Origin of the sequence: Pedobacter sp. Leaf216 (assembly GCF_001421515.1) — a bacterium.
GTDB lineage: Bacteria > Bacteroidota > Bacteroidia > Sphingobacteriales > Sphingobacteriaceae > Pedobacter.
Genome location: NZ_LMKM01000011.1, coordinates 1 through 104,593, shown reverse-complemented (window position 1 = coordinate 104,593; position 104,593 = coordinate 1). Strand labels below are relative to the sequence as shown.

Genomic DNA, 104,593 nt, shown 5'->3' with positions numbered 1-104,593 from the left:
CGCAGTCACCCACGACACCCTTGTCTCGAGCTAACACTTCCTACTGCTAAGCGTGTTCGGGACTTGAACCCTATAGTCGATTGCCATGCCCGGCGCACGAACAAAAAGAGTGGAATTAATTCAATTCCACTCTAAAATTATATGAACACGCTGTATTTATTGGCAATCGATTTTGAATAAATACCGTCTTGATTTTAAGCCTTCAATAAAGCTGGTTTTTCATGATAAGTTCTCCAAAGCAACTCACCAAATAAGGTGTTAGACCATGCAAACCAGGCCCTGGTAAAATTAGCAGGATTGTCTTTATTAAAAGATTCGTGCATGAAACCTTTACCAGCATGTGTTTTACGTAAAGTATCGATGCAGTATTTAATTTCTGCATCATCTTTTGAGGTTAAGGCACGCATGGTAATGCTCATTGGCCAGATCATATCTTGCCCGGCATGCGGACCACCAATACCTTCTGCTGCTGTACCTTTAAAAAAGTAAGGATTATCTTTTGAAAGGGCGAATTTCCTTGTATTCTGGTATATGGGATCTTCTACTTTCATTGCTCCTAAATATGGTAAGCCGAGTAAACTCGGTACGTTCGAATCGTCCATCAGGTATGAACTTCCAAAACCATCAACCTCAAAAGCGTAAATTTTACCGTATTTTGGATGGTTAACTATTGCATGCTTTTGCAAGGCTGCATTAACTTCATCGGCAAGATTTAACAAATTGCTCTCCAAAGTTTTATCAGGCTGCAAAGCTTTAATCATCTCTGCTGCTTGTTTTAAGCTAGATACTGCAAAAAAGTTTGAAGGCACCAGGAAAGGGAAAATTGTGGCATCATCACTCGGACGGAAAGCAGAGCAGATTAAGCCCACCGGATTTACCGGGAAACCATAACCGGCCATTGGCAACGAATCTGTAGGTTGGGTAGTTTCTCTCTGGAAATGGTATGGACCTTTGTCTGTTTTGCGCTGCTGCTCTTTGAAAGTTTTCAAAGTTGCTTCAATTCCTTTTTTCCAATCGGCATCAAAAGGGGTTTTATCACCTGTTTTTTTCCAATAATGATAAGCTAAACGGATAGGATAACATAAAGAATCTATTTCCCATTTGCGCTCGTGTACGCCGGGCTGCATGGTGGTTTTATCTGTTTTCCATTCGCCAACTTTAGTAGCATCCCCGTAAAATGCATTGGCATAAGGATCTTTCAAAACACATTGTGTTTGATGAATGATTACCCCTGCGATTACCTTTTTAAGTGGTTCATCTTCGTTTACAAATTGCAGATAAGGCCAAACCTGTGCAGAACTATCGCGCAACCACATTGCATCAATATCACCAGTGATTACATAAGTATCTGGTCTGCCATTTTTTTCAGAATGATAAACGGTAGTATCTAGGGTATTCGGGAAACAATTTTCGAATAACCAGGCAAGCTCAGGGTTTTTTACGTTTGCCTGAAAAGTTTTGATTGCTGCATCTACAGCTTTACTCTGGAAATGTCGTTTAGCAGCAGCCACACGTACCACAGGAAATTCTGGTGCGAGATTAGCCGCAAAGGAGAATTTCGATGCGACTACGCCTGCTCCCAACAAGCCTGTGTTTTGTATAAATGTTCTTCTTTTCATTATGATGTGTTATGATAATTTGGTCAATTTTAAATAACCGAAATCCATCTGGTATTGATTATGATCAATTTAAGGATAAGATATTATTCGGTTAGCGCTTAACAAATATTATTATAATTTTTGGAACATCAAAATCATTAACAGCAATTAAACTATTCCTAAATCGATTTTCTTAAACAATACATTATAATACCTGTAAAGATCAATATGGTAAATTTAAAGGTAATAAATTAAGGCCTTATAAATAATTGTGAATTGTTATCTTTAAGCAACCAAACTAATTGCTATGAGTGCCGACAGCAGTACCCCATCAAAGCGCATATTATCCATTGACATATTGCGTGGCTTAGTTATGATCATTATGGCTTTAGACCATACCAGAGATTTCTTCCACATTGGTGCAATGATTGCTGATCCATTAAATCCTGATACCACAACCGGAATTTTGTTCTTTACCCGTTGGATAACTCATTTCTGCGCACCCACATTTGTATTTTTATCCGGATTATCCGCATACTTATCTGCCCAAAGTAAAACCCCAGCCCAAGCAAGCTCATTTTTATTGAAGCGTGGCTTATGGCTAATTGTAATAGAAATTGCATTGATTACGCTTGGTTTAACCTTTAATCCTTTTTACAATTTTATTATCCTTCAGGTAATATGGGCTATTGGCTTTAGCATGATTTTTTTGGCACTATTTAGCCGTATTTCTTATAAAATGGTTTTAATTACTGGTTTGGTATTGGTTTTTGGCCATAATCTTTTTAATGTATTCCCTGCAACAGCGGATGCCAATGGCGGTTTATTTCTGAAAGTGTTTTTTACGGCCTCAGGAACTGTAATTCCCTTATCCAATAACCATCTTATCGGCGATTTTTATGCCATACTCCCGTGGACGGGAATTATGTTTGTGGGTTATGGCATTGGCGCGTGGTACAAAAAAGACTATAATATTGACCGTAGAAAACGTAATTTATTAATAGTTGGGTCACTCACTCTTTTTACATTTATAGCATTAAGATTGATCAATTTATATGGCGATCCTGTGCCGAGAAAAGATTACCATGATCTATTTAAAAACCTGCTTGCTTTTTTTAACGTCAATAAATACCCGCCATCATTACAATATGCAACAATGACTTTGGGCCCGGCAATGCTGATTTTGGCCTTTACTGAAAAGATAAACAACTGGTTTACCAGAATCACATCTGTATATGGTGCTGTGCCATTTTTTTATTATGTGCTACACTTTTATCTGCTGCATACGCTACTAGTAATCGTATTTTTTGCCACAGGGCATACCAATAAAGAAATTGTACAAATTCCGTTCTGGTTTAGGCCGGCAACATTTGGTTTTAATCTCCCTATTGTATACCTGATATGGTTTTGTGCAGTAGCATCCCTTTATTTACCATGTAAATGGTTTAAGAAATACAAAGAAACACACAAACAGTGGTGGTTAAGCTATGTTTAAGCTTTTTTCCATTTTATGCTGCAACCAACAGCCTTAGTGGATGATATTATAGGTTTTTTACCAGCAGATAATTCGTTAACGGCATTTTTTACGTATTCGATTTTTGTTGGGCTGGCTTCTTCCGGGTCATTATCAATCGCTCCGATATATTCAATTATATTACCCTTGTCGGTTTTATTCAGCACAAAAACATGTGGCGTTCTTGAAGCACCAAATTGTTTGGTTACCAAATGGTCAGGATCTAAGAGATAAGGAAAATTAAATTTCTTTTCTGTGGCCAGCACCTGCATTTTTTGGAAACTTTCATCAGGAACAGTGCCAGCATCATTTGGATTAATCGCTATAACTGGATAACCCTTTGGCGCATAAACTTCATTTAAAGCAGCGATACGGTTTTGATAAGCTTTAGCCACAGGGCAGGTATTACAGGTAAAAACAACAATATATCCTTTTGCATCCTTGTAATCGGCCAAGGTTACCATTTTGTTATCTACATTCTTCAGCGAGAAATCTTTAACTACATCGCCCACTTTATAGCCTTCAGTTTGTGCAAATGCGAATCGTGAAATCAGCATAAATGCCATCAAAATAATTGTTTTCATTGCCATCTATTTTAAGTTTAACAAAGTATTTTTAAGTTCTGTTTCTGTAAATTCCCGCTCATAAAAACGCCTGATTTTCTTATTTACAAAAAGAGTAGCCGGAATAGCACCAGACCATTTCTTATCGATCCTTTCTATATATTGTTGTTGATCAGGCTCATTTAAAAGAAATACTTCAGCATTAATTTTATTACTTTTCACAAATGGAGTTACTTCCTTTTGCAGTTTTGATTTAAAATCTAAACTCACTAAGAGTACTTTAACCGGCTTTTTTAAATTGGCTAAACGTAATTTTTCAAAATTTGGCAATTCGGCTACACATGGCGAACACCACGTTGCCCAGAAATTGATGACATAGGTAGTATCTTTCCCGTTGGCAATGCGTTTATCCAAATCATCAAGTTTAAGCAGTTTAACCTGTGCATTAACTGAATAAGTAACTAAAGATAAGCAGATTATAAAAAATATACGCATAAAAGAATAACGAAAAATGATAGGGTTTGTTTTATTGATTGTAACCTAGAAAGCGATAGTCATTTCTACTGAGGTCACCTATTTTTCATAGGAAGCGCACTCCAGTCGAAATTACGAAAATGATTAGTTCACCGATCCTGATTTAACCAAAACCTTTTGATAGGCGGGCAACATTAAATCATCAACAATTACCCCCCTTGTGGTACTGGCATGCACAAAAAAACCGTTATTAAGGTAAACACCAACATGATCTACATCGTTACCACCGAATGAGAAAAATACCAGATCTCCCTCTTTTAAGTTATCGATATCTTTTCTTCTTACTGCATTGGCCTGATCGCGTGATATGCGTGGAAGCGTAATGCCATAAATCTCTTTCTCCAATAAAAAAGCAAAACCAGAGCAATCAATACCACTTTTATCCAGTCCGCCAAAACGGTACCTCACCCCTGTCCAATCGGTGATAAAACGGTAAAGTGGTTTACTTTTTAAATTCGCCATGGCATCGGCGGCTTTGGAAGCTTTTGTATCACTTTTAACGGTATACTTCCTTGTTCCACAAGAAGTTATAAAAATAGAGAGCACTAAAATTATAGAAAAAGAATATTTAGATTTTAGCATAATTTTTAATTCCTTGATCAACATTCACTCAACTCTTTTAATGAACTGCTGTATTCATCATTCGAATTTTTGGTTAATTTTTTATCAATCGCTGTATTTCATCCAGCTTTAATAATGCTTCTACAGGGGTTAATGCGTTAACATCTAAATTATTTAGTGTATCGCGAATCTTCACCAAAACAGGATCGTCAATAGCAAACATCTGCAACTGGTAAGCCTGATTTTGCACTTTCTTAATACTGTCTTTAATGCTTTGTCCTTCTGTACGGTCTATTTCCAGTTTCTTTAATATTTCATTTGCGCGCCCAATTAATTTGGATGGCATACCCGCCATTTTCGCTACATGTATACCAAAACTGTGCTCGCTTCCACCAGGAATCAACTTTCTTAAAAAGATTACCTTATTGGTCATTTCTTTTACTGAAACGTTAAAGTTTTTGATGCGCGGCATGGTATTGGCCAGCTCATTCAATTCGTGATAGTGGGTTGCGAAAAGTGTTTTCGGTCTGGCGGTAGGATGCTGATGTAAAAATTCTGCAATGGCCCATGCAATTGAAATTCCATCATAAGTACTGGTTCCCCTACCAATCTCATCCAATAAAATCAAACTGTCATCAGAAATATTATTTAAAATACTGGCCGTTTCGTTCATCTCAACCATAAACGTACTTTCTCCGGAAGAAATGTTATCTGAAGCCCCAACACGGGTAAAAATCTTATCTACAATACCCACTTCTGCATCTTTCGCCGGAACAAATGAGCCCATCTGCGCCATAAGCACAATTAAAGCAGTTTGCCTTAAAATAGCCGATTTACCTGCCATATTGGGACCGGTAATCATGATAATCTGCTGACTTTCGGTATCCAGGTAAACATCGTTTGTAATATACTCTTGGCCTACAGGCAATTGCTTTTCTATTACCGGGTGGCGACCACCTTTAATATCCAGAACTTTATCGGTAGTAACTTTAGGTTTATTGTAATGGTTTTTAACTGCCAATTGCGCAAAACACAATAAACAATCCAGCTGGGCAATTAAAAAGGAATCGAGTTGAATTGGCTTGATGTAATTGGCCGTTTCATACATCAGTTCGTTATATAAACGGATTTCAATAGCCTGAATTTTTTCTTCCGCCCCTAAAATCTGGTCTTCATATTCCTTAAGTTCGGGGGTAATGTATCGCTCGGCATTTACAAGGGTTTGCTTCCGGATCCAACCTTCGGGTACTTTATCTTTATGGGTATGGGTAACTTCCAGATAATAACCAAAAACATTATTAAAAGCAATTTTTAACGATGGAATACCAGTTGCTTCTGCCTCCCGTTTCTGAATCTGAACCAAGTAATCTTTACCTCCGAAAGCAATTTTACGCAAGCGGTCTAAATCTTCATCAATTCCATCCGCGATAACATTTCCTTTAATCAGTAAGGCTGGCGGCTCGGGCTGTAACTCTTTTTCAATTCTTTCTCTAATGGCCAAACATGGATTTAACTGATCAGCTATTTTGATCAGAAATGGATTTTTCGAATCAGCAGCCAGTTTTTTAACTGCTTCTATATGGTATAACGCACGTTTTAAAGCCACCAATTCTCGGGGACCAACACGTTGTAAACCTACTTTAGAAATCAGGCGTTCCAGATCCCCTATTTGTTTAATGTTATTTATAAACTCACCTTGAAGTTCTTCATGCTGTACAAAATAATCCACCATTCCTAAACGTTCCTGGATTGGTTTTAATTCTTTAAGTGGCATAATAATCCACTTTTGCAGCAAACGTGCACCCATTGGGGTACAGGTATCGTCTAAAATATCGAATAAGGTTACCGCATTATCATTTGGCGAATTCACCAGTTCGAGGTTACGAATGGTAAAACGATCTAACCACATGTAACGGTCTTCTTCGATACGGCTTATTGAGCTGATATGCTGCAAGTTGCGGTGCTCAGTTTCTCCTAAGTAATGTAAAATAACCCCGGCAGCAACAACACCGCTTTGCAAACGCTCTACACCAAAACCTTTTAAGGAAGAAACTTCAAAATGTTTCATCAGGGTTTCGTTCCCAAAATCAGTAGTAAATGGCCATTCATCCAGGCCAAAGGTGTAAAAACGATCGCCGAAGTTTTCTGTAAAAACTTGTCGCTTTGATTTCTGAAAAATAACTTCTGTAGGTTTAAATCCTTGTAAAAGTTTATCTATATAATCGCTGTTGCCCTGTGCAATTAAAAATTCACCAGTTGAGATATCTAAAAAAGAAACTCCCAATTGTGTTTTATCGAAGAAAACGCAGGCTAGGAAATTATTTGATTTTTGATTTACAATATTATCACCATAAGCTACACCAGGGGTAACCAACTCTGTTACACCACGTTTAACAATGGTTTTTGTAGTTTTTGGATCTTCGAGCTGATCACAAATGGCTACCCTTTGACCAGCCCTTACCAGTTTGGAAAGGTAGTTATCCAAAGAATGATGCGGAAAGCCAGCCAGCTCCAATGCACCGCCATTTGGGCCAGTACCCCTTCTGGTGAGTACTATACCTAAAATTTGTGCCGTTTTAATGGCATCTTCGCCAAAGGTTTCATAAAAATCGCCAACCCTAAATAGTAAAAGTGCGCCCGGATACTTCGCTTTAATTGCGTTGTATTGCTGCATTAACGGGGTTTCTTTATTCGTGTCTTTAGCCAAAATTGAAATTAATTTACAAAAGCCATAAAGATAACACGAATAAGCATTTTACAACTGTTTTGTTGAAAAGTTAAAAAAAATGCTTGTTTAACCATTTGAATTGGTTTATCGTAGGATATTACAGTTAACCGATATAAAAGATTAATAGATTAAGCAACCTTAACAATTTAAACAATTCACCTACTTGTATGTTAAACTATTATAAATTTAACCTAATTTTTTAATTATGACGATCCAACTTAATACCGACAAAAATTTAACCATCCACCAGGAATACGACGAAAAAATTCAAACTCAGCTTAATGAAGGTTTGAGTAGATATAGTGATTTGATTACACGCTTGGAGGTGCATTTATCAGATGAAAACGGAAGCAAAGAAGGATTAGACGATAAAAGATGCTTGTTGGAGGCCAGAATTTCTGGCAAAGAACCTGTTGCTGTTACCAATTTAGGCAATACTTACGATTTAGCCATTACCGGAGCATTAACAAAATTGAAAAGCGCATTGGAAAAAGTGGCTGGAAAAATGAAAAGTCACTAAATAACTATAGTACGGACGTCATTCTCTGCACAGGCGGATCTTAATGCACTAAAAGCAAACGCATTAAGATTCCCAATCAAGTTGGGAATGACGTTCTAACAAACATCAAATTCTACAACTGCTCAATATAACCCAAAAATAGATTTAATGCTTTCTTACGATCTTCTGTAACATCAAACTGAAGTTTGTTGTATAAATAATCCTCAAGATCAAAATTTGGCGTTATTGGTAGTTCATGCAAAACTTCTTTTCTATGCTCAAGTCCAAATTTTAAAGCGGCATTAAACTCTTCTTTAAATTCCTTTGAGATTTCTTTATTTGCCACCCAGGCGGCATACATAAATGGTAATCCCGTAAAGTTTTTCCATTCTTCACCCATATCATAAGCGTAAGTAAAATCGTCTTTTTTACCAAAAGTTCTATCGCCGATTAAAACGAATGCATCTGTTTTTGCAGTTGGATCTGTAGTAAACTCCACTTCCTTTTTCCAATAAAATTTCAGTAAAACTTTGGCTAAATTGTTAGATGTACGCGAATGGGCATCCAACCTCACTGTTTTAATCTCTTCTGCGGCTACATCGCTAAAAATGAATACCGAATTTACTCCCCCATCGCTTCCAATACAGTAATCGGCCACAATATTTGCATTCGGAACCAAAGGGATTGCAGCTACTGGCATTAAACCAAGATCTGCCTCACCGTTAATCACTTTGGCAGCACAATCTGAAGGAATGTCTAAACTTAAATCAATTTTATTAATAATGTCCGAATGTGTTAATCCGTATATAAAAGCTTTGGTATTGGTATAGGCAACAGCCGATATTTTAATCTTATTCAAGGTATTATATTTTGCGCTTCGCGTTTTGCAATAAGCGTATTATTCAATTACTAAGCCGTTTAAGTGAACGGCACTGTTAAATTCGAGAACAGAAAATTTCCCATCTTCGAAACCCATTTTATAAAGTACTGTATTTTGATGTGGAAATTCAGTCATTTCGCTTAAAGGTTTTCCTAGCAATAAACATAAGAAAACACGCATTGCCCTGCCGTGCATGCAAACTAAAACTGTTTTCTCTTCAGGTCTGCTCATCAATACTTCCATGGGCTGTTTTAAACGTTCGTAAACATCCTGAACACTTTCGCCACCCTCAAAATGAGCTGTATAATTGCCATCCTGCCAGCTTTGTAACATCTCACGAAAGGCATCACGTGCATCTTCAGTATTCGGCTTTCCTTCCCAAACACCCCAGGCAAGCTCATCCAGCCCAGAAAGTTTTTCCCAAGGCAAGCCCGAATCGATAAACTTCTGAACGGTTTGCCAGGTACGTTTTAAATCTGAAGTATAAATCTTCTCGAAAGGAATATCTTTATAAGTTTGATAAAAGGCTTCAGCTTGTGCTCTACCTAGATCATTTAAGTCAGAATTTATACCTCTGCCCTGTACTATGCCTTGCCTGTTAAGTTCCGTTTCGCCGTGGCGTATGATGTATATTTCCTTCATTAATAATGATTGATTTTGAATAGTTGAGTTATTAATTATTGAATTAGAGAATTTTGAATAATTTAATGGGAATTGCCTATTAAATTCAATCAATCCTTAATTCACAACAGGTAACTTATAATACTGTGGCTTTTTTTCTTCTTCAAAAACTACATTTTCGAAATCCGTAACCACATTATATAAAGTATCCCGTTCAATTGCTTTTCGCCCTACCTGTTTAATTAAATTAACCAACTCTTTAGTGCTCATAGCAGGGGTTTGTTCTTCTGCCCCGGCCATTGAATAAATTTTCGTAGTATCATCTAAAGTGCCATCAATATCATCAACGCCATAGTTTAAAGATAGCTGCGCTGTTTCACGACTGATCATTGCCCAATAGGCTTTAATGTGGTCGAAATTATCCATATAAATACGGGCAATGGCATAATTTCTTAAATCTTCAATTACTGAAGATTCAGCCACATTACTCATCTGGTTATTCTGATTTCTAAACTTCAATGGGATAAATGTCTGGAAACCACCCGTACGATCTTGCAGCTCACGCAGTTTTTCCATATGATCTACCCGATGCCAGTATTTCTCGATATGTCCGTATAGCATCGTTGCATTACTGCGCATACCAAGTTTGTGCCATTCTTCATGTATATCCAACCATTGTTGTCCGGTACATTTATCTTTGGCAATCTGCTCTCTTATTTCAGGGTGAAAAATCTCCGCTCCACCACCTGGTATCGATTCCAATCCGGCTTCTTTCATCAAACGCATACCTGTTGCATAATCGATTTTGGCTTTCTTAAAAATATAATGATACTCAACAGGTGTTAAGGCTTTAACATGTAAATCAGGACGGTGTTGCTTAATTGCGGTAAATAAAGCAGAATAAAATGCTACATCATACTGAGGAAGTACCCCACCTACAATGTGGACTTCGGTTACAGGCTCGCCATCATATTTTTTAACAATATCGAGCATTTGCTCCATGGTTAATGCCCAACCTTCCTCTTTTTGCTTGATTAAACGAGAATAAGAACAAAATTTACAGTCGTAAACGCAAAGATTTGTTGGTTCTAAGTGGAAATTACGATTAAAATATGTTTTATCGCCATGTTTTTTTTCGCGAATATAATTTGCGAGAACACCCAGGTAACCCAGTTCGGCATGCTCGTAAAGATGCACACCTTCATCAAATGTAATCCGTTCTCCGTGAAGAACTTTGTGTGCTATGTTTTGTAATTCAGTTGATAAATTGGTATCAGCTAATATTTTTTCAACTTGCTCAGTTGTATTCATTCCTGATTTATTTTGAACAAAAATACAATAATGAGCCGATTTGAAAATCATTTTCTTGTAACAAACCGCGATTTTTGAATGTTGTTCTTGATTATTAGCCACAGATAAAAATGGATAAACACAGATATTGATTGCTTTTTTAGGTGAGCTTAGCTGTAGGCGTCAATATTAGCCACGGAAAAACGGAAGTCACGGAAAAATAACAGTCAAACTCAAGTATAAATTGATATTTTCCCCACTTGATGGCAAGATATGTAAGACAAATCCTGATTCTAATTTATATCTGTGGTTAAAAAACTTAATACAAAGAGTCTAAGAAACCCCGTGTAAATCCGTGTTTCCGTGGCAATACTAAAAGATGGTAAACAAAAAAAGCACCACTTTTCAGGGGTGCTCTTATTATGTTTTTCAAAGGTAAATGTTTAAGCTACTATCTTGCAGCAGGTACAAATGTAAGTACGATGTTTGCCGTTTTACCACCAAATTCAATTGGAGATTTTAAGATCATTTGTGTGCTAGAAAGATCAGTTAATACCAAACGATAACCTTCTGTCACATTTTTAGCTTTATCTCCTTCAAATATTTTCTTGAACTGGAAAGTCTGGTCTTTAGGTGCTGCCGACCAGAAAATGGTTTGCATTACCGAACCACATGCACTTGATGCAGGTAAAGTGTAAGAACCATTACCGCTATTGGTTAAATTCCAGGTACTTCCCTGAAAACATTTGTATGATTTTTCTCCAAATAATCCTTGAACAGCACCATCTGGTAAACCTTCCAAAGCAACATTACTCACTACCCACTCACGAACAACAGTACCCCTGCTACCTGTTACACCTGCAGTTACTCTTTTTGCGGTATTACAGCTTTGTAACATTACTAAAGTAGAACATGCTATTGCGATAGCTATAAATAATCTTTTCATTTTTGTTTAATTTAATTTTCGTCAAACTTTATACATAAATCTTGCCAAAACAATTTCGAACCTTAAATTAGCACCAAATTATTAAATTGTATTCCAATAATATTTCGATAAACATAAATCATCATGAAACCCGAAACCCTTGCTATTCACGCTTCTAATCTAGTAAAAAGTACCACAGGTGATGTAACGCCCCCAATTAATCTGTCAACAACTTTTTTTCGTGGAGAAGATGGCGGTTATCCCGGCGGGCACATGTATAGCAGGGTAAGTAACCCAAACCGGTCTGCTTTAGAAAACACTGTGGCTAAATTAGAGTATGGCGAAGATGCAGCAGCTTTTTCTTCTGGTAACACCTGCGGTTTGGCCATGTTCCAAGCACTGAAACCAGGTAGTCATATTATTGCACCCGATGATATGTACTGGGGAATTAAAAAACAGTTATTAACCATTTTTAATGATAGCCTGGAATTCGATTTTGTAGATCAAACTGATTTAAATCTGATACAATCGAGCATTAAAACCAATACCAAACTGATCTGGATTGAAACACCATCAAATCCGTTATTAAAAGTAACTGATATTGAAGCAATTGGTAATATAGCCAAATCAAATCACATTACATTGGTTTGCGATAGCACTTTTGCCTCTCCAATTTTGCAAAACCCGATTTTATTAGGCGCCGACATTGTGATGCACAGCAGCACTAAATACCTTGGTGGCCATAGTGATGTGCTTGGTGGAATTTTAATTACGGCAAAAAAAGATGAGTTATGGGAGAGAATAAAAAATATTCAACAAACTGGTGGGGCTGTTCCTTCTCCTTTTGATTGTTTTTTATTAACCAGGAGCATTAAAACCCTGGCTTATCGCATGAAAGGCCATTGCGAAAATGGAAAAATTGTAGCCGATTATTTAAATAACCATCCAAAAGTTGAGGCTGTTTTTTATCCAGGACTTGAAAGCCACCCACAGCACGAAATTGCTAAAAAACAAATGAAAGATTTTAGCGGAATGATGTCGTTTTTGGTTAAAGGAGATGTTGAAGCTGCCCGTGAGGTGGTAAACAAAGTTCAATTATTTGCTCAGGCAACCAGTTTAGGTGGCGTGGAGAGTTTAATAGAACACCGCTATTCAGTAGAAGGACCAGATAGTAAAACCCCTAAAAATTTACTTCGAATTTCTGTAGGCCTAGAGCATGTAGATGATATTATAGCCGATTTAGCGCAGGCACTGGGTTAATTTAATTAAACCACGCAGGTTTTAAAACCTGCGTGGTCTTAAAAGTTACTTCGGATTACAAACCGTAGTCAACTTTAACGAATAGTTTGCTTCCAATGGTTCGTTAGTTTGTGCCAAACGTTGAGAACCTGTATTGGCAGGACAGGCAATATCTCCAGCTGCATCGTAAATTAATTTGGTTCCATTCGCTAACACTTCTTTCGGTACGTATACCTGTACTTTGGTAATTGAGTATCCTGAAGGAAAATAACGTACATAATAACCATCAGGGTGTTTCGTCCAGATGCCACTTGGCACATCACTTCTTGGCGGAGCCATCCCCGCAACAATTGCATATTTTTCCAGATCCGCATAGGTATAATTTCCGGAAGCAACCAATTGGCGGATGTTATTTTCAGCTTCAAAAACCGCTTTTACACCCGATGGCAATTGATCTTTTGCTTTTTCCATCACATCAAATGGCAAAACGCCCAGTGCACCACCTTCCAGCTGAGTAAGCTGTTTTGGTGTTAATAATTTAATTGCAGTTAATTTCACCTGACCGTTATAATCAGCAAATTTAGTTCTTGCAATTATTGTCCATAATAAAGCCTGGATATCGTGTTGCTCCACATCTGGATGTTTTTCAGCACTTTTTAAAATAGATACTACAATTTCCTCTTTCGGGCCTAAAACAGGCGCAAACATATAACCATCTCCTTTTGATGGAGCAAAAGTTCCTGCTTTTAAGCAATAACTTTTATTGGTCATTTCGTAAAGGCCTTCACATAGTACAAATCCTCCATCAGGATTTTTCGGCAATAGATATAAAGGTTGTGCTTTTAAATTTAAAGTGGTGATAAAATCCGGCAGTTTTTCGCCCGCTCTGTTTACATCTTCAAAACTAGTGGTAATGGCTGCTGATTGTTTCAAAAACCTATCTACACCTAAAGCCTTAGCACCCTGGGCAGTGCCTACTTTTAATAATTTATCTTTTAAACCTCCGAATTGAGCGCGTACATTGTTTAAGCTTCCTATGGCAAATAGTAGCACTAAACATAGGGATTTTGTATTTTTCATCATGATTAAATTTAGATAGGTAACACAAACTTAGAATTTTAAGCGTTAATTTTATATTAAAAGTTTTAAGCCAATAATTTAGCACAAAATACATGCCTCATTTTCAGAAAGTTAACTTAAATTCGGAATTTTATTTTGTGAATTAAAATTAAATTCAGACATTTGAAATATTATTTGGCGGAAATCTAAATAAAAGTCAATCTTCGCAGGTTGATTTATAAAGAAGTGGCGAGAGACTGGCTCGACGACCCACTGGCAACCCTCAGAGAGAGAAGGTGCCAATTCCTGACCGGATAACAAGGTGTTATTTGGAGATATAAATTAGAACTGATGAAAACATTAAATCTTCAATCGCTAAGCGAGCCCATTGCAAACCTGAAAAAGTCAGAAAAAAATTCTATTTCTTTTATTTGTTGCAACATGCGTAAGGTTACTTGTATGTGCTGTTGCATACAGTAGTTTAAAAATCTTCCTTTTTTGTTTCATTCAAACTGGAAGGTCCCGGGAAATCGGGATACGCCCTGTTAGGTTAATATTAGGCTAAGCCTATACCTGTAGCTCATCAATCAACATTAAAAAAAAGAAATTATGTCAACTTCATATAAATTTGAAACCTTACAATTACATGCTGGTCAGGAAATAGATCCAACAACAGGTTCCAGAGCAGTACCTATTTACCAAACCACATCGTATGGGTTTAAAAATGCAGAACATGGCGCAAACCTATTTGCATTAAAAGAGTTCGGAAATATCTACACCAGGATTATGAATCCAACAAATGATGTTTTCGAAAAACGTATCGCTGCATTAGAAGGTGGCGTTGCAGCACTAGCGGTAGCATCTGGTCAGGCGGCTCAGTTTATTGCATTAAACAATATTTTAGAAGCCGGAGATAGCATCGTTTCCTCTTCTCATATTTATGGCGGAACATACAACCAATTTAAAGTAGCATTTAAAAGATTAGGCATACATGTTGATTTTGCCAATCCGGATGTGCCTGAAGAATTTGAAAATAAAATTACGGATAAAACCAAAGCGATCTACCTCGAAACCATAGGCAACCCTGCATTTAGTATCCCCGATTTTGAAAAAATTGCTTCAATTGCTAAAAAATACGACCTTCCTTTGGTTGTAGACAATACTTTTGGCGCAGGTGGTTATCTATTTAAACCATTAGAACATGGCGCAAACATTGTTGTAGAATCTGCAACCAAGTGGATTGGTGGTCATGGTACAAGTATTGGAGGTGTTATTATTGATGGTGGAAACTACAATTGGGGCAACGGGAAATTTAAGCAGTTCTCAGAACCTGCTGAAGGATACCATGGACTGGTTTTCAGCGATGTTTTTGGCATCGGTGGACCATTTGGCAACATTCAGTTTATCATCCGTGCAAGGGTTGAGGGATTAAGAGATCTTGGCCCTGCCCTATCACCTTTTAATTCTTTTCTTTTGTTGCAGGGATTAGAAACGCTATCGCTTCGCGTTCAACGCCATGTAGATAATGCATTGGAATTGGCCACCTGGTTAGAAAATCATCCGCTGGTTAAAGAAGTTCAATATCCGGGCTTAGCGAGTAGTAAATACAACAATCTGGCTAAAAAATATTTAAGCAATGGTTTTGGCGCAGTTTTATCTTTTGAGTTGGCCGGAAGCAAAGAAAACGCGACACAGGTTATTGATAATTTAAAACTGGTATCTCACCTGGCAAATGTGGGCGATGCGAAAACGCTTATTATTCAGCCATCAGCAACCACCCATCAACAGTTAAGTGAAACAGAACAGCTGGAGGCAGGCGTAAAACCAAACGCATTGAGGGTTTCGGTCGGTATTGAGCATATAGATGATATTAAAGCCGATTTCGAACAGGCATTCGCTAGTATCAATAATTTGACTACTACAGCTCATTTACAAGCTTAACCCAACCCTGCTTAAGGGATTTAAAACAACAACATTACAAAATGCATAACGCTAAAAATGATAATACTCCAAAATCTTCTTCGGGAAATTTAGGTGCTACATATAATTACAATAAACAATTCAAATTAGAAAGCGGCAAAAAAATCCGCAACCTTCAGATTGCTTATCAAACTTATGGCAAATTAAATGCGAATAAGGATAACGTGATCTGGGTTTGCCATGCACTTACAGCCAATGCAGATGTTTTTGAATGGTGGGAAGGCCTGTTTGGCGGCAACGCTTTATTTAATCCGGAAGATCATTATATCGTTTGCGCCAATGTTTTGGGTTCGCATTATGGAAGTACAAATCCATTAAGTACAAATCCTGTAAATGGACTGCCCTATTACTTATCCTTTCCACAATTTACGATAAGAGATTTAGTATCAGCTCATCAATTATTGGCTGCGCATTTGGGTATTGATTACATTAAACTGTTGATCGGTGGTTCTTTAGGTGGGCAACAAGCTGTTGAATGGAGTATTTCTGAACCTGGCAAAATTGAAAACCTGATCTTGATAGCAACTAATGCTGCACATTCACCTTGGGGAATTGCTTTTAACGAAAGTCAGCGTTTGGCCATTACAACCGACAGAACTTTTTATGCCAACCAGCCAAACGGAGGCAGCAAAGGTTTAAAAACTGCACGTAGTATTGCGCTTTTGAGTTATAGAACGTACAGTGCTTATGGCAGTACTCAAGTAGAAAGCGTAAACGATAAAACCGATAATTTCAGGTCTTCTTCTTACCAGAATTATCAGGGAGAAAAGCTGATTAACCGCTTTAATGCATATAGTTATTATTATTTAACTAAAGCTATGGACAGTCATAATGTAGGCCGAAACCGCAAAAGCATTGCTGAGGCTTTAAAACTAATTACGGCAAATACGCTGGTAATAGGAATAGAAAATGATGTTTTGTTTCCACTATCCGAACAAAAATATTTAGCTGATCATATTGATGGTGCAGAATTTATCGCATTGCATTCTGATTATGGACATGACGGGTTTCTAATTGAAACCGATGCGCTTACCAATGTAATCGGGAATTTCATTAAAGAAAGCCGTAATAAAAAGATAATCAAATTACAGCATACGGCTTAAAAAGCTAGAAGGTTGAGGGTGTAAAGATTGAAGGTTAAATACCAGATGCCACAAGTTAAAACAAATCACAAAATAAAAGCAGTTAGTGTGGGGATAAACCATCTATCTGCGTAATCATAAATACAATAATGAGTAAGAATTTAAAAATCGGTTTATTTGGTTTCGGAGTTGTAGGACAAGGTTTATTGGATATTATCCAAAGCCAGAACCTGAATTTGGAGATTATTAAAATTGCGATAAAAGATCCAAGAAAGAAACGTACCCTAAATAAAGATCTGTTTACTACCGATCGTAACGAAATACTGAACAATACAGAGATCAATACAATTGTAGAGTTGATCAATGATGCTGATGCAGCTTACGAAATTGTAACTACAGCCTTAAAAAACGGCAAAAATGTAGTATCGGCCAATAAAAAAATGATTGCTACACATTTGAAAGAACTTGTTGATTTACAGCAGGAACATGGTACATCTTTATTATATGAAGGAGCTGTTTGTGGTAGTATTCCGATTATTCGAAACCTGGAAGAATATTACGACAATGAGCTTTTCCATGCTTTAAGCGGCATTTTTAATGGATCATCCAATTACATTTTATCGAAAATATTTAACGAAAACCAAAGTTATGATTCTGCTTTAAAAGAAGCACAGGATTTAGGTTTCGCCGAAACAGATCCAATCCTCGATGTAGGAGGCTACGATCCGAAATACAAATTGGCTATCGCTACAGCGCACGCCTATGGATTATTTGTAAATCCTGATTTTATATTGAACATCGGAATACAGAATCTTTCTCAATACGACATTAAATATGCACGTGAGAAGAATTTTAAAATCAAATTAGTTCCTACAGCACGTAAAGTGAACACAAAGGACATAGTGACGTATGTATTGCCAAAACTAGTAGCTAAAGATGATTTTCTATACAATGTAGAAAATGAATACAACGCGGTTGCGGTTCAGGCTGCTTTTGCAGATAAACAGTTTTTTTATGGTAAAGGTGCTGGCGGCCATCCAACTGGCGCAGCTGTACTTTCGGATATTGCAGCATTACGCTATGATTACCGTTATGAATATAAAAAGTACCATTCGGAAAATGGTGTAAAACATACCGAAGAAATTTTATTGGAAATCTATTTGCGTTATGCAGATGAAGATTTGATTACGCTATTGGAATTTGATACAATAAGCGAACGTTATGCTGCGAGCAGCTATAAATATGTGGTTGGAACCGTTAAGCTTGAAAGCTTAATTAAAAACCGCGACTTGCTTTTGGATAAATCTGTTTTTGTGGCATATACCGGCAGGCAGATTTACAAACAAGAGCAATTAAGTGAAAATGTTTTTGCCCGGGAGCTGGCAAGCCTATAATTTATTTTAGGGTTATTTTTTTTTATTTGTTTTGTTGTTAAGTACAAAGGTCGGAGCGATTCCGACCTTTTGCGTTTATTTGAAATTTTCTAAAATGCGTTGCTTATCTTCGTTTTGTTTGTCGTTTTTATGGTAAAGCTCTATAAAAACAATCTTTTTTTCTTCGGCGAAGTAGGCATATATTAACCTCAAGCCAGAATTTACACCCCGGCCTTTTAAAGATTTACAAGCCATCCGTTTTATTTTAATAACACAGGTTTGAATACCCAAATTATCTATGGTAAAACTAAATGGTGGCTGCTGACTTGGCCTGACATTTATAATTGCCTTAACCATTTCTAAGTCGTCGTTTAATGTTCTATATTTTTTTAATAAAAACTTTAAATCTCTATTAAATTCATTGAGCGAATTGAAGTGCATAATTTAATTATCATCTTCATCATACACCCTAACAGAATATGGCAGTTCCCGGTAAAAGGCCAATTCGTAACTAATATCTTTGCCTTCTTCTGTAACTTCCCAAGGTAAATCTTTATGTGAATAATCACTTATCGCCGTGGCAGACCAATCACTCATTTGTTCGATCACTTTATCAATAACATCCTTCTCACTTGCTTTAAGTACAGTTAAATCTGCTTTTTCCAAGGGTAAGTAACGTTTCTGTGGATAGCCCTTAAACTCCGTTTTAATCCTTTGGAGCATATTGGCCTCAATCATTTGGTTTATAACTGCATCTAGTTTTTGAGGAACCGGGCCATAAGGTAATTTTTTATACTTTGCTCCTGTTAAGTGCTCTTCATATAACTCATAGTAATTAAAATCAGAGAAATAAAGCAATTTATAAAGTACAGTTTCACCAACATTAGGCTTGCCTGCGCAACGCTCTAAAATATAAAGCAAAACATTTTTGAATTTATTTACATTAAGGGTTGGAACAGAAATACGTTCCTCAATAACATCTTCGTTTGGCTCTTCAGATAAATTTAAATCCTGGGAGTTCAGAAAATCTTTAGCCATAAAACCATCAAGAGAAAAGCCCAACACCATCGATAATTTCTGCATTTCGCTCAGGCTTACCACTCTATTGCCCAATTCTATCTGAGTTAATGATGATCTTGAAATGGCGATACTCTTAGCCAAATCTTCTTGAGAAAAGCCTTTATTTAATCGAAGTTTAGCAATTCTTTCTCCGATTTCTTTTTTTGATAATTCGTATCCCATACCCAAAGATACAAATGTTTTAATATAAAACAATATAATGATAGATTACAGAACAACGCAATCAACCCCATAAATTGTTTATTATTCCCATTACAGAGAACCTGATATTAAACAACAGGAACCGAATTAATTTCTATTTAATTTTGATATATTTTTCAATAATCACCCGGTCAACCCCTGCTTTTTCTACTTTTTCAATACCTTTTTGAATCAGCGTATCTTGATGAACGGCCAGTTTAAATTTAAAGGTTTTGCCTTCCCAGTTTTTATCTTTATAATATTCAAGGCGTTCGGTATAATCATCCTTGTTTAAGGTAAATGTTCCCCCTCCAGCATCAAAACTACTCGTGTCTTTAGGGTTAATGCTATGTCTTAAAAATGCGAAATGTGTATTGTTGAACATTTTGATCATTTTTAAGTCGCCTGAATAATCGGTGGTCTGGCTTTTTCCATTTTCGATGGTTGTAGCAGAAAATAACTGCCAGGTACCTTGAATATCAGGATTCTCTTTTTTGCTATTATCATTATTGGCACAAGAGGCAAATGTAAGCACAGCAAGTAACATTACAATATTTAATCTCATAAATATAATTATTTGGTTATGGTATCCTAAAAATTATCCCCTCCCAGCCATCTTAATTAATTTGTGCGCAAGATCTTTCCCCAAATAGCCATCAATAACAGTATGCACCACATACAATATTGGTGTCATTAAAATGGCTACCACAAATTTATAGGTATAATTAACCAATCCAATTGCCGCAACCATCTGCCAACTGTAATGGTATTGCGGGTTTAAGTAAAACGCAATAAAAATCACCACAAAACTGTCAATTAGCTGCGAAACCAGCGTTGATCCTGTTGCGCGCAACCACAAGGCACGTTCTCCGGTAATTTTTTTTATCCGGTGGAAAATGAGCACATCTGCCAACTGTCCGATTATAAATGCAGTGATTGAACCTACAATAATCCACATTCCCTGTCCGAAAATGCCCACAAAGGCATTGTTCATATTTAAATCTTCACCATTGATTTTTTGATGCACCCAAAAATCGGCAGCACTCAAATGCATTGATCCCCATACGACCAAAAAAGCAAAAGCAATTAAAATCGAAGTCATAATGGAGAGGAAACGGACTTGTTTTACGCCAAAATATTCATTTATTATATCTGTCATGATAAAAATGATGGGCCAGGTTAATACGCCTGCCGACATCACAAATGACAAATTGGGCACCCCCAACAGATTGATATCGAACTTTTTAATTCCAAGTGTTTCTTCAACACTAAACAACTTAACCCCGATAAATTCTGATAATATAGCATTTGCCACAAAAAAGCTTCCCAGAATGAGGAGCAAACGGCTTTCTTTCGTTTTAAAAGTCATAGACTATAAATCTAGAAATAAATAGCCTATTTAGTATATTGATTAGCGTATTTTTAAAAGAGATAACACAAAGATTACGCACATATCAGCTATTTTGACTAAAAATATGATTTTTACAATCATTCGACCTTAAAAATAGGTTAACCAATTAAATCTCGCAATCTTTGCGCCTTCAAAACCGGTAATTTTCATGGCTAAAAAACAACACTTCTATCTTATACTCATTTTAGGTTCATTGGCAGCACTTGGCCCTTTCTCAATTGACATGTACCTACCTGGTTTTGTTGATATTGCAAAAGATTTAAAAAGCACAGAATCTACTGTAGCACTCTCCTTATCGAGCTTTTTTATCGGAATTTCTGCCGGGCAGTTATTGTATGGTCCGCTATTGGATAAATTTGGCCGAAAAAAACCATTATACTTTGGTTTGGCCCTTTATATTCTTGCTTCCTTTTTATGCCTGGCTGTAACAGATGTAAACCAACTGATTGTTTTACGTTTTGTACAGGCTATTGGGAGTTGTGCAACTGCTGTGGCATCTGTAGCGATGGTACGGGATCTTTTTTCTGTTGAGGAAAGCCCAAAAGTGTTTGCTTCGTTAATGCTGGTTATTGCTGTTTCGCCAATGCTGGCCCCAACGGCTGGCGGCTATTTAATTTCGGCCTTAGGTTGGAAATATGTGTTTGTATTTTTAGGATTAATGGCCATTTTGATGCTTTTCGCATCTATTTTTAAATTGCCAGAAAGTTATAAACCTGATCCGAACTATTCTTTAAAGCCAAAGCCAATTTTAACCAATTTCTTAACGGTTTTAAAAGAACCTCAATTTTACACTTATGCCTTAATCAGTTCGATTACATTTTCAGGGTTATTTGCTTATGTATCTTCTTCGCCTCAGGTTTTTATGAAGATATATGAAGTAAGCAAAACGGGTTACGGGTGGATTTTTGCATTGCTTTCTGTTTCTTTTATTGGATCGAGCCAGGTAAACAGCTTAATATTGAGGTGGTTTACTAGCAAAAAAATTGTAAGCTATGCGCTTATTGCACAGTGTATTTTTAGCCTTATATTTTTGATATTTGCTTTAAACAACTGGTTAAATTTATACTCAACCATTGGCTTTATTGCTTTATTTCTAGCCTGTTTAGGTTTAATCAATCCAAATGCTGCCGCTTTATCACTTGCACCATTTACCAAAAATGCAGGAAGTGCCTCAGCATTAATGGGTGCCCTGCAAATGGGCCTGGGTGCTTTAGCATCTGTAATGGTAAGTTTATTCAGCGAACATTCTGTTGTGCCTATGCCATTGGTAATGACGGCTGCTGCATTTATTGCTTTAGGTTGTTTATTAATCGGCAAAAGATTTATCACCACTGAAGTAGAAGCATCTGCTGATTCGGCTGTTGTTGCGCATTAATTTTTTAACCACAAAAGCAATTTTCTTATTGCCTTTGTGGTTTTTTATTATGGTACAAATAACTTGTAAATCAGATAGCAAACAAGTGTACCCACTGCTGCGATGATAAAGCCACTTAATCGTTTCTTTTTAATAAAACAGATTAAGATAATTCCTGAAATAGACACTAAAGTCATCAGCACTGCCGAAATATCAATAATCCACGACCAGGCCTTACCAGAATCTCTTCCTTTATGTAAATCATTTATTACAGCTACAGCTCCGAATCTTGTTGTTGTTAATTCATATTTACCGGTTTCGCGATCAATAAAAGAATCAGCCAGGTAACCCGGGCCATTAAAGGTTAAACTCAATTCTCTGTCATCCATCCTAAAATCACTCAAAGCACCCTTAACCTGGTGCTTATTCCTAAAAAACTCAACAATCTGAAGCTTATTAATTTTATTGGTATCTGGTTGGTTCACCCACTTCAAATCAACCGATCCAGAATCTTTGGTTACCACTTCTTTTCCAGAAGTAAACCAGTCTGCATGGTTAAGTGTTAAACCCGATACTGCAAAAAACAGCAGGATGGTAAAACTCACCATCGACAAATAAATATGAAGCCATCGTGATAGTCCGGCTAAACGTTTTTTACCTTTTCCTTTTCCGCTATCCTTTTTAACCGGCTTTTTCCCAAGGCCACTTGGTACGGCAATTGGATTACTTTTTTGGGATTTTTCTGTAGTCAAGGGATGCTGATGCTAATTCTGTATTTGGGGTTAATTCTATTTTTTGTGCTGAACCGGTAAATTTCATTTCTTTCGAAATTACCTGGTATGATCCATGTTCGCGGGCTACTTCGATGAAAACGGTATATGTTCCGGCTTTTACCAATTGGCCGCTATCATCTTTTCCATCCCATGAAAGGCTGTATTTGCCAGGACCACGGGTAGCCGAACTTGTAGAACTTAATTTGCCTTCTGCTCCTTTTTTAAATTCGTCGCCATTTGCACGGCTCCACGATTTTAAATCAGGCAACCAACGTGGTTTATTGTACCAGATTGCAAGATTACGTACTGGTGTTTTCGCAGCATCTTCAACCCAAACAGCAACAAATGGACGGCGAACACGCTTACCATCAGTTGATTCGATATTGGCAATCTCTAAATTTACGACCAATTCATATTTCGTATTCCATGGTTTTTCTGGTTTATTTGCCTTAGTTATGGCAATTGCAGGTTTATTTAAGGCCACTTCGTAATTTGCCCACTCGCTGCTTTTAAGCTCTTTTCCATCTTTGGTAACCAATAAATAGGCAATATCTTTCCTATTTGCGGTTAGTTTTTCGATTTCAGAAACCGAGAGCACATTGAATGAAGTTGCCAGCGCACCTGCTTCACTTGCATTAGCTGCAATCACAGTAGCACTGATAATGTTTGTAGCTGGATTTCCAGTACGCGGATCGACAATGTGCGAATACCACTTTCCATTTACACTAAAACCCCTGCGGTAATTTCCACTGGTAGCAACAGCCCTATTAGAAACTTTGATGGTTGTTAGCGCAGCATCATTCTCAGCGTCGGCCTTAGGGTTGGCAATTTCAATGGCTTCTGGCTGATTTCCTTTAATAACCATATCGCCACCAATGTTTACCACAACATTTTCGATGCCTGAGGTTTGCATTGCCTTTTCAGCAGCTTTATTAATGATGTAACTCTTTGCGAAAGAATTTAATGCCAAAGGCACATCATCCAACCTGGTAACGGTTTTGTTTATTTCATCGAGCACATAGTGTTGTTGTTTAACCTGATTAACCGCAACTTGAAGCGATTGCGCCGATGGCAAATGATTTTCGCTGGCTGCTTTTTTCCAAACGTTACCGATTACAGCAGCGGAAGCATCAAGTGCGCCATTGGTTAAACCTTTATAATTTTCGAACTGTTGCAATACTTCAAATAATTCGGAGGAAATTTTAGTTGTTTGTTTTCCGTTATTTATCCATTTATTAAACTCACTACTTGTTTTATAAGCACTTAAAATATTATCTAAACGATCGATCTCATTCAAAGCATTTTCTTCTGCAAGATCTGCATCGGACTGATTGTTTGCTTTAAATTTTAATTCTAATGATGTTCCCAATACATTTTCATAATTGGAAACGTATGTTCTTAAGGTTTTTTTCGGGTTAACAAATGCTGATGCAGTTATTACCACTAAAAAGGCTGCGACTAGATGTCTAAACTTCATATATTATGGATAATTTGGAGATTTTTAATGCAAAGAAAATAGTTTATTTGGAATAATTTTAAATAAGATGAAAATATATTTGAAATAATACAATCAGCTCGTTTTTATAGGGGTTAAATCAATTACTCTTATTAAATTTTTTTGACCATCGTATCGATCAAGGGTTTAATTACAATTCAGAATTTTTTTATCCACTTTTTCAAAATTTGATTATCTTTTTCCAGTCAGCGCCAATTTCTAAGCAGCTTTTACGTCCTATTTTTAAGGTTTAAGCTTTTTTTTCCTATTTTCGCTTATACGATGCTGAATATACAATCTAAACTTCCTGGTGTAAGCACTACCATTTTTTCGGTAATGAGCAAACTTGCGGCAGAACACAATGCCATTAATTTATCACAGGGATTTCCCGACTATGCCTGCGACCCAAAATTGATAAATTTGGTAAATGAGGCCATGAAAGATGGTTTTAATCAGTATGCGCCAATGCCGGGAGCCAACTTTTTGAAAGAAACCATTGCTGAGAAAGTTGAAAAACTTTACAATGTAAAATATAATCCTGAAACAGAAATAACCGTTACCGCTGGCGGTACACAAGCGATATTTACGGCATTGGCCTCAATTATCAGTGCTGGCGACGAGGTAATTATTTTCGAACCAGCTTACGATAGTTATGCACCCACGGTAAAACTTTTAGGCGGTTTGGTTAAAACTTATGAGCTTGCCCCACCAAATTATGGCATAGATTGGGACATGGTAAAAAAACTTTTTACCGCCAATACCAGGATGATTATTTTAAATACACCGCATAACCCTACAGGTAGTATTTTATCATCAGATGATATGAAATCGCTGATAAAACTTGTTACTGGCACCGATATTTTAATTTTAAGCGACGAAGTTTATGAGCATTTAATCTACGATGAACATAAACATCAAAGTGTGATGCTCTACCCTGAATTAAGACTCCGTAGCTTCATTATAGCTTCTTTTGGCAAGCTTTTGCATGCCACGGGTTGGAAACTGGGTTATTGTTTAGCGCCAGAGAAACTGATGAAAGAATTTAGGAAAGTACACCAATTTAATGTTTTCAGCGTTAATAGTCCCATGCAGCAGGCTATTGCCAATTACATTAAAGAACCTGAAAATTATAACGGAATCGCTGGTTTCTTTCAGCAAAAGCGCGACTATTTCAGAACACTTTTAGCAGATAGCAGATTTAAACTCCTGCCCTGCAACGGATCATATTTTCAATGCGTTAGTTACAGCGAGATCAGTGACGAAAAAGATACCGATTTCAGTATGAGCCTCATTAAAGAGTTTGGCGTAGCTACTATTCCGGTTTCTGCATTTTATCAAAGAGCTACCGACCATAAAATTATCAGGTTTTGCTTTGCCAAAGAAAATGCAACGCTTGCTTTGGCTGCAGAGAAATTAAAAAATGTTTAACCATCCCAAATAAATAAAAATGGAAGCACCTGTTTACACTCAAATAGAAAACCTGAAAGTAACTGTCTTTCAAGCTTATCTTTTTTGGGAAAACATAGAAAAAAACCTGTTAAACCTGGCCCTACGTTTATCGATGGGTGTTCGGGAGAAAACAGATATCATTATTTTGCCAGAGATGTTTAATACAGGTTTCAGTATGAATTCGGAAACGCTGGCAGAAGAAATGGGTGGAAAAACCATGCAATGGATGCAAAAAATGGCCCACCAATACAATTGTGTGGTTACCGGCAGCTTAATTATAAAAGAAAACAACCAATATTACAACAGATTAATCTGGATGGAACCAGATGGTAAAAACCAGCATTACGATAAACGCCATCTTTTTGGTATGGGCAATGAAGACGATCATTTTAGCCCAGGTAAAGAAAAATTGATTGTTGAACTTAAAGGATGGAAAATCAGGCTGGCCATTTGTTACGATCTCCGTTTCCCTGTATGGTTGCGCAATGTAGACCAGGAATATGATATCCTGCTTTTGGTTGCCAACTGGCCTGATAAACGTTCGGCACACTGGAAGGCGTTAATTCCGGCAAGGGCGATAGAAAACCAAAGTTATGTAATTGCCGTTAATCGCGTTGGTCATGACGGGAACCAGATTTACCACAGCGGATTATCCATGTGTTTAGATCCTTATGGCAATACCGTTTATTACAAACCAGAAGATGAAGATTTGTATACTTTTAGCATAAATTATGAGGAACTGGTAAAAATCAGACGACAATTCCCTTTTCTTAAAGATGCAGACAGGTTTACCATTGAGTAACTGATGATCAAAAAAATCAATCAAAAGCTTGAACAATACCAATGAGCAAATTCATAATTTGCCTTAAAAAACTCAGCAATCAGTTAAACGATTAACTAATTTCAACAATTTAACCAGTTAACCCCCATTCTAACAATTAACCAACTACATGTTTAACCGCCGTAAATTCATTAAAACATCTGCCCTATCTGCCGGATTACTGGCTATTGATAAAAGTAGTATTGCCGAAATAGTGCCTAAAAAAGATTCAAAGGAAAAAAACTATCCTATTGTAATTTCTACCTGGGATTTCGGAATTGCGGCAAATGCCGATGCCTGGAAAGTACTTTCATCTGGCGGACGAGCTTTAGATGCTGTTGAACAAGGTGTTTGGGTGCCTGAGGCTGATGAAAAAAATCAATCAGTTGGTTATGGCGGTTTGCCTGATCGCGATGGTAATGTAACACTTGATGCCTGTATTATGGACGAACTGGGCAATTGTGGTGCTGTTTTGGCATTAGAGCACATTAAACATCCAATTTCAGTAGCCCGCAAGGTTATGGAAAAAACACCACATGTAATGTTGGCTGGCGATGGAGCATTACAGTTTGCCTTGGAACAGGGTTTTAAAAAAGAAAACCTGCTTACGCCTGCCAGCGAAAAGGCATGGAAAGAGTGGTTAAAAACAGCGAAGTATGCTCCGGTAATGAATATCGAGAATAAACTTTACGAAAAAGCCGCTCCACAAAAATTGCCAGGTAACCAGTACAACCACGATACCATTGGCATGTTGGCAATTGATGCCAAAGGAAATATTTCTGGTGCATGTACCACCAGTGGCATGGCTTACAAACTTCATGGCCGTATTGGCGATAGTCCGATTATTGGAGCTGGTTTATATGTAGACAATGAGGTAGGTGGAGCAACTTCAACGGGTGTTGGCGAGGAAGTGGTGCGAAATGTTGGCTCATTCTTAGTAGTAGAATTAATGCGCCAGGGTTATACGCCAGAAGCAGCTTGTAAAGAGGCAGTTATGCGAATTATCAAAAAGAAACCAGAAACAGCCAAAAATATTCAGGTGGGCTTTTTGGCCATTAACAAAAAGGGCGAATATGGTGCCTATGCCATTCAACAAGGTTTCAGTTATGCGGTTTGCAATGCAGAGAAACAAGATCTTTTAATAAAAGGTAAAAGTTATTATTAAGTAACATCCCAAAAAATATAAAAAAAACGCTCGATGGGATTATTATCTAAAATTTTCGGTAAAAAAAATGTGGAGGAGCGTAAGGGTGAACCTGATCTGGTTTACATCCCCAACGAAGATGAACGCATGAAATGGGCAATAGAAAAAGCCAGGTTAACACTTTGGTATTTCGAAGAAAGCCTTGCCAATCCACAACCACACCATGCTTATTTCTCGGTTAAGGTTCATATTATCGATGGCAAAAACAGTGAACATATTTGGTTAACAGAGCCGCATTTTGATGATGAAGGCAATCTTTTCGGTACAGTTGGTAATGAACCTGTAGATGTAAAAACTGTTCGTTTGAATCAAAAAATTGGAATTAACCGCAATTTGATCTCAGACTGGATGAGTATAGAAAATGGCCGTTTAATAGGGGGATATACCATTAGAGCGATACGAGACGGCGTTCCGGAAAAAGATAAAGCAGCTTTTGACAATAGCATAGGCTTATACATTGACGAAGGCATAGATCATTTTAAAGCAAATCTCGATACACCTGAAGGTGCTATTCTGGCAATTGAACAGGCTTACATCAATCAAGATTTAAATGCAGCATTAGCTTGTAAAGATTTTTATGAGGAAGCTAAATCACTGCTTTCGGTAATGAATATGGAAATCGACCATAACATTATTAATGAAACTGCTGAAGTGCTCGAATTATCTTTCATAAACAGCATCGAAGAACATGGTTTTCCAGATTTCTCTACCGTACAAAATGCTTTTCCTGAACGTAAAAAAATCGACGATACCCACTACCTGATTACTGAGGTTTGCTGGTATCCTGACGGAGGAAAATCGGTACAACTGCTTAATACTTACAAATCGCCAAAGGGATGGGTGGTTTTAGGTCCGGCAGGACCACAGGAATAATCTTAATCAATTAAACAGAAATATGAAGAGTGAAAAGGTAATTGGTTGCTTGGAGGTATGTGCAAATTCTTACCGTTCGGCATTGGCTGCCCAAAACGGTGGTGCCAAAAGGGTTGAGTTTTGCGATAACCTTGCCGAAGGTGGTACCACACCAAGTTATGCTCAGATTGCTTTGGCTAAGAAGAATTTATCAATCGAAGTGTGGCCGATTATCCGCCCGAGGGGTGGCGATTTTTTATATGACGACATAGAGTTTGAGTTAATGAAAGAGGATATAAAAATCTGTAAGTCATTAAAATGCGATGGCGTGGTTATAGGAATACTTAAAGAAAACGGTTCGATTGATATAGAGAGATGTACAGAACTTATTGAACTTGCGAAACCGATGGAAGTTGCTTTCCACCGTGCATTTGATATGAGTAATGATATGGATCAGGCTCTGGAAGATTTAATTTCACTTAAAATTAAGCGGGTGCTCACTTCAGGAGGCGCTCCTTCTGCCATACTTGGTGCCGAAAAGCTTGCTCAACTCGTAAAACAAGCAGATGGCCGCATCATCATTATGCCCGGTGCAGGCATAAACGAAAACAACATTAAAAACTTAATGGAACTAACGGGTGCAACGCAGTTTCATGCTTCGGCGAAAGAATTTGTAGCCAGCAAAATGAAGTTCCGGAACACCGAAACCAAAATGGGTAGCATTGAAGATGAATACCAATACGAGCTCACTTCAGAAAAAAAAGTTAAGGCTTTGGTTGATTGTATAAATGAGTTGTTAGCTAAATAATAGAAATAGGAAGTTGTATTAAGCATTTAAGAGATATTTGATAAGATCTTCGACTAAGCTCAGACTGACAATTTTATTATTATGTAAATAGTCCTCGTTTGTGACGAGGATTTATGAAATTCACATTTTTAATGCGTGAATAATCAGAATTAATGGCGATAAAATCGCCTTTCACAGTCATCCTCGTTACAAACGAGGACGATGAATCAAAAGGTGAATAGTACTTATTTATAACAAGGATTTCTGAAATTCGCATTTTTAATGCGTGAATAATCAGAATTAATGGCGATAAAATCGCCTTTCTCGATCATCCTCGTTACAAACGAGGACGATGAATTAAGCGGTAAATAGCCCTCGTTTTTAACAARGATTTMTGAAATTCGCATTTTTAATGCGTAATTATAAGCACTAATGGCGATAAAATCGCCTTTCTCGATCATCCTCGTTACAAACGAGGACGATGAATCAAAAGGTAAATAGTCCTCGTTTTTAACGAGGATTCAAGAGATTCGCATTTTTAATGCGTTAATTATGGCGATAAAATCGCCCTTCTCTGTCATCCTTGTTACAAAAGAACACGATGAATTAAGCGGTCTTCGACTATGCTCAAGCTGACAATATGTTTATATATTTGACACACAAAGACTAAAATGAAATTACTTTTTAAAATTTACAACTTTCTTGTGCTTTTAGCCGTTTTGCTTTTAATTATTTCATTTTTCATTCCTTTAGTCAATCTGGATATTAATCTACATGATACTTATTATGTAATTACAAACATCAATTGTATAAGATATTTAGCTATTTTCTTATTTATCGTAGCTTTATTGTATAAACTATTGAGCCACTATTTAGCCTGGAACACATTAAGCTGGATCCATATTATACTATCAATTTCGCTATATTTTGCTGCATCATTTATGAGTTACCGGTTGAGTAAGTTATTTGCTTTGGCAGAATTAACAGATGAAAATTCGATTGATTATTTCCAGCATTACAACACACAAATTATGGTAGCAATTTCTGGCTTTATACTTGTTCAATTTTTACATATTATTAACTTAATTGCTGGTTTAACCAAACGAAAGCATTCTTTAGCCAAGCATATTTAAGGTTTATCCTTAAGAAATAGCACGTAAAACTATACAACGATAAATTTTCTCGCTTTTCTTATCAAAATACTACCTAATCGCCACTTCCGGGCACATAATGCAAGCCAGGTGTGAGGTAATGCAATAGGATAACCCTCGAATAACGATAATTAATTGGGGAGAGCAATAAAACACCGGCCAATATGAAACCTACATAATACCAGAGGTTTTCATAAACCAAATCAAGACCTAAAACATAGGATGCAACACCGATGGTGATAATTTCAGCAACATTCATGGCGTAACTTACAAACATTGCCACATAGAAAAACCCAGGTTCGCGCTCGAATTTTAAATTGCAATGTGGGCAGTGTACATTTGTTTTCTGTAATTTAAAAGCATAGGCACTTCCGCTAAAGATATTTCCCTTACGGCAGCGTGGACATTTACATTGTATAAAAGCTTGAAATTTCGATAATACCGCCATAATCTCTCAACAAATTATGTAATTGAGTAGTTTGATTAATCTGTTAATTTCTGAATTCGTTATTTGTTTTAATCTTCAAACTATAAGGCTTATGACTGCGAACGAACAAAAACTATCCAAGTGTTTCTTTCAACAAACGTGTATAAAATTCTTTTAATGTAATGCCCATTGCAGCTACTTGTTGAGGAATAAAACTGGTAGCAGTTTGGCCTGGAATGGTATTGATCTCAATAAAATAAAACTTGCCAGTTTCGTGTTCCAGGAAATAATCAACCCTTACCACACCTCTGCAATTCAACTTTTTATAAACGGCTGTAACTACCTGTTGCACGCGAACCAGTTCTTCATCGCTCATCCTCCCCGGAGTAATTTCTTCAGTAGATCCTGGTGTATATTTGGCTTCGAAATCAAAAAATTCATTCTGAGGGATTACTTCCGTTGTAGGTAAAACCGTGATATTACCTTCGGCACCAAAAACGCCGATTGAAAACTCTCTCCCGCTAACAAATTCTTCGATCAAAATCTGGTCATCTTCCTGAAACGCTTTATCAATCGCACCCTCAAGATCATCAGCATGTTTCACTTTGCTCATGCCGATGCTGCTGCCACCACTGTTTGGTTTTACAAAATAGGGTAATTTTAAATCTTGTTTAATCTTATCCAGACTGTAGTTTCCACCTTTAAATATCTGAACTGATTTTGCTGTATACAAGTGGTCAATTCCTTCTACAATGGCTTTTGTGTACCCTTTATTCATTGTAATTGATGAAGTTAAGGCATCGCAAGTGGTGTAAGGAATGCCCAGCATATCGAAATACCCCTGGAGTTTACCATCTTCGCCCGGCGAACCGTGAATGGCAATAAACACCCCGTCGAACTTTATCTTTCTTCCTTCAAGTGTTATGGAAAAATCATTTTTATCTACATCAATTTTAACAGAATCGGCAGGCTCATAAAACCATCCCTTATCGTTAAGCATAATTTTATATACATCGTATAAATTTGGATCGATATTTTGGGCAATTGTAGCTGCACTTTTTACCGAAACAACCCATTCGCCTGTGGTACCGCCTGTTAACAACGCAATCGTTTTCTTCATGTCAGAAATCCTTAATTAAATTGAATTTGAATGTAAATATATCCTCAAAAATATAAATATCTTTGTGCTTTAATAATATCGAAGGATAGAAATATTAAATGATTGAATGAGAGAATTAGTTATTGATTGAGTGGTGAATCGGATTCAGTAAGTCATTCGATAATTAAAATAGTTACATTTGAGCTTGTACGCATAACCCAAATTAAGATTCATGTCTAAATTTATAGATTATTTAAAAACCAAATCGTTTAGAAACAATATTTTAGCTGCTATATTAACTGTTGTTGCCCTGCTGCTGATCGCTTTTTTTAGCCTAAGATATTATACAAAACATGGCGAAGGCTTAAATGTGCCAATGGTGAAAGGCTTATCTTTTGAGCAGGCGGTAAAAAAACTGGAAGATGCCGGATTGAAATATGAAGTAGATTCTGTTTTCATCATGGATCAGCCAGCGGGGATTGTAATTGATCAAGATCCTGACCCAAATACTTTTGTTAAAGATAACCGGACGATTTATTTAACCATTAATGCAGGCAAAACACCTAATACCAAATTCCCTGATGTTGCGTTTAAAACCTTGCGTGAGGCACAGGCCATAATTGAAAGTTCAAGATTAAAACTTGGCGATACCACTTATAAACCTGATGTAAGCCGTGATGTAGTTTTAGAAGCCTCTTTTGGCGGTCAGCCGATTACAGCCGGGCAGATTGTACCTGTAGGTTCGAGAATCAATCTGGTATTGGGAGACGGACGTGGCAATGAGGAAGTGGACATTCCACAATTAATGGGATTAACCATGGATGAGGCTAAATTTAGTTTAAGGGGTTCAAATTTAAGTTTGGGCACCATTATTTACGATGGACCAATTACCGACAGTGCTGCAGCCATTATTACCAAGCAGGATCCTATGTTGGTTGATTCGGTAACAAAAGTAGCTATCGGCACAAAAATCAACATTACATTATCTAACAAACAACAATAAAATACGCACATTATACAGATGACTGAAGTAGAAAAAAAGAACATGAGTACTGGCAAAAAAGCGGCAATTATTGTTGCCCTTGTTGTGATCTTAATTGCCGGTTACTTTGCATTAAACCTTTACAGGCTATATTTTGCCCCTAATGTTACCGAAAACCAAAAATACCTATACATTAAAACCGGAAGCAGCTACGACGATTTAGTTGCTGAAATGAAAAAGAAAGACCTGGTTAAAAGTATTTCTTCTTTTACTGCCGCAGCCGGAAAAATGAACCTGGCTACAAATGTTAAACCAGGGCGTTACCGCCTGAAGAAAGGGATGACGAACCGTACCCTAATCAATTTAATTAAAGCGGGTAACCAGGATCCTGTTAAATTGAAATTTCACAACATCCGCAAGAAAGAAAATTTTGCAGCTTACTTAGCCAGTAACCTGGAGGCTGATTCTTTGAGTTTTATTCATGTTTTGGATTCGACTGCATTAATCAGCAAGTATGGCTTTAACCAGGATAATGTTTACGCCATGTTTATCCCCAATACTTACGAAATGTACTGGAATATTTCGCCAGTTGATTTCTTTGAGCGTATGCATAAAGAATACGATAAATTTTGGACGGCAGACCGTAAGCAAAAGGCAGCAAGTTTAAACCTCACTCCTGCTCAGGTATATACTCTGGCTTCTATCGTTGATGCTGAAGCACTTTACGATAAAGAAATGCCAATTATAGCTGGCCTGTATTTGAACCGTTTAAATAAGGGAATATTATTGCAGGCCGACCCGACAGTTATTTTTGCCAATAATGATTTTACTGTTAAAAGGGTAACCGGCAGATTATTGCAGGTACAATCGCTTTACAATACGTATAAATATGCCGGCTTGCCTCCGGGCCCGATTATGATGCCGAGTATTAATGCCATTGATGCCGTGCTTAACCGCGACCAGAACAATTACATTTACATGTGTGCGAAAGAAGATTTTTCGGGCTACCATAACTTTGCGGCTGATAAAGCTCAGCACGAAATTAATGCAAGGAAATACCGTGAGGCTTTAAATAAAAAAAATATATTTAAATAATGTATAGCCACAGCACAAAAATCAGGGTTCGTTATGGCGAAACCGATCAGATGGGTTATATGTATTATGGTAATTATGCCCAATATTACGAAGTTGGCCGTGTAGAAATGTTGCGCAGTTTGGGCATGAGTTACAGCGCAATGGAAGCCGATGGCATTATGATGCCTGTTTTAGAATTGAAATGCAAATACATTAAACCTGCACTTTACGATCAGGAGATTACCGTAAAAACAATTATTAAAACTTTACCGGGTATCAGAATTTTCTTTGATTATGAGTTGTATAATGAGAAAGAAGAATTGATAAATATCGGGGCTACCACACTTGTATTTGTGGATATGCATAAAAACAAGCCCACAAACCCGCCACAGAACTTTATGGAGAAGTTATCGGTATTTTTTAAGTAACAAAAAATGGAATGGTTACACAGGCAATTATTACATGTTAAGCTCTATTCGAGGTTTATCGAATGGACCAAAGGCTGTATATTGCCCGGTTTTAGTCCACTCCCATTGTATACAGTGGCCACATTTTTCTTTCGCGAAATCGGAAAAGATTCACTGGTAAATAAATCTTCTTCTCTGGCTTATAGTTTTATGCTGGCCATTTTTCCGGGTATTATTTTCCTGTTTACATTAATTCCCTTTATCCCGATTAAGGGTTTCCAGGATCAGCTTTTAAACTTAATACAACTGGTATTGCCACACAATGCCTTTGATGCTTTTGAAGCCACTTTAAAAGACATTATCAAAAACCAGAACAGGGGGTTATTATCTTTTGGTTTCCTTTCGGCGATATTTTTTGCTACCAATGGCGTTAAAAACCTGATGAAAGCTTTTAATAAATCATCGCTGATTATTGAAACCAGGGGCTGGTTAAAACAGCGTTTAATAGCCTTGGTACTTACCACAATTATTTGCTTTTCAATTATTATCTGCATCAGTGCAATGGCCCTTGGCGAGGTACTATTAAATAAAATTACCAACGAATTGCATATTAAAGATAGCTTTTTAGTTTACGCTGTTCAATTTACACGATGGGCTTTATTGGCTACCCTCTACTTTATTACCATTTCTATTTTATACCGATACGGGCCTTCACATACCAAAAAATGGCGATTGTTTAGTGCTGGATCGTGGCTTGCCACAATCCTGGCCTTCATTACCATTTGGGGCTTTTCCTTCTACATCAATCACTTTGCTTCATATAACAAAGTTTACGGCTCTATTGGTACATTAATCGTTGTGATGATCTGGTTATATTTAAATTCGTTGATTTTATTAATCGGTTTCGAATTAAATGCCAGCGTTGATGTAAGCAAACGGAGCGTTAAGATTATCCGCCCTACGTTTAATCTTTTCAAAAAATCTGAGCCAATAGAAGAAAACATACATAAAAAATAATTTTTTCTCCCTCTGTGTTAAGGAATTATCAAGTTTAAATAAAAAAAAAGCATTCGGAGTTTGCAGTTTTAAGCTGAGTTTGTACTTTTGCAGCGGAGAGCTGGCAGAGTGGTCGAATGCGGCAGTCTTGAAAACTGTTGACTGTAACAGGTCCGGGGGTTCGAATCCCTCGCTCTCCGCCAAATTAGTTTTAAAATGCTTCGAAAGCCCGCAAATCGTATGATAGCGGGCTTTTTGCTTTTCCGGGATACCATTTCATTCACTCAATCAGATAGTTGAAGTGAGAGATGCGGTGAGTTCCAAAGGGAAATTCATAACACTCACCGAATACGACTTAAACCTTTAATTATCAAGCTGTTTAGCGATTAAACATCTTGATTTGATTTGCCTGCAAAGTTAGATTTGTTAACCATTAAGATGAGTACTATGAAAACTAATTTTAGCTTGCTCTTTTATTTAAAGAGGCAAAAAAACTATCAATCTGGACCTGTAGCTATCTACATGCGGATTACTGTCAACGGAAAACGGGTGGAAATTACTTCCGGAAGATCATGCGAACCCAGTCAATGGAATACTGTAAATGGCCGGAGCAGTGGAAAGAAAGAAGATTCGAAATCTCTCAATGCCTATCTGGATGATCTTCAATTTAAGATCCATGAGGCCCATCGTCAATTAACACTTCATAATGAAGAAGTCACAGCAATCTCTATCAGAGATAGATTTCTTGGAAAACAAGGAAACCATCATACTATAATAGGCGTATTCAAGGAACATAACAGAAAGTTGGAGATCCTCATCGGGTCAGAATATACGAAGGGGACCGCTGAGCGATATCGCACATCATTAAAGCACCACCTTATCCGTATTGTAATTCACCCCGGAAAAACTGGCGGAAGAAGAAAGTATCTTAACAATCATATATCAGGCTATTTGTTTACAAAGTTCAATTGCCACAAAGATGCAAAGCCATTTTGCTAACAGCATAACCGGCTAATTAGAAGGCCGGCTATAAAGACTCAATGTTAATTGCATAACAGAGTAACCGGATTACAGGCTACCAGGTAACATGGCCACATAAACAGCTAGATAATTAATGAGCAATGGGACCAGCTAAAAAAGTAACAGAGAGACCAATGAGCTGTATAGCCAGTTACTTGAGTACCTACATCACTTAAACAAAAACGATAAAAACGAAATTCAAAAGAACAGTTGACCACAAATTTTCAGTTATAAAAAATCTGCCCCCTACTTACCAGCCAACCTGATCATCCTGCGCAGTAGTACCTCCAACCGTTTTTGTAGGTCCTGATAATTTAACAGCAGGATATTGAAACGCTCAGCAACAACAACTGAAAGGATACCCTGCCCATTTAGCGCATTCCCATACCTGGCCAGTTGATTAATATTATTTCCCACCCTCCCCATTTCGGTCCCCAAAAGATCAAGCGAACCGATCAATTGCTCCGCATTTATAATAACGCGGTCTGAGCCTGTCAGTATCCTGCTTCTGATCAGATCAGCTTTGGAGATACCCAATGTTTTTTCCAGCTTTAAAATGAGCTCAAACTCATCGCTTGTAAAACGCACATCAATCTTTTTATCACGCTTTCCGCGAACCATGGGTGGCCTCCCCAATAAACGTTTATCCATCACTTTCTAAATAACTTAAAAAAAGAAAACGAGCCGCGAGTTTTCTAAGCCCTGATGATTGACTTAAGCGCAGCGCAAGGCGAGTCTTCAGGGCAAGGGGCTTTTTGGTCAAGAGAAATTCCCGCAGGGATTTTCGTCGGACAAAAAGACATCTTGCGTGTATAAAAAGCAGAAGCCACCCAAGGATTTCTAATTGGTCCTTATAAATAACGGATAAGATTTTTGGCCTTGAACACCGCCTCTATTTCCAGCCACTCTATCCGCCAGGATGCCGAATGGTCCTTATCCTTACGGGCCGTGACAAGCCCCAGAGCAATCCAATATTCCACATTCCTTCGTCCATATAACCGCAAAGCTTCCGACTTTTTAAGATAGGGCCTCACTTTACCTATCCTGGAAAGCGCTACACGTGCCCTCCATCCCTGCCGCTTCTGCAAGCAACTTTTCCAGGGTAAAGATGCTGATCTGTATTTCCATAAAAAAACCCACAAAAAAAGGGGCCACATGGGCCCTTAATTACCTAAACTAAACACAAAACTCAAAGTCTTCGGTGGATCGGAACTACTCGCGTCGATCTGTACGGACCGGGCCCTCGCCTGCCCCTGCGCTTTCATCTTATTGATACGATCTCAACTTCGCAGGATTTTCCGCTCCTCGCGGAATAATGCTTCATTCCATTATGTCAAAGAACAGATGCCAAAAAGCATCCTACCGTTCTGCCACAGGCAGATAACTGATCCGGTTACTGGTTAAAGCAACTGCTTCAATTGATTTTCTGCAGATGGTTTTCTTCGCTGAGACTCCATCAACACAATCAATGGTTGAAATGAGCTTTTCGCTGATCCACCTATCCACATTTGTTCTCCCATAAAGTGCATAAGCCCGGGATAAGGAAATGTATTGATCCAACAGCCCTCCATCCCGGAAACATTTTTCCGATCCGGCCTTTACAGCAGATTGAAAGATGAAGGATAACTGTTTTGTAGAAATCATAGTAGCTAAGAAACCTGTTATATTGGTTCCTTGGTTCAAACGTATCTATCAATCAAAAAAAATGAAATTTTTGAGCTGAATTGGGCTGAATGGGGCTCTGGATGAACTGATTGTGGACTGAAGAGTCAATAGATGACCGGGGATCCGGAAATATCCGTCAAGAGCAAACTACATTTTATATTACTTTAACATTTAAGTAATCGAGTAGCTGTAGATTACGCCCTGACAGTTGACTACCGGTCCCAGCAGAGATACTCAGCGAAAAAATAGATAACCGCATAGAAAAGATGTGGCAAGAGCGGAAATGAAAAGTGTATGGAAACAAGGTGAAAAATTGGCAATCAGAACTTCTATCACCTTGTCAAAGCAAAAATACTGTTCATCAAGTAATCATATCTTTAAGAATAAGAATTAAGCCAATGAAGTTTATCTTAAGTTGCAGCCTCCTGTCAATCATGCTTCTGATGGGTTGTAAACGTACAACAGTAAAACCCGATCCCGATATACCTGATCTTCCAGGTTATTCAGAAAAAGGTCTGAACAACGGCGGGATACTTATTGACGGATACACATGGCTGCTCGAAAAACGCGGCTTGTACAGTAGACCATTACAACTTTTGAGCTATCCAAAAGGAGATTCAATCGTAATATGCCTGAACGGTGCCTATAAAAATCCATCTTTAAAATATCAAAATCCGACTACACTTTTTTTAGTAATCAAAAACGTCAGTATCCAAAATGAAAATGACCTCAGCAAACTCAATCAAAAGCGCTTTGTTCTGGATGGCATGGATAATTATGGAGGGTACTCAGGATACTACGGAACGGATAAGATTGGTAAGGCAACCGGACAGATCACCTTCGGGCGGGTCACCCAAAACAATGTATCTGTTGGAACAGGTGAGCCTGGTAATGAGATCAGGCATTTTTACGTCATGTCGGGAAGGATCAATATGAAATTGTCTTCCCCGCTAGTCACTGCTTTAACAGATGGCCGATTCGACGTAAGCATTATTGAGAAAAGTGACACGTTTGCAATCTACCAGTATTGATTAAGGGGCAATAACTGACCCTAAGCTCCTGTAGATTTAGAAGAAAGCCCCTCTTGAACACTGAGGTGGGGTTTGACCTTGCCACTAAAAAAGCTTTCAAGCACTCAGTGCAATGCAACGATACCAACACAATTCCTCATTAATAAAATTTGTGCTAGTGGTAATAAGCCTAGAGATACATACCATGTCATCCCTACTCGAAAAAAATTTCAAAATGCTGATTATTATGGTTGATGATTTCAGAAACAATCCAGTAACGTTCTTCTTTATCAATTTTTACCATCCCCGTCGTCGTTTTCAATACTGGATTGAATCTGTTGACGCATAGAATGAAGGAATCATTGTTAACTCCCCCTCAATTCTGACGGTTTTATCATCAAATTAAACGTCAATATAACTCCTTATACCTGTTATCTTTATCATTTTATGTATGATTCTCCCTTAGTGTATATTTCTGTGAAAGTAATCACCTGTTCTGGACCAACTGGCCGTACAGACCTTTCGATCAGCCATTCTTATCAGGGTGCAGCCGGGTTTTCCATCAGATGCACGCAAGGTTTCCGGCCGGATTTACTGGCCATTCATTCTACCAGACGCTAGCATAAAGCCCAAGGTCAAGCAGATCTCAATGATAATGCGGTTATTATTAACGAACTGAATAATTCTTCAGCACAATTGGTGATATTAATATACAATCCAAGTTAAAGTGATGACTTTAGGTCAATATGGGTTCGGTATCCCGTCATCATCGCGGCGGCGAGGAGCTAAGATCCTGACAGCGTTTTCTGTACTCAGTTGGTTTCAAACCAGTTTTCTCTTTAAAAATTTTAGAAAAATAAAAACTAGATTGAAAATTAAGTTCAATAGAAATTTCCTTCACAGGCATAATACTGTTTCCTAACAAATCTCTGGCTTTATCTATTTTAAGCTGCAAATAATATTGTCCTGGAGAGAGGCCAGTATAGTTTTTAAACAGTTTGCGGAACCAAGAATATCCTACATTCAGTTCATCTGCAGCTTGCTCTGGAGAATAAGCATTGTTAATATTTGACCTGAACAATAACCTTGATTTATTGATAATGTTCTCTTCCTCTTTTGTTCCCGTTGCATTTTGCCTGGTTATGGCATGACAAGTACCTAATAAATGCAATACAGCTCCAGAAACTAAAGGCTGATAACCAGGTTTCTCTGCCTTGGTATTTTCGATAATGCAGTTGTAAATCCCAAAAACACTTTCATTGAAACCAATGTTAATACATGGGTTATTTAATGTTAGATAACCGCTATCCAATAGGTTATCAATAATATCACCTTTTAGACCTACCCAATATTCATCCCAACCGGTGTTATTATCCGGCTTATATCGGTGCTTCTCATTTGGGAAAAGAATGATAATTGTTCCTGCCTTTACTATGGTTTGATTACAACTTTCTGATTCAAATATCCCTTGCCCATTGGTGATGTATATAATTTGATATTCTTGAAGTATCCTCCAACTATTCCAGTTGAAGTTATGGTGGGCAGGGTGGTTCTTAAAAGGATAATCAGAGGTCGCCTTGATATTGGTACAACCGGCGTTTAAAACTGTAAGCCCCCAATTTTCATCCTCTTGGCTCACAGGAAGATACTTGAAAAAATTTACCATAAGCAGTTAACAAAACATTTCACTTTCGAAGGTTGATTATGAGCGAGCATAAGAATTTGGTGAGAATAGATAAAGCTAATAATCCAGATTGGTTCTGCTGTAAAAATATCAAAAGATGCATTCAAATTATCAAATTATTGATTTTTTGTATTCAAAATTTTATTTCTTTCAGATTACCATTGGCACACTTATCACACTGAAAACAAATCGATTAGAGCAAATCAAAATTTATATTTCTTTTATCAAAACGTCTATTTATCTCTGGGCAGCATTCAAATACTTTTGATTAACCGAATATAATTAGCTAACCAAATACCCTAAACGAAAAGCGTTTTAAAAAAAAACCTTTCTCGTGGGTTAAAATTTTTTCCCAAACAGAACCAAATATTAAACTTATGATTTATGAAAAGTAGAACTTTACTTAAAAGGGCGACGAAAATTCTCGCAACTTTGGCCGTGGTGCTCTCCTTCTGTTTGCCTTCAAACGCGCAAACATCAGTCATCATTACTGGCAAAGTTATTGACTCCCTCACCTCCGAACCAATGATTGGTGTATCCGTGGTCGTTGCAGGCAGTTCGACCGGTACACAAACAGATATGAATGGTAGGTTCAGCATAACCGCCAGCAAAGGCTCGATATTATTGATTCGCTACATTGGATACAACGATCGGCGAATCACAATTGGCGAGGATAATAACCTCAACATCAAAATCTCCCCTGCTTCCCAAGGCTTAAAAGAAGTAGTGGTTTTGGCTTATGGGTCACAGCGTAAGGCTGATATTACAGCAGCCGTTTCGCAGGTCGATTTATCCAAATCAGAAGGTGTACCCGCATCCAACGTAGGCAGGCTTTTACAAGGACAAGCGCCCGGTGTGGTGGCAAAACAAACTTCTGGTCAACCAGGACAGGAGTTACAGGTTGAAATCCGCGGCAACAGCTCTCTGGGCGCAACCAGTGATCCACTTTATGTTGTTGATGGATTTCCACTGGGTACAGGCGTAGGAAACAATTTAAACTCAGCGGACATTGAAAGCATTACCATTCTAAAGGATGCTGCTTCTACTTCGGTTTACGGCTCCAGAGGAGCAAATGGTGTGGTACTTATCACTACAAAAAGTGGCAAAAGAGAAGGTTTTAAATTGTCGCTTACCACAAATAACGGTATTGCGAACATTCCTGATTCTAGGCGTGTTAAGGTATTAAATGGTCCAGAATTTGCTCAATTTCAAAAAGATGTATTTTCTGATAAAATCAGGTATTTCCAAAACAGAGAGCCACTTTTATCGGAAATACCTGCCGATTTCAGAAATCCAGAACAAATAACCACTTCAACAGATTGGTATAAGGAGATCTTGAATCAAAATGCTGCTTTTCAAGATTATAATTTATCGTTAACCAATGGATCAGAAAAATCGAGTTCGTATATTTCTGTTGGCTATTTAGATCAGGATGGTTCGTTGGTCAACACTGGTTTCAGCAGGGTAACTGCCCGTGCCAATTTAGATGGCCGTCCGAATAAATTTTTGAACTTCGGTTTACATCTTGCTGGAGCATATTCCTGGGCTAAGAACAGTGATGCCATTGCTGGTGGTTTTGGCAACAACATTGTAGTTCAAGCTTTGGCAATGGACCCAAGAGTGCCCGTTTATAATGCTGATGGATCCTACAACAATTATATTGGTGGCCATGACAATATTTTTGGTTTTCCGAACCCTGTGCAACGTCTAAACGAGGAGCAGCATCGCCAATACAAAAGCAATGTAACGGCAAATGCTTATTTAGAAGTAAAGCCAATTAAAAACGTTTCTTTTCGTACAAATATTAATGGTGTTTTTGATAACATGAGAAATCATGATTTTAGTCCATCAACTATTGCAGGCTTTAATTCTCCACCTCCACGCCAGGCAAGTGGCGGCGAGTACTTCGCCAATAATCTAAATTATGGAATGGATAATCTACTAACCTATTCACCAAAATTTAAAGATCATAATTTAGATATAACTATTGGTCACATTTTTCAAAAAAACACTGTTAACACTGCTAATGCAACTGGCTCATTGTATCCGGATAATTTAGTTGAATATGTTTCTGCAGCGAGTCAACGTGATGGTAGCTCGGGTATGGCCGCTTTTAGTATTCAAAGTATTTTATCAAGATTAAACTATTCATACAAGGGAAAATACCTGTTAACGGCAGCATTTAACAGGGAGGCGAGTTCACGCTTTGGTAAAGACAATCGTTGGGGCAACTTCCCGTCGGCTTCGGTTGGATGGAGAGTTTCTCAGGAGAGCTTCTTCCCAAAAATGGACTGGCTTCAAGATTTAAAGCTAAGGGGAAGTTATGGTATTACAGGTAACAACAATATTGGTAACTACACCTCTCAGGCAAACATCAACTCTAGTAATTACGTATTGGGAAATACCGTTGTTCCAGGCGCAACAGTTGGATCATTTCCAAACGCAAATTTGGGTTGGGAACAATCCAGACAGCTAGATATTGGTGTGGACATCAGCATGTTCAAAGGTAAATTAACCTTTATGGCAGAGTATTACCGCAAGCTCACCACCGATATGCTTTTAAATGTTGAGGTTCCGGCAGTTGCAGGTTTTGGAAACATCATCACCAACATAGGTAAACTTCAAAATAAAGGTTTTGAGTTTGCAACCACATACCGTGATAAGTTCGGTGATTTCACATTAAATACGGGCTTCAATATTTCTTTTAACAGAAACAAAGTGCTTGAAATTGATGGCGATAGGGATGCATTGCTGACCGGCGCCTTCTATGACGGCTATAACATCAGTAAAATCGGACAACCGCTTGGTTTATTTTACGGTTTTCAGGTGTTAGGGATTTATCAGAATCAGGCACAAATCAATTCCACGCCACATAATGCAAACCATATTCCTGGGACCTATCAATATTTGGATGGAAATGGTGATGGGGTGATTTCTTATGATACGCAAGACATGGTGGTGATTGGAAATCCAAATCCGAAATTTACCTGGGGGTGGAATTTCAATGTTGGCTACAAACGCTTCGATTTAAGTGTATTGACAAATGGTTCTTATGGCGGGCAGATTTATCGTGCCGTAGAAATGAATTTAGCTAATATCGATGGGGTATTCAATGTTCTATCTGACGTGAAAGATCGCTGGAGGTCAGAAGGTAACCCCGGTTCCGGGAAATGGCCTGGCTCTAACACGTATTATTTCACCAGAGAATCCAACTCAAAATATGTGTACAGTGGCAATTACATGTGGATCAAAAACATCACCCTGGGTTATACCATACCGCGAATCAAAAATACTTTTGATGCCAAAGTTTTCTTCAGCGTAGATAATGCATTCCTAATCACCAAATATCCTGGAAACAATCCTGAAGTTAACTCTGCAAGAGCAAATAATGGCAATGATGTAATCAGTCCGGGCCGTGATGGAGAATCGTATCCCGTACCAAGAACCATTTCTATTGGCACCAGAATTAATTTCTAATTTCTAAATGTAAAAAGATGAAAAATCTACATAAGTTATCAATCATATTATTCGTTTTGGTCTGGGGAACATCCTGCAAAAAGTCGTTCCTAGATTTATCCGACCCGACGCGAAAAACAGCCGATAGGTTTTACCAGACAGAAGATCAAATTAAACAGGCCGTAAGCGGCGCTTATAGTTCTCTTCAAGATCATGTGAACAGTCAGTATGTATTCGCCGAAATGTCTTCTGACAATACGACTGTACAATTAAACCCATCAGATCGAGGCCAAACAGACAGGGCTGAAGCTTTCGAATTTTGGAACGTGACCGCTACTAACGTAAACATTGCAGACTTATATTCCCAATCGTACAATGCTTTGTATAATATCAATTATGCCCTTGCAGAAATGGATAATATAACGGCGATTAGTGCTGCAAAAAAAGCACAATACAAAGGGGAGTTACAATTTATCAGGGCTTATTATTATTTCAATTTAGTGCGATACTTTGGTCCTGTTGTATTAATCACCAAACCTTTAGCCAGCTCATCAGAAGCTTTCGATACCAAACGTAGTCCTGAGGCGGATGTTTATGCGCAAATCGTTTCCGATTTAACCAGTGCTTCTACAAGTCTACCAGCTAAAAACGAATACGCGGCAGCAGATGTAGGTCGTGCTGCCAAAGGGGCTGCTTTGGGGTTATTGGGAAAGGTTTATCTTACAATGAAAGATTTTCCGAAAGCAGAAAGTACGCTACGCCAGATTTTAAATCTGGGCTATGCGCTTGTACCCAATTACAGTGACGTATTCGCAACCACCAATAAAAACAACGTCGAATCGCTTTTCGAAGTACAGTTTCAAGGCGGCAATAACCTGGGCGAATGGAGTAGTTTTATCTACACTTTTGCGCCCAGAAATTCTGCGGGAGCAGTAACGGGTTTTCCCACAAGTCGCCCTGGAGGATGGAACATTCCGACCAGGAACATGATTGCGGAGTTTGAAGCCAACGATCTACGAAAAAATGTAGCTTTGAAAGAGGGGTACACAAATTCTGCAGGTGTTTTTGTGGCCATTCCTTTCGTAAACAAATACAATCACCCACATACTATAGAAGGCAGAACTGACGACAATTGGCCGGTATTAAGATATTCAGATGTTCTTTTAATGCTATCAGAGGCTATTAACGAGCAAAGTGGACCTCAATCGGCCTATCAATTTATCAACATGGTAAGAGCAAGAGCTGGCTTAACCGCTTTAAGTGGTTTGACGCAGGAAAGCTTCCGTATGGCGATCAGACATGAGCGCCGTGTTGAACTTGCTTTCGAAAACGACCGGTGGTTTGATTTAAAACGGGCGTTTACCAGTTCCCAAATGGCCAATGTCTTAAATGCGCATGGTTCCTTAGAAAAAGCAGCACCAACAGTTGATCGGGGTGGTGTACCCTTTACAGGAAATGATTATCGCTTTGATACTTTCGAAGCACTTTATCCTATTCCAGACAGACAATTATTCTTGGATAAAAACCTTACTCAAAATCCGGGATATTAATTTGGGTTAAAGCATCTTGATTAGCAGGTGCTTTTCCTTTTTACTGAATTGTAATAAACTGCAAATCAATACGATATCTCTTGATTTTTAAACTTTAATAAGCAACTAACCATAAAAACATATATGCAAGTCCTTCAAATTCTTCCAGCTCGTACAACCTTTTTTTGTTTAACTTTCCTATTTATTTCGATCGGTTTAGCTTATGCCCAAAATAACAACGATTTTCAAGCTAATAATTTATCGCAGGTAAAAAATATTTTTAAGGTCGCTCCTGATACCATAACAACAGGTACATATTGGTACTGGATCTCAGGCAATATTTCTAAAGAAGGTGTAACTAAGGATTTGGAGGCAATGAAAAAGGTCGGGATCAACCGTGCTTACATCGGCAATATATTCCTAGAGGATGTTGCAGAAGGCAAGATAAAAATGTTTTCAAACGAATGGTGGGAAATTTTAAGGGCAGCTTTAAAAAGGGCTGGCGAACTAAACATCACCATTGGAATTTTTAACGCCCCAGGTTGGAGTCAATCTGGAGGTCCCTGGGTGAAAACCAGTCAGGCCATGCGTTATCTGGCAACATCCAGCTTACGGATAAAGGGCCCATTAACTAAACCCATTCAACTGCTAACCCCTAACCCGCAATTTCAGGATGTAAAGGTTATTGCTTACGAAGTACCTGAGGATTTCAACCAAAGCATCACTAAAAGTCAAGCGAGGCTTACCTCTTCTCCGCAATTACCTAACTTAGATTATCTTTTCGATAATGATGAAAAAACAAAGATCGATCTCGCAAAAGAAACAGACTTTACGCTGGATATTGAAATCAATAAGCCACAAACCATCAGAAGTTTAGAGCTTCAAATTAGCCAGCAGGCTATTTCTTTTCACGCAGAGTTGCAAATTAAAAAAGGCAACAGCTATCAAACCATCAAAAGTTTTGGTGTAGACCGTTCCAATCCAGCTGTAAATGTTGGTTGGGCGCCCTTCGCTCCTGCTGTAATTTCTATCGAACCTACAAATGCGCAAAGTTTTAGGCTAAAGGTTTCGAAGGTAAGCAGAAATGGTGCACTCACAGAAGTTAGATTATCGGCAATGCCGAAAGTAGAAAACTATACCGAAAAAAGCCTGGCGAAGATGTTCCAAACGCCACTTCCACTAGCCGATGCATATAATTGGCCTGTTCAACCCGATCAATCTACAGGTTTTGTTATCAATCCAGAAAAAGTAATCGATGTCACTTCATTTATGAATGCAAATGGTTTACTTAACTGGAAAGCACCAAAAGGGAACTGGGTCATAGAAAGAATTGGAATGCTACCTACCGGAACTGAAAATGCACCTGCAACGCCCGAAGGACGTGGCCTGGAGGTAGATAAGATGAGTAAGCCGAGAATTGAAGAACATTTTAACGCCCATATTGGCGAGATTCTGAAGAAAATACCTGTTGAGGACCGTAAAAGTTTAAAAATTGTGGTGGCAGACAGTTATGAAATGGGCGGTCAAAACTGGACCGATCAATTAGAAGAAAAGTTCAAAAATGTTTACAGTTACGATCCAACGCCTTATTTGCCTGTTTTGAGTGGTAAAGTTGTTGGAAGCGAAGATAAATCTGATCGTTTTTTGTGGGATTTAAGAAGACTTGTTGCCGATGAAGTAGCTTATGGTTATGTAGGGGGATTAACCGATATTAGCAATAAAAACGGAATGACAACATGGTTGGAAAATTATGGGCATTGGGGCTTCCCTGGCGAATTTTTGCAGTATGGTGGACAGGCAAATGAGATTGGAGGAGAATTTTGGGCAGAAGGTGATTTAGGAAACATTGAAAACAGGGCCGCCTCATCTTCAGCGCATATATATGGCAAGAAAAGAGTTTTTGCAGAGTCTTTCACTTCCGCGGGAAAAGCTTTCGCTCGCTATCCCGACCTGTTAAAAAAACGTGCTGACCGTTTTTTTACTGAAGGCATAAACAGTACCATCTTACATGTCTACGTTTCACAAAATGAGGAAATAAGAAATCCGGGATTAGCTACTTGGTTTGGAACAGAATTCAACAGAAAAAACACTTGGTTTAACGATATGGATATATTCCTGCAATATCTAAAACGTTGTGGCTTTTTGCTTCAACAAGGAAATTATACTGCCGATGTGGCTTATTTTATTGGTGAAGACGCACCAAAAATGACTGGAGAACAATCGCCTGCGCTGCCTAAAGGCTATTCTTTTGATTACATGAATGGTGAAGTAATCAAAAACAGACTAAACATGCAAAACGGAAAATTAATGCTTCCTGATGGTTTAAATTACAGTGTATTAGTATTGCCTAACAGCGAAACCATCAGGCCGGAAGTTTTAGAAAAAATAAAAAAACTTGTGGCAGATGGCGCTATTCTTTTAGGCAAGAAACCGCAACGCTCGCCTAGCATGCAAAATTTCCCACAGTCAGATCAACAGATCAGAACATTAGCCAGCGAGTTATGGAGAAATATTGATGGTAAGCAAAACAAAATAAACCAGTTTGGAAAGGGTTTAGTTATTCAAGACATGGATTTAACTGAGGTATTTAATTACCTGAAGATTAAACCGGATTTCAAAACATCAACACCGGACTCTATCCAGTTTACCCATCGCAATGTCGAAGGTTCGGATATCTATTTCCTATCAAATCAAGGAAATACCAAAGTGCAAACCAATGCCACTTTTAGGGTTAAGAACAAAACGCCTCAACTATGGAACCCGGTAAGTGGAGAAACCAAAACCTTACCTCAATCTAAACAGGTTGATAATGCTACGGAGATACCGATTGAACTGGATGCAGGCGAAAGTACTTTTATAGTTTTCACCAACACAACTGAAATGCCTACTGGTCAAACGAACAACTATCCAATTGCTGTGGATCAAATTACTGTCGACAAACCTTGGAAAGTGAATTTTCATCCAAAAGATGAAAAGGCATATCAGGAAGTTGAACTCAAGACACTTATTGATTGGTCGAAAAGCAATATAGATAGCATTAAGCATTTTTCGGGCAATGCCATTTACACCAATGAGTTTACGTCGCCAAAGAATGATAAAAACAAAGATACCTGGATTGATCTCGGTGAGGTATATGCGATTGCAAAAGTTAAAATTAATGGTAGAGATGTTGGTGGAGTTTGGACAGCACCATACCGGATTAACATCAGCAATGCCATAAAAAAAGGGAACAATAAAATTGAAGTTAAGGTAGTTAACACTTGGAAGAACAAACTTATTGGGGATAGTACGCTACCCGAAGAAAAACGTAAGGCAAGCATTGCTAAATCTTTTGATATTTCCGGAGGCTTACAGTCGTCCGGATTAATTGGCCCCGTTAAAATTTATACTACTGAAAAATAAGGCAAAATGTATATCCTATTTATCAAATTCTCTATTTAATCGGGTGATAGATTGCTATATTTTTGATTTCTTCATAAACATGAAATCGCTTGAGCAATGATTGAAATAAAACGAAATAACCGATGAGCAAAACACTTTCATTTATTCTATTTACAGTTTTTTGCTTTGCTGCGAACGTTTCCAACGCGCAGCTAAAAAAAATGAAATCCGAATTTTTTAAGCCAAACGATAGGTATAAACCTGGCGTTTATTGGTATTTTATGGATGGGAATATGACTGCCGAAACAATGACCCAAGATTTGGAATCAATGAAAAAGGCAGGAATAGGAAATTTGATTTTTTTGGAAGTTAATGTCGGTGTTCCCAGAGGAAAAATCGATTTCTTGAGTGAAGCATGGACCACGCTCTTTGCCCATGCTGAAAAAGAAGCCAGAAGACTGAATATAGAAATTACTTTAGGGATCGGACCAGGATGGACCGGTAGTGGCGGCCCTTGGGTAAAAGGCAGCCAATCGATGCAGCATCTGGTTTCTAGCGAACTTGTGGTTTCGGGTGATCAAAAAAAAATCGTATTACCGGTACCAGAACCTAAAAAACCTTTCTTTGGTGAAGGTGACTTTACCCCAGAATTCAAAAAGAACTGGAAAGATTACTATCAAGATGTGGCGGTTCTGGCTTTCCCCTTACCTAAGACTGATGAGAAGATAGCAGACCTTGATGAAAAAGCGCTTTACCAACGTGCCCCCTTTAGTTCGGGTAATGTGAGGTCAAATATGCCTGCAGATGGCAATAAAAGCGCCAAACCGACATCGGCAATTAAAAGATCCAAAATCATCGATTTGACCGGGAAGATGCTTGCCAATGGAACATTAAACTGGAATCCCCCTGCCGGCAAATGGAAAATAATGAGATTTGGAAGCAGAAACAATGGCGCAATCACCCGGCCAGCCCCTTTACCGGGTATCGGTTTTGAATCCGATAAATTTGATACAACTGCCTTAAATGCGCACCTGGATGCTTATTTAGGCAAAATATTTAAGAAAATCGATCCAATCAGGAAAAAGCAGACGGGCGGTTTAAAACGCCTGCACATGGACAGCTGGGAAATGGGTGCGCAAAACTGGACTGGAAATTTTAGAAAAGAATTTACCAAAAGAAGAGGCTATGATCCATTAAAATACTACCCCGTTTATTCTGGTAACATTGTGGGAAGCTTAAAAGAAAGCGAGCGCTTCCTTTGGGATCTAAGGCAGACATCGCAAGAATTGGTTTTAGAAAAACATGCTAAACATGTAAAAGAATATGCTAATAAACGCAATCTTGGCCTTTCAATAGAACCATATGATATGAATCCGACTTCTGATTTGGCATTGGGTAGTATTGCCGATGTGCCAATGGCAGAATTCTGGAGCAAAGGTTTTGGTTTCAATGCCACCTACAGTGTAATCGAAGCCACCTCAGTAGGTCACCTTATGGGTCGTTCTTTAATACCAGCCGAAGCTTTTACTGCACAGGATAACGAAGGTTGGAAACAATATCCAGGCTCGATGAAAAATCAAGGCGACTGGGCATTTGCAGCTGGAATTAATCGTTTCGTTTACCATACTTTTCAAAATCAGTTCCTGCCTGATTCTTTAAAACCTGGCGCAACCATGGGGCCTTATGGAGTACATTGGGATCGCAGCCAAACGTGGTGGCCAATGGTAGATGGTTACCACGACTATGTAACCCGCTCGCAATATCTTTTACAACAAGGCAGAACCGTTGCAGATGTACTATATCTTACGCCAGAGGGATCTCCCATGGTATTTGTACCGCCACTATCTGCCATTCGTGGTGATACCATCGGCGATAGAAAAGGTTACAACTTCGATGGTGCAGCGCCTTCACAAATCATGCTTGCTTCGGTTAAGAGGAATAAAATCGAATTTCCAAGTGGGGCTTCTTACGAAATAATGGTTTTACCAATCTACGAGACGATGACACCAGAGTTGTTAGAAAAAATCAGTAACCTTATTGAGCAGGGTGCAACTGTTATTGGCAATCCTCCGTTACGCTCCCCAAGCTTAACCAATTATCCTCAATGTGATATTAAACTTAAATCTCTTGCAGATAAAATATGGGGTAAGGGTAAATTACCAAATACCTTGGTACATCGAAAATATGGATTAGGAACCATAATTTGGGGGAAACCCATTCTTTCAGCACAAGATAAGCTATATCCGAACTATGAATTAACTGCTATTATCCTAAAATCAAAAGGTGTTGAGGAGGATTTCAAGAATGATGGGAATATCAGATATACACATCGTACCAGCGCTGAGTTGGATATCTACTTTGTTTCAAATGCCACAAACAAAGCCATTCAAGAAAACTGTGAGTTTAGAAGCACAAAAGGCACTCCGGAACTTTGGAACGCAATAAACGGAACAACAAAACAACTTACCGATTTTAAACTCAGCAATGGCAAAACCAATGTTCCAATAAAATTAGATCCCTACGAAAGTGCTTTTATTGTTTTTTCAAAAGAAAATAAATGGAGTGCCAGTCAGACCATTGCATCAAATGAAAAGGTTTTACAAACCTTAAACGGACAATGGAAAATAAATTTCGATGAAAAATGGGGCGGTCCAAAAGAAATCATTGCAGATGATCTAATGGATTGGAGCAAAAGTAATCTAGAAGGCGTAAAATATTATTCCGGATCAGCTACCTACCATCAAACATTTGAGTTTAGTGTGAATGAAAAAAAACAAATATTTATTGATCTAGGTGAGGTAAAAAATATCGCAAGGGTAAACTTAAACGGAGAAGAAATTGGCACGTTATGGACAGCACCTTGGCGACTCGACATCTCGGATTTCATCAAAAAAGGCAAAAATAAACTCGAAATAGAAGTGATCAATCTATGGGCCAACAGATTAATAGGCGACGAACAGAAGCCTTACGACGGAATTATTGGCAATAAATGGCCAGAATGGCTATTGAATGGATCGCCGAGAACCAGCGGCAGGTGGAGTTTTACCACCACAAGACAGTATAAGGCCGATAGTCCTTTATTGCCATCGGGCTTGATTGGCCCCGTAAAAATTGTTCAAAATTAAAATGATTAAATCGAACATGCACACAAAAACAAAGGTTAAGATTGGTTTATTCGGTATTGGCTTGCAAGCTTACTGGGAACAATTTGATGGGTTAAAGGCTACACTATTGGGCTACCTCGAGGTTGTTGCCAATGGATTAGAGAAATTTGATGCAGATATTCTCAATCTCGGCCTTATTGATACGCCAGAACGGGCTTTCGAGGCTGGAGATCAATTCAAAGCTGAAGACGTCGATATTTTATTTTTATACGTATCTACCTATGCCCTATCGGCAACGGTTTTGCCCGTGGTTAAAAAAGCTAAGGTACCGGTAATCGTGCTCAATTTATCGCCTGAGGCTAGCATAAATTATAAAACATTTAATCACCTGGAGAATAGAACACAGATGACAGGAGAATGGTTGGCTCACTGCTCCTCATGCTCTGTGCCGGAAATTGCCAATGTATTCAATCGAAGCAACATTCCTTTCCATCAAATAACAGGTATGCTTAAGAACGACCCTCATGTTTGGAAAGAAATTGAAGAATGGGTAGAGGCAGCCAGGGTAGCAAGGATCATGTACTATAACCGGATGGGGATCATGGGCAATTATTATGGTGGCATGATGGATATTTATACGGATCTCACACTGCAATGCGCGACCTTTGGTGGCCATATGGAAGTGATAGAGATCGACGAATTGTCTCAGATTCGCGAGTTGATAACAGCTGAGGAAACAGAACTTAAGTTAGCGGAATTTTACGATTCCTTCGATGTACAAGTAGATTGTGCGTCAGAAGAATTAAATAGAGCTGCAGCAACAGCAGTCGCTTTGGATAAATTAACTGAAAAATATCAACTTGGATCTTTAGCCTATTACCATAAAGGCACGGGCAACCCTGCAAATGAAAACACGGCGACTTCAGTAATTCTCGGCAATTCTATTCTAACGGGAAAGCATATTCCTGTTGCTGGCGAGTACGAAATCAAAAACGCACAAGCCATGAAAATCATGGATAGCTTTGGAGCGGGTGGATCCTTTACCGAGTATTATGCGATGGACTATATTGACGATGTGGTACTCATGGGACACGATGGGCCCTGCCATCCAAAAATTGCCGAAGGAAAAATTAAAGTCAAACCGTTGCAAGTATATCATGGAAAAGTAGGAAATGGCTTATCAGTAGAAATGTCGGTAAAGCACGGTCCGGTAACACTACTTTCCGTGGTGGAAGCCTCGGGGGGAAAATTGAAGTTGCTTGTAGCCGAGGGTGAATCGGTGAGCGGAGAGATTCTGGAAATAGGAAATACAAATAGCAGATATAGTTTTAGCGTTGGGGCCAGAAATTTCGTTGAAAAATGGAACAGCGAAGGACCGGCGCACCATTGTGCTATCGGAAGTGGAAACATAGCATCTAAAATTATAAAGCTAGGAAGTATTTTAAAAATTGAAACTGTTCAGGTTTGTTAATTACCGAATAATGGCATTTATACCAAACCAAGGTCAACACATGATCGAGATTAAGAAAAAATATGAACAAGCAATCATACTCAAAAGGTTTATTCCTGCTATATTCTTGTACATCCAGTCGCCAACAAACGATTGATCACTTTTGCCTGAGACACTCCAAACATCTTTCCCCGAAAATTTTTTTAGTATTTACCATAATCTATAATTAACCGGACGGGTGTTATTTTCTGACAAAATCAGTTTCCAACTAAGCCTTAGCTCTGGAGAATCAGCAGAAAGCGGATTTTCTGATGCTCAACAGTCAAATCTGTTGTTGAAGTTTTTCTGTGGAAAAGATGCAATCCAGTGGTGAGAACCATCATGCAGCATGCTAATTTTAACATAGATAATAATTTCATAATCATTATATTACAAAAAATGATAGTTAAGGTCGATGCTTTTAATCATGAATAGTTGAAATATTCGACCTCGACTACAACTATCAATGTTATCTAAAGCGAGCCACGTCTAAGAAAAACAAAACTATTTCTATATTTCCCTAACTCCCTGTTCAAAATCATATGTCCCGCTTTTTCGCCCATTGCTTTAAAATCGGTACTAATCACGGTAATGTCTAACAGCTCCTTTAATATCGTTTCATTAAAAGAAACGATCCCTATTTCTTTTCCCAACGTATAATCATGGATACGAATCTTATTGATTAATTTTCCCAAATCAGTATCATTTAAGGTAATATAAACTTCCCCAGGAGAAATCTCCATTACATCAAAATGGTGCACAGTGGAGAACTTTAAGGTTTGCTTTGTTGCAAACTCCTTTACACCATCCAGGATTTCTTCAGGATGATGACTATCGGGCCGGAAAATGATTTTCAGATGGTCATACTTTTGAAAAAGCTCCTCTTGCTTGGAAAATGCGTCAAAGATGTCATTTCTAAAATCCTGATAAATGCTGATGTACTCTTCGTGAATGAAAATTTCTTTATCCAGGACGACCAGCTTCTTAGGATCAATCATAGCTATCACCTCCATAAATTCAGCCTCAGGAGTGCCAGCGTAGAAATGTGGCATAATGACGAAGTAATCAAATTGATCTAAATTTTCAACAATAATTTCTCTAAAAAGCTTTGGATCATAATGATAAATTTTGAGCTCTACTTTCGCATAACTACCGATTACTTTGATGAAAGCTTCATAAATGTCGTTTTTGTATTCGCTTATTTTATTGACTAGCATCAGGATTTTGTTTTGATTTCCTGCGCCTTTCGCGACATAGTTACCTATCCCGGGAATTGAGATTATATAACCTTTCTGCTTTAGCAGTTTGTAGGCTTTTTCAATTGTTTCCCTGGCGATTTTGTGGGTTTTGCTAAATTCATTAATCGAAGGAAGTTTTTCATTAAATTTTAAAAAACCACTTTCAATGTCATTGACGAAGGCATTTACAATCTGTTCTTTCTTGGTTGTCTTATGACCGGGATTGATTTTTATAGTGTAAGTCATAGTTCTGATCACTATTATTGGTTTTAGCGGAAAAGGTTAAAAAATCCAACTGCATATGCCAGCCGTAAAACTAACCTACTTTCCAACAAAGCAGTTCTTTTAACATTTGATTTTTAATCCTATCAAGCTTTCCTGATCGATAGTCGTTGTTAAGCCAATCATTAGCAAAGAATAACTCTTCTATCTTATTAAATAACTATGCTTAAGTTTTTGATTCTTCTGGACACTGAAGCTTTGTCCATCATCTTCGCTGATTGCAGTTAAATCAAACGAATTTTCGGCTTGTTTTCCAACCGCAAAGCCGTAACACCCTGTACTGCTTTTTGAGCTCAGCACAACCCGATACTGCTTGCCTTTGATAAGATCAATTTTAGGCCTTAGTTTTAATACCCGTGCAGACCAGCTTACCGCATTAGCTGATACCATAAGCCTCGCAAGCCTTCTATCTACGTCAGCTTTGCCACTTTCCACCTCATAGAAATCGATTATCAGTTCTTTGTCTGGATAACCACTTTTTAGGGTAGTGATCTCAAAATCAATCAGTTTTCCATTTTTTGTCGCGGTAAAAAGCTGCAATCGTTGTTTTCCTTTTGAAATATCGCAACCAGCGGTAAATTCCTCAAGCTTTGCCCTGCGGGCCCTTGGTAATGCATATATTTTCATGCATTCCAGCGGGAGTATAGAACCATCACTTGCAAATTGAAGCGGCGCCCAGTAAAAATTGGCCTGCGCCTCATTTTTTGCTGCATTATTCCATAAATCACTTCCATAAAGATAAATGGTATCTGATCCAATTTTCATTGTTGAAACGAACGAGGGTTGTCCGCCACAAGAATTATCGCTTATTTTTTTACCTTCAGACCAAGGGCCAAGTGGAGATTTGGCAGTTTTATAAGATGTCCCAGTGGCGGAGCAATAGCCACAGTTTGGATCAGAATACGTCATGTAATAAGTATCTTTTCTTTTAAATAATGCGGGTGCTTCAGTCTTACCTGCGGTGATGGACCTAACAACTTTGCCATTTCCAGAAAGATAATCATCAGTCAACTGTTCAATTACTATAGTTCCTTGAGTGCGCCAATCAGTAAATGCGAGATAGCCTGTACCATCATCATCGATAAATAGGTCATGGTCTCCATTGTTGAGCCCTGCAATAGGCATATCGGCATTTACAGCAATCTTTGGTTCAGGAGCCTCGAGGAAAGGCCCGGTCGGTGCCTTACTGACAAATACCCTATAACCACTCAAGTTATCATAAACATTTATCCATAACACATAAGTACTGCTTCTCTTGTTGTAAACCACATGAGGTCGAAAACATCCATAGGTCTTTCCATCACATCGGGATTGCCATAAGGGATTTTGCGCATCGAAAAGAAAACCTTCATCCTTCCAATTAACCATATCTTTGGAAGAATAAGACTTAAATCCGCAAAAAGGAGCGGTTTTATTGTTCCATTCAAATCCGCAGTCGTAGCTGGTGCCATAGAGATAATAGGTTCCATTAAAAAATGCAATTTCCCCATCATGTGCATCTACAGCATTACCCAGCTGATCAAAGCGGGTGATCTGTTTTCCGTTATCAGTGAAGTTCTTTATTTGCGCCCGAAGTGATGAAGTCATGCAGATACATAAGGCTAAAAGATAAAATAGTCTGTTCATATTATTGGTTAGCATATCTTAAGATGCGATTGCAAGGTAATAAAACGTTTAACCAAAAATAACCGATCGCTTACAGACTTGCTGCATACTATTTGACATAAGTTGTATACTTTATGACTTTTTTCACTCCGGTGACATTAGAGAAATATCCCTTACCATAATTTCATAGATTAAATTCTTGCGCAGTGTGCACTTCCCCAAATTCAGACCAGTTAAAAGTAGAATTCTAGACCGAGTGTAAGTCCTGTAATGCCTTTATCTCCTCAAAAGTGTGTGAGAAATGTTTTTTACTATTAAAACCGAGAAACTTTAACCTAATCCCAGGACTCATATCTCCATCAGCTACATCAGTACCGACCAATCTGAACGATTGCAGAGCATTCATTCTTTCGATGAACTTGATAGACTGTATTGTCCCACACCTATTATAAGCTAAAATTTTAAGCTGCTTAAAGCGGGATACGTAGTCGTGATTTACAATTCCTTTACAACTATTAAATTGCAGTGAAGATAAACTCTCTATGCTATTATCAAGACAACATAGGGAGTTTATTTGGTTTGAATAACTTATTTCGAAATTTTCCAATCGGAAATTTTCAAGCCCTGAAAGAGAACTGATAGTAGATTGGTTGAGCTGTAGATTTCTAACATGTATTAAATCGGCAATTGTTGAACAATTTTTAGATTTGGGGTTGAATTTTTCAAAATGCAATACCTTTAGGTTATTGCACTTACTTAAATTGTAAAGTTTTGGAGACCAATCAGTACGTAACTCCCTCAATGAAGTGAAAGACGAAAAATCTACTTCTCTCATAGGCCCGGATAAAATCAGCTTTTCAAGATTCCGCAATGCATAAGCCCCTTTTATATCCTGTATTCCATCAGATATTGAGAGATTGATGATATTAGGATACTGATAGAGAAAGTCCACATTTTTTAAATTGTAACCGTGTGCAGTAGTAATTGCAACACCTTCCAATTTGTAATCAATATATACCTTCAAAGATTCCTCAATCCGATTGGGATCGATAATAATAGATCGTGTGCCATCTAAATTCGAATAAATTTTAAATCCTTCAATTTTGGTAATTGCCATAACTAACGTTTTCCTCTTCTTGAGCAGTTTTGGTTTACCTATGTCAGTTTTCCAAGACTGGTGATGTCAGAATATAAGCTTAAATATACAATAATAGAATTATTTGCTGCTCAAGACTAAAAGAACAATAGGTCAATTTTTGTTGGTGATATGAAGCTACCTATAAATCGTTCAGAAATTTATTTAATTTATCATTTGTTCCGGATGAAGTATCATACCTATCCAGATCATTCTTAGCCAACAGCATTTTTTTTGAAAGAATCTTTTTGGCATTCGGATTTTTATCAAAATCAAGTTTCCTTAAAAAGGATAAATAAATCGCATTTTCTAATCTGCTGTCAACTTTTCCAATAGTATCATCAATAAACTTAAAACATTTTTTTATTTTCCCTGAATTGTTTTCGTCAATTGCCTTTTGCGCAAACCTCTTAAAATAACCTATTTGTAAAGTAATTAATCCGTCGTTATCTTCATCCAAAACGTCTTCCTTAATTTCAGGAAACGCATTAATTAGGATTTTTATAAATTCCTTGTTATTCATCTGCCGCCTTTGTTGCTTTATTTAATAAATCTTGAATTCTGTCTTTCTCCTTTTGTAAGGAACTTCTTAGCTTTTGAGCTTGTTCCAAAACATCTTGGAAGAAACTTCCATCTCTTATAGCTTTGTTTAATTTTTCTATTTGATTGCCTAACCCTTTCAAGGCATCCTTCACTTCCCCTAAGTGATCATATTGTTTACCATTAATAATCACTGGGTCTTTGAAAATATCTCGGATTGCTCCAGTCATATCTTTAGTTGTTAAATGTTCAGCTATATGCTCTACTTTCCCTACAAACCTTCATTTTCTAGAATCCCGCTCTGGTGCAAAGTAATCTCAGCGACAATTGCATTGAGCACTACGTTGCATTTAGATTTTGCCACGAAATATCTAATTATCAAGATCAAAATACCACATATCAACCCAAAAAGAAATGGATCTGCTTTAAAAATGCTCATTACGATTAATAGCGATATGAAAAATAATTCAAATGTTAATGTTAAATAGTAGTGAACCTTATTATACTTTCTTCACCAGATTCAATTATCTCAAATGTTCCTCCGTTTATTTTATCAAATTGTTTACCATTTGGTCCCCAACCCCGAAGATCAAAGGAAATGCTTTTGTCATTTTGTCAAATTAAATTATAATCAGCTTCATTTAACCACAAAAGTATTTTTTCTTTTAAAGCTTGAGCCTCCAATTTTGATGTACGCTCAATTTTATAGTTAAGTGTCATATTACTAGTTTCCTAAAAGCTCAATAATATATGAATTAACTCTGTTCAAGCTTGGCAACGTGTTCCAGCTGCAGCTTTGATTCAGTTGTTTTGGCCTTGGTGATCAGCGGCATCAGGTTTCATTAAGTGTGGCTACCGCCACCATAATTTTTTCAGTTGTCATAAGGTTGTTTTTTGACGTTCCGGTAAATAGTTATAGAGAGAAAAGATTTTTGAAAGCAAAAAAAACAGAAGAGCTGGCACCTGTGACAGGGTAGTTTTATTCAGATCATCCGCATAATTCCTCATTAACCAATTTTAAGATCCAATAAATAGTACATCGCATGGCCCCGAACCGCAATCCACTTAAAGAAATCATCGAATAACCGGTAGATTTTTAAAGGAATATATTTATACATTGGAAAAACAGAAATCATTACCTTGAGCCAATCTTTGCTGCCTTTTCAAGCCAAAACATAAAATACGGAGGAGATGTAAGGAGTTTGTTCTGGTTATCGAAACTACCACCTTTGATATTGGCAATATTAAAAAATTAAGAGATAATGGATTTGTTTACCACGGAATTTGAACTTTTACATGAGGAAACGGGAAGATTGGTTAAAGGTAGCATAAATGTTGATGATGAGCTGTATTTCGTAAATGTAGAAGGGAAATTTATCGGTGCATTGGAAAAAGACGGACTTTCACCGCTTGGCTACTCATCAATGAACGAGGAGCTTCTTCCCTATCTCGGACAGATAGTTGCATACCTGAAGGCACAACATGATGACAGATAGGGTTAATCGTACATAGCTGTAGATGTCTAGTGAACAGCATGCTTTTAAACAGCCCAGCAAGGTTGGGGACTTTATCTTGCGGCTCCTAAATCATTTCACAAGGCTAAATGAGTCGATTTTATTGTTGTTGATATCATAAACGTCGTAAGTAATTTTAGGGCCATGCACAGTCATTATAGCATATGTATATACCTTTTCTTTTGCAGTAAATATGATCGAGGACATCTGGTTACCGCCTAAGCCTTGCAGAGAACCGCCTGATGAGCCGTTGGTGATATAGACTGTGCCTGTCGGATGATTATAATGCATTGGGTCGGTTTGCTGGTACTCTTTACCATTTCGAATCGCCTTATGCCTTTCATATACATGTCTGTGACCGGTAAGGCAAAGGTCAACTTGATATTTATCGATCAAGGGTAAAAGATTATACTGCCATTCAGGCACATGACTGACTCCGAACGAATAAATAGGATAATGTGCGTACAGTATTATCCAAGTGATGTTTTTATTTTTCTTTGCTGATGCCAGGTCTCGATCCAACCAGTTATAGTCAGTCGATCCCTTTTGCATAAGTGTTCGCCCTTCCTTTGCAGCACCTTGAGCAAAGCCAGAATTTACAACCACGAAATGGATATTTCCATAATCATAGGAATAATTTAAATTATCTCTTGGCAGATTGAAAGAATTGTAAAAAACCGAAAAAGGTTTTTGGAATCCCGCTTCGTTTGCTTTATTATTTACATCATGATTGCCCAGTGCTGGCATAAATGGGGCAATTGCGGTTACAGGCTGCGCAACTTTGAGAAACTGGTACCAAGTGTTTTCTACCGAACCATTTTCTACTATATCTCCCATGTGAATACTTAGATTCAAAGGATATTTAGTCATCAACCTTATAACCTTCTGCGTCTGCTCAAACCTCAAATTCCCTGTATTATTTTGTGTATCTCCCCATACCCCAACAACATATTTATCCTGGCTTCCTTGAATGGGCGCAGTTTTAAAAGAATAGATAGCTGTCCAATCAGAACCCTCAGAACCGCACTGATAGTAGTAAGTCAGGCCTGGCTTCAAGCAGCTTAACCGGAGTTTGTAGTTATAAGATCTTACACCATTATTAAAGACTTCTATCGGTTTCACCCGTTTGGTGAAATTAAGTTGAAGGCTGTCCTCGCCATAACGGACTATCGAATTGCTTACATATGCGTTCCAATTTATGGCCATTGTATGCGCTGCATCCGGCTTGCTTTTACCGGTCCAGCTCAAATGGATATTTCCTGTCTGGCCAAATACCAGGAGCGAGCCCGATAATTTAATTATTATAGCTATTATCAATACTTTTTTATACATCATAATCGTAAAACCACTATTGCACCTTAAATTCTCTTTTTGTCAATCCGAGATATTGTTTATTAAATTTCTTTGATGGCTCTAAAGCATTTCCCTTTGAAAAATCATTCCATGAATTGATAATGATAAGACGGTTTTTTCCCATATTTTTCTTCGCTACATTTGTGTAATTAACATAACTGGTTTCGCTCCTATCGAACACGCGTTGTGTTGTAGCAGCTGGCTCGTTATAACCCGGAAAAATACAAGGCACAAAATCAACATTCATTTGTTCCAGAGATTTTTTCCAATTCTGCCAGTTTAAATCTAAATAACTGTTAAACCCCCACCAGCGATCAAAATCAGGGGTATTCCAACTGGTCAATACCAAAGCATCCATTGATGCCAATGCAGTTTGGTCAAAGTTAGATGGTGCCACCCAGCCTGTCGTTAACTCACCAATAAAATATGGATTAACTCCAAGCAATTTTAATTCTGACCGCAGGCTTAACATCACGGCTTTATAATCAATACTGGTTAATGTTGTTGCAGATAGATTAATAGGTGAAATCAGCACTACAGGCTGGTCACCGATTTTAAAATAATAATCTTTCGAAATGTATTGACTCACAAGTGTTTTAAATTCATTGATCATGGTCTGTAATTTCGCTCCTGTAAGTGGTGCAGCATTTGTTGCATTTAGATGTGCCATATTAAAATCAATCACCATCTTCACTTTTTGACTGGACCTTCTACTGGCAAAAGTGCTGAGCAATGAATTGTCTGCAGCTGCTGCGTTCCACTTAAATATGAAATAATCTATTCCGCCTTCGTCTGCCCAGCTTAATTGCTGAGGAAATATTGCCGGGTCAGTTAAAGCATTATAAGGTTTTCCCAGAAGAGAGGTATCCGAGTGAACTTTTGCCCAATCTGCCGCTACGTAATTAAGATAATAGGCCCCTAACTCAGCGTCGCTGGTAAGTTTTATGGGTGGAATATCATAGATATAATCTGTTTTCCCGATGAGATTATCGTCTTTTTTGCAAGAAAAGCCTGCGATTGCAATCAGCACTAATATTATATATTTCATTTCTTTTTATATTGAAAATAAAGGTGTCCTTACTTTAAAAATGGATTCTTCAATGTCGGTAATGCGAACCAAAGCCTGGTTTGAAGTGCATCTGGACCACCGAGCGTTACTACGGCTTTATTCAATTCTGCTGTATTTACCTGATATTCTATACTTGGATAGTTGAGGCGTTGGGGAATATAAGCATAGCCCAGCGCCCCTCCTTCCCCACCATCGGGGTTGAAATGGGGTGGAAACTCAAGAACCTGACTCCTTCGAATTAGGGTCCAGGCATCCATTGCATTGTAAAATCCTGCAATCCAGCTCTGCATCACAATCTGACGAAACGGGTTTGTTGTAGTAATCGCACTGGAAGTAATGCCCAGATAATCCTGAAAGTCTTTTTCCCTACCCGCTACATCTACTACGGTATTAAACCGGATGCCAGGTTGATTAAGGTAATCGGAAATCGACTGTTGCGGGAGATTATATTTCAAAAGGGATGCTGTTACACCTTCATTATAATACTGTTCTGCGGTTTTAGCGGCACCCCAACCTTTGAGCGCAGCTTCCGCTTTTAGAAAGCAGCTTTCCTCGTAAGAAAGAAACACGTATTCTGCATCAGGTTTGGTAAAATAATCTCCTATCATAGAATAATCCATTTGGCCGAGAGAAGCATGAGGATTATTAGGCAGACTTAATCCCGGAGGAAGGGAGGTGGTTTTCGGCTGACCAAAAAATCGTCCTTTATATGGCCCTTGAGTTACAGGCTTCGCGTACACAGCTAACCGTGGATCGTTATAGGGCAGCATATGCTGAACCAGGGATTCGCTTATGACATTTAAGCTGGCAGCGTTTGCAGCCGCCTGCAATAGATTGTATTGATACAGGTAGCTCCAGTTACTTGATGTGGTTCCCCAGTTTGTTTTCGCGGTTTCTGATTGTGATGCAATTGTATTTGCTTCATTGGAAAGCACATCCGCCACTACTTCACGCGTTTTTGAACCGGCAACTCCTGAAATTCTCACAGCTAACCTCAGGCGAAGGGTGTTGGCAAATTTTCTCCATTTAACAAGGTCTCCCGCATACACAGCATCCGCAGAAGCTTTATAAGTATCGCCGTTAAGACTGATTGAGCTGGCTGCAGATTTTAGATCGTTTAGCAGCGCCATGTAGATTTCTTCCTCACTTTGATATGCCGCATACGGGTCGCCTGTAAGCGCAGCGGACTTCGGAATGCCCCCCCAAATGGCTACCAAGTTGGAATATATATAACTTTCCATAATTTTGGCAATCGCCACCCGGTTATTATAAACAGGATTACCAGCATACTTAAGTTGGATCTGGTGAACTGGCTGTAAGCAGCCCACATAAGCTGATGACCAATATCCGTTTACAGTTGCTGCAAAAGTATAATAACGCGGAAGTTGACCGCCCCCTACCGATACGTAATTGGAGTAATGCGATAAGGTTTCTCTCCGCATTGCGCCGCCAAATAAATTTATGGTATTTAAAACCGAAGTATTTAACAGAAATTCCGGATCAACAGTTTCAGGGTTATTGGGATTGATATTCGCTTCATCCAGTTCTTTTTTACAGGCTATAAAGGCCATCGACATGAACAGAATCAAAACCAGTTTATTTATATTTTTCATCGATTGCAATTAAAAAGTAAGTCTTAAATCTAATCCATATGTAGAGAATGGTGGTAAAGAACCATATTCTATGCCTTGTCCGTTACCAGAGGTCACACTAGATTCTGGATCAATGCCCTTAGGCGCTTTTTTATAAATGGTCCAGAGGTTTCTGCCTGATAAGGAAATCCGGGCGTTGGCAATTTTGATGCTCTTCAGTAGTGATGCGGGAAGGTCGTAACCAATAACGGCTTCTCTCAGTTTCACATAACTTGCATCAAAAATCTGCATCTGGTCGATATTCGCAAATCCATTTGATTGAGGGCTCACATACTTATTATTAGGAGTGCCATCTTCAAAATAAGCATCGCCATAAATAAACCCGCCTGCTAAATTTGCTGCGGCTTCTCCATATATATAGCTATGGAGGTAATAATCGGCTCTGCCCTCTAAGGTAGCTTCAATCGCACCTGATATGTATGACCTACGGTAGGTTCCGGAATAAAAACTTCCACCTTTACGTACATCCACAAGCAAGCTTAAGTTGAAATTTTTATATCTAAAACTATTGCTGAAACCTCCCGTCCAGTCGGGTGTAGCAGTGCCGAGCACTTGATTGGGCGCTGCGATGGGCAAACCTGTTGCGGCCACCAGCTTTCTACCCTGATCATCCAATTTCCACCCTGCCCCGCGGATTACACCATAAGGCTGGCCCACTTCGGCAAATACAAGCAGTCTTCCAAACCACGAATTCAATTGAAAACTATTTACACCATCCACCAGGCTTTTTACGAGTGAATTGTTCTTTGCAAAATTCGCCGAAGCACTCCAGGTGAAAGAATTGGTTTTAACGGGTGTTCCCGACAAGATTAATTCGGTACCCCGGTTTTGGATTTCTCCCGCATTATAATACCTGGCATTATAGCCACTTGCCGGAGTAATCTGTGCCAGTAAAATTTGGTTGGTTGTGGCGGCATGGTAACGCGTTACACTAAAAGAAATTCTGTCTTTTAAAAACCTAAGGTCCAATCCATATTCAAAAGAACCTGTCTTCTCCGGCTTTAAATCCGGGTTAAAGAATGTAGAGGAAAGGGAAGCATAGGCTTGTCCATTGTAAATTCCGTCAAAACTATAAGTTGGTGTGAGCTGATATGGACTGGTATCGTTACCAATAATAGCATAAGACATCCTTAGCTTACCAAAAGAGAGCACAGGTTTTAGCTTGTCCGTTAAACTTTTAAACGCATCAGTAAAAACAAACGACCCGCCGATTGACGGGTAAAAATAAGAGTTATTTGCCGCAGGCAAGGTAGATGACCAATCGTTCCTCGCTGTTAGGTCTAGATACAGGAAGTTGTCATATCCGATCGATGTAGATCCATAAATCGAATTGATAATTTTTTTTGACGAAAACTGATTTACTGTTGCGGCCTCTCCTGAGTTGGAAATGTTAACCAAGCCAGCCTGAATGAGCGAAGCAATACTTTGATCATTTTTCTCAGATTTGGTTCTAAATGTGCCCGCACCTAAAAAGGAATTGATGGTCAATTTGCCAATCTTGTTGTTGGCAAAGATTATTGCGTCGGCATTTGTACCCTGAAAATTGTTATCCAGGGTGGCCATGCTTCCATTCGGACTGCTCTTAGAGCCCTTGTTATTAAAAGTGTATCCATTTAGCCAGTACATTTCGGTACCCAGTTTAGCCGTAAATTTTAGCCAGTCGTTTATTTTAGCATTCAAATTAAAGGCACCAAGTAGCTGATTTTTTACATCCTGGTTTGGATTTTCGTTTATAGCCCAGTACGGGTTCAGGAAATCTGTGTGGGTATTGATTTCGTTTCCATAAGCATCTTTATAAATTTCGAATTCTGAAAGCTTATCATCTCTTACCATATATGCATATTGATAAACCGGATTTCTGGTGCTTCCATTCATATATTGCCTGTTTATCACTTTATTGTTGATAAAAGTAACTTTCGAATCCAGATCCAGCCATTTGGTAAATTTATTAAGTACCCGGATATTTGCATTGTGCCGGGTTGCTTTATTTATCCCTGCAACCACACTTCCACCCTGATAGTTGGTATAAGAAAACCGGTAATTATTTTCTGTATTACCACCGTCAACAGCTATTGAATTGGTAAGCATAGCCGCAGTTTGGTAAAAGTCTTTAACATTATCGGGCTGAGCGAGATACTCTTTGAATTGCCCGTTTACACTAATTACGGGCTGGCCTAAAAGAGGTGCACCCCAGCTCCGGTTAAAAACGCCAAGATTGGGGATCTTTTGGGGATTGCTTGTTGATCCGGATCCATCCAGCTTAAAACTATTCCCTGCCCCGAACTGATCTTGATAGTCAGGAAATTCGTTGATCCGCTGAAAAGTAGAATTTGAATTAAAAGTTGCCTGAAATTTTTTTCCGGAAGATTTTTTTGTAGTGATTAAGATGGCGCCGTTCGCCGCACGGGAACCATATAATGCAGCTGCGTTTGGACCCTTGAGCACCTCAATATTTTCAATATCTTCAGGATTTATGTTTCCAACTACATTTCCATAATCCAGATTTGTGTTTCCGGATGTAGTCACCTTACCATCGCCAGCTTCATTATCCACAGGGATTCCATCAATTACAAAAAGTGGTTGGTTATTGCCGGAAATAGAGTTGTTTCCCCTGATAACAACGCGTGCAGAACCTGTGTTGGTAGAAGATGGTGTAATCTGCACCCCAGCAATCCGGCCAGAAAGTGAGGATAAGATATTGGTTGAAGGCGCTTGTGTTAACGTTGATACATCCATGGATTGGCGGCTATAACTTAATGATCTAGTCTCTCTTTTAATACCCAAAGCTGTTATGGCAACTGCTTGAAGCTGCTTGCTTTCATTTACCATTATTATATCAATTCGAATTCTCCCGTTAATTTTTTCTGTTACTGATTTCATTCCAGTGTACGAGAAAATAAGCTCTTCTGCCCCCATTGGCAGGGACAGGGAATATTTACCATCAGTATTCGTATACGCACCCTGAAGAGGCCCGTTTTTAGTGTCAACTGTTACGGTAACCCCTGGCAACGGAGTTTTATCAGCTCCGTCAAAAACAGTTCCGCTGATCCGCGTTTGCGCCTGTAAAAAAATAGGCGAAACACAGCATAAAATAACTAGATAAAACTTTATTTTCATAATTTTAATAAGTTGGAGAGGTTTACAATCGACCATGGCTTTTGATCAAGATTTGCATATATAGAAAGGGTTATTCCTGATTTGGCATCTACACTTACGTTCCCATAGCCGCAGAAATTGGCATATTCAAAGTGTTTAATAAACGGTTTCTCATTAGTTAGGTTACGCTTTCTTTCGTCAAGCGAGCCTGGAGAAAATTCTGGCTCAAGATCTACCAAATTAGTCTGATAGGCCTCCAGGCCAGTCAGATGATCAGTAACAGCTGCCTGAGCAGAAGGAATAACGCTACCTATGCATAGCTGAACAAAATTTCCTTTTGAAGTAGCACGGGTTAAAATAGATGTTTTATGTAAATGTCCACAAAGCACAATTGCATTGTGTTCGCCTAACAAATCCAATAATTCATTTCTTGATGCCTGCTGAGATTTGCCAGAAAACACATGCCAGTTGGCCCGGGCATCGAAAGGAACTACAGGTTGATGGATACAGAAAAAGAGATTTTTTTCTGTATGATTCTTTAGAACAGATTTAAGCCATATCAAACTTTCTTCTGCACTATAGGAATCGAAGAGCACAAACCTCGAGTTTTTATGAACGAAAGTAGAATTGGCGTTACTTAACAGCTGCTTTTGCTCTTTTCCTTGCCAGGGTAATACTGTTTTAACATAATTCTCCCGAGCACCTTTGCCCGTAATATCGTGGTTGCCTTTAATTACGAAAAACGGCCGTTTAAAATCCTGCTGACGAACCAGTTCAACAAACTCATCAATTTGTTTTTTTGCCAGTTCTTCCGATCCGCAGAGCCCCTCAACAAAATCCCCCAGTTGAAGAAAAAAATCTGCATTCCTTTCTATGGCTTTTTCCTTTGCAATCCTCATTAACAAAGGAAGATTTTCTTCGGTAATCCTTGAATAGTTTTTGATTTGCCCCAGATCGTTTGGATACGTCGTTTTGATGTATTCCATATCGTGATGCTCTAGTTTATCAAAATGGAGATCGCCAAGAAGAATAAAATCGAAACTTTTTCCCGGACTTGGAATAAAATCAAAGGCAGATGCGCCTAAAGGAAGCGCTGCGGCCAGAGTGCCTAATGTTGTAATAAATCTTCGGCGATTCAGTTCATTTACCATATATTAGCTTGTAATTAATTGATCTTAAATTGCTTTCTGGTGATTTCTAGATAACTTGTACCATATTCTTTTGTAGGCTCCATGCTCGTACCCATTTGGAAGTTGTTCCAGGAATTGATGATGACCAGGCGCTTTGCAGACATATTTCTTTTCGCTACATTACAGTAATCGTTATAGAAATCAGCTGTTCTTCCCAGGTTGTAAAGCTTGCTTGCTGGAGTGGCTACTTTATCGTTGAAACCTGGGAAAATGCAGGGGACAAAATCAATTTTCCAATTACTCGTTGAATCCGTCCAATTCTTCCAGTTTTGATCGCTATAGGCATTGAAGAAAACAGATTGATCGTAATTACTAGTAGACCAGTTGGATAAATTTATTGCATCGACAGCCCGTATGGCTGATGCATATCGTTGTGGGGGCAACCATCCTGAGGTAATCTCACCAATAATGTAAACATCGAAACCAGATACCTTCAATGCAGCCCTGACTTCGGGAATAACTGCCTTATAATCCGCACTTGTGGTGGCAGAGGCAGCAAGATTAAGCGGCGTAATCAAGATAACCGGCCTGCCATTGATTTTATAATAATAATCTTTATTGAAATGACTTATGGCAAGTGCATTCAGTTCGCTAATCATGGTCGTTAGTTTTGCACCAGTAAGCGGGGCAAGATTACTTGCACCTAGATGAGCAATATTATAATTTATTACCATCTTCACTTTGCTTTGTCTTCCAGTAATGAAACTGGTTAAAAGTGGATTACTTAAGGCCGTTCCATTCCAATTGAAGATAAAGAAATCCAGCCCGGCTAAGTCTGCCCACTGCCTGTTTTGATCCATTGGCACCGACAGAAGTGAGTTATATTCACCCTGTATGGGTGTATATGTGTATTTTTTTGCCCAGTCTGCTGTAGCATAACTGGAATAGTAGGCACCCACATTTACATTTTCAGTGATTTGGACAGCAGGAATAGGATAATTAAAATCGGGTGGCAGGTGCTGGTCTTCTTTTTTGCATCCCAAAAAAAGTAATGCAATTGGACCGATGATGTAAAGATATTTCATAGTAAATTTTTAGAAGGGTAAAAAGGGATTTTTTTTTGTAGGCAATGAAAACCATAGTTTGGTTGTTAAATTATCGGGGCCATTAAGCCATTTTATGGCCTTATTTACTTCAGCAGAATTGGTATTTACTTCATCGCTTGGATAAATTATCCGGTTTGGTAAATATGCGTAGTCTCCATCATAGGTAGCAAATTGTGGTTGGAATTCTAAAACCCTGCTTCTTCTGATGAGTGCCCAGGCATCAACTCCCTGTCCTGGTATGGCCAGCCAATGCTGCATGATGATTTGCTTATAGTTATCGCCAGGGGCGATATAACTGGAACAGATTTGCAACCAGTCTTTAAATTGACTACTCCTGCCTGTAGTATCAGATGCTGTAGACCATTTTATACCCAGTGTATTTTTATAAGCGGTGGCCTGAGCGGCTGTCAACCCATAGCGGTTATAAGAAGCGTCAATCCCTTCATTATAATACTGTTCGGCACTTTTTGATCCACCCCAGCCCTTTAAAGCTGCCTCTGCTTTTAAAAAACAAGCTTCTGCATAAGAGATAAATACATACTCTGCATCAGGTTTTAAAAAGCGGCTACCAATATAAGAATAGTCATCTTGTTTAAGTCCAGTATGTGGATTAACCTGGCCCGAGGCATACTGGCTTCCACCACCGTATGAAATATTTTGTCCAAAGAATTTGTTGACCTGAGGACCTTGTTTCGCCGGCTGGGCATAAATGGCAAGTCTTGCATCACTATATGGGACCATATGATAAATAAGCGATTCGTTAACCACGGGAATTGTTGCCTTGTTCGCAGTATAGTTGTAAACTACATAGTTGTATAAAGGAGACCAGGTATCGCTTGATGTTCCCCAAACGGCTGCTGCAGTTTCAGCTTGTGCAGTGATCGTGTTCTGTTCGTCAGCAAAAATTTCTTGTGCAACCTTTTTAGCCGCTTCAGGATTTCCGTTAGGCGCTGCATTCGAAATTCGCATTGCGAGCCTCAATCTCAGCGTATTGGCAAACTTCTTCCATTTTAACAGGTCGCCACCAAAAACTTTATCTGCCCCCGCACCGTATTTATCGCCCGAAAGATCTATTGAAGATGCAAGTTGCTTTAAATCTGCGAGGAGATTATGATAAATATCTTCTTCTTTAGTGAATGGGACAGAAGGACTCCCAGAAAGCGCCTCATTTGTAGGTACTGCGCCCCACATAGAAACTGCATTAGAAATAATGTAATCTTTCCAAATTTGAGCGATAAGTACCCGGTTTTTGTAAGCAGAATTATCTTTAAAATTCACTACAACCTGATTTACAGGCTGCATGCAGCCGATATAGGTACTCTTCCAGTACGCGCTATTGGTAGCATTATTGAAGCTGTAACGCTGAAATTCACCTTGAAAACCCGAGAAATGTTGAGTGTAATTGAAAAACACTACCCTATTCATGTCGCCCCCATAAAGGTTCATAGCTTGAAAAATCGAAGTGGTAAGCAAAAAATCAGGTTCAACTTTTGTCGGATTGTTCGGGTTTTGATTAGTATCTTCGAAATCTTTGGTACAGCCTATCATTAGGGAGAGAAAAAGCAGTGATAAAATATGTCTAATTTTCATGATTCTGAATTTAAAAAGTTAGTCTGATGTTGAAGCCATATATGGCATTTGGTGGAAGGGCCCCGTTCTCTATCCCCTGCCCATTTCCAGAAGTAGAAGTAGCTTCAGGATCGATTCCCTTGGGCGTTTTCTTATATAATATAGCCAGATTCCGACCGGAGGCAGAGACTCTAGCGCCTTTCAGCGCCAGTTTTTTAGCCCATTTATCTGGCAGGTTATAACCTAGTGCTACTTCGCGTAACTTTATGTATGATGCATCGTAAATGACGAATTCTGCATAATTTGGCCTTGCATACTCATAGTTTTGGGGCGTAACATATTTGGTGTTTTTAGTTCCGTTTGCAAAATAGGCATCCCAAACAGCGCCACCACTCAGTTCTGTGCCGTTCTCGCCAAAAATGATGCTGTGCTTATAGAAGTCATCCCGTCCATATAAAGTTTCCGCCACAACACCGTTAGTGAGCATTCTGGAATAACTACCTGAATAAATGACTCCGCCTTTTTTAACATCAATCAGAAAACTAAGGTCAAATTTCTTATATCGGAACGTATTACTTACTCCGGCCAACCAATCAGGAGATGCTGTTCCAAAGGCCATATCAGCATCTTTTACCAGCAATGATCCTCCATCCTCAATCAGCATGCGCCCCTGGGCATCTCTTGCAACTCCGAGGCCCCTTAAGTATGCATAAGGCTTACCGACTTCAGCATACACATATAGGTAACTTGAGTTGTTATTAAGCTGAAACCGGTCGATTCCATCAAGTAAGGATACCACTTTCGAATTGTTTTTTGAATAGTTTAGCTGCGCTTGCCAGAACAAAGCTCTGCCCTGTAAAATTTTCGCATCGGCACTGAGTTCATACCCCCAGTTAGCAATCTCCCCGGCATTGTAAATCCGTTGCTGGTATCCACTTGATGTGGGCAATTGAGCGGTAACAATTTGATTGTTAGTAGCGGCATCATAGTAAGTAGCATCAATTGTTAATCTGCTTTTAAAAAAACGGAGTGTTGTACCAAACTCTTTAGAAACGGTGCGCTCCGGCTTTAAATCCGGGTTATTCATTGTAGTTGAAAGTGAAGCCAGCGTTGCCCCATTAAAAAAGCCATTAAATGAATAGGTTTGCCCCAGGCGGTAAGGATCGGTATCGTTCCCCACTATGGCATAAGAGGCCCTAAGTTTAGCGAAATTGAGAACCCCGCTATGTATACTAAATAATTCATTCAGGATTAAAGAACCGCCAATGGAAGGATAGAAATAGGCATTATTGCCTTTCGGTAAGGTCGAGGTCCAATCGTTTCTGCCTGTCAGATCGATAAACGCATAATTACGGTATCCTAAAGAGAGTGCACCAAAAACCGAATTTAGTTGCCGCTTTCTGATATTCTGAACTACTGTTGGGTATTCTTTTGCATTGGAAAGATTAATCAACCCTGGTTGGAGCAAGGAATTGATACTTTCGTCCCGCTTTTCAAAATTTGATCGAAAACTGCTTGCACCCAAATTAGCCATCACTGAGAACTCGGCAATATCCTTTTTCGCTGTTAAAAGTCCCTCCACATTAAAGTTTTGCTGCTTGGTGTTAAACGTACGCATGTAACCGTCCGGATTATTAGCAATTACAGACCCAATGTTGTTAAACTCGAAACCGTCCCACCAAAATACATCTGCCCCCAATCTTGTGGTGAATTTAAGCCAATCATTTATAGTCACTTGGGGATTAACCGCAACAATAAGCCGATCTTTAGTATCCTGATTGGGGTTTTCATTAATTACCCAGTACGGATTGCTGAAATTTCGGTGTGTTCCAATTTCTTTGCCTGTTAAAGTATCTTTATATGGATTGAGTTCAGAAAGATCGGTACTGCGGGCCATATGGGTATATAGGTTGGTTGGATTCCTTCCATTTGAATTAGAATACTGGCGATTATCCACCCGATCGCGAACAAAGCTGATTTTCCCATCTAAACTGAAATATTTATTGGGTTTGTTCTGTAAACTCAAATCGAACGAGTTTTTCCCCTGCTTATTAAATCCATTTACCACGCTTGTGCCTGCGTAATTTGTATAAGATATGCGATAGATGCTGTTGACGCTCCCTCCCTCAAGTGCAATATTATTGGTAAAAAGTTTCGCCTGACTGTAAAAATCTTTAACATTATTCGGATTGGGCAAATACGATTTGAGCTCGCCATTAATGGCAACATACGGTTGGCCCAACATTGGGGCACCCCAGCTTCTATAATTAACATTTGCTTCTGGAATACTGTGGGTATTATCAATATAGAATGAGGTACCAACACCATATGCATTTTGATATTCAGGAAATTCCGTTAATTTTTGGAACATCAGGCTAGAATTTGCAGTGACTTTTGTTTTGCCCGTCCCTTTTTTACTGGTGATCAGCACGACCCCATTTGCAGCCCTTGAACCATAAAGTGCAGATGCGTTGGGTCCCTTTAGTATTTCTATGCTTTCAATATCTTCATAATTCAAATTAGCAGCACCGTTTCCATAGTCTATATTTCCATCTCCGGCCGTATTGTCGATAGGCATTCCATCTACTACAAAAAGTGGCTGATTGTTGCCTGTTAGCGAACTGTTTCCTCTTATAATGATTCTTGCCGACCCGGTATTAAAGCCAGGTGGAACAACCTGAACTCCGGCGATCTTTCCAGATAAAGAACTGATCAAATTTGGACTTTTGGTTTCGCTTAGGTCCGTGCCATTCAACCCTTGTCTGCTATAACTTAGCGACCGGGCATCGCGTTTAATGCCCAATGCGGTAACAACAACTGTTGAAAGTGAATTTTGATCGGCAGTCATCGCCACATCAATTTTTGCCCTACCGTTTATTCTCTCCTGCATTGTTTTCATGCCCACATAACTAAAAAAAATTTCATCAACAGTCCCTAAACCGGAAATAACATATTGGCCCCCGCCATTTGTTGTGGCCAGCTGGCGAAAGCCTTTGTTTAATTTAATTCCAACACTTACACCGGCAAGTGGTTTTCCATCAGCCGCATCTGTTACGGTACCCTCAATTGAACTTTTTTGGGCGGATAGTGCGAAAGGATTGATTAAAAAACAGATTAATAACGCGTAAATTAGTTTCATAAAATTGCTCGAATTTGATAGACCTGAAGGGACTGATCCAGGAATTTTCGATGCGAATTACGGTTTCATGTATTAACAAAAGACTAATGGAAAATTAACGGCAGATTTATTAGCAAAAGCTTAATATTGAGGTAACATGGCTATACCTATCCTTCCATTATCGATGGAAAAGTTCTTTTAAATGTATCTCCGTAAAGGGATTGATAATCTTTCATAAAACGATCAAAAGTGTTTTTAGCAAGTGCATGCTTACCAGCAAGGCCCAAGGCACGACATTTTAAAATAACAGCTTCCTCGTTTACCGGATCAAAATTAAGTATATAATCAGCCAGTTGAATTGTTAATTCAGGATTTATGGTAGATTCGGGCTTTCTGGCCCGTGAAAGCAAAACATTTATGATCTCATGAGACAGCTCCGATTTAAAACCATCTAACCAATCAAACTCCAGGTTTTGAAGCAGTGGCCCACGCTTAATAAGTTGAAAAAAATCTTCTACTTGCTGTGCAGTAGCGGTTTGGTTTTGAAGGATATTGATGTAATGAATATAATCCACGTACACAGACTCAGGATCTATATCGATGCGCCAATATCCGGAATCTTTGTTCAACCGAAAATGATTTAAACGATCCAAAAAGTTTTTCAGCTTTGCAATGTTTACAGATCGGTTGTTCCTGGCAATGCGTTCGGATTTTCCAAACCATAAAATTTCATCTAGCATTTTAGCTGAAATTCCGCCCTCCCTTCGCAGGCTGTATAATAGAATCAGTAAGAATAACTCTTTCACTAATGGTGAAAGCTGTTTCGAAACTTCGGTTCCCTCCTCATCAAAAAGCTGTAAATTACCGAAAAGGAAAAGTTGAATTGGTTTCGAAGAAACCGATGGAAATAAATTAGATTTTTCAGATGGAATACTTATGTCGGATAAGGCAATATCGTGCAATTCAACATTACCAACTAAAGGTTGTTTTAAATCTTCTCGAACTTTCTTTTTACTCAATTTAATATATAAGGCCATAGCCAAAACCAGTAACAGGGCTAGAATTCCAACTAGATACAAATAATAAGGTGTTTTTTTGATTTCATTAAGGGGCCTGCCTGTACCTACCGGTGAATCAATTGCATAAATCTTTACCTGTGTCACATGCTCATCATTCGTAAAAAGAGTTATGGCTATAAATTTTTTATTTACCGGACAATAATATAGATCAGCATAAGAGTTAATGTCATGAAATAGATAAGGAATGGAGTTGCCTAATATTTGATATGTCGGCTGTGAAAGCGACCCGGTTACCAATCTCAACGCTGAGTTGAACTTATCATTCGGGAAAATTAAACCATAGTACTTCCGGGCTGCTGAATCGATAATGAGCGATGCAGCAAATGCAAAATCCTGATCCGGCCTTTTAAGTTCGAAAACTTTTTGAACTGTGTTGGTTTTCAAAGAGAATTTGATAAGATCATAATAATTTTCCGGGTTAAGCATTTGCTCACCGGTATTACTGCCGTAACCGCCTAAAATGTAAACGCTTTCCCCATTTGCCGAAATCCCCGACGCAGCTAGATACCTGGGTTTAAATGCTTTCCCGCTTATTTTAACATCACTCCATATTTTACTTTTAAAATCATACCGTTGAATGGAATCCTTGTACATAAGTTGGCCGTAACCTCCAAAAAAGTATAGTGCAGAGTCCCAATTAGAAATTACTTTATTCGCATGCCAGTATTTAGTTAACCGTTTTGGTAATTCATATTGCTGATCCCATTTCCGGGTGGTGAGATTATATTTTGAAACTTTCTTCTGGTCAATAAACACATTATACAAATCGTTTGATAAAGGATTATAGATAGATTGATTGCCGGCTTTGAGGTTTCTAGTACCATCATAGGGAAGCGAATCCAAATTTCCATCTTGGATGGAAACCTGGTACAAATAATTTGAAGCTACAATATAAATCTGTTCCTTGTTTGAATTAAATGCTGTACTGGGATTACCTTGGACTGTAAAACTCTTCACCATCCGCCATTTACTATGGCTACCATTGATCCAGGTGGGGTTCTCCACCTTTGCTTTCTTTCCACTTATACGGTCTACAGCAAATGAACCTTCCAATTCATCTAATGGCCAATAAAATTTTAGATTTTCATTCACGAGGATACGAATATCCCTGATGTTCATTGCCGGAACATCAGTTGTTTTGAACCGTTTGAAATGGTTTGCTCCAAATAACACCTTAAAGCATTCAGATTTTGTAAGTTTAACATTCACCTCTGAAAAGGTGTGGTATCCATCACTCAGGACCAGAAGGTCTGTTTCCCGGTGATATTTCAAACTAAAATGTGTCCACTTAGAGATCAAAATCCCGGTATCCAGATGAGATGCAATGTTTGAAAATCTATTTCCCAGTATTAACTTGAAATTTTGTCCGTTTGTAGATTTCTGATCATACAGCAAATCAATGTTGTATCCCTGCTGGTCAATCATGCGGAATACGTAACCGTAATAATCCTTTTGCCTGGGCGTAAAAAACAGGTCGAAAGAAATTTCAAAATTCCCCTGAAGACATAAAGCATTTTCAAAACTCAGATCCAGCGAAGTCCGGCTATCCTGTACCGCGTGCTGACCTGCAAACTGAAGTCCGTTATTCTGGCCGTAAGATAAAAAAGAAATAAAAATCAAACTTATGAAAAGCCATTTGGCAGATCCTTTATTTCCTGAAAAACTTAAGCACCCGGAAGGCCAATTAAAATTGATCATTTTACGAAAAATCATTATTATCCTAATCCATTAACACTTGTTCAGGATATAGCTCTATGCATCAGGTAATATGTTTTGTGTAGTGCAAAGAAAGGCTTTCAATATTAATTTACTGTTAAATATATATTATGTACGCAGATGTATTACAGTTAATCCCATCACCCAAAATATTAATTTCAGCTTGATTATACTAGGTTTAACGAATACTCTGCTCTAAAACTTTCCTTTAAAATTACCCTCTTTTCCTTATAGTTAATATTAAGTAAGCCAACTTTTAAACTACAGTTAAAGCTCCCTTAATATTGAGGTTTTAACTTTGTGTGCCCGAAAACTTACATCAAGTAACGCTAATCCTTCAAAAAAGGAACAGAAATTTCAGCTTTAAAGATTCCATTTGCCTGTGGCGCCTGGATGAATTGTTTATCACACCAATATAGAAAGAGAATAAAGAATGCTCAGACTCCTGATTGTCATCACTGCTTTGATTTATATTTATCCTTTTCACGGCCTGGCCCAGACTGGCACTAACCCTTCAAAATCATCTGATACTGCTTATCTGGCTTTAAAAAAACTACTGGATAAATCGCTTCGAAGCCACAATTCGCGAATGGCAGCAAAATGTAACGATCAAATCGGAGATATTTTTTTTAAAGGTGGTGCAATGCCTCAGGCACTGGAATATTACTATCGTGCATCAGCATTTTTCAAGCAAAACAAGGACGCTACAGGCCTTGCAGACAATTCAAATAAGATCGGAAAGATTTATTATAAAAATCAGCGTTTTACGAAGGCATCTGCTTATTTTAATGATGCCTTAAAACTTTACTTTCAGAAAAAGGATCTGGCAGGTATTGGCGAAACTTATGGAAATATCGGTTTAAACTTAGAAAAATTAGGAAAACTCGATAGCGCCTACCAATACCAGCAATATGCGCTGAATGCCTTTCTCAAGATAAAAGATCAAAATCAGATTCTAAATACTTATTCGAGAATAGGTGGCATTTATGAAGACCAGCAGAATTTCGATGGTGCGTTGCATTATTTCCTAATGGCATTGAAATTGTCTAAAAACGGCACCCAAAAAACAGATAAGCCCGCGTTGCTCAATAATATTGGAGATACTTACCGGAAAATGGAAAATTATGTTCTAGCTCTCCGTTTTACCAAAGAAGCGGAACAACTGGCGATTAAAATGGAAAACCCAATTCAGATCAGCAGTGCCCATCGGGACCTGGCTAAGACCTTTCATGCCCTTGGCCGTTACGACAGTGCCTATTATTACAGTGAAAAAGCAAGGGCAGCATATGCGAAAAGCTACAATGACCATAATGATAAGCAACTTAATCTCCTTCAAACGCTTTTCGAGGTGCAACACAAGAATATGCAAATCGGTGAGCTTCATAATGAGAAAATACTTAACAGAGTTATCAGCTGTTTTTGTTTGTGTTTTTGCGGACTTCTCATCGTGCTCGGATATTTTTATTTCACTAAGCAAAAGTTAAAAAACAGCCATAATCATTTAAGATACGAATCGGAGCGGAAGGCAATGGCCTTTGAACTGGAGCGGAAAAACAAAGCACTATCCAGCTTTACACTCCACATGATTCGTAAAAATGAATTTCTGGCCGAACTCACTCAAAAATTTAACAACATTATTCAGGATGATCGGCGTGACCAAAGACGAGATCTCAAAAAGATGATCGAGATGATTAACGACAATACGAGTCTTGACCAAATCTGGGAGGATTTCAAAACTGTATATGAAGAAATTCACGAAAACTTTTTCGACCGGCTGAAAGACACCGCACCTTCCCTTTCCCCTACCGATCTCCGCTTTCTAGCCCTAACTAAAATGAATTTAAGCTCACAAGAAGTTGCCACCATGCTCGGCATTTCTCCAGAGAGTTTGAGAACCACCAGATACCGGGTCCGCAAAAAACTTCAGCTAAAGGAAAACGAATCGCTGCCTGGTTTTCTTAGCAAAATTACCGGCAGTGTCCTAGCTTAACAAACTGATAACATAAACTTAATGGCTTAAAAATACACACATAAACACCTGATTTACATATTATTACAAAGTCAAAAAATCCATCCGCAACACCTTGTTCACGGACCAAAACCACCCGTTCACGTTGTGTAACACTCCAAAATTTGATAAGCTATTTTCGTGGTTAACCTTTGCAGATAACAAAACCAACAAACTTAAAAACAAATCTGGTTTCCAAACAATCATGAAAAAGTTAGCAATCAATTTAATCCTTTTTTTATTGCCCGTCCTTACTTTTGGGCAAAGCACCATCACTGGCAGGATCGTGGATGAAAACAAACTCGGCTTACCCGGCGCTTCTGTCAAAATTGCTGAACTGTCTAAAACAACGATTTCCGATCAAAATGGAAATTATAATCTGCTCGGTCTGCCGGAAGGGACTTACACACTTTCCATTAGTTATATTGGTTATAATACAATCAGCAAAGTACTTAAAACAGTCAAAAATATCGATCAAAAGATAGATGTTGTTTTATATCTGTCGAAAGAAAATGGATTGGAAACAGTTGTGGTGAGCGGAAACAGAGCATCCGCGCTAAAGGCACTCAACCAGCAAAAAAACTCAGACCGGATCGTTAACGTCATTTCATCTGATCAGATTGGCCGGTTTCCCGATCCAAACATTGGGGATGCACTCAAACGGATTCCCGGCGTGCATGTTCAATTGGATCAGGGTGAGGCCTCCTTGGTAAGCATTAGAGGTACAGATCCATCAAAGAGTACAATCAGCATCAATGGTTCAAACATTGCCGGAACGGGCGAAAATCGTGCTGTAGGCATCAGCGCAATACCTGCTGATATGGTGCAATCGGTAGAGGTAACCAAAGCCATTACCCCAGATATGGACGGAGATGCCATTGGAGGCGTGGTTAATCTGATTACACGTAAAGCACCCTATGGGAGGCTGCTCTCCGTTACAGCAGGAGGTGGATATAGCAATATCGTTCAAAAAGAAGGTTATAATGGAAATATCGTATTCGGCGACCGCTTCCTGAAAGATAAAAAACTTGGCATAATGGCATCGGTTTCTTATTATAAACAATTTTTGGGTTCTGATGATCACCAGACAACCTGGGAAGATGTAAAATGGGTAGACAAACAAACCTATTTTATGCCCCGATTTCTGAACATGGTGCAGAATAATCTAGAACGCATCCGCCAAAGTTATACCATCGGTGTTGATTACAAATTCAATGCGAAGAATACAATCACACTAACCGGAATCTATAATAAATATAACGACTGGAGAAAAATTTCGACGCTTAAAGTAGATGATATCGGTGCGGAATATCCTAAAAACTGGCAGCGGGCAGCAGGTTGGGAAGGTGTTGGCAGAAAAATTACCGATGCCAATAACGATTACATTGATGACCCATCAGGCCAATATTATGTAAACGTAAAAAATGACCCTAAAAATCCGGTTTACCAGCCAGAGCTGGAACGACATATTGAGGGTGGCCTAAACAACCGGAATGGAAGCCAGATTATTCAAAAGATCATGAACCTTGGATTAGAAGGGGAGCACCTTCTGGGTAGAACTAAATTAACCTGGAAAGGCTCTTACCTTCGAAATGTAACTGACCGTCCGGATGTGATAGAGCTTGAGCTCGAAAGTGAGAATGAAAAAAGCGTAACAATGGATTACAACAATTCTAAATTTATCAAAGCCAATAATGGTTTTGAGGTTGAAAATATTTTCAAAAATTTAGCAGGTAAGCCCTCTAACAGAACAGATTCGGCAGATACATGGTATATGGATAACTTTACGGGCACCGATAAACGGGCACGGACCAGACAATACCTTGCCCAGGCAGACTTAAGCGTACCACTTATAAGCGGCAAATATTCCAACACCCTAAAGTTTGGCGCAAAGTATCGGGGATTAGACCTCGTAAATGAAACCACCCGTAGGGTAAGGTGGACTCCGCAAATCGATCCTGCACTTCGTGCGCAATACCAGGCAGAGCTGGCTGCAGGTAAAAAACCAAAGCTGGCTGATTACATAGGATGGACTCCATTTTGGAGCGGTTTCGCTAATAACTCCGTTAACATGAGTAGCACGCTAAACATCAACTCTGATTACAATGTTGGAAACGCTGGATCCTCTGAGTGGATCTCTAATTTAAATAAAAGCTATTATGGAGATACCGAAGATTTCATGCTGAACAGAGTATACCAGGATGTATTGGGCAATAATTACTCAGGTGATGAGTCAATCTCATCAGGCTATGTTATGAGTACCCAAAATCTGGGCGAAAAACTTTCGGTAATTATTGGTGGAAGAGTTGAATACAGTACGGTAAAATACGAAGGTTATAATTACAATGTACGGGCAGACTTTATTCCGGCAAAGCAGGTAACCAAATCAGATTTTCTTAACTTTATGCCAGCGCTTTTAATGAAATACACGCCTACGAAAGATCAGGTATTCAGATTTGCATATACCAAAACCATTTCAAGGCCGGATTATAAAGACATCTCCCCTTACATTAATGTGAATGTGAAAGATAAATTGATCAAACAGGGAAATCCAGAGATTCAACCTACCCTATCTAACAACTTAGATTTACTTGGAGAACTTTATACAGGTAATACCGGCTTAATTTCTGCCGGCGTGTATTTAAAGAACATCACCAATTACCGGATCCTTTCCAGAGATTTAGTTCCTTTTAGTCAGGTAGAGAGCGCAGTGGAATCGCCAGAATCTTTGCTGGCACAAGGCGCCAACCCCACAACAGTTGCTTCGTACAAAACAGATTACGATAAACTGAAAGCCAGTAACGGATTGCTTGAAAGAACTATGCCTGGCAATGGTGGTACAGCGAATATCCTGGGTATGGAATTTGCTTTTCAGCGAAGTTTAAACTTCCTGCCTAAACCATTTAACCACCTGAGCATCTATTCTAACTACACACACAATTTCATTTTCGTAAAAGAAGGGCAACCGAAACTGCCAGGTACCGCTAAAGATATCCTAAACTTATCTCTAGCTTACGAAGTTAAACGCTTCAACGTGCGTCTTTCCTACAACAACACCTCTGACTTTATCACCATATTAGGCGTAAATAACAAAGGTGACGTATATTACGACAAAGCAAATTATCTTGATGCAAACATAAACTTCTTCATCACGCCGAAGCTTTCCCTATATGGCTCTGCCAACAATCTGCTTAATCAAGATCAAAGAAGGTACCAGTATGAGCAGGAATATACCTATTCCTCTTTAACTACCGGTGCAACAGCATCATTTGGGATAAAATACAATGTATACTAATAACGATTAAAATAAGCCATGAAAAACAAGCTGGTCGCCATTTTATTCCTTTTCAGTTTTATCCTAATCGCAGCAAAGGTTGGAAATGATGGGAATATTGGCGCCAGCCAAGGCCTGGAGTATTATAAAATTGAGTTGAGCAGCTTCATCCGTTCTACGCAAATGTTGCAGAAAGCAATTGGTAAGATCAGCGAGGATTCGAGTTCAATTAAAAATGCAAAAAAATCCCTTTTACAATGCCGTAGAGATTATAAAAGAGTTGAATGTTTTCTGACATACTTTTTTCCGAGCGAAACCGGATTTTACAATGCCGCACCAAAAACAGAGGTAGAGGAGCCAGAATTAGAACTTGTTGAACCCATGGGATTACAATATATCGAAGCGCTGCTTTTTGAGGAAAATCCGCATCTTTCTAAAATTAAATTAATTGAACAGGCCGAGATCTTAACCTCGTCAGTACAGGATGTGCCCTCACTCCTTTATAATTTCAAAATAAACGATGCTCAAATGATGCAAAGCCTACGGCTCGAGCTCATCCGTTGGTCAACACTCTCTATTGCAGGCTTTGACGCTCCATTGCTCAAATCCAGCATGAGGGAAATTTCTGAAGCATCGGCTTCAATGCGAAGGGTGATTAAGCCTTATTCAGATCAGAAGCCTTTGCATGGGGCAAGAGTGGATGCTTTATTGGTGCAATCCATCATCTACCTTCATAATCATTTAGATTTCGATACTTTTAACAGAATGGACTACCTGCTCAATTATGCGCTTCCACTGCAAAAGGAAATGGGCCTTTTAACGAATGATTTGAAGCTTGAAGCAGATTCCTCGGGATTTGTTAATTACAATGCTGACAACATTTATCAGCCAGATGCGCTTAAAGGTTTCGGACAACAGCAAAAGCATTCGAAAAAGGAATCGCGACTTGCCAAGCTGGGGAAAAAGCTCTTTTTTGACGCGGCATTGTCCGGAAATCTTAAAGTAAGTTGCGCAAGTTGTCATCAAAAAGAAAATTATTTCACCGATCTTAAAGTTCGAAGCAGCGCTTTAATTCGGGATTCTATTCTGCAACGCAACACGCCTACGCTGTTTTACGCAGCCATGCAACACAGCCAATTTTGGGATGGCAGAGCACAAAATTTAGATGCACAGGTACATGATGTAATTTTTAATCATTTAGAAATGGGCGGTTCAAAACATTTGATTTCTAAAAACATTCTTTCAAAGAAACAGTATAAAACAGTATTCGCTGAATTATTTGCACCAGCCAGAACACCTGGTATGAATGAACTGGCAACTGCTATTTCTGCCTATATTAAAACGCTTGCACCAATGAATTCAGCTTTCGATGGGGCACTGGCGGGTAATAAACGTTCCATGACCGCTCAACAAGTTGAAGGATTCAACCTTTTTATGGGTAAAGCACAATGCGGCACATGCCATTTCCCACCATTATTCAGCGGACTGGCACCACCCCTTTTCGATCGATCGGAACTTGAAATATTGGGCACGACTAAAAACGATGATTTTACAAAGGCTGAGCTGGATTTAGACGAAGGCAGATATAAAATATATAAAATCCATTTCTATAAAGGTGCATTTAAAACTCCTACCGTAAGAAACGCAGCCAAAACATTCCCGTATATGCACAATGGTAATTTTTCCAGCCTCGAAAAAGTTGTAGAATTTTATAACCTGGGCGGAGGCAAAGGCTTAGGCCTTGATGTTCCCGATCAGACCCTTTCTTCCACCCCATTAAAGCTTAGTCCGAAAGAAACAGCATCAATCGTTTCCTTTATGGAAGCTTTAACAGACCACTACAAATAACAAAAATTAACAAATAAATCAATGAAAACAATCAACACATTACTCTTAATAATGGCGCTGCCTTTTGGGGTTTTGGCTCAGAACGATGCCGCACCAAAAGAAGTAAAAAAAGAGAAGAAGGCACTCTCGGGTATCCAAGCTGAATTGCTTAGAGGGCCGTATTTACAAATGGCAAGCCCAACCAGCATGACTTTAAGGTGGCGCACAAATGTATACGACAGAAGTCGGGTTAGATATGGAGAAAGCCCTGAGAAATTGCAATATGAAACTATAGATTCGACTTTGGTTAGTGAACACATTGTTAAGCTGAAAAACCTGAAACCAATGACGAAGTATTATTATACTATTGGGAACCATGCAGATACAACACTTCAGGGCGATAATGAAAACTATTTTTACACCTTTCCACAAACAGGCAGCGAACAGCTCATCAGAATTGCAGGGTTCGGCGATTGCGGCAACAATTCCGCTAATCAGAGAAATGTAAGAGACCAGGTAATTAAATATCTGGGAAACAATTATCTAAATGCGTGGATTTTAATGGGGGACAATGCCTATTCTGACGGTACAGATGCAGAATTCCAAGCCAAATTCTTCAATATTTATAAAGATAATTTGTTAAAGAAATACCCACTCTATCCGGTACCAGGTAATCATGATTATCACGATTTTGCTTCATCTACAGCAACTGATGAGAATAAAATGGCGTATTATCAAAATTTCTCCGTACCTACCCAGGCAGAGGCGGGCGGGGTTCCTTCAAATACAGAATCATATTATTCTTACGACATTGGAAACGTTCATTTTCTTGCGCTAGATTCATACGGTCCAGACAAAAAAGGCCAACACATTTACGATGAAATGGGTGAGCAGGCCGAATGGGTAAAAAAAGATTTAAAAGCAAACAGCAACAAGCAGTGGACAGTGGCTTACTTCCATCACCCTCCTTATACCAAAGGATCGCACGATTCGGATACCGAATCTTTATTGGTAAAAATCAGGGAAAACTTTATTAAAATCCTAGAAGAAAATGGAGTAGATTTAGTGTTGTGCGGCCATAGCCACGTTTATGAGAGAAGCAAGCTTATTAAAGGTTATTTCGGAAAAGAAGCAGATTTTGATGCTAAGAAATATGAAATCAGTTCATCTACAGCACTCTACGACGGCAGCAAAAATTCCATGCCCTACATCAAAAGCAGTAGTGATAAAAAAGGCACCGTATATGTAGTAAGTGGTTCTGCGGGAGCACTGGGCGGTAATAAAGCGACCTACCCTCATGACCTTATGTATTACTCCAATAACAAAGTAGGCGGAGCGGTGATGCTCGAAGTTCAGGGAAATAAACTTGATCTAAAATGGATTGCTTCGGACGGTGTAATACATGATCACTTCACGATGATGAAAGACGTCAAAAAAAGTGATTTAGAAATCTTAAAGGCTGATAAGGTTCTAGGCAAATTCTCATCCAAATAATTACAATACGTTTTGTATTACCATTAGAGTGAATCAAAACATATCTTAGATTGATAGTATACGTTGATTGCTCGTCCCTAAAAGTTGACATATTAAGTCCGAGAACTGAACTTGGACTTAATATGTTTTATGCATTGCAATGCATGACCCAAGCCCCCGCTTACAAAATACGATTATTCCTCTGGAGAAATGTTTACTCAAAAATCCTGTTATACAGAAATAATATTGTGTATTTCGGTGCAAGTGGCTCTCCGTCACTTTTGGTGAAGGATTCCATATCCGGCTCTAAAAGAATATTCTTCAAGCTTGAAAAAGCTCAGCATGCAGCTAGGGATTTAATCAAATATTTTAGGATTTTTAGTTTTCACCAAAAGTGACGATGAACCACTTTAAAGTGAAATGGGGTGACAGTTTAAATGCGGAACGGCTGGCCATTTTTGCCGAAATGCCCACAATTTTTAGTTGTCCCAATTCTATTTGGTCGATATATACCTTAAAATTTATGCATGACTGTTTGCTAAAGCGCCAAGTCAAAGTGAAAAGCTAGATAACAAAACTTAATATACAGAATACTTGATACATGTTATTTTCGCCTCACAAACCAAGTCAGATGAACAGAGCGCAATCTCGAACGGCTATGCTAATAGGGTCCCTGCTCATCACAGGGATCTCATGTAAGAAAAAAAGTAATAACCCTATTGATAATTTGCCACCGCTAACCACAATAGTCGCCAATGCTTTCGAATGCATTTTTAACGGACAGGTATTTTTACCAAAACTGCAGGCGTCAGTGGTTAGGGAACCTTTAAATTTCTCATATGGAATGGTAAATAATAAAAAATCCCTTACTTTCAGTGTTGAAAAGAAATGGATTAAAGGGTTCTGCCTGTATTCGTTTGTTCATTAATGCAGCAGAACTAAAACAGGGAGAAAACTACACCTTAGCTAGTGGCTAACCTCTGGAAGACAATCCCTATGGGCATTATAATTATAGAGGCCCTCAAAAGTCTTACGCTACTGATTATCATAAAAACGGCCAGGTGAAAGGAAACCTGCGCTTAACCTATTTTATTGAGAAAATTTGCTCCGGAACGTTTTCGTTCGACGCAGTAAGTAACAGAGGAGAAAAAGTGGAGATCAGAGAAGGAAGATTTGATGATGACTTATAAAAATTTCTAACCTATAATAAAAACGCTCTGAGGGGAATACTAATTTCCCTTTTTTCGCTTGCCTCATTTTTTGGAAAATCGCAGGCACAGGAAATAAGCACTTCATTTTCAAAAGCGATCGCTTAGGCTTTCGGATCGCTTGAAAGTAACGGTAAGCCGAATGGATTACTGTATGATATAGCCTTTGAAATGTAAATCTCAATAATCACTACGGGAGTTTTATTGCAGCCAGTATCTCACCGGAACATATCCCTTATCATAAACCTGTCTCCGCACACGCAGGTGATGATAACCTATATCTTAATTGGCTAAAATGTGATAAGCAATAGCACCTGTTCGAAAAGCCCTGCCTACATCGAATAATCAAGGGTAAATCTCATTGTGTTGCTTAGAAACGTGCGTTGTGGATTCCCGGAAAGGTAAGCCAGATTTAAACCAATTTTCTTTCTTTTCAATCCCATCCCTGCAGAGAAAAAGCTGCCAGGTGATCGCTCATCACCTTGAAGATTATAACCTAATCTAAAAGATAAGGTTTTCCTGTAACAAAACTGAGCTCCAATCGACGCTCCAATATCACCTATACCTAAACCACCACCCGGCGAGAATGAGGAAACAATGCTCTGCATGACACTAGCATCCGCATTCAATGGCTTTTCGGGCACCAGCAGTTTATTAAAATCCAGTGCGATCCCAATCTCACCTTCAGCCGTTGTCCGTGTTTTAAAGGCAGTGCCAATTTTTAGATTACTGGGCAAAAATGACCTTTGGTCTGCCCGGTTGTAGTAAGATATTTTGGGGCCAATATTTTCAATATTTACAGAAACAGCAATTTCGGAGTTGTGAAAGGAATTGAGGGGAAAGCGTTGAAAGGCAGATACATTAACGCAGTATGCAGTTCCTGCCTGCCTTGAAACCGCCGCATCAGCACCGGTATAGAGATTGGAATGGATAAGCTTGAGTTTCATACCCAACGAAAATTTTGAACCAAAGCCCTTTGAAATCCCCACACTTCCTACATATTCCGTCGGTTGGATAGAGCCCATATTGACATTATTGATATCAATCAGATCTATCTGTCCATAAGAAAGGTAATTTAGCGATGCAGTCATTGTCATTTGTGATTCAAACCTGTAAAATCCGCCTGCGAACATTAATTTCCTGTCGCGGACCAATTCTCTTAACCATGGAGTATAAGTTATGCTTACCCCAAATCTCCGCTCTAAAAAGTTTGCCATGGCTGTATTCGGCTCAGCCGTGCTATTATCGGACAGCAGCGCATTACCCGCTTCCCCCATACCCGATGAAACGGCATCGGTTGAAAGCAATAAAAATGGAACAGCCAGCTGATTTGAAGGCTTAAGAGCCTGTTCAACCAACTGCGAATGGGCAGTACGTGCAAAAAGGCAACAAATAAGGACTGGGAAAAGCCATGGTCTATTCATGATGAGCGCGATTAGAAGGGGAGAAAAAACAGAATCCTCCCCTATTAATGAAAAATTAATGCTGTATGATTACCTGTTTCATAGTTTTCTGGGTTCCTTCCAAGATATGGACAAAGTAGGTACCATTTGGAAGATCAGACACCTGTAACGAAACTTCCTTGCTAAACTGATCGGTCTTACCTTCCCTGAGCAAAATTCCTTTTCCATTATAAAGTTTGGCACTAAAATCCTGCCCAACCTTGTCAGGACTTACCTTGGAAGAGCTCGCAGCCTGATCAGCGCTTTGAAAGCCGATCCTAATCTCATTACTTGTAGGATTGGGATACACCGCTACGCGAGAATTATAATCACAACTGACAACGATAAACCCTTCCTCCCACATCGGTTCGGAACATTCGGTCCCCGTCAGCCACATTTCAAGGTTATAAAATCCTACGGGCATCAACATCCTTGGGAGGATAACCGTACCGGTCTGTTGAGATGTCATAAAACTTTTTTGGTAAAAAATTCCATCCGCATTAAGCAGATAGTAATTTACCTCAACCGGAAAAGCCGGTGTCTGCCCGATATCGTACTTGAAAATATTCGCGTATTCAACATATGGACGTGAACTGGTAGAAAACAGAACTGTCCCCTCACTGTTCACTCCTCCACAACCTTCCTCCGAATAAATCTCCGAAACATGTACAGCATAAGGAACGCCCATTCGGACAGAAATCTCCAAAGGTACACCGCCACAGTTCGAAACAACACTTGCCTTAACCTTTCCCAGCCCATAGTCAGACCTGGTAACGGTAGCCTGGCTGCCAGAGCTCGAACTGATAACCCCGGGTCCCTCGACACTCCATACTAATGTTTGACCGGCCTGTAGGTTATTTACGGTGTAAGTGGCCTCATCACACATTACTGCCGGACCGGTAAGTGTTAACCCGTAAGCTGGAAAACAGGTGCCCGAACAGTTAAGGTTATTGCCGGCAACGTTTTCCATCTCGTTATATAACCATTGAGAAGTACGTGCGGTAAACTGGGTATGACGCTCGTTACTGCTAGCCTGCACAGCACCCTGTGCAATAAAGTTTGCAGCTGTTGAAGGATGATCGGCCGGACTTACTCCGCCCACATACGGTTTTGACAAAGTTTCCAGATTGGTATTCTGGATATCCAGCGCACTTACGGTAGGCACAAAAGTAAAATTATTCAGTGTGCCGCTTCCCCCTGCTGCATAAAAAAGCTTAAAAAAGAGAAAGTCCAATGACTGTACCCCCGAAATAGAACCACCCACGCTCAGGCTGCCGATCGGAGATGTACCGCCAGGAGCACCGTCAATTGGAAGAAAACTCGAATTATTGATTGTCTTAATAGATTTAAAAACATCTTTCTTAACCCTAAGAAAACCAAAAAGATAGACCTTGAAAGACATGTCGATCTTTGAAACCTGTCCATTGCTCCACATATTTGGCAGCGCATTGGCTTCTATGGTAGCATTGGCCTTAGCACTTGCCAAAAAAGGAAACAGAGCCGCTACTGCATTACCCTGTACATTTAGGAGTGTCGAACCCGGTGTAGCAACCGGAACGGCACATTCTGAGCCTTGGCTGGTCGCTATAAAACGGTAAGTAGGTTGCGGATCTGACGCTGAAAATGTAATCATTGGCCTATATACACTGTTCAACCAGGTATTAGATTCAATAGTGGTATAAAAATAACTTAGAAAATCGTAACCGGGAATCAGGGTGTTAACATGGGTTTCTACCCTGTAAGTTAGTAACTGTTTAGTCGCAGGGCTTGCCATGATTCTTGCAATTTCAGCATACTGTGGCAAAATCGATTCCACGCTGAAGCCCGCTAAGTTGGCACGGCCGATATTCAGTGCGACTTCCTGTAAGCCGACCGGAACGTTTGCACCCTGATGCGGGCTGTCATGCGTGATGAGTAAGCGGGTCTGCGTTGGCACATTGTTTTTAGTAAGATCAGCAAGCGCGTAGCGGGCAACAAGCCCACCCATACTGACCCCCATAACCACATTCTGCTGGGTACTACCGCCCAATGCCTTATCTGCATTTACCCATGACAGTACGCTTTTGAACAGGTTCGCATTCCTAACTATATCATCGGTTCCATTATTGTAATCAATGAACACGAGGTCATATCCGGCAACATCGTCCAACTGATAATTAAAATCGTAGCCCAGGTCAGATACCCGGGTTAGTGCTTTTACAAAATCAGTATGGGTATAATTAGCCCCTCCAAGTGTCGGCGCCGTAGCGGACGGATCAAAGCCCTCAGCTACAATCAAAGGTTTCCTTAAATGGCCGGTGCTGTTCTGGCTGCTGTAACGGACAAAAGTCCTTCCCCCACTATGATTGGCGGTAGCATAAAATGTTTCGAAAGTACTATATGAATCAGGGTTAAAACGCTCGTAGCTTGTGACCTCCTTTACAGTTATAGGAGAATAACATTCATAGCTGCTGTTATCACTGAAGACTACCTTAATCTTTATATTTTTTGCCCCTGCTGTATTATATGAAGGGGATATAGGTGAATTCCAGACAGTCGCGTGGTAACCTTGACCGTCATCAAAATCGATATACAAAGTACTCGCTGTCAGTCCGCTATTGGTAAAGAAAAGCTCGGGTTTAAAAACCAGAGAAAAATTTCCTGATGCAAAGTCCTCGTTTACGGGGCTAGCCAGAAATAATGAACGCAGCAAATAAGGGTTTGCTGATCTATTCAGGACATCATGAAGTACATCGGCTCCATCGATAGTTACAAGGTTACTACTCAATGCATCCGGCTTAAAGGAATTGAATTTACCAAAAGTGATCACTATTGGCGAAGTGTTCTGAATTGGCAGGTGATGCCCTATCCTATTGTTGATGCTATCAATCGGTAGCAATGGGTTGCTGGGTAACATATTCCCACTGTAAAGCGTGAAATAGCCTGCCCTTAATGTACTAATGTTTACTTTGTTACTATCGGTAAGCGTACCGTTGAAGGGTCTTAAAGATGTAAGCGGAAAGCTCCTTTCCTCTAAAAAGCCACTGGAAATATCAGCTCTGCTGAGCTGCGCAAACATAAATTTCATTTTGCCTTCCAGGCTTGTTGTATCCTGGGCACGGGTGATAAATCCTATAGATAAAAGTAGGATAAAGAGAGAGAGTTTTTTTTTCATAGATGGTGAGTTTTTATATTGCTGCATTAATAGGTTATAATAACCTTGAGAATTGGACACAACGAATCCGGTCTTGGGCTGGATTCCCAAAAATTGTACTAAGCATCAAGTGTTTTTATTGGACAGGAGTTCATCTTTTCTGTTGAGATAACAGAACGATAAAAATTAACTCTCTTAGATAAACTGTTTATTGGATCTTTAAATCAAATCTCCCGTCAGTGGCATTGATGATCTGACAACCCTGTTTCTCTAGTTTGAATTCGAAAGTGCCGGAAATAAAATTGTTGGCCAGATCTATCTTGGTGATGCTCAATGATCCCGACACGATCCTGTCCTCATAATAATAACATTTTGAGTTCGAGTCGGCATAAATTACCCCGTTATTATTAAAAGTATATTTTCCCGGCTTATTAACGCCTGTCAACCCAATGCTTAACTCCATCTGATTTACAGATGATAAATAGCGGTTTGCGATGATGCCAAAAGAACCACCCTTATAATTTGGGTCATAGCTCAAATCCAGTCTTTCCTTCAACAATGGCGTTTTTGGCAGCCATACTTCGCCGTTGAGTAAAAAACCGAAAGTATTTGATCCAGATTGTGTCATAGCCGGAAGTTCTTCCTTATCAGGAGTCATGGTAATGTCTTTCTTACATTTCATACCAGCCAAGGATAAAAAGCAGACACAAAGAATAAATGAGAGATTGCTGAGTTTCATGCGTTATAGATTTCTATAACAAAATTATTTAAAAATTACGTATAACATCATTTTAAATATTAAGTTATTGTTAAATATTTATTTTCGGCATGTAGGAGATAAACCTTCGTCGCCCTTAATAGAAATTATAATTATTCATATAAATGACTCTCCTAAACAGTTGTTTTGCTAAGTAGCAGTTAAAGAAATTTATTTAAAAAATTCGGCACCAGGGCATCTACACAGTACCATTACTAAAGAATACGGATAATTGCATTGACTTGGTAGTTCAAAGTACTTTAAATGTTTTTTTTGCTAATTACCTATCATATAACTATCAGCACTTGTTAGGAAAGATTATTTAGGAAGAATTTAAGGCCCCTGTCAATCCGTAGCAGTATTATATCTTAAATATTTCTCCCTGACTCGGACACACGCGGCATCATTTTGGAACAAAAGATACAGCAAATGGCCCGGCCCAACGGGGACAGCCAAAAACAATCCAAGCCATTTCTTAAAATCAATCGGACAACACCCCATTTTAATGATACAAACAAATCTTCACCAGTTATTTAAAGACCAATTAGAGAATGGATCTGAAACTGATTATCACGATAAGAGCTTTGTCAAAAAGACTGAATTAATCCAATAGCAAAAATTGAAAGAAAATACGCATTTGCACGATGCCCTGCAATGAGAAAAGAATTTATCCTACTGACCGTCTTCCAGTTAAAAATCGTCTGTAGCATTTGCATACGGTCCACCATTGATGATTAAAAACATATGATACATGCTAAAACTTAAATTTATTATTCCCGCACTATTGATTGTATTTTCGGGCTCCAGTCCAAAGGTGCAGAATCCATCCACCAACCATCCCTCAAAAAACCAGGGAGATTCACTTTACCTGGTCTTGGCATTAAAGATATTATAAAGGCAGGCGAAAAGGCTACCTTAAACTTTACCATCCAGAACATTGGGCCAACCGAAAAATCCTTTTGCAAATTGCATACTCCTTTTTAACCCCTGATTAGCAAATACCTTGATGTCAAAGACGAAAACGAAAACAACGCTCCCTATAAAGGCCCCATGGCCAAAAGGATCATGCCCCCCCGCAGACAGCTATATTGTAGTTAAACCAAAAGATAAACTTTCTTTGGAGGTTGACCTTTTAAAAGCGTATGAGCTGCAAGCCGGAAAAAAAATACACCATTTCTTATAACTCAAGGGGAATCAGCGCACTGAAAGCCAGCAATACAGTTACCTTCAGAGATACGGAATAAACCGCAAGGTTCATCTAAGCTATAGATTAGCCATGGCGTACGGTGGAGACCGTTTCTGGAAGGCATCCGATTTCAGATCTTAAAAACGCAGATGACTCTCCAAATAAAACATCTGACTGTATTTTCCACAGTCAGATGCTTAAAGTTATCAGTTCAAAACTCATAGCAACACACAGCATCATAAACTATCAGATAACAGTTATTTTAGGAACAGCATAAAGATTTCTGATCCACAAAGCCAATAACAAATTGATCATAGTGAATTAATTAACACTAAATGACAATAAAAACGTTGTTAATTAAAACACACGTAACTATGATAAAGCAATTCATTATTTTATGTTTAATTTTAGCTGGTATTACTAACGATGTCCGGGCGCAGGAAAAATTACAAATAGCATGGCCGGGTGAGTACAAATGGAAAATAGCTTCCGACCAGAAAAGTGGAAATACGCGTATGGTGGAACTGTTGGTTGGAAATGAGTCTTTTAAAAACTGGACCATCATAGGCACAATGCTCTCCTTGATGGGTTCTACATCCGTTCCGGTAAAACAGGCGATGAATGCGACCTACACACAAACCCTAAAAAACGCCCCCCAGGCGAAGCTTAAAATGATTGAAACGGGGACCAAATCGGGCTCACCTTGGATATTGTTCCGCATCGAGTCGCCAAAATTCAACAATAGTGCAATCCCGGAATCGCAACTCTATTACATCATTCAGGGTAAGAGTGCTTTATACTCCAATTTCGTAGCCGTGAAGCAACCCGCACTGGGCGTGCTCTTCATAGAAAAATGGGCCAGGGTTTTTAAAAACAGTACATTGGTGAGTAAATAATGGGACTGCGGGCCAAGACAATAAAAGCCCCTTACGGGGCTTAGCTTATTTTACTTTTTTTTCAATGTCCTTCCGCTGATTCGAGCTGCTCTTTTTGGCGTCCTTGATATCAGATGATTTAACATCCATTTTATCAGCTTCGTACTTGATTTCATGTGGCTGATTCGATACCGAATTCCTTTCCACTTTACTTCCTCTAGGCATAGTCTTTCAATTTTTAGTTAAATGTTATCACTATAACAGCCAAAAAGTGAATTTGGTTTGGCAAGCCGAACGGTTCGCAAACCTCCAAGTACATCTTTCTTTTACAGGCGGCGAAAAGTCTCATTTTACCGGACGTAAAAACAGGAAATTTGTTCTCTGGTGAGCGTAGCAACACCTTGCTGCTGTATGAACTATAGGCGAAGGAAGAAATGCTGCAGGAGCAACATGCTCTTGGCATCATGTACTTGCCCATCCGACAGCTTTTTCCTTGCCTCTTCAAAGCCCAGCTGTACCAGTTCAATATCCTCACCTTCTCCATCCGCACCACCGCTGAGGTGTCTGATCCTCATCGGACACCTCAGCGGTAAACAAGTGCAGATATTCTGTCAAGCCACCAGCAGAGGTATACACTGCGCCGATTTGAACAGAATCAGAAATTTTATACCCCGTTTCTTCCCGGCTTCCCGGATTACCGCCTGCCCCGGAGAATCCCCTGGCTCGATAAGTCCCGCACAGGCCTCAAACAGATATCCGTCAGTCTGTTTATAAGCGTACCTCCTGATAAATAAATGGGCACAAAGGATAAGTTGATATGACGACACCATTATTATATATGCTCATCATTCGCGTAATCGTTATTTTAGGCTAAATTATCTTTCAAAATCGAAAGCTTAAATCAGCAAGTCATTTTGAAAACGATTACGGCTATGAACTTCTGGCTTTTCCCAAATCTGAATCAGTGAATTCCAAAAACAAATGGTCGGTAGTTACTAGAAATTTGGATGGTCTTAAGCTAGACTATGAGGACGATGATTTAGGAAAAATAGCTTATCACATTTACACTTGCTATAAAGAGCTGCTAATGCGAAAGCAGATATTCGTTAACATCAAGAGCAATGTTGAAGGCAAATATTTAAAAATTGTAACTAATAATACTGAGTCCAGGATTGGTGTTGATCATCCAGAACTTGGTCACATTGGTTATCTGAATTTTGTAGAGCTTCGTAGTAATTAACAGCATCCTAATTCCCTCCCTCATTTAGTGGCTTACAGCGAGAAAGGGAGGGTTTAGTCTTTAAATGGTGGTGGATGCTATTATTTTATGAGGATAACTATTTGGCTCTTTTTTATTATACTTGAATTCTAAATTATCTCAAATGAGTTACGACTTAATGGTATTCAGGAAAGAGGCTGCACCTACCTCTAGATCAGCTTTTATGGATTGGTACAAAAATCAAACCGAGTGATCTGAACCGCATGGTTATGACGATCCGACTAACACCTCGCCAAAACTAAGGGATTGGTTTATAGGAATTATCAAAACATTTCCTGCAATGAATGGCCCCTATGCAAGTGAAGATGATGAAGAAAACGATTTTCTAACTGATTATTCTGTTGGGAACGATGTGATCTATATAGGATTTAGTTGGACTGTTGCTGAAAAAGCATATGATGCAGCATTAGAACTTGCAGAGAAGCACGAAGTTGGATTCTTTGATGTCAGTAGTGATAATGGCGATATATTCTTTCCTTTACGTGGCGGAAAACTTGAAATATTGAAAGATTATAGCGAATCGGCAACTTCGTCCCGAAAGGAGCCTAAACCTTGGTGGAAGATTTGGTAGCAATAGTCAAGAGCGGTCCGGTTTGGCTCTTTTTTGTTATAATTGAAGTCTAAATGAATATATATAAAGAATATAATCATGCTATTAACGATTATTCATAGGCTCTCAATTATCCAGTTATTTGGCTTTGGATCTTGGAGTGTGTGCTATTTCTTTTTTTTACAGCGAAAATTGTTTAAAGAAGTGGACATTGTGGTTACTCGGATAACAAGGGTCGCAGGAATTATATATACAATGACCTTTATTGTTTGGTTCTTTGAAGCATATTTTGGTTCGGATAGTTACACATTTACTATCGAAAATCAAATGTTTGGTTCTTACGCTTTTACATTCTGGTTTCAATTCCTTTTCCTATTTCTAGTTACTCAAATACTTTGGATCAAAACGTGTCGGCAATCAAGATACTTTAGATTAATTATAGGGATCCTATTATTATGGATACTTGAGGCAGAAAGGTTAACAGTATTAATTACGAGCTTCCATAGAGATTATATGGCTTTTGATTCTTTATCCTTACTTTATCCGTTAATTTTAGGATACTTCATGAAACTAATTTTGTTTTTAATATTCAATGGGTTATTTTACTGGATTTTGTTAAAGATTATCAATACAGGCAAGCTGAACAATCATAATATTCTTAAATAGAGGTAGATTAATTTTGACGCATTCCTTAACCAAAACTTTCCTCAAAAGGTTGGCTTAAGCGAGGAAAGGCTCGGTCTAGTCATTTAATCAGTGCTGTTGGATCTATACTGCATCTTTATGAGGGGCAATGCTTTACTTTTCTGCCAGTGGTTCTTAGCAAAAGGTCATGGTTTTAATTTTGACAAATCGGTTGCCTCATGAATGCTTTCTCTATCTTTATCTAGGATTTTGCTTCGCTTCATCCTGGATAAATCTAATCGCATTCCACTTTTCAGCTCACCTGCGTAATCGAAAATGCTGCGCTAACGCTTGTGTTAATACATAGATCGAATCCCGTTGCTTTGCAACTGTCGATTCTCACACATTTGCTCGGTTTGCATTTGGTGAGCCATAACACAGTTCATCTAAAACTATTATCTTAGCTAACAATACCTATTCATATGTTTGCAGAATTTATCTATAGACCACCTTCAGGCGAGTATCAGGAGAAACACTTTGGAGATACTGCGTCTGATTGCTCTTGGGTTAAATTTACTACTGATGTTGGAGATGAATGGGTAGGTTCATTTCAAAATGGTTGGCTAGATAATTCGCGTATAATTAAATTATTAGATAGACATGAAAAGGCTTTTATTGTAGCTAACGGTGCCGCTTATTTGATTAATACAACAACTCGACAACTTGTTAATAGTACAGAGATATCGGATGTAAAAACGGTTCTGGTAGATAACGACCAGTATAATACTTACTATTCAAATGGTTATGATTTAAGATTCATTGATATACACGGTAGTGAAACTTGTCTTTTTGAATATAATGGCTTCGATGATGTCCAGCTAACCAATATAAAGGACAATAAGCTCTATGCAACCTATTTTCACTATCAAGATAGCAACAAGCAATTTCATATTGAATTGGATTTGATTACTAAGCAGGTACGAGACTCGCTATATGATGCTACACAGCCAGCAACAAGCGAGACAGCACAAAATGTAAAGGATTCAAAACCATGGTGGAGGTTGTGGTAACCGTTGTAGTTGACGGCTATCACTACATGCACAATCTCTATTGTATCGTTATATGTTAACACCCAATTAACATAACATGTGCGTAATGCTTGTCGTTTTAAAAGGTAAACAACTGTTTAGCTCACTCCAGACCTTATAGAAACAATATCAACAAGTACACTTTTCAGCATATCCAAAACGAGAACCATCCCCCTTATAAGAAAGGAATTGATTGAAAACTGGATATTTAGAAGTATGGTTATTTGATGTTAACTAACTAGCCCAAGGACTTAAGCTTGAATTCTCGGATATGTAGTCCTCAAAAATTGAAGAGCATTGGTTAATTGTTCATGAGAATAAGGAATATGCAAAGGGGCTTTCCCTTTAGCAGGGTAAGGGAATGGCAGTATACAATACGGACTATAGTGATCTATCGTATGTTGCTTTTACTTTTGAACGGCCGTCTTTATTTCGGGCGATTTCTAATTTGAGGTCATCTGAAACCTCTACTATACTATCCAGGTTATTGCTGGTACTGTCCCGCCAGTGAATGAAGTCAATATTTTCAATTTCACTGTTCAGCTTCAGGGATGCATTGTCTCCTATTTTGGTGAAGTCATCAGCTACAGGAATAATCTCTACTGTTTTATCCTTTTTAAATACCAGAAAAGCAGACATCAATCCGTCAAACCCACTGAATTTGGACAGGATGTAATCCTTGGGCAGATTTTTCGTGTTATCAAATTTCCCATAATAAAAATAGTCCTTCGGGTAACCGTTAACCCGGGTAATAACTACCCCTTTATATTGATAATGGATAATTTTACTGCTGTTTGAACATGAAGTTAACAACATCAAAAACAGGCATAGGTAGAGCGTAATTTTCTGGGATCCCATATAGGTTTATAATGACTACAATTTATTGATTTGTCATTTGGTGTAAATTGGTAAAAAAAAGCAGCAAATAAAAAGAAATTGGCGTACAAGGTGTTTGTTATCTTTAAACCCAGGAAAGGATAATTTATAAACATTATCCCCCGCCCCTGTCAGGGAAAGGAGCGGCATCCTTTTGGAACAAAAGATACAGCGGATTGCCCGGCCCTTCAGGGGACAGCCAAAACTAAACCCCAATTCCAGATCATATTATCCACTCGGGATTTCAAAAAACCGTACATCCCCATTATATTATTTAATTTTTAGGATCCGTTTCCACTTTCACCGAAACATATCCCCAATTATAAAACCTGTCCCCGTGGACGCAGGTGATGATACATAGATCTTACCAGGCTGACCTGTAAGTCTCTCCCAAAAACAGCTATATCATTACCCGGGTGATCTGATCTTACAAGTTAGGCAATCTAATAAAGTTAAATAAACACTTAAACTAAAAAAGCCCGTATCGAGAAAAACCATATCCTAACGACAGTTTCATTAAGCGGACCAAAAGCATCTTTACCCTTTTTTACCGATACAAAAAGCACATTCAATTTCTTTCATGGATAAACAGCTTTCCACTGATAACCCTAATTTACCTCAATGTGAATTCTGGACTTCGGGCCTGACCGGCACAATGTCAAACCCCCTATCCTTTTCAGCTATAAAAATATACTTCAAAGAACCGGGAGATGAAAAATAATTCTGTGCAGTTGCCAAAGGGATCGGCTTTTCCCCATGAACAAAGTTTTTGGCAATCATCTTATACCAGGGGCTGAACCCTTGAGTGGTCAAAAGCCTATTTCCATTCGGCAGCACCAGCCCCTTCACCTGATGCATCAGATCCATAAAAACAGGAAGCTCCCCACCATGGATTGCGATTTTTTCACTTGCCTCATATTTCATAATATCATCCAGTTTGGACTGCAAGTCTTTTACTTTACCGATAAGCATCTCGATTTCATCATCTTTCTGCCTAAAGATCTTTTCAATGGAAGTATTCACACTCCACAGATCAATGGTATCAAGAAATTCCCTGAACGTATCCAATGTCGACAACTTGTCAATAATAGAGCTATACCCCCACGCAGATGGATTGTTTGCCGAATAGAAACCAATCCTCCTGTTCATTGTTTTATCCACCTTAAGAAAGAACTTTTCCTCCCCTTCAGGATTTCTAACCAGGTAGTGCGCTAGGTGAAAATTATAAAAGGCTTTATGTTCATCACTGGCAAGTTCATATAGCCTATCAATAAAGAAATTATCTTCCAGTTTTTTATTCCGGAAAACGGAATGTCCGATTTCATAAGGGTGAGAAGAAAAATCAAACCTTCCACGAAATTTAATCAGCATTCTTTTAAGTTTCTGCGGTTACTTTTAGTCAGTGGTGCATTGGCTAAGACAGTGCTAAACCGATAGGAAGATCGGTATTCGGCAAGTCTAATGCCACGTAAAACACACGCCAATGCTTTGCACTGTCATGGTTTTAATTTTGACAAATCGGTTGCCTCATGAATGCTTTCTCTATCTTTATCTAGGATTTTGCTTCGCTTCATCCTGGATAAATCTAATCGNCTTTGCACTGTCATGGTTTTAATTTTGACAAATCGGTTGCCTCATGAATGCTTTCTCTATCTTTATCTAGGATTTTGCTTCGCTTCATCCTGGATAAATCTAATCGCTTTCCACTTTTCAGCTCACCTGCGCAATCGAAAATGCTGCACGATCGTCACGATACTTGATACAAGTATCTCGCCAATCGCTTGTGTTAAAACATAGATCGGATCCCGTTGCTCTGCAACTGCTGATCCTCACACATTTTCTCAGTTCGCAGGCGGTGAGCAAATTCCCATTATTAAAAAACTAAACTCAACGTGTTGTAATCGGGAATCAATGCTCTCTGAATGCCTTACCTATTAAACCAGATAATTTAATAGCGGTTTGTCTACCTTTCCGTCCTGGACAAAACTTCTCAAACTCATTTGGAGCGTAAAAGTTTAACGGCTTAATTTCAGCTTTGCTTATCAATAATATATATATGCCTCCAGCATCATGAATGGTTAAGTTTGATCCTTTAATCGTTGGGCATCCCGAACCTTCAATAGCATCATCTTTCATATACCATAGTTTCAATCTAAGTATATCATTCCAAAGATTTCTCAATGTATCTAACGAAATATCCTTTTCAACGAAATAACGGTTAATCGATACTGGTTCATTCATATATTCTGTTAAGTCCTTATAATACATTACGCTGCGAATCGCCGATGGCACTTTACCATTGACTTTACGAACCTCTGGTCTTTTATATTCATAAGCAGTTATTGTGTCTCCTGTCTTGCTTAAGAAAAGAAGGAAGGGAGCATGAGACCAAATACTGGGATACTGTATAATTACCGTTGTATCTGATAGCTTTTGCATTGTCTTTGCAATATTACTGTCGTTCAGTTGTGTTTGAGCATTTCCTAAAATGTATGTAAACACTAACGCAAGGGTAAATAGATATTGTTTCATAGTTTATAGATGCAAAAGATAACACAAATCACCTAAAATCACCTCATCTAAGCAAGCTTATGACCTATTAATACAGCAATGGGACTTAGGTAAAATAGAGTTCTTAGAACAGAGTAAAATGATTCTGTTGAATAGAGAAAACAGAGTTCTAGGGATTGTAGATATTTCCACAGGAGGTGTAAGTGGGACTATCCTTGATCCTAAAATTATATTTTCAATGGCTTTAAAAGCGAATACGTCATCAATAATAATATCGCATAACCATCCTAGTGGTAATTTAAGACCTAGCCATGCAGATATTAAATTGACTAATCAACTAAAAGAAGGTGGTAAACTATTAGAGATTGTAGTTTGGGATCACCTGATAATTTCTAATGATAGTTATTACAGTTTTGCGGATGATGGAATGATGTAAAAATTATTAGCTTGGGTTAATCACCCAGGCTAATTTTAAATTTATTGCAAGATGCCCCTCGTAAAGGTAAGGGCAATAGTTCTAGTCATTTTTGCGAGGGCTAACTTTTAAGCATTTCTCCGCATTCATTGAGTATCCAAAATCAGAAACCATCCCTTAAATATTTAAAATAATTAAATTTTTGGATATTCTATTTTCGAGTAAAATTAATATCTTGCTAAACTAAATTAACAACCATGCACTATCTCACTTAACCAAGTTAAGTGCTTATAAACGATTAAAAACGAAAACCAACAATACAAAATTCGCAATAGAAAACTGTACTGAATTGAATTAAGCAAGGAATTGTTTAAGCCAAGTTGCGTAAATACAAAAGTGGGCTGCTATGCTACTTAATACCTCATGAAATTTAAAGGACAAAACATTTGATACCAATTGACCAATATTCGAGACTACAACAAATTATAGATTTAGCTTGGGAAATTTTATTTGAAAGAATTGTTTCCAGTAAACAAATAATAAATAAGGAATCATCTTTACAACTTCATCTTTCAAAACTAATTTTTGATCTGGGAAACACATATTGCATTGAACCAAATGAAAGATTTGAAATTGAAATGGAAACAAACTACGAGAAGAAAAGTATTGACATAGTTTGCATTTTAGGAGAAACGAAAGCAGCAATAGAACTAAATGTTTTATGAAAGCAAGTAATCGAGCGAAAGATCTAGATTGTTATGATGTGCTGTTAGATATCGAAAGGCTTCAAAAATTCAATGGTTTTGACATAAAAAAGTTTATTTGCTTGACTAACAACAAATATTATTCGACTACTATTCAAAGTGGACATGGAAGAACAGTATCACTAAAAAGTGGAACTGTTTACAAAGAAAATGAAGCAATTGTTCCAGGTTGGGCAGACAAATGGAAAGTGAATAGAGATAAACCAATAATTTTCAGCAAACAAGTAATATGCGATTGGATTTCAAAATCTGATTGGTATTTTTTGAAAATCGAGATTTAATTACCTGTAGAAAAGCATAGCAGGTAACAGTGCTTGGCGTTATAGGACGGACGAACAAGGCTCAAGTTAAGTTTTTCAATTTTACTTTACTGCGAGGGTTGGGCTGAAGTACCCTGTCCCCCCACTTCGGCAAGCCCTGCACCGTTAACAGAAATTTTATGACATACATTCTCGAGAAAACAGAAAAGCTAAAATTTCACACAAATTTGAGAGAGTTACTCTACCCAATCATTGAAAGTATCGGTGATTATAACTGGCTACTTACAAATCAAGATTATTTCATATTTGACTTTGAACAAAAAGGGGAAGTTCATAAGCTCGATTTTGAAAGTAAGAAAATAGAGTTTTCTGGTTCTGAATTTAAAGCATTAGTAGAGACGCGTAATATTCAATTTATTTGGGGAGTATTTTGCGCATTTATAGGCGAAATTCCTTCCTTAAAAAGTGAAGAGTTTCCATTTGCAGATTGCAATGAAAATATTTGGAAAAAACCTAATGAATTCTTAAGTCCGAATTCTGAAATTGAAATAATTTGTTTTGATGGAACATCTACAATTATCAAGTTTAAAAATCAAAAAATGGAAAAAGAATTTCTTCAATATTTTAGTGAAGCAAAACTCTTATTATAAAAAATTTTGCTGGCCGAACAAGGTTGTGATGATCTATACTGATAACGGAGATAAGTTCTTAACAGAACTCTCCTTGTCGGAACTGGAAGGAAAACTGCCTTCCAGCTTTTTAAGGGTCCAGCGGTCATATATTATCAACACCGAAAAGATTCTCGAAATCAACAGGTACTTCAATAACGGGCTAATTATTTTAATGAATGACAATGAGCACACCAAGATTATTTCCGGCACGACCTACATCAATCAAATCAGGCTGGCACTTGATCTTTAGCCAAGGGTCTGGCAGCAACCGATTAACCTTCTACCTGGACAGGATACAATGTAATTATTGTATTTATTTCAATGCTGTTTTGATTATCCCTGCAAAGGTTGCCGCCCAGATTGCCCCATCTTTGTCCTTTGTGATCCGCTCGATATTGACACTGGGAACATTAGAATTTTCAGTGGTATATATTTCGGTCTTTTTGCGTCCAATGTCGTACCTGATAATCCCGACGTTGTTCTGGCTGAGCCATAAAGTGTTTTTTTCTTCATCCAAAAAGAAATCGTTGATGCTGTTGCCGGCAAACATTGCCGGGTTGTCGTTCCACAAACGTTCCCATTTTCCCTCCGGCGAAAGCATATACATTCCTGCCGCCGCACCTTTTTCATTATACAGCGAGAACCAAAGGTTGCCCTTTTTATCTTCCCACATCTTGGATATGTAAGCCTTCGAAAGCGGCGAGGACTTATCGTTTAAGGCTGTGGTCTTACCTTTTTCGATAACCACGTTGTGCACTTCCCCAAATTCAGACCAGTTAAAAGTAGAATTCTAGACCGAGCGCAGCGAGGCTATTAGAAAAACTATTAATTTTAATTGGCAATATG

General features: G+C 38.6%; 85 protein-coding genes, 1 tRNA gene and 1 riboswitch. Of the genes, 42 read left to right on the top strand and 44 right to left on the bottom strand.

The window, feature by feature from the left end; all coding sequences use genetic code 11:
* Nucleotides 1–194: 194 nt before the first annotated feature.
* Entirely contained in the window at nt 195–1,619 is a 1,425-nt protein-coding gene (locus ASE74_RS09720) for a glycoside hydrolase family 125 protein (RefSeq protein ID WP_055907841.1), read from the bottom strand.
* A gap of 286 nt (nt 1,620–1,905) precedes the next feature.
* Here ASE74_RS09720 and ASE74_RS09715 point away from each other — a divergent pair, with 286 nt between their 5' ends.
* Entirely contained in the window at nt 1,906–3,093 is a 1,188-nt protein-coding gene (locus tag ASE74_RS09715; protein WP_055907839.1) for a DUF1624 domain-containing protein, read from the top strand.
* Here the strand turns inward: ASE74_RS09715 and ASE74_RS09710 are convergent.
* The 4 genes from ASE74_RS09710 to mutS form a co-directional block, all read right to left on the bottom strand.
* On the bottom strand, nt 3,090–3,695 hold the full coding sequence (locus ASE74_RS09710) for a thioredoxin family protein (protein WP_055907857.1): 606 nt from the start codon (nt 3,693–3,695) through the stop codon (nt 3,090–3,092). The two genes, ASE74_RS09715 and ASE74_RS09710, sit on opposite strands and share 4 nt — an antisense overlap.
* Before the next feature lie 6 nt (nt 3,696–3,701).
* Nucleotides 3,702–4,169 carry a TlpA disulfide reductase family protein gene (locus ASE74_RS09705; protein WP_055907836.1) on the bottom strand — a complete coding sequence of 156 codons (468 nt, stop codon included), beginning with the start codon at nt 4,167–4,169 and terminating at the stop codon, nt 3,702–3,704.
* A 123-nt stretch (nt 4,170–4,292) separates the two neighbouring features.
* Entirely contained in the window at nt 4,293–4,790 is a 498-nt protein-coding gene (locus tag ASE74_RS09700; RefSeq protein ID WP_082458727.1) for a C40 family peptidase, read from the bottom strand.
* A gap of 73 nt (nt 4,791–4,863) precedes the next feature.
* Entirely contained in the window at nt 4,864–7,476 is a 2,613-nt protein-coding gene (gene mutS, locus ASE74_RS09695) for a DNA mismatch repair protein MutS (RefSeq protein ID WP_055907832.1), read from the bottom strand.
* Nucleotides 7,477–7,702: 226 nt separating this feature from the next.
* Here mutS and ASE74_RS09690 point away from each other — a divergent pair, with 226 nt between their 5' ends.
* A complete protein-coding gene (locus ASE74_RS09690; RefSeq protein ID WP_055907827.1) occupies nt 7,703–8,017 on the top strand; it encodes an HPF/RaiA family ribosome-associated protein in 315 nt (104 codons plus the stop codon).
* Nucleotides 8,018–8,129: 112 nt separating this feature from the next.
* Here the strand turns inward: ASE74_RS09690 and ASE74_RS09685 are convergent, their stop codons facing one another.
* The 4 genes from ASE74_RS09685 to ASE74_RS09670 form a co-directional block, all read right to left on the bottom strand.
* Complete coding sequence (locus tag ASE74_RS09685; RefSeq protein WP_055907826.1) at nt 8,130–8,855, bottom strand: menaquinone biosynthetic enzyme MqnA/MqnD family protein; 726 nt, start codon at nt 8,853–8,855, stop codon at nt 8,130–8,132.
* 39 nt (nt 8,856–8,894) lie between these two features.
* On the bottom strand, nt 8,895–9,518 hold the full coding sequence (locus ASE74_RS09680; protein ID WP_055907823.1) for a histidine phosphatase family protein: 624 nt from the start codon (nt 9,516–9,518) through the stop codon (nt 8,895–8,897).
* Nucleotides 9,519–9,614: 96 nt separating this feature from the next.
* Entirely contained in the window at nt 9,615–10,808 is a 1,194-nt protein-coding gene (mqnE, locus tag ASE74_RS09675; protein WP_055907853.1) for an aminofutalosine synthase MqnE, read from the bottom strand.
* Between the two features lie 430 nt (nt 10,809–11,238).
* Nucleotides 11,239–11,733, bottom strand: a complete 495-nt coding sequence (locus tag ASE74_RS09670; protein ID WP_055907819.1) for a hypothetical protein — start codon at nt 11,731–11,733, stop codon at nt 11,239–11,241.
* 123 nt (nt 11,734–11,856) lie between these two features.
* On the opposite strand from ASE74_RS09670, the gene ASE74_RS09665 reads away from it, so the two are divergent.
* Complete coding sequence (locus ASE74_RS09665) at nt 11,857–12,972, top strand: PLP-dependent aspartate aminotransferase family protein (protein ID WP_055907816.1); 1,116 nt, start codon at nt 11,857–11,859, stop codon at nt 12,970–12,972.
* A gap of 45 nt (nt 12,973–13,017) precedes the next feature.
* Here the strand turns inward: ASE74_RS09665 and ASE74_RS09660 are convergent, their stop codons facing one another.
* Entirely contained in the window at nt 13,018–14,034 is a 1,017-nt protein-coding gene (locus ASE74_RS09660; protein WP_157255396.1) for a hypothetical protein, read from the bottom strand.
* 209 nt (nt 14,035–14,243) lie between these two features.
* Nucleotides 14,244–14,354: riboswitch (SAM riboswitch) on the top strand.
* Between the two features lie 265 nt (nt 14,355–14,619).
* Between ASE74_RS09660 and ASE74_RS09655 the strand changes: the two genes are divergently transcribed.
* The 3 genes from ASE74_RS09655 to ASE74_RS09645 all read left to right on the top strand — a co-directional run bounded on the left by ASE74_RS09655 (nt 14,620) and on the right by ASE74_RS09645 (nt 18,466).
* Entirely contained in the window at nt 14,620–15,951 is a 1,332-nt protein-coding gene (locus ASE74_RS09655; protein ID WP_055907809.1) for an O-acetylhomoserine aminocarboxypropyltransferase/cysteine synthase family protein, read from the top strand.
* A 41-nt stretch (nt 15,952–15,992) separates the two neighbouring features.
* A complete protein-coding gene (metX, locus tag ASE74_RS09650) occupies nt 15,993–17,093 on the top strand; it encodes a homoserine O-acetyltransferase (protein WP_055907804.1) in 1,101 nt (366 codons plus the stop codon).
* 128 nt (nt 17,094–17,221) lie between these two features.
* A complete protein-coding gene (locus tag ASE74_RS09645) occupies nt 17,222–18,466 on the top strand; it encodes a homoserine dehydrogenase (RefSeq protein ID WP_055907801.1) in 1,245 nt (414 codons plus the stop codon).
* Nucleotides 18,467–18,541: 75 nt separating this feature from the next.
* Here ASE74_RS09645 and ASE74_RS09640 read toward each other — a convergent pair whose 3' ends face one another.
* The 4 genes from ASE74_RS09640 to ASE74_RS09625 form a co-directional block, all read right to left on the bottom strand.
* Nucleotides 18,542–18,886: a hypothetical protein gene (locus ASE74_RS09640; RefSeq protein WP_055907798.1), complete on the bottom strand. Its 345-nt coding sequence runs from the start codon at nt 18,884–18,886 to the stop codon at nt 18,542–18,544.
* A gap of 3 nt (nt 18,887–18,889) precedes the next feature.
* The gene (locus ASE74_RS09635) at nt 18,890–19,687 is read right to left on the bottom strand and encodes a type II toxin-antitoxin system antitoxin SocA domain-containing protein (protein ID WP_157255395.1); all 798 of its coding nucleotides are present in this window, start codon (nt 19,685–19,687) and stop codon (nt 18,890–18,892) included.
* Between the two features lie 133 nt (nt 19,688–19,820).
* Nucleotides 19,821–20,270: a hypothetical protein gene (locus tag ASE74_RS09630; protein ID WP_055907792.1), complete on the bottom strand. Its 450-nt coding sequence runs from the start codon at nt 20,268–20,270 to the stop codon at nt 19,821–19,823.
* A gap of 33 nt (nt 20,271–20,303) precedes the next feature.
* Nucleotides 20,304–21,074 carry a queuosine precursor transporter gene (locus ASE74_RS09625; RefSeq protein WP_055907789.1) on the bottom strand — a complete coding sequence of 257 codons (771 nt, stop codon included), beginning with the start codon at nt 21,072–21,074 and terminating at the stop codon, nt 20,304–20,306.
* 190 nt (nt 21,075–21,264) lie between these two features.
* On the opposite strand from ASE74_RS09625, the gene ASE74_RS09620 reads away from it, so the two are divergent.
* Complete coding sequence (locus ASE74_RS09620) at nt 21,265–22,491, top strand: multidrug effflux MFS transporter (protein WP_055907786.1); 1,227 nt, start codon at nt 21,265–21,267, stop codon at nt 22,489–22,491.
* Between the two features lie 47 nt (nt 22,492–22,538).
* On the opposite strand, the gene ASE74_RS09615 is transcribed toward ASE74_RS09620, so the two are convergent.
* Together ASE74_RS09615 and ASE74_RS09610 are read right to left on the bottom strand one after the other, a co-directional pair.
* On the bottom strand, nt 22,539–23,222 hold the full coding sequence (locus ASE74_RS09615) for a PepSY-associated TM helix domain-containing protein (RefSeq protein ID WP_082458725.1): 684 nt from the start codon (nt 23,220–23,222) through the stop codon (nt 22,539–22,541).
* Nucleotides 23,194–24,720 (bottom strand): DUF2271 domain-containing protein, encoded by a 1,527-nt coding sequence (locus ASE74_RS09610; RefSeq protein ID WP_055907783.1) that lies wholly within the window; start codon nt 24,718–24,720, stop codon nt 23,194–23,196. Before ASE74_RS09610 ends, ASE74_RS09615 begins: the two co-directional genes overlap by 29 nt.
* Nucleotides 24,721–25,020: 300 nt before the next feature.
* Here ASE74_RS09610 and ASE74_RS09605 point away from each other — a divergent pair, with 300 nt between their 5' ends.
* The 6 genes from ASE74_RS09605 (at nt 25,021) to ASE74_RS09575 (ending at nt 30,983) form a co-directional block, all read left to right on the top strand.
* Nucleotides 25,021–26,166, top strand: coding sequence for a methionine aminotransferase (locus ASE74_RS09605; protein ID WP_055907780.1), 1,146 nt, complete (start codon nt 25,021–25,023; stop codon nt 26,164–26,166).
* Between the two features lie 19 nt (nt 26,167–26,185).
* The gene (locus tag ASE74_RS09600) at nt 26,186–26,989 is read left to right on the top strand and encodes a nitrilase family protein (RefSeq protein WP_200912290.1); all 804 of its coding nucleotides are present in this window, start codon (nt 26,186–26,188) and stop codon (nt 26,987–26,989) included.
* A 148-nt stretch (nt 26,990–27,137) separates the two neighbouring features.
* Nucleotides 27,138–28,172 carry a N(4)-(beta-N-acetylglucosaminyl)-L-asparaginase gene (locus ASE74_RS09595; protein ID WP_055907777.1) on the top strand — a complete coding sequence of 345 codons (1,035 nt, stop codon included), beginning with the start codon at nt 27,138–27,140 and terminating at the stop codon, nt 28,170–28,172.
* 33 nt (nt 28,173–28,205) lie between these two features.
* Nucleotides 28,206–29,084 (top strand): YegJ family protein, encoded by an 879-nt coding sequence (locus tag ASE74_RS09590; protein ID WP_055907773.1) that lies wholly within the window; start codon nt 28,206–28,208, stop codon nt 29,082–29,084.
* Between the two features lie 22 nt (nt 29,085–29,106).
* The gene (locus ASE74_RS09585) at nt 29,107–29,871 is read left to right on the top strand and encodes a copper homeostasis protein CutC (RefSeq protein WP_055907770.1); all 765 of its coding nucleotides are present in this window, start codon (nt 29,107–29,109) and stop codon (nt 29,869–29,871) included.
* A gap of 650 nt (nt 29,872–30,521) precedes the next feature.
* Entirely contained in the window at nt 30,522–30,983 is a 462-nt protein-coding gene (locus tag ASE74_RS09575) for a hypothetical protein (RefSeq protein ID WP_055907765.1), read from the top strand.
* Between the two features lie 73 nt (nt 30,984–31,056).
* Here the strand turns inward: ASE74_RS09575 and ASE74_RS09570 are convergent, their stop codons facing one another.
* Together ASE74_RS09570 and ASE74_RS09565 are read right to left on the bottom strand one after the other, a co-directional pair.
* Nucleotides 31,057–31,449 carry a DUF983 domain-containing protein gene (locus tag ASE74_RS09570; RefSeq protein WP_055907763.1) on the bottom strand — a complete coding sequence of 131 codons (393 nt, stop codon included), beginning with the start codon at nt 31,447–31,449 and terminating at the stop codon, nt 31,057–31,059.
* Nucleotides 31,450–31,561: 112 nt separating this feature from the next.
* Nucleotides 31,562–32,548 (bottom strand): D-alanine--D-alanine ligase, encoded by a 987-nt coding sequence (locus tag ASE74_RS09565; protein WP_055907760.1) that lies wholly within the window; start codon nt 32,546–32,548, stop codon nt 31,562–31,564.
* A 211-nt stretch (nt 32,549–32,759) separates the two neighbouring features.
* Between ASE74_RS09565 and ASE74_RS09560 the strand changes: the two genes are divergently transcribed.
* The 6 genes from ASE74_RS09560 to ASE74_RS09535 all read left to right on the top strand — a co-directional run bounded on the left by ASE74_RS09560 (nt 32,760) and on the right by ASE74_RS09535 (nt 36,985).
* Nucleotides 32,760–33,530, top strand: a complete 771-nt coding sequence (locus tag ASE74_RS09560; RefSeq protein ID WP_055907757.1) for a PASTA domain-containing protein — start codon at nt 32,760–32,762, stop codon at nt 33,528–33,530.
* 18 nt (nt 33,531–33,548) lie between these two features.
* A complete protein-coding gene (gene mltG / locus ASE74_RS09555; RefSeq protein WP_055907754.1) occupies nt 33,549–34,604 on the top strand; it encodes an endolytic transglycosylase MltG in 1,056 nt (351 codons plus the stop codon).
* Entirely contained in the window at nt 34,604–35,011 is a 408-nt protein-coding gene (locus ASE74_RS09550; protein ID WP_055907751.1) for a thioesterase family protein, read from the top strand. The genes mltG and ASE74_RS09550 overlap by 1 nt, the downstream gene beginning before the upstream one ends.
* Before the next feature lie 6 nt (nt 35,012–35,017).
* Entirely contained in the window at nt 35,018–36,007 is a 990-nt protein-coding gene (locus tag ASE74_RS09545) for a YihY/virulence factor BrkB family protein (RefSeq protein WP_055907748.1), read from the top strand.
* Nucleotides 36,008–36,101: 94 nt separating this feature from the next.
* Nucleotides 36,102–36,189: transfer RNA gene (locus ASE74_RS09540), tRNA-Ser, on the top strand.
* Between the two features lie 244 nt (nt 36,190–36,433).
* The gene (locus tag ASE74_RS09535) at nt 36,434–36,985 is read left to right on the top strand and encodes an Arm DNA-binding domain-containing protein (protein WP_162235804.1); all 552 of its coding nucleotides are present in this window, start codon (nt 36,434–36,436) and stop codon (nt 36,983–36,985) included.
* A gap of 267 nt (nt 36,986–37,252) precedes the next feature.
* Here ASE74_RS09535 and mobC read toward each other — a convergent pair whose 3' ends face one another.
* Together mobC and ASE74_RS09520 are read right to left on the bottom strand one after the other, a co-directional pair.
* Nucleotides 37,253–37,657: a plasmid mobilization relaxosome protein MobC gene (gene mobC / locus ASE74_RS09530; protein ID WP_055907742.1), complete on the bottom strand. Its 405-nt coding sequence runs from the start codon at nt 37,655–37,657 to the stop codon at nt 37,253–37,255.
* 708 nt (nt 37,658–38,365) lie between these two features.
* Complete coding sequence (locus ASE74_RS09520; RefSeq protein ID WP_055907738.1) at nt 38,366–38,650, bottom strand: hypothetical protein; 285 nt, start codon at nt 38,648–38,650, stop codon at nt 38,366–38,368.
* A 419-nt stretch (nt 38,651–39,069) separates the two neighbouring features.
* Here ASE74_RS09520 and ASE74_RS09515 point away from each other — a divergent pair, with 419 nt between their 5' ends.
* Together ASE74_RS09515 and ASE74_RS25110 are read left to right on the top strand one after the other, a co-directional pair.
* The gene (locus ASE74_RS09515; protein ID WP_157255394.1) at nt 39,070–39,702 is read left to right on the top strand and encodes a hypothetical protein; all 633 of its coding nucleotides are present in this window, start codon (nt 39,070–39,072) and stop codon (nt 39,700–39,702) included.
* A 426-nt stretch (nt 39,703–40,128) separates the two neighbouring features.
* Nucleotides 40,129–40,302, top strand: a complete 174-nt coding sequence (locus ASE74_RS25110) for a hypothetical protein (protein WP_235526047.1) — start codon at nt 40,129–40,131, stop codon at nt 40,300–40,302.
* A gap of 145 nt (nt 40,303–40,447) precedes the next feature.
* Here ASE74_RS25110 and ASE74_RS09510 read toward each other — a convergent pair whose 3' ends face one another.
* On the bottom strand, nt 40,448–41,347 hold the full coding sequence (locus tag ASE74_RS09510) for an AraC family transcriptional regulator (RefSeq protein ID WP_055907733.1): 900 nt from the start codon (nt 41,345–41,347) through the stop codon (nt 40,448–40,450).
* Between the two features lie 402 nt (nt 41,348–41,749).
* On the opposite strand from ASE74_RS09510, the gene ASE74_RS09505 reads away from it, so the two are divergent.
* The 5 genes from ASE74_RS09505 (at nt 41,750) to ASE74_RS09485 (ending at nt 54,306) form a co-directional block, all read left to right on the top strand.
* Nucleotides 41,750–44,842, top strand: coding sequence for a TonB-dependent receptor (locus ASE74_RS09505; protein ID WP_055907730.1), 3,093 nt, complete (start codon nt 41,750–41,752; stop codon nt 44,840–44,842).
* Between the two features lie 17 nt (nt 44,843–44,859).
* A complete protein-coding gene (locus tag ASE74_RS09500; protein WP_055907727.1) occupies nt 44,860–46,371 on the top strand; it encodes a RagB/SusD family nutrient uptake outer membrane protein in 1,512 nt (503 codons plus the stop codon).
* 123 nt (nt 46,372–46,494) lie between these two features.
* Nucleotides 46,495–49,752 carry a glycosyl hydrolase gene (locus ASE74_RS09495; protein ID WP_055907724.1) on the top strand — a complete coding sequence of 1,086 codons (3,258 nt, stop codon included), beginning with the start codon at nt 46,495–46,497 and terminating at the stop codon, nt 49,750–49,752.
* Between the two features lie 200 nt (nt 49,753–49,952).
* Nucleotides 49,953–52,856 (top strand): glycosyl hydrolase, encoded by a 2,904-nt coding sequence (locus ASE74_RS09490; RefSeq protein WP_200912289.1) that lies wholly within the window; start codon nt 49,953–49,955, stop codon nt 52,854–52,856.
* Between the two features lie 16 nt (nt 52,857–52,872).
* Nucleotides 52,873–54,306 carry an arabinose isomerase gene (locus ASE74_RS09485; protein ID WP_055907844.1) on the top strand — a complete coding sequence of 478 codons (1,434 nt, stop codon included), beginning with the start codon at nt 52,873–52,875 and terminating at the stop codon, nt 54,304–54,306.
* Between the two features lie 491 nt (nt 54,307–54,797).
* Here ASE74_RS09485 and ASE74_RS09480 read toward each other — a convergent pair whose 3' ends face one another.
* The 5 genes from ASE74_RS09480 to ASE74_RS09460 all read right to left on the bottom strand — a co-directional run bounded on the left by ASE74_RS09480 (nt 54,798) and on the right by ASE74_RS09460 (nt 59,381).
* Nucleotides 54,798–55,808, bottom strand: coding sequence for a GntR family transcriptional regulator (locus tag ASE74_RS09480; RefSeq protein ID WP_055907718.1), 1,011 nt, complete (start codon nt 55,806–55,808; stop codon nt 54,798–54,800).
* 180 nt (nt 55,809–55,988) lie between these two features.
* Nucleotides 55,989–57,470: a family 43 glycosylhydrolase gene (locus ASE74_RS09475; RefSeq protein ID WP_162235803.1), complete on the bottom strand. Its 1,482-nt coding sequence runs from the start codon at nt 57,468–57,470 to the stop codon at nt 55,989–55,991.
* 226 nt (nt 57,471–57,696) lie between these two features.
* Nucleotides 57,697–58,566: a hypothetical protein gene (locus ASE74_RS09470; protein WP_055907712.1), complete on the bottom strand. Its 870-nt coding sequence runs from the start codon at nt 58,564–58,566 to the stop codon at nt 57,697–57,699.
* Between the two features lie 160 nt (nt 58,567–58,726).
* On the bottom strand, nt 58,727–59,107 hold the full coding sequence (locus ASE74_RS09465; protein WP_055907709.1) for a hypothetical protein: 381 nt from the start codon (nt 59,105–59,107) through the stop codon (nt 58,727–58,729).
* Nucleotides 59,100–59,381 (bottom strand): polymorphic toxin type 28 domain-containing protein, encoded by a 282-nt coding sequence (locus ASE74_RS09460; protein ID WP_255352034.1) that lies wholly within the window; start codon nt 59,379–59,381, stop codon nt 59,100–59,102. Before ASE74_RS09460 ends, ASE74_RS09465 begins: the two co-directional genes overlap by 8 nt.
* 1,005 nt (nt 59,382–60,386) lie before the next feature.
* On the opposite strand from ASE74_RS09460, the gene ASE74_RS09455 reads away from it, so the two are divergent.
* Nucleotides 60,387–60,620 (top strand): hypothetical protein, encoded by a 234-nt coding sequence (locus tag ASE74_RS09455; RefSeq protein ID WP_055907702.1) that lies wholly within the window; start codon nt 60,387–60,389, stop codon nt 60,618–60,620.
* Nucleotides 60,621–60,710: 90 nt separating this feature from the next.
* Here ASE74_RS09455 and ASE74_RS09450 read toward each other — a convergent pair whose 3' ends face one another.
* From ASE74_RS09450 to ASE74_RS09410, 9 genes are all read right to left on the bottom strand, one after another.
* The gene (locus ASE74_RS09450; protein ID WP_157255393.1) at nt 60,711–61,973 is read right to left on the bottom strand and encodes a metallophosphoesterase family protein; all 1,263 of its coding nucleotides are present in this window, start codon (nt 61,971–61,973) and stop codon (nt 60,711–60,713) included.
* Nucleotides 61,974–61,986: 13 nt separating this feature from the next.
* Nucleotides 61,987–63,039, bottom strand: coding sequence for a glycoside hydrolase family 99-like domain-containing protein (locus ASE74_RS09445; protein WP_055907696.1), 1,053 nt, complete (start codon nt 63,037–63,039; stop codon nt 61,987–61,989).
* Between the two features lie 29 nt (nt 63,040–63,068).
* Nucleotides 63,069–64,673: a SusD/RagB family nutrient-binding outer membrane lipoprotein gene (locus ASE74_RS09440; protein WP_055907693.1), complete on the bottom strand. Its 1,605-nt coding sequence runs from the start codon at nt 64,671–64,673 to the stop codon at nt 63,069–63,071.
* Between the two features lie 9 nt (nt 64,674–64,682).
* Complete coding sequence (locus ASE74_RS09435; protein WP_055907690.1) at nt 64,683–67,829, bottom strand: SusC/RagA family TonB-linked outer membrane protein; 3,147 nt, start codon at nt 67,827–67,829, stop codon at nt 64,683–64,685.
* Nucleotides 67,826–68,959: a metallophosphoesterase gene (locus ASE74_RS09430; protein ID WP_055907687.1), complete on the bottom strand. Its 1,134-nt coding sequence runs from the start codon at nt 68,957–68,959 to the stop codon at nt 67,826–67,828. The genes ASE74_RS09435 and ASE74_RS09430 overlap by 4 nt, the downstream gene beginning before the upstream one ends.
* Nucleotides 68,960–68,973: 14 nt before the next feature.
* Nucleotides 68,974–70,023, bottom strand: a complete 1,050-nt coding sequence (locus ASE74_RS09425; protein ID WP_055907684.1) for a glycoside hydrolase family 99-like domain-containing protein — start codon at nt 70,021–70,023, stop codon at nt 68,974–68,976.
* A gap of 9 nt (nt 70,024–70,032) precedes the next feature.
* Complete coding sequence (locus tag ASE74_RS09420) at nt 70,033–71,634, bottom strand: SusD/RagB family nutrient-binding outer membrane lipoprotein (protein ID WP_055907681.1); 1,602 nt, start codon at nt 71,632–71,634, stop codon at nt 70,033–70,035.
* Nucleotides 71,635–71,644: 10 nt separating this feature from the next.
* Nucleotides 71,645–74,752, bottom strand: a complete 3,108-nt coding sequence (locus tag ASE74_RS09415) for a SusC/RagA family TonB-linked outer membrane protein (protein ID WP_055907679.1) — start codon at nt 74,750–74,752, stop codon at nt 71,645–71,647.
* A gap of 146 nt (nt 74,753–74,898) precedes the next feature.
* Nucleotides 74,899–77,508 carry a BTAD domain-containing protein gene (locus tag ASE74_RS09410; RefSeq protein WP_055907676.1) on the bottom strand — a complete coding sequence of 870 codons (2,610 nt, stop codon included), beginning with the start codon at nt 77,506–77,508 and terminating at the stop codon, nt 74,899–74,901.
* A gap of 451 nt (nt 77,509–77,959) precedes the next feature.
* On the opposite strand from ASE74_RS09410, the gene ASE74_RS09405 reads away from it, so the two are divergent.
* From ASE74_RS09405 to ASE74_RS25335, 5 genes are all read left to right on the top strand, one after another.
* Nucleotides 77,960–79,516, top strand: coding sequence for a tetratricopeptide repeat protein (locus ASE74_RS09405; protein ID WP_055907672.1), 1,557 nt, complete (start codon nt 77,960–77,962; stop codon nt 79,514–79,516).
* A gap of 223 nt (nt 79,517–79,739) precedes the next feature.
* Nucleotides 79,740–82,829, top strand: coding sequence for a TonB-dependent receptor (locus ASE74_RS09400; RefSeq protein ID WP_157255392.1), 3,090 nt, complete (start codon nt 79,740–79,742; stop codon nt 82,827–82,829).
* An 18-nt stretch (nt 82,830–82,847) separates the two neighbouring features.
* Complete coding sequence (locus tag ASE74_RS09395; protein WP_055907666.1) at nt 82,848–84,656, top strand: cytochrome-c peroxidase; 1,809 nt, start codon at nt 82,848–82,850, stop codon at nt 84,654–84,656.
* A gap of 21 nt (nt 84,657–84,677) precedes the next feature.
* Nucleotides 84,678–86,129: a metallophosphoesterase family protein gene (locus ASE74_RS09390; RefSeq protein WP_082458723.1), complete on the top strand. Its 1,452-nt coding sequence runs from the start codon at nt 84,678–84,680 to the stop codon at nt 86,127–86,129.
* 1,040 nt (nt 86,130–87,169) lie between these two features.
* Nucleotides 87,170–87,298, top strand: coding sequence for a hypothetical protein (locus tag ASE74_RS25335; protein ID WP_255352033.1), 129 nt, complete (start codon nt 87,170–87,172; stop codon nt 87,296–87,298).
* Nucleotides 87,299–87,648: 350 nt separating this feature from the next.
* On the opposite strand, the gene porV is transcribed toward ASE74_RS25335, so the two are convergent.
* From porV to ASE74_RS09370, 3 genes are all read right to left on the bottom strand, one after another.
* Entirely contained in the window at nt 87,649–88,740 is a 1,092-nt protein-coding gene (gene porV / locus ASE74_RS09380; protein ID WP_157255391.1) for a type IX secretion system outer membrane channel protein PorV, read from the bottom strand.
* A 55-nt stretch (nt 88,741–88,795) separates the two neighbouring features.
* Nucleotides 88,796–91,912 carry a T9SS type A sorting domain-containing protein gene (locus tag ASE74_RS09375; RefSeq protein WP_162235802.1) on the bottom strand — a complete coding sequence of 1,039 codons (3,117 nt, stop codon included), beginning with the start codon at nt 91,910–91,912 and terminating at the stop codon, nt 88,796–88,798.
* A gap of 187 nt (nt 91,913–92,099) precedes the next feature.
* The gene (locus ASE74_RS09370; protein ID WP_235526046.1) at nt 92,100–92,573 is read right to left on the bottom strand and encodes a DUF6252 family protein; all 474 of its coding nucleotides are present in this window, start codon (nt 92,571–92,573) and stop codon (nt 92,100–92,102) included.
* Between the two features lie 826 nt (nt 92,574–93,399).
* Between ASE74_RS09370 and ASE74_RS24715 the strand changes: the two genes are divergently transcribed.
* Nucleotides 93,400–93,543: a hypothetical protein gene (locus ASE74_RS24715; protein WP_157255390.1), complete on the top strand. Its 144-nt coding sequence runs from the start codon at nt 93,400–93,402 to the stop codon at nt 93,541–93,543.
* Nucleotides 93,544–94,208: 665 nt separating this feature from the next.
* Nucleotides 94,209–94,730, top strand: coding sequence for a hypothetical protein (locus tag ASE74_RS09365; protein WP_157255389.1), 522 nt, complete (start codon nt 94,209–94,211; stop codon nt 94,728–94,730).
* 45 nt (nt 94,731–94,775) lie between these two features.
* On the opposite strand, the gene ASE74_RS25105 is transcribed toward ASE74_RS09365, so the two are convergent.
* Nucleotides 94,776–94,934, bottom strand: coding sequence for a hypothetical protein (locus tag ASE74_RS25105; RefSeq protein WP_235526044.1), 159 nt, complete (start codon nt 94,932–94,934; stop codon nt 94,776–94,778).
* Nucleotides 94,935–95,320: 386 nt separating this feature from the next.
* The gene (locus ASE74_RS25475) at nt 95,321–95,539 is read right to left on the bottom strand and encodes an NUDIX hydrolase (protein WP_055907644.1); all 219 of its coding nucleotides are present in this window, start codon (nt 95,537–95,539) and stop codon (nt 95,321–95,323) included.
* Nucleotides 95,540–95,796: 257 nt separating this feature from the next.
* Here ASE74_RS25475 and ASE74_RS25100 point away from each other — a divergent pair, with 257 nt between their 5' ends.
* The 3 genes from ASE74_RS25100 (at nt 95,797) to ASE74_RS09340 (ending at nt 98,232) form a co-directional block, all read left to right on the top strand.
* On the top strand, nt 95,797–95,949 hold the full coding sequence (locus ASE74_RS25100) for a hypothetical protein (protein ID WP_235526043.1): 153 nt from the start codon (nt 95,797–95,799) through the stop codon (nt 95,947–95,949).
* Between the two features lie 319 nt (nt 95,950–96,268).
* Complete coding sequence (locus tag ASE74_RS24985; RefSeq protein ID WP_200912287.1) at nt 96,269–96,559, top strand: hypothetical protein; 291 nt, start codon at nt 96,269–96,271, stop codon at nt 96,557–96,559.
* 1,085 nt (nt 96,560–97,644) lie between these two features.
* A complete protein-coding gene (locus ASE74_RS09340) occupies nt 97,645–98,232 on the top strand; it encodes a hypothetical protein (protein ID WP_055907636.1) in 588 nt (195 codons plus the stop codon).
* 399 nt (nt 98,233–98,631) lie between these two features.
* Here the strand turns inward: ASE74_RS09340 and ASE74_RS09335 are convergent, their stop codons facing one another.
* The 3 genes from ASE74_RS09335 to ASE74_RS09325 form a co-directional block, all read right to left on the bottom strand.
* Nucleotides 98,632–99,108 carry a hypothetical protein gene (locus ASE74_RS09335; protein ID WP_157255388.1) on the bottom strand — a complete coding sequence of 159 codons (477 nt, stop codon included), beginning with the start codon at nt 99,106–99,108 and terminating at the stop codon, nt 98,632–98,634.
* Between the two features lie 636 nt (nt 99,109–99,744).
* Entirely contained in the window at nt 99,745–100,497 is a 753-nt protein-coding gene (locus tag ASE74_RS09330) for a hypothetical protein (RefSeq protein WP_055907630.1), read from the bottom strand.
* Nucleotides 100,498–101,034: 537 nt separating this feature from the next.
* Entirely contained in the window at nt 101,035–101,658 is a 624-nt protein-coding gene (locus ASE74_RS09325; protein ID WP_082458722.1) for a hypothetical protein, read from the bottom strand.
* A 37-nt stretch (nt 101,659–101,695) separates the two neighbouring features.
* Between ASE74_RS09325 and ASE74_RS09320 the strand changes: the two genes are divergently transcribed.
* The 5 genes from ASE74_RS09320 (at nt 101,696) to ASE74_RS25470 (ending at nt 103,997) form a co-directional block, all read left to right on the top strand.
* The gene (locus ASE74_RS09320) at nt 101,696–102,073 is read left to right on the top strand and encodes a JAB domain-containing protein (RefSeq protein ID WP_082458721.1); all 378 of its coding nucleotides are present in this window, start codon (nt 101,696–101,698) and stop codon (nt 102,071–102,073) included.
* A 425-nt stretch (nt 102,074–102,498) separates the two neighbouring features.
* Nucleotides 102,499–102,777 carry a hypothetical protein gene (locus tag ASE74_RS25095; RefSeq protein WP_055907624.1) on the top strand — a complete coding sequence of 93 codons (279 nt, stop codon included), beginning with the start codon at nt 102,499–102,501 and terminating at the stop codon, nt 102,775–102,777.
* Complete coding sequence (locus ASE74_RS09310) at nt 102,774–103,097, top strand: hypothetical protein (RefSeq protein WP_055907621.1); 324 nt, start codon at nt 102,774–102,776, stop codon at nt 103,095–103,097. Before ASE74_RS25095 ends, ASE74_RS09310 begins: the two co-directional genes overlap by 4 nt.
* 158 nt (nt 103,098–103,255) lie before the next feature.
* Nucleotides 103,256–103,726 (top strand): hypothetical protein, encoded by a 471-nt coding sequence (locus ASE74_RS09305; protein ID WP_055907618.1) that lies wholly within the window; start codon nt 103,256–103,258, stop codon nt 103,724–103,726.
* Nucleotides 103,638–103,997, top strand: coding sequence for a LytTR family DNA-binding domain-containing protein (locus ASE74_RS25470; protein WP_082458720.1), 360 nt, complete (start codon nt 103,638–103,640; stop codon nt 103,995–103,997). The genes ASE74_RS09305 and ASE74_RS25470 overlap by 89 nt, the downstream gene beginning before the upstream one ends.
* Before the next feature lie 63 nt (nt 103,998–104,060).
* Here the strand turns inward: ASE74_RS25470 and ASE74_RS09295 are convergent, their stop codons facing one another.
* Nucleotides 104,061–104,420 (bottom strand): hypothetical protein, encoded by a 360-nt coding sequence (locus ASE74_RS09295; protein WP_157255387.1) that lies wholly within the window; start codon nt 104,418–104,420, stop codon nt 104,061–104,063.
* Nucleotides 104,421–104,593 lie beyond the last annotated feature (173 nt).

Coding starts and splice junctions, on each gene's coding strand:
- ASE74_RS09720 (WP_055907841.1), bottom strand. CDS start 1,619: ATGAAAAGAAGAACATTTATACAAAACACAGGCTTGTTGGGAGCAGGC.
- ASE74_RS09715 (WP_055907839.1), top strand. CDS start 1,906: ATGAGTGCCGACAGCAGTACCCCATCAAAGCGCATATTATCCATTGAC.
- ASE74_RS09710 (WP_055907857.1), bottom strand. CDS start 3,695: ATGAAAACAATTATTTTGATGGCATTTATGCTGATTTCACGATTCGCA.
- ASE74_RS09705 (WP_055907836.1), bottom strand. CDS start 4,169: ATGCGTATATTTTTTATAATCTGCTTATCTTTAGTTACTTATTCAGTT.
- ASE74_RS09700 (WP_082458727.1), bottom strand. CDS start 4,790: ATGCTAAAATCTAAATATTCTTTTTCTATAATTTTAGTGCTCTCTATT.
- ASE74_RS09690 (WP_055907827.1), top strand. CDS start 7,703: ATGACGATCCAACTTAATACCGACAAAAATTTAACCATCCACCAGGAA.
- ASE74_RS09680 (WP_055907823.1), bottom strand. CDS start 9,518: ATGAAGGAAATATACATCATACGCCACGGCGAAACGGAACTTAACAGG.
- mqnE (WP_055907853.1), bottom strand. CDS start 10,808: ATGAATACAACTGAGCAAGTTGAAAAAATATTAGCTGATACCAATTTA.
- ASE74_RS09670 (WP_055907819.1), bottom strand. CDS start 11,733: ATGAAAAGATTATTTATAGCTATCGCAATAGCATGTTCTACTTTAGTA.
- ASE74_RS09665 (WP_055907816.1), top strand. CDS start 11,857: ATGAAACCCGAAACCCTTGCTATTCACGCTTCTAATCTAGTAAAAAGT.
- ASE74_RS09660 (WP_157255396.1), bottom strand. CDS start 14,034: ATGATGAAAAATACAAAATCCCTATGTTTAGTGCTACTATTTGCCATA.
- ASE74_RS09655 (WP_055907809.1), top strand. CDS start 14,620: ATGTCAACTTCATATAAATTTGAAACCTTACAATTACATGCTGGTCAG.
- metX (WP_055907804.1), top strand. CDS start 15,993: ATGCATAACGCTAAAAATGATAATACTCCAAAATCTTCTTCGGGAAAT.
- ASE74_RS09645 (WP_055907801.1), top strand. CDS start 17,222: ATGAGTAAGAATTTAAAAATCGGTTTATTTGGTTTCGGAGTTGTAGGA.
- ASE74_RS09640 (WP_055907798.1), bottom strand. CDS start 18,886: ATGCACTTCAATTCGCTCAATGAATTTAATAGAGATTTAAAGTTTTTA.
- ASE74_RS09635 (WP_157255395.1), bottom strand. CDS start 19,687: ATGGGATACGAATTATCAAAAAAAGAAATCGGAGAAAGAATTGCTAAA.
- ASE74_RS09630 (WP_055907792.1), bottom strand. CDS start 20,270: ATGAGATTAAATATTGTAATGTTACTTGCTGTGCTTACATTTGCCTCT.
- ASE74_RS09625 (WP_055907789.1), bottom strand. CDS start 21,074: ATGACTTTTAAAACGAAAGAAAGCCGTTTGCTCCTCATTCTGGGAAGC.
- ASE74_RS09620 (WP_055907786.1), top strand. CDS start 21,265: ATGGCTAAAAAACAACACTTCTATCTTATACTCATTTTAGGTTCATTG.
- ASE74_RS09610 (WP_055907783.1), bottom strand. CDS start 24,720: ATGAAGTTTAGACATCTAGTCGCAGCCTTTTTAGTGGTAATAACTGCA.
- ASE74_RS09605 (WP_055907780.1), top strand. CDS start 25,021: ATGCTGAATATACAATCTAAACTTCCTGGTGTAAGCACTACCATTTTT.
- ASE74_RS09600 (WP_200912290.1), top strand. CDS start 26,186: ATGGAAGCACCTGTTTACACTCAAATAGAAAACCTGAAAGTAACTGTC.
- ASE74_RS09595 (WP_055907777.1), top strand. CDS start 27,138: ATGTTTAACCGCCGTAAATTCATTAAAACATCTGCCCTATCTGCCGGA.
- ASE74_RS09590 (WP_055907773.1), top strand. CDS start 28,206: ATGGGATTATTATCTAAAATTTTCGGTAAAAAAAATGTGGAGGAGCGT.
- ASE74_RS09585 (WP_055907770.1), top strand. CDS start 29,107: ATGAAGAGTGAAAAGGTAATTGGTTGCTTGGAGGTATGTGCAAATTCT.
- ASE74_RS09575 (WP_055907765.1), top strand. CDS start 30,522: ATGAAATTACTTTTTAAAATTTACAACTTTCTTGTGCTTTTAGCCGTT.
- ASE74_RS09570 (WP_055907763.1), bottom strand. CDS start 31,449: ATGGCGGTATTATCGAAATTTCAAGCTTTTATACAATGTAAATGTCCA.
- ASE74_RS09565 (WP_055907760.1), bottom strand. CDS start 32,548: ATGAAGAAAACGATTGCGTTGTTAACAGGCGGTACCACAGGCGAATGG.
- ASE74_RS09560 (WP_055907757.1), top strand. CDS start 32,760: ATGTCTAAATTTATAGATTATTTAAAAACCAAATCGTTTAGAAACAAT.
- mltG (WP_055907754.1), top strand. CDS start 33,549: ATGACTGAAGTAGAAAAAAAGAACATGAGTACTGGCAAAAAAGCGGCA.
- ASE74_RS09550 (WP_055907751.1), top strand. CDS start 34,604: ATGTATAGCCACAGCACAAAAATCAGGGTTCGTTATGGCGAAACCGAT.
- ASE74_RS09545 (WP_055907748.1), top strand. CDS start 35,018: ATGGAATGGTTACACAGGCAATTATTACATGTTAAGCTCTATTCGAGG.
- ASE74_RS09535 (WP_162235804.1), top strand. CDS start 36,434: ATGAAAACTAATTTTAGCTTGCTCTTTTATTTAAAGAGGCAAAAAAAC.
- mobC (WP_055907742.1), bottom strand. CDS start 37,657: ATGGATAAACGTTTATTGGGGAGGCCACCCATGGTTCGCGGAAAGCGT.
- ASE74_RS09520 (WP_055907738.1), bottom strand. CDS start 38,650: ATGATTTCTACAAAACAGTTATCCTTCATCTTTCAATCTGCTGTAAAG.
- ASE74_RS09515 (WP_157255394.1), top strand. CDS start 39,070: ATGAAGTTTATCTTAAGTTGCAGCCTCCTGTCAATCATGCTTCTGATG.
- ASE74_RS25110 (WP_235526047.1), top strand. CDS start 40,129: ATGTATGATTCTCCCTTAGTGTATATTTCTGTGAAAGTAATCACCTGT.
- ASE74_RS09510 (WP_055907733.1), bottom strand. CDS start 41,347: ATGGTAAATTTTTTCAAGTATCTTCCTGTGAGCCAAGAGGATGAAAAT.
- ASE74_RS09505 (WP_055907730.1), top strand. CDS start 41,750: ATGAAAAGTAGAACTTTACTTAAAAGGGCGACGAAAATTCTCGCAACT.
- ASE74_RS09500 (WP_055907727.1), top strand. CDS start 44,860: ATGAAAAATCTACATAAGTTATCAATCATATTATTCGTTTTGGTCTGG.
- ASE74_RS09495 (WP_055907724.1), top strand. CDS start 46,495: ATGCAAGTCCTTCAAATTCTTCCAGCTCGTACAACCTTTTTTTGTTTA.
- ASE74_RS09490 (WP_200912289.1), top strand. CDS start 49,953: ATGAAATCCGAATTTTTTAAGCCAAACGATAGGTATAAACCTGGCGTT.
- ASE74_RS09485 (WP_055907844.1), top strand. CDS start 52,873: ATGCACACAAAAACAAAGGTTAAGATTGGTTTATTCGGTATTGGCTTG.
- ASE74_RS09480 (WP_055907718.1), bottom strand. CDS start 55,808: ATGACTTACACTATAAAAATCAATCCCGGTCATAAGACAACCAAGAAA.
- ASE74_RS09475 (WP_162235803.1), bottom strand. CDS start 57,470: ATGAACAGACTATTTTATCTTTTAGCCTTATGTATCTGCATGACTTCA.
- ASE74_RS09470 (WP_055907712.1), bottom strand. CDS start 58,566: ATGGCAATTACCAAAATTGAAGGATTTAAAATTTATTCGAATTTAGAT.
- ASE74_RS09465 (WP_055907709.1), bottom strand. CDS start 59,107: ATGAATAACAAGGAATTTATAAAAATCCTAATTAATGCGTTTCCTGAA.
- ASE74_RS09455 (WP_055907702.1), top strand. CDS start 60,387: ATGGATTTGTTTACCACGGAATTTGAACTTTTACATGAGGAAACGGGA.
- ASE74_RS09450 (WP_157255393.1), bottom strand. CDS start 61,973: ATGATGTATAAAAAAGTATTGATAATAGCTATAATAATTAAATTATCG.
- ASE74_RS09445 (WP_055907696.1), bottom strand. CDS start 63,039: ATGAAATATATAATATTAGTGCTGATTGCAATCGCAGGCTTTTCTTGC.
- ASE74_RS09440 (WP_055907693.1), bottom strand. CDS start 64,673: ATGAAAAATATAAATAAACTGGTTTTGATTCTGTTCATGTCGATGGCC.
- ASE74_RS09435 (WP_055907690.1), bottom strand. CDS start 67,829: ATGAAAATAAAGTTTTATCTAGTTATTTTATGCTGTGTTTCGCCTATT.
- ASE74_RS09430 (WP_055907687.1), bottom strand. CDS start 68,959: ATGGTAAATGAACTGAATCGCCGAAGATTTATTACAACATTAGGCACT.
- ASE74_RS09425 (WP_055907684.1), bottom strand. CDS start 70,023: ATGAAATATCTTTACATCATCGGTCCAATTGCATTACTTTTTTTGGGA.
- ASE74_RS09420 (WP_055907681.1), bottom strand. CDS start 71,634: ATGAAAATTAGACATATTTTATCACTGCTTTTTCTCTCCCTAATGATA.
- ASE74_RS09415 (WP_055907679.1), bottom strand. CDS start 74,752: ATGAAACTAATTTACGCGTTATTAATCTGTTTTTTAATCAATCCTTTC.
- ASE74_RS09410 (WP_055907676.1), bottom strand. CDS start 77,508: ATGATCAATTTTAATTGGCCTTCCGGGTGCTTAAGTTTTTCAGGAAAT.
- ASE74_RS09405 (WP_055907672.1), top strand. CDS start 77,960: ATGCTCAGACTCCTGATTGTCATCACTGCTTTGATTTATATTTATCCT.
- ASE74_RS09400 (WP_157255392.1), top strand. CDS start 79,740: ATGAAAAAGTTAGCAATCAATTTAATCCTTTTTTTATTGCCCGTCCTT.
- ASE74_RS09395 (WP_055907666.1), top strand. CDS start 82,848: ATGAAAAACAAGCTGGTCGCCATTTTATTCCTTTTCAGTTTTATCCTA.
- ASE74_RS09390 (WP_082458723.1), top strand. CDS start 84,678: ATGAAAACAATCAACACATTACTCTTAATAATGGCGCTGCCTTTTGGG.
- porV (WP_157255391.1), bottom strand. CDS start 88,740: ATGAATAGACCATGGCTTTTCCCAGTCCTTATTTGTTGCCTTTTTGCA.
- ASE74_RS09375 (WP_162235802.1), bottom strand. CDS start 91,912: ATGAAAAAAAAACTCTCTCTCTTTATCCTACTTTTATCTATAGGATTT.
- ASE74_RS09370 (WP_235526046.1), bottom strand. CDS start 92,573: ATGAAATGTAAGAAAGACATTACCATGACTCCTGATAAGGAAGAACTT.
- ASE74_RS24715 (WP_157255390.1), top strand. CDS start 93,400: ATGCTAAAACTTAAATTTATTATTCCCGCACTATTGATTGTATTTTCG.
- ASE74_RS09365 (WP_157255389.1), top strand. CDS start 94,209: ATGATAAAGCAATTCATTATTTTATGTTTAATTTTAGCTGGTATTACT.
- ASE74_RS25105 (WP_235526044.1), bottom strand. CDS start 94,934: ATGCCTAGAGGAAGTAAAGTGGAAAGGAATTCGGTATCGAATCAGCCA.
- ASE74_RS25475 (WP_055907644.1), bottom strand. CDS start 95,539: ATGGTGTCGTCATATCAACTTATCCTTTGTGCCCATTTATTTATCAGG.
- ASE74_RS25100 (WP_235526043.1), top strand. CDS start 95,797: ATGCGAAAGCAGATATTCGTTAACATCAAGAGCAATGTTGAAGGCAAA.
- ASE74_RS24985 (WP_200912287.1), top strand. CDS start 96,269: ATGAATGGCCCCTATGCAAGTGAAGATGATGAAGAAAACGATTTTCTA.
- ASE74_RS09340 (WP_055907636.1), top strand. CDS start 97,645: ATGTTTGCAGAATTTATCTATAGACCACCTTCAGGCGAGTATCAGGAG.
- ASE74_RS09335 (WP_157255388.1), bottom strand. CDS start 99,108: ATGGGATCCCAGAAAATTACGCTCTACCTATGCCTGTTTTTGATGTTG.
- ASE74_RS09330 (WP_055907630.1), bottom strand. CDS start 100,497: ATGCTGATTAAATTTCGTGGAAGGTTTGATTTTTCTTCTCACCCTTAT.
- ASE74_RS09325 (WP_082458722.1), bottom strand. CDS start 101,658: ATGAAACAATATCTATTTACCCTTGCGTTAGTGTTTACATACATTTTA.
- ASE74_RS09310 (WP_055907621.1), top strand. CDS start 102,774: ATGAAAGCAAGTAATCGAGCGAAAGATCTAGATTGTTATGATGTGCTG.
- ASE74_RS09305 (WP_055907618.1), top strand. CDS start 103,256: ATGACATACATTCTCGAGAAAACAGAAAAGCTAAAATTTCACACAAAT.
- ASE74_RS25470 (WP_082458720.1), top strand. CDS start 103,638: ATGGAACATCTACAATTATCAAGTTTAAAAATCAAAAAATGGAAAAAG.
- ASE74_RS09295 (WP_157255387.1), bottom strand. CDS start 104,420: ATGTGGGAAGATAAAAAGGGCAACCTTTGGTTCTCGCTGTATAATGAA.